Origin of the sequence: Klebsiella sp. K4 (assembly GCF_014596785.2) — a bacterium.
GTDB classification, from domain to species: Bacteria; Pseudomonadota; Gammaproteobacteria; order Enterobacterales; family Enterobacteriaceae; genus Klebsiella; species Klebsiella pneumoniae.
Genome location: NZ_CP115021.1, coordinates 2,391,742 through 2,505,788 on the forward strand (window position 1 = coordinate 2,391,742; position 114,047 = coordinate 2,505,788).

The 114,047-nt window shown below is 59.5% G+C and carries 106 protein-coding genes and 6 pseudogenes (2 of these 112 only partly in view); 60 read left to right on the forward strand and 52 right to left on the reverse strand.

Annotation, left to right across the window (positions count from 1 at the left end; all coding sequences use genetic code 11):
• The 3 genes from IB144_RS11935 to pcaH all read right to left on the reverse strand — a co-directional run.
• Positions 1–615, reverse strand: partial view of a LysR substrate-binding domain-containing protein gene (locus tag IB144_RS11935; protein ID WP_149358886.1) — the 5' portion only. Its footprint begins 309 nt before the window's first position; only the first 615 of its 924 coding nucleotides appear in the window; the start codon lies at positions 613–615; its stop codon lies beyond the left edge, outside the window.
• A 177-nt stretch (positions 616–792) separates the two neighbouring features.
• Positions 793–1,413: a protocatechuate 3,4-dioxygenase subunit alpha gene (gene pcaG / locus IB144_RS11940; protein ID WP_040236889.1), complete on the reverse strand. Its 621-nt coding sequence runs from the start codon at positions 1,411–1,413 to the stop codon at positions 793–795.
• Positions 1,410–2,150 carry a protocatechuate 3,4-dioxygenase subunit beta gene (gene pcaH / locus IB144_RS11945; RefSeq protein ID WP_002907552.1) on the reverse strand — a complete coding sequence of 247 codons (741 nt, stop codon included), beginning with the start codon at positions 2,148–2,150 and terminating at the stop codon, positions 1,410–1,412. The genes pcaG and pcaH overlap by 4 nt, the downstream gene beginning before the upstream one ends.
• A 239-nt stretch (positions 2,151–2,389) precedes the next feature.
• Between pcaH and IB144_RS11950 the strand changes: the two genes are divergently transcribed.
• The gene (locus IB144_RS11950) at positions 2,390–3,733 is read left to right on the forward strand and encodes a VOC family protein (RefSeq protein ID WP_134894696.1); all 1,344 of its coding nucleotides are present in this window, start codon (positions 2,390–2,392) and stop codon (positions 3,731–3,733) included.
• 41 nt (positions 3,734–3,774) lie between these two features.
• On the forward strand, positions 3,775–5,280 hold the full coding sequence (locus IB144_RS11955) for a carboxylesterase/lipase family protein (protein WP_016946517.1): 1,506 nt from the start codon (positions 3,775–3,777) through the stop codon (positions 5,278–5,280).
• Between the two features lie 46 nt (positions 5,281–5,326).
• On the opposite strand, the gene IB144_RS11960 is transcribed toward IB144_RS11955, so the two are convergent.
• Positions 5,327–6,415 carry an NAD(P)-dependent alcohol dehydrogenase gene (locus IB144_RS11960; protein WP_032440059.1) on the reverse strand — a complete coding sequence of 363 codons (1,089 nt, stop codon included), beginning with the start codon at positions 6,413–6,415 and terminating at the stop codon, positions 5,327–5,329.
• A gap of 437 nt (positions 6,416–6,852) precedes the next feature.
• On the opposite strand from IB144_RS11960, the gene IB144_RS11965 reads away from it, so the two are divergent.
• Positions 6,853–8,508: a glucan biosynthesis protein gene (locus IB144_RS11965; protein WP_002907489.1), complete on the forward strand. Its 1,656-nt coding sequence runs from the start codon at positions 6,853–6,855 to the stop codon at positions 8,506–8,508.
• A 53-nt stretch (positions 8,509–8,561) separates the two neighbouring features.
• Entirely contained in the window at positions 8,562–9,140 is a 579-nt protein-coding gene (gene rimL / locus IB144_RS11970) for a 50S ribosomal protein L7/L12-serine acetyltransferase (RefSeq protein WP_002907487.1), read from the forward strand.
• Here rimL and ydcK read toward each other — a convergent pair.
• A complete protein-coding gene (gene ydcK / locus IB144_RS11975) occupies positions 9,126–10,106 on the reverse strand; it encodes a YdcK family protein (RefSeq protein WP_065888664.1) in 981 nt (326 codons plus the stop codon). The genes rimL and ydcK overlap by 15 nt on opposite strands.
• 111 nt (positions 10,107–10,217) lie before the next feature.
• Here ydcK and tehA point away from each other — a divergent pair, with 111 nt between their 5' ends.
• The 3 genes from tehA to IB144_RS11990 all read left to right on the forward strand — a co-directional run bounded on the left by tehA (position 10,218) and on the right by IB144_RS11990 (position 12,744).
• Positions 10,218–11,222 carry a dicarboxylate transporter/tellurite-resistance protein TehA gene (gene tehA / locus IB144_RS11980; RefSeq protein WP_002907483.1) on the forward strand — a complete coding sequence of 335 codons (1,005 nt, stop codon included), beginning with the start codon at positions 10,218–10,220 and terminating at the stop codon, positions 11,220–11,222.
• On the forward strand, positions 11,219–11,815 hold the full coding sequence (gene tehB / locus IB144_RS11985) for a tellurite resistance methyltransferase TehB (RefSeq protein WP_021313841.1): 597 nt from the start codon (positions 11,219–11,221) through the stop codon (positions 11,813–11,815). The genes tehA and tehB overlap by 4 nt, the downstream gene beginning before the upstream one ends.
• A gap of 260 nt (positions 11,816–12,075) precedes the next feature.
• Positions 12,076–12,744, forward strand: coding sequence for a DUF3313 domain-containing protein (locus tag IB144_RS11990; RefSeq protein ID WP_004180147.1), 669 nt, complete (start codon positions 12,076–12,078; stop codon positions 12,742–12,744).
• 46 nt (positions 12,745–12,790) lie between these two features.
• Here IB144_RS11990 and IB144_RS11995 read toward each other — a convergent pair whose 3' ends face one another.
• Positions 12,791–13,687 (reverse strand): DMT family transporter, encoded by an 897-nt coding sequence (locus IB144_RS11995; RefSeq protein WP_004180146.1) that lies wholly within the window; start codon positions 13,685–13,687, stop codon positions 12,791–12,793.
• A gap of 180 nt (positions 13,688–13,867) precedes the next feature.
• Between IB144_RS11995 and IB144_RS12000 the strand changes: the two genes are divergently transcribed.
• Positions 13,868–14,737 (forward strand): AraC family transcriptional regulator, encoded by an 870-nt coding sequence (locus IB144_RS12000; protein ID WP_004151213.1) that lies wholly within the window; start codon positions 13,868–13,870, stop codon positions 14,735–14,737.
• Here IB144_RS12000 and IB144_RS12005 read toward each other — a convergent pair.
• Positions 14,714–15,880 carry a benzoate/H(+) symporter BenE family transporter gene (locus IB144_RS12005; protein ID WP_023301873.1) on the reverse strand — a complete coding sequence of 389 codons (1,167 nt, stop codon included), beginning with the start codon at positions 15,878–15,880 and terminating at the stop codon, positions 14,714–14,716. The two genes, IB144_RS12000 and IB144_RS12005, sit on opposite strands and share 24 nt — an antisense overlap.
• Positions 15,881–16,065: 185 nt before the next feature.
• Between IB144_RS12005 and IB144_RS12010 the strand changes: the two genes are divergently transcribed.
• Positions 16,066–16,635: an XRE family transcriptional regulator gene (locus tag IB144_RS12010; protein ID WP_002907473.1), complete on the forward strand. Its 570-nt coding sequence runs from the start codon at positions 16,066–16,068 to the stop codon at positions 16,633–16,635.
• 10 nt (positions 16,636–16,645) lie between these two features.
• On the opposite strand, the gene IB144_RS12015 is transcribed toward IB144_RS12010, so the two are convergent.
• A complete protein-coding gene (locus IB144_RS12015) occupies positions 16,646–16,813 on the reverse strand; it encodes a hypothetical protein (protein WP_014343127.1) in 168 nt (55 codons plus the stop codon).
• A 33-nt stretch (positions 16,814–16,846) separates the two neighbouring features.
• On the opposite strand from IB144_RS12015, the gene IB144_RS12020 reads away from it, so the two are divergent.
• Positions 16,847–18,808 carry a U32 family peptidase gene (locus IB144_RS12020; RefSeq protein WP_002907469.1) on the forward strand — a complete coding sequence of 654 codons (1,962 nt, stop codon included), beginning with the start codon at positions 16,847–16,849 and terminating at the stop codon, positions 18,806–18,808.
• A 12-nt stretch (positions 18,809–18,820) separates the two neighbouring features.
• Here IB144_RS12020 and IB144_RS12025 read toward each other — a convergent pair whose 3' ends face one another.
• The 5 genes from IB144_RS12025 to IB144_RS12045 all read right to left on the reverse strand — a co-directional run bounded on the left by IB144_RS12025 (position 18,821) and on the right by IB144_RS12045 (position 22,134).
• Positions 18,821–19,051 carry a DUF2554 family protein gene (locus tag IB144_RS12025; protein WP_004143781.1) on the reverse strand — a complete coding sequence of 77 codons (231 nt, stop codon included), beginning with the start codon at positions 19,049–19,051 and terminating at the stop codon, positions 18,821–18,823.
• Positions 19,052–19,199: 148 nt separating this feature from the next.
• The gene (locus IB144_RS12030; RefSeq protein ID WP_040165326.1) at positions 19,200–19,505 is read right to left on the reverse strand and encodes a hypothetical protein; all 306 of its coding nucleotides are present in this window, start codon (positions 19,503–19,505) and stop codon (positions 19,200–19,202) included.
• A 96-nt stretch (positions 19,506–19,601) separates the two neighbouring features.
• Positions 19,602–19,727, reverse strand: coding sequence for a DUF2474 domain-containing protein (locus IB144_RS12035; protein ID WP_004180143.1), 126 nt, complete (start codon positions 19,725–19,727; stop codon positions 19,602–19,604).
• Positions 19,727–20,737: a cytochrome d ubiquinol oxidase subunit II gene (gene cydB, locus IB144_RS12040; RefSeq protein WP_002907458.1), complete on the reverse strand. Its 1,011-nt coding sequence runs from the start codon at positions 20,735–20,737 to the stop codon at positions 19,727–19,729. Before cydB ends, IB144_RS12035 begins: the two co-directional genes overlap by 1 nt.
• Positions 20,737–22,134: a cytochrome ubiquinol oxidase subunit I gene (locus tag IB144_RS12045; RefSeq protein ID WP_004189768.1), complete on the reverse strand. Its 1,398-nt coding sequence runs from the start codon at positions 22,132–22,134 to the stop codon at positions 20,737–20,739. The genes cydB and IB144_RS12045 overlap by 1 nt, the downstream gene beginning before the upstream one ends.
• A 686-nt stretch (positions 22,135–22,820) precedes the next feature.
• On the opposite strand from IB144_RS12045, the gene IB144_RS12050 reads away from it, so the two are divergent.
• The 6 genes from IB144_RS12050 (at position 22,821) to patD (ending at position 29,890) form a co-directional block, all read left to right on the forward strand.
• Positions 22,821–24,233 carry a PLP-dependent aminotransferase family protein gene (locus IB144_RS12050; RefSeq protein WP_023301877.1) on the forward strand — a complete coding sequence of 471 codons (1,413 nt, stop codon included), beginning with the start codon at positions 22,821–22,823 and terminating at the stop codon, positions 24,231–24,233.
• Positions 24,234–24,537: 304 nt separating this feature from the next.
• Positions 24,538–25,683: a putative ABC transporter substrate-binding protein YdcS gene (ydcS, locus tag IB144_RS12055; protein ID WP_002907384.1), complete on the forward strand. Its 1,146-nt coding sequence runs from the start codon at positions 24,538–24,540 to the stop codon at positions 25,681–25,683.
• Between the two features lie 16 nt (positions 25,684–25,699).
• Positions 25,700–26,713 (forward strand): ABC transporter ATP-binding protein, encoded by a 1,014-nt coding sequence (locus tag IB144_RS12060; RefSeq protein ID WP_023158586.1) that lies wholly within the window; start codon positions 25,700–25,702, stop codon positions 26,711–26,713.
• A 1-nt stretch (position 26,714) separates the two neighbouring features.
• Positions 26,715–27,644: an ABC transporter permease gene (locus IB144_RS12065; RefSeq protein ID WP_004148552.1), complete on the forward strand. Its 930-nt coding sequence runs from the start codon at positions 26,715–26,717 to the stop codon at positions 27,642–27,644.
• Positions 27,634–28,440 (forward strand): ABC transporter permease, encoded by an 807-nt coding sequence (locus tag IB144_RS12070; RefSeq protein WP_004143773.1) that lies wholly within the window; start codon positions 27,634–27,636, stop codon positions 28,438–28,440. The genes IB144_RS12065 and IB144_RS12070 overlap by 11 nt, the downstream gene beginning before the upstream one ends.
• Positions 28,441–28,462: 22 nt before the next feature.
• Complete coding sequence (gene patD, locus IB144_RS12075; protein WP_004175939.1) at positions 28,463–29,890, forward strand: aminobutyraldehyde dehydrogenase; 1,428 nt, start codon at positions 28,463–28,465, stop codon at positions 29,888–29,890.
• Positions 29,891–30,230: 340 nt separating this feature from the next.
• Here the strand turns inward: patD and IB144_RS12080 are convergent, their stop codons facing one another.
• Positions 30,231–30,353 carry a small membrane protein gene (locus tag IB144_RS12080; RefSeq protein ID WP_004175940.1) on the reverse strand — a complete coding sequence of 41 codons (123 nt, stop codon included), beginning with the start codon at positions 30,351–30,353 and terminating at the stop codon, positions 30,231–30,233.
• 148 nt (positions 30,354–30,501) lie between these two features.
• On the opposite strand from IB144_RS12080, the gene IB144_RS12085 reads away from it, so the two are divergent.
• Positions 30,502–30,699: a hypothetical protein gene (locus IB144_RS12085; protein WP_004189776.1), complete on the forward strand. Its 198-nt coding sequence runs from the start codon at positions 30,502–30,504 to the stop codon at positions 30,697–30,699.
• A gap of 137 nt (positions 30,700–30,836) precedes the next feature.
• Positions 30,837–31,088 (forward strand): hypothetical protein, encoded by a 252-nt coding sequence (locus tag IB144_RS12090; protein ID WP_040165329.1) that lies wholly within the window; start codon positions 30,837–30,839, stop codon positions 31,086–31,088.
• Positions 31,089–31,139: 51 nt separating this feature from the next.
• Here IB144_RS12090 and yncL read toward each other — a convergent pair whose 3' ends face one another.
• Positions 31,140–31,232 (reverse strand): stress response membrane protein YncL, encoded by a 93-nt coding sequence (gene yncL, locus IB144_RS12095; protein WP_002906891.1) that lies wholly within the window; start codon positions 31,230–31,232, stop codon positions 31,140–31,142.
• Between the two features lie 194 nt (positions 31,233–31,426).
• Between yncL and IB144_RS12100 the strand changes: the two genes are divergently transcribed.
• Both IB144_RS12100 and IB144_RS12105 read left to right on the forward strand, forming a co-directional pair.
• Positions 31,427–31,600: a GhoT/OrtT family toxin gene (locus IB144_RS12100; RefSeq protein WP_002906888.1), complete on the forward strand. Its 174-nt coding sequence runs from the start codon at positions 31,427–31,429 to the stop codon at positions 31,598–31,600.
• A gap of 88 nt (positions 31,601–31,688) precedes the next feature.
• Positions 31,689–32,438: an alpha/beta hydrolase gene (locus tag IB144_RS12105; RefSeq protein ID WP_040165331.1), complete on the forward strand. Its 750-nt coding sequence runs from the start codon at positions 31,689–31,691 to the stop codon at positions 32,436–32,438.
• A 13-nt stretch (positions 32,439–32,451) separates the two neighbouring features.
• Here the strand turns inward: IB144_RS12105 and IB144_RS12110 are convergent, their stop codons facing one another.
• Complete coding sequence (locus IB144_RS12110; RefSeq protein ID WP_065888665.1) at positions 32,452–33,885, reverse strand: aldehyde dehydrogenase; 1,434 nt, start codon at positions 33,883–33,885, stop codon at positions 32,452–32,454.
• Between the two features lie 269 nt (positions 33,886–34,154).
• Here IB144_RS12110 and IB144_RS12115 point away from each other — a divergent pair, with 269 nt between their 5' ends.
• Positions 34,155–35,753: an ABC transporter substrate-binding protein gene (locus IB144_RS12115; protein WP_014907508.1), complete on the forward strand. Its 1,599-nt coding sequence runs from the start codon at positions 34,155–34,157 to the stop codon at positions 35,751–35,753.
• 16 nt (positions 35,754–35,769) lie between these two features.
• Positions 35,770–36,003 (forward strand): YdcY family protein, encoded by a 234-nt coding sequence (locus tag IB144_RS12120; protein WP_004180136.1) that lies wholly within the window; start codon positions 35,770–35,772, stop codon positions 36,001–36,003.
• An 8-nt stretch (positions 36,004–36,011) separates the two neighbouring features.
• Here the strand turns inward: IB144_RS12120 and IB144_RS12125 are convergent, their stop codons facing one another.
• Entirely contained in the window at positions 36,012–36,461 is a 450-nt protein-coding gene (locus IB144_RS12125) for a DMT family transporter (protein ID WP_004180135.1), read from the reverse strand.
• Positions 36,458–36,976, reverse strand: a complete 519-nt coding sequence (locus IB144_RS12130) for a GNAT family N-acetyltransferase (protein WP_002906796.1) — start codon at positions 36,974–36,976, stop codon at positions 36,458–36,460. Before IB144_RS12130 ends, IB144_RS12125 begins: the two co-directional genes overlap by 4 nt.
• Positions 36,977–37,138: 162 nt before the next feature.
• Here IB144_RS12130 and IB144_RS12135 point away from each other — a divergent pair, with 162 nt between their 5' ends.
• Complete coding sequence (locus IB144_RS12135) at positions 37,139–37,720, forward strand: XRE family transcriptional regulator (RefSeq protein WP_002906794.1); 582 nt, start codon at positions 37,139–37,141, stop codon at positions 37,718–37,720.
• Between the two features lie 65 nt (positions 37,721–37,785).
• The gene (locus tag IB144_RS12140) at positions 37,786–38,823 is read left to right on the forward strand and encodes an NADP-dependent oxidoreductase (RefSeq protein ID WP_002906792.1); all 1,038 of its coding nucleotides are present in this window, start codon (positions 37,786–37,788) and stop codon (positions 38,821–38,823) included.
• 63 nt (positions 38,824–38,886) lie between these two features.
• Here IB144_RS12140 and rihA read toward each other — a convergent pair whose 3' ends face one another.
• Positions 38,887–39,822 (reverse strand): pyrimidine-specific ribonucleoside hydrolase RihA, encoded by a 936-nt coding sequence (gene rihA / locus IB144_RS12145; protein WP_002906791.1) that lies wholly within the window; start codon positions 39,820–39,822, stop codon positions 38,887–38,889.
• Here rihA and IB144_RS12150 point away from each other — a divergent pair.
• Both IB144_RS12150 and IB144_RS12155 read left to right on the forward strand, forming a co-directional pair.
• Positions 39,784–40,014, forward strand: coding sequence for a hypothetical protein (locus tag IB144_RS12150; RefSeq protein ID WP_004220071.1), 231 nt, complete (start codon positions 39,784–39,786; stop codon positions 40,012–40,014). The genes rihA and IB144_RS12150 overlap by 39 nt on opposite strands.
• Positions 40,015–40,103: 89 nt before the next feature.
• Entirely contained in the window at positions 40,104–40,403 is a 300-nt protein-coding gene (locus IB144_RS12155; protein WP_032440052.1) for a DUF406 domain-containing protein, read from the forward strand.
• Positions 40,404–40,500: 97 nt separating this feature from the next.
• Here the strand turns inward: IB144_RS12155 and IB144_RS12160 are convergent, their stop codons facing one another.
• Both IB144_RS12160 and pqqU read right to left on the reverse strand, forming a co-directional pair.
• The gene (locus tag IB144_RS12160; protein WP_029602928.1) at positions 40,501–42,207 is read right to left on the reverse strand and encodes an amidohydrolase; all 1,707 of its coding nucleotides are present in this window, start codon (positions 42,205–42,207) and stop codon (positions 40,501–40,503) included.
• 197 nt (positions 42,208–42,404) lie between these two features.
• Positions 42,405–44,510, reverse strand: coding sequence for a TonB-dependent receptor PqqU (gene pqqU, locus IB144_RS12165; protein ID WP_004189794.1), 2,106 nt, complete (start codon positions 44,508–44,510; stop codon positions 42,405–42,407).
• 258 nt (positions 44,511–44,768) lie between these two features.
• On the opposite strand from pqqU, the gene IB144_RS12170 reads away from it, so the two are divergent.
• Positions 44,769–45,830 carry a YncE family protein gene (locus IB144_RS12170; protein WP_025861900.1) on the forward strand — a complete coding sequence of 354 codons (1,062 nt, stop codon included), beginning with the start codon at positions 44,769–44,771 and terminating at the stop codon, positions 45,828–45,830.
• A 168-nt stretch (positions 45,831–45,998) separates the two neighbouring features.
• Positions 45,999–46,220: a YgdI/YgdR family lipoprotein gene (locus tag IB144_RS12175; protein ID WP_002906779.1), complete on the forward strand. Its 222-nt coding sequence runs from the start codon at positions 45,999–46,001 to the stop codon at positions 46,218–46,220.
• Positions 46,221–46,270: 50 nt separating this feature from the next.
• Here the strand turns inward: IB144_RS12175 and ansP are convergent, their stop codons facing one another.
• The gene (ansP, locus tag IB144_RS12180) at positions 46,271–47,725 is read right to left on the reverse strand and encodes an L-asparagine permease (protein WP_002906778.1); all 1,455 of its coding nucleotides are present in this window, start codon (positions 47,723–47,725) and stop codon (positions 46,271–46,273) included.
• A gap of 189 nt (positions 47,726–47,914) precedes the next feature.
• On the reverse strand, positions 47,915–48,802 hold the full coding sequence (locus IB144_RS12185) for a LysR family transcriptional regulator (protein WP_002906776.1): 888 nt from the start codon (positions 48,800–48,802) through the stop codon (positions 47,915–47,917).
• A 271-nt stretch (positions 48,803–49,073) separates the two neighbouring features.
• Between IB144_RS12185 and IB144_RS12190 the strand changes: the two genes are divergently transcribed.
• From IB144_RS12190 to nadS, 11 genes and pseudogenes are all read left to right on the forward strand, one after another.
• Positions 49,074–49,625, forward strand: a complete 552-nt coding sequence (locus IB144_RS12190) for a hypothetical protein (protein ID WP_023313264.1) — start codon at positions 49,074–49,076, stop codon at positions 49,623–49,625.
• Positions 49,626–49,716: 91 nt separating this feature from the next.
• Positions 49,717–50,724 (forward strand): MsnO8 family LLM class oxidoreductase, encoded by a 1,008-nt coding sequence (locus tag IB144_RS12195; RefSeq protein WP_004212407.1) that lies wholly within the window; start codon positions 49,717–49,719, stop codon positions 50,722–50,724.
• On the forward strand, positions 50,714–51,835 hold the full coding sequence (locus IB144_RS12200; protein ID WP_015958491.1) for a M20 peptidase aminoacylase family protein: 1,122 nt from the start codon (positions 50,714–50,716) through the stop codon (positions 51,833–51,835). The genes IB144_RS12195 and IB144_RS12200 overlap by 11 nt, the downstream gene beginning before the upstream one ends.
• A gap of 24 nt (positions 51,836–51,859) precedes the next feature.
• A pseudogene (locus IB144_RS12205) lies at positions 51,860–54,123 on the forward strand (NtaA/DmoA family FMN-dependent monooxygenase).
• An 11-nt stretch (positions 54,124–54,134) separates the two neighbouring features.
• Positions 54,135–54,644, forward strand: a complete 510-nt coding sequence (locus IB144_RS12210) for a GNAT family N-acetyltransferase (protein ID WP_002906702.1) — start codon at positions 54,135–54,137, stop codon at positions 54,642–54,644.
• A gap of 9 nt (positions 54,645–54,653) precedes the next feature.
• Entirely contained in the window at positions 54,654–55,580 is a 927-nt protein-coding gene (locus tag IB144_RS12215) for an amino acid ABC transporter permease (RefSeq protein WP_032433136.1), read from the forward strand.
• Positions 55,564–56,343, forward strand: coding sequence for an amino acid ABC transporter ATP-binding protein (locus IB144_RS12220; RefSeq protein ID WP_002906697.1), 780 nt, complete (start codon positions 55,564–55,566; stop codon positions 56,341–56,343). The genes IB144_RS12215 and IB144_RS12220 overlap by 17 nt, the downstream gene beginning before the upstream one ends.
• A gap of 38 nt (positions 56,344–56,381) precedes the next feature.
• A complete protein-coding gene (locus IB144_RS12225) occupies positions 56,382–57,233 on the forward strand; it encodes a transporter substrate-binding domain-containing protein (RefSeq protein WP_072093194.1) in 852 nt (283 codons plus the stop codon).
• Positions 57,234–57,310: 77 nt separating this feature from the next.
• Positions 57,311–57,928, forward strand: coding sequence for a glutathione S-transferase family protein (locus IB144_RS12230; protein ID WP_023280157.1), 618 nt, complete (start codon positions 57,311–57,313; stop codon positions 57,926–57,928).
• A 70-nt stretch (positions 57,929–57,998) separates the two neighbouring features.
• A complete protein-coding gene (gene pptA / locus IB144_RS12235) occupies positions 57,999–58,226 on the forward strand; it encodes a tautomerase PptA (protein ID WP_046654028.1) in 228 nt (75 codons plus the stop codon).
• Positions 58,227–58,405: 179 nt separating this feature from the next.
• Positions 58,406–58,702 (forward strand): annotated as a pseudogene (gene nadS / locus IB144_RS12240) (NadS family protein).
• Positions 58,703–59,268: 566 nt separating this feature from the next.
• Here nadS and IB144_RS12245 read toward each other — a convergent pair.
• From IB144_RS12245 to IB144_RS12255, 3 genes are read right to left on the reverse strand one after another with little or no spacing between them, the layout of a single operon-like run.
• Positions 59,269–60,885: a carbohydrate porin gene (locus IB144_RS12245; protein ID WP_004151221.1), complete on the reverse strand. Its 1,617-nt coding sequence runs from the start codon at positions 60,883–60,885 to the stop codon at positions 59,269–59,271.
• 43 nt (positions 60,886–60,928) lie between these two features.
• Entirely contained in the window at positions 60,929–62,311 is a 1,383-nt protein-coding gene (locus tag IB144_RS12250; protein WP_004151222.1) for an MFS transporter, read from the reverse strand.
• A 23-nt stretch (positions 62,312–62,334) separates the two neighbouring features.
• The gene (locus tag IB144_RS12255; RefSeq protein ID WP_023301882.1) at positions 62,335–63,903 is read right to left on the reverse strand and encodes a family 78 glycoside hydrolase catalytic domain; all 1,569 of its coding nucleotides are present in this window, start codon (positions 63,901–63,903) and stop codon (positions 62,335–62,337) included.
• A gap of 204 nt (positions 63,904–64,107) precedes the next feature.
• Here IB144_RS12255 and IB144_RS12260 point away from each other — a divergent pair, with 204 nt between their 5' ends.
• Entirely contained in the window at positions 64,108–64,932 is an 825-nt protein-coding gene (locus IB144_RS12260; protein ID WP_004180112.1) for a helix-turn-helix domain-containing protein, read from the forward strand.
• Positions 64,933–64,986: 54 nt separating this feature from the next.
• Here the strand turns inward: IB144_RS12260 and IB144_RS12265 are convergent, their stop codons facing one another.
• Entirely contained in the window at positions 64,987–65,568 is a 582-nt protein-coding gene (locus IB144_RS12265; protein WP_004151228.1) for a flavin reductase family protein, read from the reverse strand.
• A 211-nt stretch (positions 65,569–65,779) separates the two neighbouring features.
• On the opposite strand from IB144_RS12265, the gene IB144_RS12270 reads away from it, so the two are divergent.
• The 4 genes from IB144_RS12270 (at position 65,780) to nhoA (ending at position 70,084) form a co-directional block, all read left to right on the forward strand.
• Entirely contained in the window at positions 65,780–66,484 is a 705-nt protein-coding gene (locus tag IB144_RS12270) for an ABC transporter ATP-binding protein (protein ID WP_004189827.1), read from the forward strand.
• The gene (locus IB144_RS12275) at positions 66,481–67,449 is read left to right on the forward strand and encodes an ABC transporter substrate-binding protein (RefSeq protein WP_004189830.1); all 969 of its coding nucleotides are present in this window, start codon (positions 66,481–66,483) and stop codon (positions 67,447–67,449) included. Before IB144_RS12270 ends, IB144_RS12275 begins: the two co-directional genes overlap by 4 nt.
• Positions 67,450–67,506: 57 nt before the next feature.
• Positions 67,507–69,162, forward strand: a complete 1,656-nt coding sequence (locus IB144_RS12280) for an iron ABC transporter permease (protein WP_004175969.1) — start codon at positions 67,507–67,509, stop codon at positions 69,160–69,162.
• Positions 69,163–69,238: 76 nt separating this feature from the next.
• Positions 69,239–70,084: an N-hydroxyarylamine O-acetyltransferase gene (gene nhoA, locus IB144_RS12285; protein WP_023280152.1), complete on the forward strand. Its 846-nt coding sequence runs from the start codon at positions 69,239–69,241 to the stop codon at positions 70,082–70,084.
• 788 nt (positions 70,085–70,872) lie between these two features.
• On the opposite strand, the gene narI is transcribed toward nhoA, so the two are convergent.
• From narI to IB144_RS12315, 6 genes are all read right to left on the reverse strand, one after another.
• Entirely contained in the window at positions 70,873–71,553 is a 681-nt protein-coding gene (gene narI / locus IB144_RS12290; protein ID WP_149358945.1) for a respiratory nitrate reductase subunit gamma, read from the reverse strand.
• Positions 71,550–72,245, reverse strand: a complete 696-nt coding sequence (narW, locus tag IB144_RS12295; RefSeq protein WP_002906547.1) for a nitrate reductase molybdenum cofactor assembly chaperone — start codon at positions 72,243–72,245, stop codon at positions 71,550–71,552. The genes narI and narW overlap by 4 nt, the downstream gene beginning before the upstream one ends.
• Complete coding sequence (gene narH, locus IB144_RS12300) at positions 72,245–73,789, reverse strand: nitrate reductase subunit beta (protein WP_049186949.1); 1,545 nt, start codon at positions 73,787–73,789, stop codon at positions 72,245–72,247. Before narH ends, narW begins: the two co-directional genes overlap by 1 nt.
• Entirely contained in the window at positions 73,786–77,526 is a 3,741-nt protein-coding gene (locus tag IB144_RS12305) for a nitrate reductase subunit alpha (protein ID WP_064162037.1), read from the reverse strand. The genes narH and IB144_RS12305 overlap by 4 nt, the downstream gene beginning before the upstream one ends.
• A gap of 114 nt (positions 77,527–77,640) precedes the next feature.
• Positions 77,641–79,023: a NarK family nitrate/nitrite MFS transporter gene (locus tag IB144_RS12310; RefSeq protein ID WP_004151231.1), complete on the reverse strand. Its 1,383-nt coding sequence runs from the start codon at positions 79,021–79,023 to the stop codon at positions 77,641–77,643.
• Positions 79,024–79,197: 174 nt separating this feature from the next.
• Positions 79,198–79,773, reverse strand: coding sequence for a TetR family transcriptional regulator (locus tag IB144_RS12315; RefSeq protein WP_004888643.1), 576 nt, complete (start codon positions 79,771–79,773; stop codon positions 79,198–79,200).
• A gap of 123 nt (positions 79,774–79,896) precedes the next feature.
• Between IB144_RS12315 and kmrA the strand changes: the two genes are divergently transcribed.
• Positions 79,897–81,396 carry an efflux MFS transporter KmrA gene (kmrA, locus tag IB144_RS12320; protein ID WP_004184186.1) on the forward strand — a complete coding sequence of 500 codons (1,500 nt, stop codon included), beginning with the start codon at positions 79,897–79,899 and terminating at the stop codon, positions 81,394–81,396.
• Here the strand turns inward: kmrA and IB144_RS12325 are convergent.
• On the reverse strand, positions 81,391–82,281 hold the full coding sequence (locus IB144_RS12325) for an IclR family transcriptional regulator C-terminal domain-containing protein (RefSeq protein ID WP_074440771.1): 891 nt from the start codon (positions 82,279–82,281) through the stop codon (positions 81,391–81,393). The two genes, kmrA and IB144_RS12325, sit on opposite strands and share 6 nt — an antisense overlap.
• Before the next feature lie 115 nt (positions 82,282–82,396).
• Between IB144_RS12325 and IB144_RS12330 the strand changes: the two genes are divergently transcribed.
• The 7 genes from IB144_RS12330 (at position 82,397) to benD (ending at position 88,649) form a co-directional block, all read left to right on the forward strand.
• Complete coding sequence (locus IB144_RS12330) at positions 82,397–83,560, forward strand: muconate cycloisomerase family protein (RefSeq protein ID WP_072198310.1); 1,164 nt, start codon at positions 82,397–82,399, stop codon at positions 83,558–83,560.
• 19 nt (positions 83,561–83,579) lie between these two features.
• Complete coding sequence (gene catC / locus IB144_RS12335) at positions 83,580–83,870, forward strand: muconolactone Delta-isomerase (RefSeq protein ID WP_002906471.1); 291 nt, start codon at positions 83,580–83,582, stop codon at positions 83,868–83,870.
• A 66-nt stretch (positions 83,871–83,936) separates the two neighbouring features.
• Positions 83,937–84,863 (forward strand): catechol 1,2-dioxygenase, encoded by a 927-nt coding sequence (gene catA, locus IB144_RS12340; RefSeq protein ID WP_004175986.1) that lies wholly within the window; start codon positions 83,937–83,939, stop codon positions 84,861–84,863.
• A 109-nt stretch (positions 84,864–84,972) separates the two neighbouring features.
• Positions 84,973–86,355: a Rieske 2Fe-2S domain-containing protein gene (locus tag IB144_RS12345; protein ID WP_065888668.1), complete on the forward strand. Its 1,383-nt coding sequence runs from the start codon at positions 84,973–84,975 to the stop codon at positions 86,353–86,355.
• On the forward strand, positions 86,355–86,840 hold the full coding sequence (gene benB / locus IB144_RS12350) for a benzoate 1,2-dioxygenase small subunit (RefSeq protein ID WP_004175988.1): 486 nt from the start codon (positions 86,355–86,357) through the stop codon (positions 86,838–86,840). The genes IB144_RS12345 and benB overlap by 1 nt, the downstream gene beginning before the upstream one ends.
• Positions 86,841–86,849: 9 nt before the next feature.
• Positions 86,850–87,866, forward strand: coding sequence for a benzoate 1,2-dioxygenase electron transfer component BenC (benC, locus tag IB144_RS12355; RefSeq protein WP_062920690.1), 1,017 nt, complete (start codon positions 86,850–86,852; stop codon positions 87,864–87,866).
• 9 nt (positions 87,867–87,875) lie between these two features.
• Complete coding sequence (gene benD / locus IB144_RS12360) at positions 87,876–88,649, forward strand: benzoate diol dehydrogenase BenD (RefSeq protein ID WP_004143751.1); 774 nt, start codon at positions 87,876–87,878, stop codon at positions 88,647–88,649.
• Here the strand turns inward: benD and yddG are convergent.
• A complete protein-coding gene (gene yddG, locus IB144_RS12365; RefSeq protein WP_004180090.1) occupies positions 88,646–89,524 on the reverse strand; it encodes an aromatic amino acid DMT transporter YddG in 879 nt (292 codons plus the stop codon). The genes benD and yddG overlap by 4 nt on opposite strands.
• A 225-nt stretch (positions 89,525–89,749) precedes the next feature.
• Here yddG and fdnG point away from each other — a divergent pair, with 225 nt between their 5' ends.
• From fdnG to fdnI, 3 genes are read left to right on the forward strand one after another with little or no spacing between them, the layout of a single operon-like run.
• Positions 89,750–92,797, forward strand: coding sequence for a formate dehydrogenase-N subunit alpha (gene fdnG, locus IB144_RS12370; RefSeq protein ID WP_149358946.1), 3,048 nt, complete (start codon positions 89,750–89,752; stop codon positions 92,795–92,797).
• An 11-nt stretch (positions 92,798–92,808) separates the two neighbouring features.
• Positions 92,809–93,693 (forward strand): formate dehydrogenase subunit beta, encoded by an 885-nt coding sequence (fdxH, locus tag IB144_RS12375; RefSeq protein ID WP_004143747.1) that lies wholly within the window; start codon positions 92,809–92,811, stop codon positions 93,691–93,693.
• Positions 93,686–94,342, forward strand: a complete 657-nt coding sequence (fdnI, locus tag IB144_RS12380) for a formate dehydrogenase-N subunit gamma (RefSeq protein WP_002906457.1) — start codon at positions 93,686–93,688, stop codon at positions 94,340–94,342. Before fdxH ends, fdnI begins: the two co-directional genes overlap by 8 nt.
• A 52-nt stretch (positions 94,343–94,394) precedes the next feature.
• Here fdnI and IB144_RS12385 read toward each other — a convergent pair whose 3' ends face one another.
• The 4 genes from IB144_RS12385 to IB144_RS12400 form a co-directional block, all read right to left on the reverse strand.
• Positions 94,395–94,721: a CcdB family protein gene (locus tag IB144_RS12385; RefSeq protein ID WP_074440773.1), complete on the reverse strand. Its 327-nt coding sequence runs from the start codon at positions 94,719–94,721 to the stop codon at positions 94,395–94,397.
• Positions 94,718–94,903 carry a hypothetical protein gene (locus IB144_RS12390; protein ID WP_004175994.1) on the reverse strand — a complete coding sequence of 62 codons (186 nt, stop codon included), beginning with the start codon at positions 94,901–94,903 and terminating at the stop codon, positions 94,718–94,720. The genes IB144_RS12385 and IB144_RS12390 overlap by 4 nt, the downstream gene beginning before the upstream one ends.
• 178 nt (positions 94,904–95,081) lie before the next feature.
• A complete protein-coding gene (ppk2, locus tag IB144_RS12395) occupies positions 95,082–95,900 on the reverse strand; it encodes a polyphosphate kinase 2 (protein WP_004180084.1) in 819 nt (272 codons plus the stop codon).
• 67 nt (positions 95,901–95,967) lie between these two features.
• Positions 95,968–96,408 (reverse strand): VOC family protein, encoded by a 441-nt coding sequence (locus tag IB144_RS12400; protein ID WP_065888669.1) that lies wholly within the window; start codon positions 96,406–96,408, stop codon positions 95,968–95,970.
• A gap of 264 nt (positions 96,409–96,672) precedes the next feature.
• Here IB144_RS12400 and araJ point away from each other — a divergent pair, with 264 nt between their 5' ends.
• Positions 96,673–97,827, forward strand: coding sequence for an MFS transporter AraJ (gene araJ / locus IB144_RS12405; RefSeq protein ID WP_002906449.1), 1,155 nt, complete (start codon positions 96,673–96,675; stop codon positions 97,825–97,827).
• 6 nt (positions 97,828–97,833) lie between these two features.
• Here the strand turns inward: araJ and IB144_RS12410 are convergent, their stop codons facing one another.
• From IB144_RS12410 to adhP, 7 genes are all read right to left on the reverse strand, one after another.
• Positions 97,834–98,925, reverse strand: a complete 1,092-nt coding sequence (locus IB144_RS12410) for an alkylhydroperoxidase domain protein (protein ID WP_062920692.1) — start codon at positions 98,923–98,925, stop codon at positions 97,834–97,836.
• Positions 98,926–98,934: 9 nt separating this feature from the next.
• On the reverse strand, positions 98,935–99,921 hold the full coding sequence (locus tag IB144_RS12415; RefSeq protein ID WP_004184178.1) for a putative FMN-dependent luciferase-like monooxygenase: 987 nt from the start codon (positions 99,919–99,921) through the stop codon (positions 98,935–98,937).
• Positions 99,921–101,537 (reverse strand): ABC transporter ATP-binding protein, encoded by a 1,617-nt coding sequence (locus IB144_RS12420; protein WP_004200039.1) that lies wholly within the window; start codon positions 101,535–101,537, stop codon positions 99,921–99,923. The genes IB144_RS12415 and IB144_RS12420 overlap by 1 nt, the downstream gene beginning before the upstream one ends.
• Positions 101,534–102,382 (reverse strand): ABC transporter permease, encoded by an 849-nt coding sequence (locus tag IB144_RS12425; protein ID WP_040222431.1) that lies wholly within the window; start codon positions 102,380–102,382, stop codon positions 101,534–101,536. The genes IB144_RS12420 and IB144_RS12425 overlap by 4 nt, the downstream gene beginning before the upstream one ends.
• A complete protein-coding gene (locus IB144_RS12430; RefSeq protein WP_002906228.1) occupies positions 102,379–103,323 on the reverse strand; it encodes an ABC transporter permease in 945 nt (314 codons plus the stop codon). Before IB144_RS12430 ends, IB144_RS12425 begins: the two co-directional genes overlap by 4 nt.
• A 10-nt stretch (positions 103,324–103,333) precedes the next feature.
• Complete coding sequence (locus IB144_RS12435) at positions 103,334–104,956, reverse strand: TIGR04028 family ABC transporter substrate-binding protein (RefSeq protein ID WP_002906226.1); 1,623 nt, start codon at positions 104,954–104,956, stop codon at positions 103,334–103,336.
• A gap of 169 nt (positions 104,957–105,125) precedes the next feature.
• A complete protein-coding gene (gene adhP / locus IB144_RS12440) occupies positions 105,126–106,136 on the reverse strand; it encodes an alcohol dehydrogenase AdhP (RefSeq protein WP_002906221.1) in 1,011 nt (336 codons plus the stop codon).
• A gap of 252 nt (positions 106,137–106,388) precedes the next feature.
• On the opposite strand from adhP, the gene IB144_RS12445 reads away from it, so the two are divergent.
• Positions 106,389–106,988, forward strand: a complete 600-nt coding sequence (locus tag IB144_RS12445) for an inorganic diphosphatase (RefSeq protein ID WP_065888670.1) — start codon at positions 106,389–106,391, stop codon at positions 106,986–106,988.
• Between the two features lie 314 nt (positions 106,989–107,302).
• Positions 107,303–107,392, forward strand: a pseudogene (locus IB144_RS12450) (helix-turn-helix domain-containing protein); the annotation flags it as partial.
• Positions 107,393–107,707: 315 nt separating this feature from the next.
• Here the strand turns inward: IB144_RS12450 and IB144_RS12455 are convergent.
• Positions 107,708–107,851, reverse strand: a pseudogene (locus tag IB144_RS12455) (hypothetical protein); the annotation flags it as partial.
• On the opposite strand from IB144_RS12455, the pseudogene IB144_RS12460 reads away from it, so the two are divergent.
• Positions 107,783–108,109 (forward strand): annotated as a pseudogene (locus tag IB144_RS12460) (GNAT family N-acetyltransferase); the annotation flags it as partial. The pseudogenes IB144_RS12455 and IB144_RS12460 sit on opposite strands and share 69 nt — an antisense overlap.
• Positions 108,110–108,145: 36 nt before the next feature.
• Here IB144_RS12460 and IB144_RS12465 read toward each other — a convergent pair.
• The 3 genes and pseudogenes from IB144_RS12465 to IB144_RS12475 all read right to left on the reverse strand — a co-directional run bounded on the left by IB144_RS12465 (position 108,146) and on the right by IB144_RS12475 (position 112,847).
• Positions 108,146–109,861: pseudogene (locus tag IB144_RS12465) on the reverse strand (ABC-F family ATP-binding cassette domain-containing protein).
• A 397-nt stretch (positions 109,862–110,258) separates the two neighbouring features.
• On the reverse strand, positions 110,259–110,966 hold the full coding sequence (locus IB144_RS12470) for a hypothetical protein (RefSeq protein WP_032418916.1): 708 nt from the start codon (positions 110,964–110,966) through the stop codon (positions 110,259–110,261).
• A 183-nt stretch (positions 110,967–111,149) separates the two neighbouring features.
• Complete coding sequence (locus IB144_RS12475) at positions 111,150–112,847, reverse strand: NAD-dependent malic enzyme (RefSeq protein WP_002906125.1); 1,698 nt, start codon at positions 112,845–112,847, stop codon at positions 111,150–111,152.
• A 56-nt stretch (positions 112,848–112,903) separates the two neighbouring features.
• Here IB144_RS12475 and IB144_RS12480 point away from each other — a divergent pair, with 56 nt between their 5' ends.
• Positions 112,904–113,032: a hypothetical protein gene (locus IB144_RS12480; RefSeq protein ID WP_002906122.1), complete on the forward strand. Its 129-nt coding sequence runs from the start codon at positions 112,904–112,906 to the stop codon at positions 113,030–113,032.
• Here the strand turns inward: IB144_RS12480 and sra are convergent.
• The gene (sra, locus tag IB144_RS12485; protein ID WP_004143727.1) at positions 113,029–113,169 is read right to left on the reverse strand and encodes a stationary-phase-induced ribosome-associated protein; all 141 of its coding nucleotides are present in this window, start codon (positions 113,167–113,169) and stop codon (positions 113,029–113,031) included. The two genes, IB144_RS12480 and sra, sit on opposite strands and share 4 nt — an antisense overlap.
• Positions 113,170–113,346: 177 nt before the next feature.
• Positions 113,347–114,047 carry the 3' portion of a Vmh family MBL fold metallo-hydrolase gene (locus IB144_RS12490; RefSeq protein ID WP_004189881.1) on the reverse strand. 151 nt of this gene lie beyond the right edge of the window, so only the last 701 of its 852 coding nucleotides appear in the window; its start codon lies beyond the right edge, outside the window; it ends in the stop codon at positions 113,347–113,349.

Sequence of the window (114,047 nt, forward strand, 5' to 3'; positions counted from 1 at the left end):
TGAGACCACCACCGGCCACTCCATCACCCGACTAAGGGTCACTGTCTCCTGAAGCAGGGGATGTCCCGGGCGAACCACCAGCTTCAGGGATTCAAGGAACAACAGTTCGTAATGCAGCCCGCTCATCAGCTCCGGGTCGGACATACGTCCAATGCCGATGTCGATCTCCCCGGATTTTAAGCCGGCGAGCAGCATGGTGTTGTTCATAGTGGCGACCTGCAGCGTGATATCTTTTTGCTGCTTGTGAGACTGGCCGATCACCGTCGGCAGGATCCCCAGCGCGGCGGTGGGCAGCGCGCCGATGCGCACGATGTCGTTATTCAGGCCCTCTTTGCGGTTCAGCGCCTGGCCGGCCGAATTAAGGGCGTCAAGCACCTTAACGGCATGCGTCAGAAACTGTTCGCCGACCAGGGTTAGCTGCGCCCCAAGACGACCCCGCTCGAACAGCCGGGTACCGGTCAGCTGTTCTAGCTCGTTAAGCGTTTTCGAGAGTGCTGGCTGGCTCAGATTTAATGTTTCAGCCGCGCGCCCCAGCGTTCCCTGTTGAGCGACGGCCACGAAGGTGTGTAGATGGCGCAAGCGAATGCGCTGACTGAAGAGACCATTTTTTTCCATAGTAAGATGATGTTAAAAACACAGCGGTGAAAGAGACAAGCGGACTTGTTTAAATTTGATAACCAGATAGCAAAATATTATTAACATTTGAGTTGGTTACATGACAAGATCTTTCCCTGTGGTTGAAAACGCCTTCGCCCCGCAGAAACGGGGCGAAGGTGGTGGTCACCGCGACGGCTAAATATCGAAAAAGACGGTTTCGTTCTCGCCCTGCAGATGAATGTCAAAACGATAGACCACTTCCGTACCGCGAACCTCGCGCTCGGCGATTAAGGTTTTGCGTCTCACCTCCCACTCGATGAGATTCAGCACCGGGTCGCTGGCGTTGGCCGCGTGTTCATCGGCAAAGTACATCCGCGTATTCAGGCCAATATTGATCCCACGCGCCACCACCCACAGGTTGACGTGCGGCGCCATCAGGCGGCCATCGCGACCGACCACCGGGCCCGGCTTGATGGTTTCAAAGCGCCAAATGCCGGAGGTGAAATCAGAGCAGGTACGCCCCCAGCCGCGGAAGGCCGGGTCGACGGCTTTCTGCTGTTGACGATCGTCAGGATGGTTATAGCGACCCGCGGCGTTGGCCTGCCAGATCTCCAGCAGCACATCGCGGACCGGCGTCCCGGAGCCGTCGATAACCCGGCCTTCAATGGTGATGCGCTCCCCGACGGTATCGGCGGTAGTGAGGACCGGGCCAAAATTTTTCTCAAAAATATGAAAGCCTGCGGCGTCCGGCGCCAGGCCGATATGAACATAGGGTCCCGCCGTCTGCGAGGCGGTTTCAGGCAGATACTCTTTCATCGGGCGGCCCCCTGAGTGCGATTTTCAAACAGCGTGGCGCGGTGGCCGCGCAGAACAAGGTCGAAGCGGTAGGCCAGACAATCCAGCGGTACGGCGGCGTGCATGTCCAGCTCGGCGATCAGCGTGCGCACGGCGTCGTCATTATTAATAGTCCTGACGATCGGGCACTGCTTAATCAGCGGGTCGCCTTCAAAATACATCTGGGTGATCAGGCGCTGGGCCCAGGCGTCGCCCGAGAGAGAAAAATGGATATGCGCCGGACGCCAGTCGCTGGCCTGGTTGCGCCAGGGGTAGGGGCCGGGTTTGATGGTGCGAAAACAGTAATAGCCGTTTTCATCGGTAAGCACCCGGCCGCAGCCGCCAAAGTTCGGGTCAATCGGCGCCAGATACTGATCTTTTTTATGCCGGTAGCGACCGCCAGCATTGGCTTGCCAGACTTCCACCAGCGTATTTTTCATCGGTCGGCCGAATCCATCGCGCACGTAACCGTGGACGATGATCCGCTCGCCGATAGGTAGGCCTTCTTTGGCATAGTTCAGGATTAGGTCATTATCCAGAGGGCCGAGGTCGTCGCGGCTAAATACCGGGCCGGTGATCTCTGACAGCGAGTTCTGCAGAGAGATGAGGGCGTTTTTTGGCGAGCGCAGGACGCTGGTTTTATAGCCCGGCGCGTAAGCGGGCGGGTGGCTACTGTAATCGCGATGGACAACCTCACGTGGGGACCATTTGTCGTTCATAGGGTACTCCGTGTAGACGGTAGAGGGGCATATTGTTGTAATGTCGCCAGAAGTAGTGTGTGTAAATGTATTGTTAATTTAAAGTGAAATTACCGGGTGTTTTTCATAACTATGGGTTATGTTTTGCGCAATGACCTGGGCCGGCGGCAGGTTATCGCCATCACAGTTTGTAAATTCTTCCCCCCGCCGCGAGGCAGCTTTCCTACACTCCAGGAAGTATTCACTGGAGGTAACACATCATGGCGAACACCATCACGGCTGATGAGATTCGGGAGCACTTTTCGCAGGCCATGTCGGCCATGTACCAGCAGGAAGTTCCGCAGTACGGAACGCTGCTGGAGCTGGTGGCTGACGTCAACCTGGCGGTACTGGAAAATAATCCGCAGCTGCATGAACAGCTCGCTAACGCTGACGAGCTGGCGCGCTTAAACGTGGAGCGCCACGGCGCGATTCGCGTGGGCACAGCGGAAGAACTGGCGACGCTCCGTCGCATGTTTGCCATCATGGGAATGTATCCCGTTAGCTATTACGATCTCTCGCAGGCCGGCGTGCCGGTCCACTCCACGGCGTTTCGTCCCATCGACGATGCCGCGCTGGCGCGCAATCCATTTCGGATTTTCACCTCGCTGCTGCGCCTGGAGCTGATTGAAAATCGCGCCCTGCGCGAGCGGGCCGAGGCGATCCTCGCGCGGCGCAAAATCTTCACCCCCCGCTGCCTGGCGCTGATTGCGCAGTATGAAGCAGAGGGCGAATTCACCTCTGCCGACGCGCGCGAGTTTGTCCAGGAGGCGCTGGAGACGTTCCGCTGGTACCGGCAAGCCACCGTCGATGAGGAGACTTACCATGCTCTGCATCGCGAGCACCGCCTGATTGCCGATGTGGTCTGTTTCCCGGGGTGTCATATCAACCATCTCACGCCGCGGACGCTGGATATTGACCGCGTCCAGTCCCTGATGCCGGAGTGCGGTATTGAACCCAAAGCGTTGATTGAAGGGCCACCGCGCCGGGAGGTCCCGATCCTCCTGCGGCAGACCAGCTTTAAGGCGCTTGAGGAGCCGGTGATGTTCGCCGGAGAACACCGAGGCACCCATAGCGCCCGCTTTGGCGAAATTGAGCAGCGGGGCGTGGCGCTGACGCCGAAAGGGCGCGCGCTGTACGATCGGCTGCTGCAGGCGGCAGGAACCGGGAAAGACAATCTCAGCCACCAGCAGCATCTACAGGAGGTGTTTAGCGAATTTCCCGACAGCGAATTTCTGCTCCGTCAGCAGGGGCTGGCCTGGTTTCGCTACCGCCTGACGCCCACGGGTGAGGCACATCGCCAGGCGTTTCGCCCGGGCGACGATCCGCAGCCGCTGATTGAGCGCGGGTGGGTGGTCGCCCAGCCGATTATTTATGAAGATTTTTTACCGGTCAGCGCGGCGGGCATTTTTCAGTCCAATCTGGGCAACGAAACCCAGGCGCGCAGCCACGGGAACGCCAGTCGCGAGGCGTTTGAGGCAGCTCTGGGCTGCCCGGTGCAGGATGAGTTTGAACTATACCGACAGGCGGAGGAGCGCAGCAAACGACGTTGCGGTCTGCTGTAAAATCAGTACCCTGCTGGCATCAGCCTTACAGGGAGCAGGTTATGCAACATCCGTCGAAACCGTTGGCGAAAACCCGTCAGGGAACGCTGGCCGGGAGCGCAGAACAGGGGATTCATATCTGGCGCGGCATTCCGTACGCCGCGCCGCCCGTGGGCCCGCTGCGCTGGCGCGCGCCGCAGCCAGCCGCCCGCTGGCAGGGGGTACGTCCAGCCGAGACCTTTTCCGCGGCCAGCTGGCAGGACATTGACTACTGCCGCGAGCTCGGCGGCGGCGATCCTGGCGCCTTCAGCGAAGACTGCTTATATCTCAACGTCTGGGCCCCGGCCAGCGCAGCGCAGCCGCTGCCGGTGATGGTCTGGCTGCACGGCGGCGGGTTTACCATCGGCGCCGGCAGCCTGCCGCCTTACGATGGCAAAGCGCTTGCCAGCCGCGACGTGGTGGTGGTGACAGTTAACTACCGGCTGGGCCATCTCGGTTTTTTCGCCCATCCGGCGCTGGAAGAAGAGGCGGGCGAACGTCTCTATAATTTCGCGTTGCTCGATCAGATTGCCGCTCTGCAGTGGGTTCAGGAGAATATCCACGCCTTCGGCGGGGATGCCGCCAACGTCACGCTGTTTGGCGAATCCGCCGGGGCGCGCAGCGTGCTGTCGCTAATGGCCTCCCCGAAAGCGAAAGGGCTGTTTCATAAAGCGATTATTCAGAGCGGGTATACGCTACCCGATCTGCCGCGGGAAAAAGCGCTGGAAAAAGGGCGCCTGCTGGCGGAACACTTCGCCTTACCGCAAGCCAGCGCTGAGGAATTGCGGGCGATCCCCGCGGAGGCCTTCTGGTCGCTCACCGCGCCGCTGAATACCGGGCCAGCGCCTATTGCCGGAGACGCGGTGCTGCCGCAGCCGATGCTGGAGACCTTCTTTGCCGGCCGCCAGCATCCGATACCGGTGATGATCGGCTCCAATAGCGATGAAGCCAGCGTGATGGCCGTGTTCGGCGTCGATATTGCCGGGCAGATCCAGAAGCTGCGCCGAGAGCGCCGTCTGGGGCTGGGGCTGATCAAACTCCTCTATCCCGGCGTGAAGGGCGATGAAGCGCTGGGGCGGGAAGTATGCCGCGACATGGCCTTCACCACCCTTGGTTATGTAGTGATGCAGGCGCAACAGCGCGTGGGTCAGCCGTGCTGGCGCTACTGGTTTGATTATGTCGCGGAAGCGGAGCATGACGCCTACCCGCATGGGGCCTGGCATGGCAACGAGGTGCCCTACGTGTTTGATAACCTGCGGTTGACCGACCCGGTGCGGCAGTACGCCAGCGAAGCGGATCTGGCCTTCGCCGCTCAGGTCGCTGACTACTGGACGCAGTTTGCCCGCCTCGCCAGCGGCGAGCAGACGCTTTCCGGCGCAGTGCGCTGGCCGGCGTGCCTGCGCGGGCGGGATCGCCTGTTGCGCATTGGCTTGCATAAGCGCGCCGGGTTTAAAGTGGAGAACCGCTTTATGCGCGCCAGACTGGCGCTGTTTCGCCGGGTGATGAAGCATCACGTGACGCTGGAATAAATCCCATAATGCGCAACTGTCGCCACCGACCGGTGGCGACGTTATCTCACATGACCACCACCGGCTTGATCACCTTGCCGGACGCCGAATCGGCGAAGGCCTGGTTGATATCGGCCAACGGATAGCGGGCGATAAGCTTATCGATAGGGAATTTTCCCTGTTTATAGAGTTGAATCAACAGCGGAATAAACAGCGCCGGCACGGCGTCGCCTTCAATCACCCCGACCAGCGATTTTCCCTCCGCCATCAGGTCGTTCTGCACGTTAAGGGTGATATCTCCGGTAAAGCCCACAATCGCCACCGTTCCCAGCGGTTTCACCGCGTGTACGGCCTGCAGAACGATAGCGGAGACGCCGGTCGTTTCCACCGCGTAGTGGGCGCCTTTACCGGTGATTTGTTTAATCACGGCGACGGCATCCTGTTCCTTGCCGTTGATCTGATGGGTGGCGCCCAGTTCGCCCGCCAGGGCGAGGCGGCTGGCATGGATATCCACCGCGATAATCTGTGAACAGCCGGTTAATTTCGCTGCCATGATGGCGCTGAGCCCCACCGCGCCGCAGCCAAACACCACCAGCGATTCGCCGACCACCGGTTTCAGGCGGTTGAGCACCGTCCCGCTACCGGTCTGGATACCGCAGCCCAGCGGGCCGAGCAGGGTGAGATCAACCTCCGGGTCGACCACGACCGCGTTGCTGGCGCGGGTGACCACATACTGGCTGAAAGACGACTGGCCAAAGAACAGGGACAGATCCTGGTCTCCCAGCCGGTAGGGGGTGGTGCCATCCTCGCGTCGGCCGCCAAAATTAAGCGTATTAAAATCTTCGCAAGCCGAAGGGTGGTTGCTTAAACAATTTTCGCAGTGGTGGCAGGCGGCGTAGCTGAGCACCACGTGGTCTCCTACTCTGATGCCGCTAACCGCCTCGCCGACGCTGGCAACGATCCCGGCGCCTTCATGGCCGAGGATCGCCGGCATAGGCACCACCCCGGGGTTGTCGCGCATCACGGCGTCGGTATGGCAGACGCCGGTGGCGACAATTTTCACTAATATCTCGTCCTTCCCCGGCGGGGCGACCTCGACGTCTTTGATGACAAAAGGCTGCTGGTAGCCCAGCGTGACGGCTGCTTTCACTTGCATGGCATGACTCCTGAATGAATTCCCTGGAGAGCGTGGCGGGACAGCCCGAACGGCTCTCCCCTGTTGGCCGCTAACGTGAAGAAAGATAGCGGTTATCGGGGAAAAGTTAGCACCAGGCGCGATGGAAATTTGCGCGAATCGTGCCTAAAAAACGCGCGCGGCGAGGAGCGATACATGGGGTGAATATTCAGCCCTGGAGAATAGATTTCCCTTGAATAGTCAGGGGTAAAAAGCGGCATGCAGCGTGTATGCCCTGGCTACACGTCAGAGGAAATGAAAAAAACAGGCTGTTCCTCTGGACAGGGCTTTTTTACCTTTTTTCTGCTGGCAACAATTGGATTATTAATCGTTTTTGTCTAGAGTGGGCGGAAATTATCACGCAGCGTGATGACGCGTTGCGAATCAATTCACCCGTGCAGAAGGACGCTTTCTCAGGCATGAACCGCAGACGTTTTCTTAAATCTTCCATGGCTGTTGCCGCCGTATGCGGAACGTCAGGAGTCGCTTCCTTATTCAGTCAGGCCGCTTTTGCCGAAGACGCGGGCATTGCCGACGGGCAAACGCGTCGTTTTGATTATGCTGTTCTGCAGGCGATGGCTCACGATCTGGCGCGCCAGCCGTGGGGCGGCGCCCCGCGCGATCTGCCGCCGACGCTCGCCAATCTCACCCCGCAGGCCTATAACAGCATCCAGTACGATGCCAACCACTCGCTGTGGAACAATATTGAAGAGCGTAAGCTGGACATCCAGTTTTTCCACGTCGGGATGGGGTTCCGTCGCCGCGTGCGGATGTTCTCTTTAGACGCCAGCACCCAGCAGGCGCGCGAGATCCACTTCCGTCCGGAGCTGTTTAAGTACAATGACGCCGGTGTGGATACCCGTCAGCTGGAAGGACAGTCTGACCTCGGCTTCGCCGGGTTCCGGGTGTTTAAAGCGCCGGAGCTGGCGCGCCGCGATATCGTGGCGTTCCTCGGCGCCAGCTACTTCCGCGCGGTAGACAGCACCTATCAGTATGGCCTGTCGGCCCGCGGTCTGGCGGTGGATACCTTTACCGATACCCCGGAAGAGTTTCCCGACTTTACGTCGTTCTGGTTCGAAACGGTCAAAGGGGACGCCACGGTGTTTACCGTTTACGCGCTGCTGGACAGCCCGAGCATCACTGGCGCCTACAAGTTCACCATCCACTGCCAGGATACCCAGGTTATCATGGACGTGGAAAACCACCTTTACGCCCGCAAGGATATCAAACAGCTGGGTATCGCGCCGATGACCAGTATGTTCAGCTGCGGCAATAATGAGCGGCGGATGTGCGACACCATCCATCCGCAAATCCACGACTCCGATCGGCTGTCAATGTGGTTGGGCAACGGGGAATGGGTCTGCCGGCCGCTGAATAACCCGCAGAAGCTGCAGTTCAATGCCTTCCAGGACAAGAACCCGCGCGGCTTTGGTCTGTTGCAGCTGGACCGTGATTTCTCCCACTACCAGGATGTGATGGGCTGGTATAACAAGCGTCCCAGCCTGTGGGTTGAGCCGCGTAACCAGTGGGGCAAAGGGGCGGTCAGCCTGATGGAGATCCCAACTACCGGCGAAACGCTGGATAATATCGTCTGCTTCTGGCAGCCGGAAAAGGCGGTGAAGGCGGGCGACGAACTGGACTTCCGCTACCGTCTTTACTGGAGCGCGCAGCCGCCGGTTAGCACCCCGCTGGCGCGCGTTCTGGCCACCCGCACCGGGATGGGGGGCTTCCCCGAGGGATGGGCGCCGGGTGAACACTACCCGGATAAGTGGGCGCGTCGTTTTGCCATCGACTTTGTCGGCGGTGATTTGAAGGCGGCCGCGCCGCGCGGTATTGAACCGGTGATCACCCTCTCCAGCGGGGAAGCGAAGCAGATTGAGATCCTCTACGTCGAGCCGTTCGATGGCTACCGGATCCTTTTCGACTGGTATCCGACCACCGACTCAACCGACCCGGTGGAGATGCGTCTGTTCCTGCGCTGTCAGGGAGAAGCCATCAGCGAAACCTGGCTCTATCAGTATTTCCCGCCGGCAGCAGATAAACGCAACTACGTTGACGACCGGATCATGAAATAACCCTGAGTCACCCGACGCCCGCAGGCAGTCCCTGCGGGCCAGAAGAGAGCGCTATGACCGCAGATATCCCAGCAGTACCTGAGTCGATCCCGGTAACCGACGCGCTGACGCTAATCGCCATCGATGAGCGCTACGTTAGCGACCTGCACCAGCTGGTGGTCAAAAACCAGCGCTGGCTACAGCAGTCGCTCAGTTGGCCCGCCGAGGTGCGCAGCGAAGACGAGACCCGCCGTCATGTGCAGGGCAACGTGATGCTGCATCAGCGGGATTACGCCAAAATGTTTTTGCTGTTTCTCGATAAGCAGCTAGTCGGCGTCCTGTCGTTCAATCAGATCGAGCCGCAGAATAAAACGGCCTATATTGGCTACTGGATCGATGAAGAGCACCAGGGGCAAGGGCTGCTTTCCCGTTCATTACAGGCCTTTATCCGCCATTATGCCGCCAGCGGGCTGGTGCGCCGGTTTGTGATCAAATGCCGGGTGGCGAACACCCGCAGCAACCAGGTAGCGTTGCGCAACGGTTTTGTTCTGGAAGGCTGTCTCCGACAAGCCGAGTATCTGAACGGTAGCTATGACGATCAGAATATCTACGCCCGCATTATTGACCGCGATGAGGCATTAAAGCGCGCCTAACAGCGGCGTGCGGGTGATGTGCTGCTGGCCGTCAAGCGTTTTCGGGCCGCGCAGATGAATGGCATCTCCCTCCTGTGCGGCAATCTGCACCTCGTCATTGATGGAGACCTGGTGCTCAACGATCACATCGCCGGTGATGACTGTCCGCCCCTGGATCAGCACATCGTCGTCGAGCAGAATCGGACCACCTCGCAGCTGCGCCTCGCCGCCGACCATCGCCCGATGCTTCAGCAGGCAGTTGCCTTCAATCACCGCATTCTCTGCCACCTGCGAACTGTAGCGTACGGTGGGAATGGCATCCTCTCCGCGACCGGCGATCAGGCGCGCGTGCCCGTATACCCGGGCGTTATCGCATACCCAGACGTCGTTTTCTTCGTTCCCTTCAAGTCTTGCCTGGTCAAACACTTCCGCCCGATGTTCGACAAACGCATGCTCAACGAAGGCATCGCCGTAGATTTGCGCCTGGTGGAGAATGCGCGAGGCGCTGACGGTGGCTCGCTGATAGATCTGCAGGACTTTGTCGCGATCGGCGGTTAACCCGCGCGCGGCAATCACCTGGCAGTGGGGGAGAAGACGCGCCTCGTCGGCAAGGCGACAATAACCGCGCACCTGGCTCTGCATAACAGTGACGTTGTCACTGATCTGCGCGTGATGGCTGATCTGCGAGGCGTGAATGCAGGCCCGTCCGCCGATGGTGGCCTCATGACTGACCACGCAGAACCCGGTTAAGCGGGCGTCATCGCGGATGCGCGCCCCGGCGAAGACCACGCTGTTGACATCGTAGATCCAACACTCCCCCTGCTGGCTGAGAGCGCATTCCTCATCCACCCAGCCGCCTTCGCTGCCCGCTTTGACGTCAGCGAAATCAATAAGCGCCACGATCTGGCGCAGGGTGACGCTTTGTTTGCCATGCTCTTCCTCATAACAATACTGCCGGGTCTGTTCGCTGAGACGGTATTTACGCATGGCCGATCCTTATTACTTATGGTTAACATAAACATAGCAAAGATCGCCATAGCGCGCGGGATAAGGTTCCTTTAGAATGCAACTTCAAATTAAATTGATATCATCAATAAAATGAATAAAACGCAAACGCCGCGGCAGGTGCTAAACCTGCCGGCGGGTTATTTTGGCATGGTGCTCGGCACCATCGGAATGGGCTTCGCCTGGCGTTACGCCAGCACCCTCTGGCCGGTCAGCCGCAGCATTGGTGATGGGCTGGTGACGCTGGCGATGGCGATGTGGGTCCTGCTCAGCATGGCGTTTATCAGCCGGGCGATCCGCTTTCCGGCGAGCGTGCTGCGGGAGATGCGTCATCCGGTGAGCAGCAGCTTCGTCAGCCTGTTTCCGGCCACCACGCTGTTGGTGGCGATTGGTTTGGCTCCCTGGTGCCGGCCGCTGGCGATCGGGCTGTTTGTGCCGGGCGTGGCGCTGCAGCTCGCCTATGCCGCCTGGCAAAGCGGTGGGCTATGGCGGGGGAACCATCCTCGCGAGGCCACCACGCCGGGGTTGTATCTGCCGACAGTAGCCAATAATTTTATCAGCGCGATGGCCTGCGGCGCGCTGGGATTTTCCGATGCCGGACTGGTGTTCCTCGGCGCCGGGGTCTTCTCCTGGCTGAGCCTCGAGCCGGCGATCCTCCAGCGTCTGCGCAGCGCAGGCGAGCTGCCGACGCCGCTGCGCACCTCGCTGGGGATCCAGCTGGCGCCTGCGCTGGTGGCCTGCAGCGCCTGGCTCAGCGTCAACGGCGGGGAGGCCGATACCTTCGCTAAGCTGCTGTTTGGTTACGGCCTGCTGCAGCTACTGTTTATGCTCCGTCTGATGCCCTGGTATCTTCGTCAGCCGTTCAATGCTTCTTTCTGGAGCTTCTCGTTCGGCATTTCCGCGCTGGCCACCACCGGTCTGCATCTCGGCCAGGCCAGGGGAGACGGCTTTTTTCATCATCTGGCGATGCCGCTATTTATTTTTAGCAATCTGGTTGTCGGCCTGCTGCTGCTGCGTACAGCGTTGCTGTTGGTCAGCGGAAAACTGTTGCTCCAGGTCGACCGGGAAACACTCCTGAATAAGAAGGAAGGATCATGACAATGCGTGACGCGGATTATTTTAGTCAAAAATACAGCCTGACCCGCACCCATTCCGAGGTGCTGCATGCCGCGACGATTGTGCCGCCGGGGCGGGCGCTGGATCTTGGCTGCGGCAACGGGCGTAACAGCCTTTATCTGGCGGCGAACGGCTTCGCGGTGACGGCGTGGGATAAAAATCCGATGAGCGTCAACAATCTGGAAAGTATTCGCGCCGCCGAGCGACTGGATAATCTGCAAACGGCGGTGAAAGACCTCAACAGCCTGAGCTTTGACGGCGAGTATGACCTGATCCTCTCCACCGTAGTGATGATGTTCCTCGAGCCTGACACCATCCCGGGCCTGATCGCCAATATGCAGCGCTGCACCGCCGCCGGCGGCTATAACCTGATTGTGGCGGCGATGGATACCGAAGACTATCCCTGCACCGTCGGCTTCCCGTTTGCCTTTAAACCTGATGAGCTTCGTGATTATTACCAGGGCTGGGAGCTGCTGAAATACAATGAGGACGTCGGCGAGCTGCATCGCACCGACGCCAACGGCAATCGCATCAAATTGCGCTTCGCCACCCTGTTGGCGCGCAAGCCTGCCTGATTCGCCGCGGCGTGGGAAGCTGAGCATGGCCCGCGCCGCATTCCCCGCCAGAGCCTGGGCAAGACAGAGACCCGTTGCGGCGAAAATGAGCCTGGAAAACCGCGCGATACCCCTTTTAAGTGATTATTTATTAACGTAATGTTCAGGCCATCAATATTTATAAATCTTCCTTGACGAAGCCCTTTTTTTGTCACAAAACTAGTGGGTCCTATTTGCTATAACGTCTGCCGAAAAAAAACTGTATTTACAGGGATCTCTCTATGCGTACTCGCGTTTTACTGAAAGTCGCCGCTCTGGCGGGAATATTGGCGTTGACCGGCTGTGCGGCGAAAGTGGCGCAACCGAATCAGTATTCGGGCTTCTTAAAAGATTATTCCAGTTTGAAAGAAACGACCTCTGCCTCCGGCAAGCCGGAGCTGCGCTGGATCGATCCGAACTTCAATCCGGCCAACTATGACAATATCGTTTATCACCCGGTGACCTACTATCCGGTACCGAAGCCGACCACCCAGGTAGGGGAGAAGGCGCTGCAGGATATTCTTAACTACACCAACAAAGAGCTGAAACAGGCTATTTCCGAGCGTAAACCGCTGGCCACTACCGCCGGCAAGCGCAGCCTCATCTTCCGCGGGGCGATCACCGGGGTGGACTCCAGCAAAGAGGGGCTGCAGTTCTATGAAGTGATCCCGGTCGCTATGATTGTCGCCGGCACCCAGGCCGCCACCGGCCATCGTACCATGGACACCAATCTGTACTTTGAGGCGGAGGTCATTGACGCCAGCACCAATAAGCCGGTCATCAAGGTCGTTCGTAAAGGGGAAGGCAAAACCCTGGCGAATGAGAATACACCGCTGACCGTCGATACCCTGAAGCAGGTTATCGATGATATGGCGGTCGACGCCGTTAAATTCGATCCCTCTCAGCGTTAATCGTGCCAGCGCCGTCTGACGACGGCGCTGGTTTTCTTCAGCCTCCTCAGGCCAGCCTTCGGCGCAGCAATAGCTGTTCCGGTTTGGCAAACATTACCAGGTTACCCAGCAGGATCAGCGCCAGCCCGATCACGGCGCTGCTGTGCCAGACATACCCTTCATAGACGGTGGAAATGGATAAGGCGACCAGCGGAAAAAGCAGCGTACTGTAGGCGGCTTTGCTGGCGCCGATGCGCCCAACGAGAGTGAAATAGGCGCCAAAGGCGATGACCGAGCCGAACAGCGCCAGGTAAAGCAGGGCGCCCAGATAGCTGACGGTCCATTCTGGCATAAAGTTATCGCCGCGCAGCAGAGCGATCGCCCCCATCACCAGCGTGCCGTAGAGCATCGCCCAGCTGTTGGTGGTCAGCGTTTCCAGCCCGCGGCGCTGGTGGCGAATACTGAACATATTGCCGAGCGAAAAACCGTAGGTACCCAGGGCGCTCAGCCCGATCCCCCACAGCAGCGAGGCGTTCAGTCCGTTGGCCAGCAGGTCGTCCCAGAACAGGATGACGATACCGGCGAGACCCAGCGCGGCGGCGGCCCAGAAGCGGCCCGGCGGCTGCTGGCGGAAAAAGAGAAAGCTGTTGATGGCGTTAAACAGTACCGCCATCGAAAAGATCACCGATTCCAGACCGGTATTGATCCAGGCGGCGGCGGTATAAAAACACCAGAAATTAAAGCAGAAGACGCAGCAGCCCTGCAGCAGGCAGCAGAGATGATCTTTCGCGCCCAGCGGCCGCAGGCGTCGTGTGACGAGCAGAATCGCCAGCATCGTGACGCTGGCTACGGCGAAACGCCAGAAAATCGATACCGGCGCGGCCACCGGTCCCTGTTGTAAAAAAATCGCAATCCACGTTGTACCCCAGATCACGACAACGAGTGCATAGAGTAATGCGTTCACCCTGGTTCTCCTCTACCTGTTGATGGGAGGAGTATGCCGGCTGCCGCCTGCTGCGGCTTTCACCGGTTTGTTGTCGGCTTGCAAATTCTTGCGCTTATTTGCCCTCCGCTGGCGGTGAGGACTGGAAACCGCGCCGTAGTCTCCCTAGACTAGGGCTTTTACAGACAATGTGTGAAGACGATGGGTTACGGGACATTTGAAACATTACGGCGACAGAACGCGGTGCTGAAGGGAACCGTGGAGCTGAATTCCGGTATTCAACTGGCCGCCTGGTATAACAATTGCGATACCGTGACGGTGCGCAGCGACCATCATACTTTAAGTCTGTACGTCGCTGATGGCTACGAAAGCTATCAAAAGACGCCGCACGGCTGGAAAAATGGCGGCGGCCCGGATCGTTTTTGTCTGATGCCGAAAGGCGATGAAAGCGTATGGGATATCCGCGGCGATCTGTCGTTTGTGCATCTTTACTGTACCGATGCGCACCTGCGTCGCGTCGGCGAGGAGGTGTGGGACCGCAGCCCGGCGAACTTCACCCTGCAGGAAAAGACCTTCGCCAGCGATGATAAAATCACCGCAGTGTATCGTCAGTTTTTGCTGGCTAACGACTGGCGGCAGCCGGCGAACCAGCTGACCCTCAGCGCTGCCAGCAGCTTACTGCTTACCCATCTGATCCAGCACTATTCCACCGTGCAGTGGCGTTTGCCGACGGTCACCGGCGGGCTGGCGCCAGGCGTAAAGCGTCACGTACTGGCCTGGATCGATGCTCATCTCGATCAGCCCTTGACCCTGGCCGACCTGGCGCAGCAGGCGGGTCTGAGTGAGTTTCATTTTGCTCGTATGTTTCGTCAGTCGCTAAATATGGCTCCGCATCAGTACGTCATGCAGCAGCGAATGGCGAAGGCGCAAAACCTGATCTGCCATAGCGCGCTGCCGTTAACCGAGATAGCGCTGGCCTGTGGTTTTAGCTCCCCCAGCCATTTCAGCCATCGGGTCAAAGCCGCCACCGGCCTGACGCCCTCCCAGCTACGGGCGGCGCAGCGCGGATAGCACGCCGTAACTCACCCCGCCGAGCACCACGCCCCAGAAGGCGGAGCCAATTCCCGCCAGCGTCACCCCGCTGGCGGTGACCAGGAAGGTTAGCACTGCCGCATCGCGCTCACTGGCCTGATGCACTGCCTGAAACAGACTCCCGCCGATGGTGCCGAGCAGCGCCAGACCCGCCAGCATCTGGATCCACGCCGGCGGCAGGGCCGACATCAGGGCGGTGATTGACCCGCCGAACAGACCGGCCAGCAGATAAAAACCGCCCGCGGCTATGGCCGCCAGCCAGCGCTGGTTCGGATCCGGGTGCGCCTCCGGGCTCTGGCATATGGCGGCGGTGATCGCCGCGATGCAGATGGAATAAACCCCAAACGGCGCCAGCAGTAGTGCCAACCCCCCGCAAACGACGATCAGTGCGGAGACCGGTACGGTATAGCCTGATGCCTGCAGGGTGGCGAACCCTGGAGCGTTCTGCGAGGCCATGGTGACGAGGAAGAACGGCAGACCGACGCTGAGCAAAAGCGCCGGAGTAAACTGCGGGGCGACCCATTCCGGCGTCACAAATGCCAGCGGCACGGGGGCGCTAGCCACATCGCCGGACGCCGCCGCAATCAGCGCTCCAATCACCAGCGCAGCCACCACGGCGAAGCGGGGCCACAGCGCTTTACACAGCAGCCAGGCGGCGAGCATCCCGCCGCACAGCGGCAGATGATCCTGTAAGCCGGCGAAGGCCTGCAAACCAAACCGTAGCAGGATCCCAGCCAGCATCGCGGCGGCCAGCGAATGGGGAATGATCTTCATCAGCCGGGCAAACAGGCCGGTGGCGCCGCAGATAACGATCAGCGCGTTGGCGAAAATAAAGATCCCCACGGCCTCGGCGAGGGTCACCCCCTGCAGGCCGCTAACTAACAGCGCAGCGCCCGGCGTTGACCAGGCGGTGAGCACAGGAACTTTCCGCCAGGCGCTCAGCGCGAGAGTACTGATGCCCATGGCGAGGCCAAGAGCCGTCATCCAGCCGGCGATCTGCCCGGGGGTAGCGCCGGCCGCGGCGGCGGCCTGCCAGATGATGGCGGCGGAGCTGGCGTACCCCACCAACACGGCGACGAAGCCAGCGAACAGAGTGGGAAGCGGAAGACTAAACGAGCGCATCGATGATTCTCATGTGCGTTATAACATCCATTCACTGTATCATTGTGCGTTATAACGCACAAGCGGTGGTTCGCGCAGCTACCCTGGGAGAAAAACTCGCCGCCAGTGGCGTACGATGCCGTTAAACGTCCTGAAAAAATCAGACAAATGGCGGTATACTTTGCGCAGTAAAAACGGGAGGAAGGATGAATATTGCGCAACATCTGGCGGCAACGCTTAAAACCCTGCGCCAGCAGCGAGGCTGGAGCCTGTCGCGACTGGCGGAAGAGACCGGGGTGTCGAAAGCCATGCTCGGGCAGATTGAGCGGAATGAATCAAGTCCAACGGTGGCGACGCTGTGGAAGATTGCCACCGGGCTGAACGTACCGTTTTCGGCGTTCATCGTCCCGGACGCCAGCGCCGCGCCCTCCGCGTTTGATCCGCAGCAGCAGGCGATGGTGGTGACGCCAGTATTCCCGTGGGATCCCGAGCTGCGCTTTGACCATTTTTCGATAACCCTTGCCCCCGGCGCGCTGAGCGAATCAACGCCGCATGAGAAAGGGGTGATTGAGCATGTGGTAGTGATAAGTGGTACGCTGGATTTGTGCTTACAAGGGGAGTGGCACTCGCTGCAGGCGGGTGAGGGTAGGCGTTTCGCCGGCGACGCGACGCATGCGTATCGTAACCGCGGCGCCCAGGCGGCCCATTTCCATTCTCTTATCCATTATCCAAAAGAAAAAACCGCGAGCGAACCCGCGGCCAGACAAGATGACTGATGATAACCACTCACAACGTGACGAGGAAAATCCGGAATACGTGATGACAGTACTCTTCGCCGTGATTTGAGGGAAATATCTTTTCCGTCAATACTTTGTTGAAAAGTGAAAATTCGTCGTCGCGCGACGGCGGAAAAGGTTTTCGTCTGCGCCCGGTTCTGACTACAATAGCCGCCATTTCGACCCCCTTATACTGGATAACAACACGCGTATGCGCCTGCACAATCATCGTCTTGAACTTCTTAGTCCTGCCCGCGACGCCGGTATCGCTCGCGAAGCGATCCTTCACGGCGCCGATGCCGTTTACATCGGTGGACCTGGCTTTGGCGCCCGCCACAACGCCAGCAACAGTCTGAGCGATATCGCCGGGCTGGTGCCTTTCGCTCATCGCTTTGGCGCAAAGGTATTTGTGACGCTGAACACCATTCTGCATGACGATGAACTGGAGCCGGCGCAGCGGCTGATTACCGATCTCTACGACGCAGGCGTCGATGCGCTGATCGTGCAGGATATGGGGATCATGGAGCTGGATCTGCCGCCGATTGAGCTGCACGCCAGCACCCAGTGCGATATTCGCAGTGTGGAAAAAGCGAAGTTTCTCTCCGACGCCGGCTTCAGTCAGATCGTGCTGGCGCGCGAACTGAACCTCAGTCAAATCAAAGCCATTTACGACCACACTGACGCCACTATCGAATTCTTTATCCATGGCGCGCTGTGCGTGGCCTATTCCGGGCAGTGTTACATTTCGCACGCCCAGACCGGACGCAGCGCCAACCGCGGCGACTGCTCGCAGGCTTGCCGCTTGCCGTATACCCTGAAGGACGATCAGGGGCGGGTGGTGGCCTATGAGAAACATCTCCTGTCGATGAAGGATAACGATCAGACCGCCAACCTGGCGGCGCTGATCGACGCTGGCGTACGCTCCTTCAAAATTGAAGGCCGTTACAAAGACATGAGTTATGTGAAAAACATCACTGCGCACTACCGTCAAATGCTGGATGCCATTATCGAAGATCGCGGCGACCTGGCGCGCGCCTCGGCTGGACGCACCGAGCATTTCTTTATCCCGTCCACGGATAAAACCTTCCACCGGGGCAGCACTGACTACTTTGTTAATGCCCGCAAGGGCGATATCGGCGCCTTTGATTCGCCGAAATTTATCGGCCTGCCGGTGGGTGAAGTTCTGAAGGTAGGCAAAGACCATCTCGACGTTGAAGTCAGTGAACCGTTAACCAACGGCGATGGTCTCAACGTGATGATTAAGCGCGAAGTGGTGGGCTTCCGTGCTAATACCGTGGAAAAAACCGGCGAAAACCGTTATCGGGTATGGCCGAACGAGATGCCAGCGGATCTGCATAAAGTGCGCCCCCATCAGCCGCTCAACCGCAACCTCGATCATAACTGGCAACAGGCGCTGCTAAAGACCTCCAGCGAACGCCGCATCGCGGTAGATGTGACGTTGAGCGGCTGGCAGGAGCAGCTGGTTCTCACCATGACCTGTGAAGATGGCGTCAGCGTGACCCACACCCTTGACGGGGAGTTCGCCGAAGCTAACCAGGCGGAGAAAGCGTTGGCCAACCTGCGTGACGGTGTCACAAAACTGGGGCAAACCATCTACTATGCGCGCGAGGTGCAGGTTAATCTGCCGCCGCTGTTTGTGCCCAACAGCCTGCTCAACCAGCTGCGTCGGGAAACTGCGGAGATGCTGGATGAAGCGCGCCTCAACGCCTGGCAGCGCGGCACCCGCAAGCCGGTCTCCGTACCGCCGCCGGTCTACCCTGAGACCCATCTCTCCTTCCTCGCCAACGTCTATAACCACAAGGCGCGGGCGTTCTACCAGCGCTATGGCGTACAGCTGATCGACGCCGCCTATGAAGCGCACGAAGAGAAGGGCGATGTGCCGGTGATGATCACTAAGCATTGTTTGCGGTTCGCCTTCAACCTCTGCCCGAAGCAGGCGAAAGGCTCCATCAAGAGCTGGAAAGCCACGCCGATGCAGCTGATCCATGGCGATGAGGTCCTGACCCTGAAGTTTGACTGCCGTCCGTGCGAAATGCACGTGGTCGGCAAGATCAAAAACCATATCCTCAAAATGCCGCACCCGGGCAGCATTGTGGCCTCCGTCAGCCCGGACGATCTGATGAAGACGCTGCCGAAGCGCAAAGGGGCCTGATTCGAGTCGATGCTATTGGCAGGATGCCCGCGGTTTACGGTCGTCCTGCCAGCGGTGATGTTCGCGCAGGTCTGCGGCGGCCTCCTCGTGCTGGCTGCGAAGCTCATCGCTATCCGCTTCGTGCAGCAGCTGCTGTTCGAGACTTTGCACCGGAAAGTACTCGTGTCCCTGACGATGTGCCAACAGATGCCCGGAAAATAATGCGCACAGCAACAGCAGGGCGCTTATGCTTCTCTTTAACATACCTTTTCTCGACGGAACAATGGCGTGGACATACTATGTCAGGCGCAATGCAGGCTTTTTTTCGGGCATCTCAAAGAACGGCAAGAGTTTGTCAACGATGGCTGACGAAGGATGAAAAAAGGCCTGACGCGGAAGCCAGGCCAGAGTGTTACGCTTTCGGCGGCAGCGGTTTCCCGCTGTGCTCGCTCCCTTTTGGCGGCTGCTTGCCGTTGTGCTGCGGCTGTTTACCGTCGTGCTGCGGCTGTTTGCCGTCGTGCTGCGGCTGTTTGCCGTCTCGTTGTGGCTGTTTGCTGTTGTATTGCGCTTGCTTACCTTCGTGTTGGCCGTTTTTCACCGGCGGTTTACCCTGATGCTGCGCGCCTTTTTCCGGCGGCGGCGGCGGGTTGTCGGCAGCAAAAGCCCATGACGACATTCCCAGCGTCATTACGGCGTACAGTAAAGCTAACTTCTTCATAGCAATATCCTTTCTTCAGATGTATCGCCGTATTTCATCAGGCAAAAGTGAAGATAAGATGGAGAAGTCCCTTTTCGGACCTCTCTGCATCCGCCCTCAGACTTTTAGCCCTGCGGCGGTCATCAGCAGGCGAAACAGCAGGCTAATGGCGGCCAGCGTCAGTACGCTGCCTCCCCAGAGCGCGATCAGCCACAGCAGACGTTTAGGCCAGGCAGTACGCATCAGTGATATCCCTCCCCAGGCTGAACTTTGCCGCGGAACACGTAATAGCTCCAGCAGGTGTAGCCAAGAATGACCGGAATAATCAGCAGGGCGCCCACCAGCATAAAGCCCTGGCTTTGCGGGGGAGCGGCAGCCTGCCACAGCGTGATGGCCGGCGGGATAATATGCGGCCAGATGCTGATCCCCAGTCCGCTGAAGCCGAGAAAGACCAGGCCCAGCGTCAGCGTGAAGGGCGAAACATGGCGGTCGCGCTGATGCAGCGTGCGCCACAGCCAGCCGCTAACGAGGATCACCAGCAGCGGTACCGGCAGCAGGAAATAGAGATTCGGCAGGCTGAACCAGCGGGCAGCAATCGCCGGGTGCGCCAGCGGAGTCCACAGGCTGATGACGGCAAACACCGCCAGCAGGGCACCCAGCAACTGCCGCGATGCGCTGCGCATTCTCTGCTGCAGCGCGCCTTCACTTTTCATCACCAGCCAGGTGGCGCCGAGCAGCGCATAGGCCACGCATAGTCCGAGTCCGCAGAACAGGCTGAACGGGGTCAGCCAGTCAAACATGCCGCCGCTGAAGGCGCGACCGCTGACGGTGAAACCGTTGATCACCGACCCGACCACCACGCCCTGGCTGAAGGTTGCCAGCAGGGAGCCGCCAAAAAAGGCGCGATCCCAGAATGGCCGGTGCGACGGCGTAGCCTGGAAGCGAAACTCAAAGGCGACGCCGCGAAAAATCAGGCCGATCAGCATCAGGGTCAGGGGGATCGACAGGGCGTCGATGATCACCGCGTAGGCGAGGGGAAAGGCGCCAAACAGGCCGGCGCCGCCGAGCACCAGCCAGGTTTCATTGCCATCCCATACCGGCGCGACGCTGTTGACCATTACGTCGCGATCCCCGCCGCCCCGCACCGTGCTGAACAGCAGGCCGATGCCCAGATCAAAGCCATCCATGACGATGTACATCAGCGTGGCAAAGACGATAATCACGAACCAGATCACCGATAATTCGATACCCATTAGCGGGACTCCTTCTGCAGATAACCTTCAGTGGCGGCGGACAGCGGGCGGGCTGGCGTACCGGTTGTCGCCGGGAGCATCTCCTGCGGCCCCTTGCGGATCAGGCGCAGCATATAGCTGTAGCCGACGCCGAAGACGGCGCTGTACACTACGATAAAGGTCAATAAACTGACCGACATATGCAGATCGCCATGAGCGGAAACGGCATCGGCGGTGCGCTGAACGCCATACACCACCCAGGGTTGGCGGCCCACCTCGGTGGTCACCCAGCCGGCGAGAATAGCGATCAGGCCGGATGGCCCCATCCACAGGGCAAAACGCAGAAACGGCCGCGAGTGGTATAGCCGGTCGCCGCGACGCAGCCACAGGGCCAGCACGCCCAGCAGCAGCATCAACATGCCCAGCCCGGCCATCAGGCGAAATGACCAGAACACCACAGTAGAATTCGGGCGCTCCTCAGGAGCGAACTCTTTCAACGCCGGCACCTGTTTATCAAGACTGTGGGTGAGGATCAGACTGCCCAGGGCCGGTATCTCAAGCCCGTAGCGGGTGCGCTGCTGGTCCATATCGGGCCAGCCAAACAGCAGCAACGGCGTTGGCTCACCCGGCGGATTTTCCCAGTGCCCCTCAATGGCGGCGATTTTCGCCGGCTGGTGCTTCAGGGTATTCAGGCCATGCATATCGCCGATCAGCGCCTGGACGGGGGCGACCAGCAGCGTCATCCATAGCGCCATCGAGAACATCTTACGGATCGCCGGCGACTGATTGCCGCGTAGCAGATGCCAGGCCGCCGAGGCGCCGACAAACAGCGCGCTACTGAGAAACGCCGCTACTGTCATATGCAATAATCGGTAGGGGAACGACGGATTAAAGATCACCGCCAGCCAGTCGACGGGCACGACCTGGCCATCAACGATCTCAAACCCCTGCGGGGTCTGCATCCAGCTGTTAGAGGCGAGGATCCAGAAGGTGGAGATGATAGTACCCAGCGCCACCATGCAGGTGGCGAAAAAGTGCAGCCCCGGCCCCACGCGGTTCCAGCCGAAAAGCATCACCCCGAGGAAGCCCGCTTCCAGAAAAAATGCCGTCAGGACTTCATAGGTCAGCAGAGGGCCGGTTATGCTGCCTGCAAACTGTGAGAAACCGCTCCAGTTGGTGCCGAACTGGTAGGCCATCACCAGCCCGGAAACGACCCCCATACCGAAGTTGACGGCGAAAATCTTCGACCAGAAATGGTACAGCGAGCGCCAGACGGGATTTTTTGTTTTTAGCCATAAGCCTTCGAGCACCGCCAGATAGCTGGCCAGCCCAATAGTAATGGCGGGGAAGATAATATGAAATGAGACCGTAAAAGCGAATTGAACTCGCGCCAGATGGAATGCATCAAGACCGAACATGCAGGACTCCACAACAAAATTGATTCAGCGCAATTTTAGGTGGGGTGACGACTGAGGGGCAGAGGCAGTCACGCCATTTTTTATCATAACAGTTGGCCGCTGTTATGATTTTTCAGCTGTTGCCAGGGCGAGAAAATATCCTTGCGCAACCTTGATTAATCCCTGCGGAAGGTGATTAGGCGCTATTCCGCTGTCTGTCATATTATTGCTAACGGCTGGCTACGCGGCCCTGCCGCCGGTATGGCGTAGTCACTTGGTCGGCATAATATATCCTTACCACCCGCCGTAGCTCATATTTTGGCTTACGAAATCCGCCACGGATTTTTACTCTGATTTATTATCACTCATTAGTATGAGAATAAGTAAAAACGCTGAGCCGGTTAATCGTAAATTAAATAATAATAAATTGTCGGCTCCGCGGCTAATTTGTACTGTATGAGCTCGGGAATAAATAAAAGGGAATGCCAATGTCTGAAAAAGGATTACAGAGTCTGTGCATTACGCTTGGCGTAATGATTATCTTCTGGTTTGTTTTAATCTCGCTATTCTGGGTGGTGATATTTTAAACCCATCCCGTGCTATCACGGCGACGCGGCCGCCGCTGCAGATATAACAGTTACAGGAAACTATGATTTTTTTATAACTGATATATGATAATGGGACGTTATCGTACGGGGACGGCCGCAATGAAAAAGTATCAACAGTTGGCGCAGCAACTGACCGAGCAGATCGCCCTTGGCGTCTGGTTGCCTGGCGATCGGCTGCCGTCGCTGCGCGAGCAGGTGATCAGCAGCGGCATGAGCTTTATGACCGTCAGCCATGCCTATCAGCTGCTGGAAAGCCAGGGGCGCATCGTCGCCCGTCCGCAGTCGGGTTATTATGTTGCCCCCCAGCCGGTGAAGCTCCGCCAGCCGGCGCCGCCTGCCCAGGTCACTCGCGATGAAGCCGTCGATATCAATACCTATATCTTTGAGGTGCTCCAGGCCAGCCGCCAGGCGTCGATGCTGCCCTTTGCCTCGGCCTTTCCGGACCCGCGTCTCTTCCCGCTGCAGCAGCTCAACCGCTCGCTGGCGCAGGTGAGTAAAACCGCCACCGCCATGAGCGTCATTGAGAATCTGCCGCCGGGCAATGCAGAACTTCGGCATGCCATTGCCCGTCGCTATGCCCTGCAGGGGATGAACGTCTCGCCGGACGAGATCGTCATCACCGCCGGGGCGCTGGAGGCGCTTAACCTCAGCCTGCAGGCGGTGACCGAGCCGGGAGACTGGGTGGTGGTGGAAAACCCCTGCTTCTACGGCGCCCTGCAGGCGCTGGAGAGGCTGCGTTTGAAAGCATTGTCGGTAGCCACTGACGTCAGGGAAGGCATTGATCTGACGGCGCTGGAGGCGGCCCTGCAAAACTATCCGGTGAAGGCCTGCTGGCTGATGACCAACGGCCAGAATCCGCTCGGCTTCACCCTCAGCGCTGAAAAAAAAGCGGCGCTGGTGGCGCTGCTGGCGCGCTATAACGTGATGTTGATCGAAGATGATGTCTACAGCGAGCTCTATTTTGGCCGCGAAAAGCCGTTACCGGCGAAGTTCTGGGATCGCCAGGAGATGACGCTGCACTGCAGCTCGTTCTCAAAATGTCTGGTACCCGGCTTTCGTATCGGCTGGGTGGCGGCCGGCAAACAGGCGCGGCGGATCCAGCAGCTCCAGCTGATGAGTACGCTTTCCACCAGTTCGCCGATGCAGTTAGCCCTGGTGGATTACCTGTCCACCAAGCGCTATGACGCCCACCTGCGCCGTCTACGTCGTCAGCTGGCGGAGCGTAAACAGCAGGCCTGGCAGGCGCTGCTGCGCCATCTGCCGCCGGAGGTCATCGTCCACCACAGCGACAGCGGCTACTTTCTGTGGATCGAACTACCGGAAGGGGCCGACGCTAGCGCACTTAGCGCCCGGGCGCTGGCGTCGCACATCAGTATTGCCCCAGGGAAAATGTTCTCCACCTCCGACAACTGGACCTCGTTTTTCCGTTTTAATACCGCCTGGGGCTGGGGGGAACGCGAAGAGCAGGGGGTGAAGCGCCTGGGGGAGCTTATTCGCGAACAGCTTGCCTGACCCTGTCGTTTATTTTTCTCATCATAAACATTCTGCGAAAATAAGCGAAAGAGGATTTTTATCGAGGCCGGTCATTATTTTACCGGCGCTCACCATAGGAAATATGCATACCCCTCCTCATTCCCTAACTCGTTGTCTATAATCCATAAAGTCCTGCTTGTGTTGGCGATTTTTACGTAATGCGTCCCGGGTCACAACCTGAATAAATTCCCCTGGGGGCGTTAATCCGCTGACTACCCTTATTTCAGGAGATATTTTTACGGCACGGCTGCCGCTAATTCCTTTGTGACAGGAGTAACACCTGATGAGCAAAAAAATTGCCCGTTGCAGCCTTTATGTGCTGGGTATGGCTTGTTTGACCGTTCAGGCGGCAGAGCCGCTCACCTCGCTTGATAAACCGGAAGGGCGGCTCGATATTATTGCCTGGCCGGGATATATCGAACGCGGGCAGACCGACAAACAGTACGACTGGGTGAGTCAGTTCGAAAAGGACACCGGTTGCCAGGTTAATGTCAAAACTGCTGCCACCTCTGACGAGATGGTCAGTCTGATGGCCAAAGGCGGCTACGATCTGGTCACCGCCTCGGGTGATGCTTCGCTGCGCCTGATCATGGGCAAACGCGTGCAGCCGATCAACACGGCGCTGATTGCCGGCTGGGGCTCCCTTGATCCGCGTATTGCGAAGGGGGCGTGGTTTAACGTCGGCGGTAAAGTCTATGGCACGCCGTATCAGTGGGGGCCGAACCTGCTGATGTACAACACCCGCGTATTCCCGACGCCGCCGGACAGCTGGCGCGTGGTGTTCGTCAAGCAGGATCTACCGGATGGTAAAACCAACCAGGGGCGGGTGCAGGCCTATGATGGCCCGATCTATATCGCCGACGCCGCGCTGTTTGTCAAAGCCACCCAGCCGCAGCTGGGGATCGAAGACCCCTATCAACTGACCGAAACCCAGTACAACGCGGTGCTGAAAGTCCTGCGCGACCAGCAACCGCTGATCCATCGCTACTGGCATGACGCCACCGTACAGATGAACGACTTCAAAAACGAAGGGGTAGCCGCCTCCAGTTCGTGGCCCTATCAAGCCAACGGCCTGAAGGCGGAAGGCCAGCCGGTCGCCACCGTGTTCCCGAAGGAGGGGGTAACCGGCTGGGCGGATACCACCATGCTGCACAGCGAGGCGAAGCATCCGGTCTGCGCCTATAAATGGATGAACTGGTCGCTCACGCCGAAGGTGCAGGGCGATGTGGCGGCATGGTTCGGTTCGCTGCCGGTGGTGCCTGAGGGCTGTAAAGCCAGCGCGCTGCTCGGTGATAAAGGCTGTGAGACCAACGGCTATGAGCAGTTTAACCGCATTCACTTCTGGAAAACGCCGGTTGCGGAAGGCGGGAAATACGTGCCCTATAGCCGCTGGACTCAGGACTATATTGCGATAATGGGCGGCCGCTAAGGATCGGAGGCAAACAATGACGTACGCGGTCGAGTTCCAGAATGTATCGCGCCTGTATGGCGATGTGCGGGCGGTGGATGGGGTTAGCATTGGCATACGCGATGGAGAATTTTTCTCGATGCTGGGTCCGTCCGGCTCGGGTAAAACCACCTGCCTGCGGCTGATTGCCGGTTTTGAGCAGCTCTCCGGCGGAACCATCCATATCTTTGGTCAGCCGGCCAGCGAACTGCCGCCCTGGCAGCGGGATGTGAATACCGTGTTCCAGGACTACGCGCTATTTCCCCACATGTCGATCCTTGACAACGTCGCTTACGGCCTGATGGTCAAAGGCATGGCGAAGAAAGCGCGCCATTCCCGCGCCCAGGAGGCGCTGGAGAAGGTGGCCCTTGGCTTTGCTCATCATCGCAAGCCCTCCCAGCTCTCCGGCGGCCAGCGGCAGCGGGTCGCGATTGCCCGGGCGCTGGTGAACCAGCCGCGGGTGCTGCTGCTCGATGAGCCGCTGGGCGCCCTGGATTTGAAACTACGCGAGCAGATGCAGGTGGAACTGAAAAAGCTGCAGCAGTCGCTGGGGATCACCTTCATCTTCGTGACCCACGACCAGAGCGAAGCGCTGTCGATGTCGGATCGCGTGGCGGTGTTTAACAACGGGCGCATTGAGCAGGTGGATGCCCCGCAGGATCTCTATCTGCACCCCAGGACCGCGTTTGTGGCCGGTTTTGTCGGCACCGCCAACGTTTTTGCAGCCGAGGCGGCCCGACGATTGTGCGGGATGGCGGGCAGCTGGTCGCTGCGTCCGGAGCATGTTCGCCTGCAGGGCGGCGGCGAGGTGCAGGTGCAGGGTGTGGTGCAGGCGGTGCAGTATCAGGGGGCGGCGACGCGGATCGAGCTCCGCCTCGCGGATGGCGACAAACTGCTGGTCAGCCAGGCCAACATCGATGGCGCGGCGGCGGCCAGCGTTCCGCGAACCGGGCAAATAGTACAGGCGTCATGGTCGCGCTCGGCGATGACCCCGCTGGAAAGCGGAGGCTGAGATGACCATGGCAATAATTCCTGCGCAGACCGGGCGCATATCGGGGATCTTCTGGCGCCGACCGGCGCTGGCCCTGTTTTTACTGCTGCTCGGGCCGCTGATGTGGTTTGGCATCGTCTATCTGGGATCGCTGCTGACCCTGCTGTGGCAGAGCATTTATACCTTTGACGACTTCACCATGTCGGTGACCAGCGACTTCACGCTGGCTAACCTGCGGGCGCTGTTCAACCCTGCCAACTACGACATTATTGTGCGGACCCTGGTGATGGCGCTGTGCGTCACGCTGGCCAGCGCGCTGCTGGCACTGCCGATGGCCTGGTATATGGCGCGCTATACCAGCGGCAAAATGAAGGCCTTCTTTTATATCGCGGTCATGCTGCCAATGTGGGCCAGCTATATCGTCAAAGCCTATGCGTGGGTGCTGCTGCTGGCGAAAGATGGCGTGGCGCAGTGGTTCCTCGGTCATCTTGGACTGGAGGGGGCGCTGAACGCGCTGTTGAGCGTCCCGGCGGTCGGCGGCAATACCTTGTCCACCTCCGGCCTTGGACGCTTTCTGGTGTTCGTCTACATCTGGCTGCCGTTTATGATCCTGCCGGTGCAGGCGGCGCTGGAGCGTATTCCGGGATCGTTGCTACAGGCCTCGGCCGATCTGGGCGCGGCCCCGCGGCAGACCTTTCGCTACGTGGTGCTGCCGCTGGCCATTCCCGGCATCGCCGCTGGGTCGATCTTCACCTTTTCGCTGACGCTAGGCGACTTTATCGTGCCGCAGCTGGTGGGCCCGCCGGGATACTTTATCGGCAATATGGTTTACTCGCAGCAGGGGGCGATCGGCAATATGCCGATGGCGGCGGCGTTTACCCTGGTGCCTATCGTCTTGATTGCCCTCTATCTGGCGTTCGTGAAACGTCTGGGAGCCTTCGATGCACTCTGAACGCGCGCCCTGGTATCTGCGACTGGCGACCTGGGGCGGGGTGATATTCCTCCACTTTCCGCTGCTGATTATCGCCATCTATGCTTTTAATACGGAAGATGCAGCCTTTAGCTTTCCGCCGCAGGGGCTGACGCTGCGCTGGTTCAGCGAGGCGGCCGGGCGCAGCGACATTTTGCAGGCAGTGACACTGTCACTTAAGATCGCCGCCCTGTCGACCGCCATTGCCTTAGTGCTTGGCACGCTGGCTGCAGGAGCCCTGTGGCGCAGCGCCTTTTTTGGCAAAAACGCGGTGTCGCTACTGCTGCTGCTGCCTATCGCCCTGCCGGGGATCATTACCGGCCTGGCACTCCTGACGGCGTTCAAAGCGGTCGGCCTTGAGCCTGGCCTGCTGACGATCGTGGTGGGGCACGCGACCTTCTGCGTGGTGGTGGTGTTTAACAACGTCATCGCCCGTTTCCGCCGGACTTCGTGGAGTATGGTGGAAGCCTCGATGGATTTAGGCGCTACCGGTTGGCAGACCTTTCGTTACGTAGTGCTGCCCAATCTGGGGTCGGCGCTGCTGGCGGGGGGAATGCTGGCATTCGCTCTGTCGTTTGATGAAATTATTGTTACCACTTTTACCGCGGGGCATGAACGCACCTTGCCGCTGTGGTTGCTGAATCAGCTGGGGCGGCCGCGAGATGTGCCCGTCACCAACGTTGTCGCGCTGTTGGTGATGCTGGTAACGACGATACCAATCTTAGGGGCCTGGTGGCTCACCCGCGACGGCGATAACGACGCCGGAAACGGGAAATAAAACCATGAAACAGGATAATGCTATGCAACACAACCTATTGATAAACGGTAAGTTAGTGGCAGGTGAAGGCGAGAAGGTTCCGGTATATAACCCTGCAACCGGCGAAGTGATCCTGGAGATTGCCGAAGCGACAGCGGCCCAGGTCGATGCCGCCGTTGAGGCGGCGGACCGGGCATTCGATGCCTGGAGTCAGACGACGCCGAAGACGCGTGCGGAATGTCTCCTGAAGCTGGCGGACGCCATCTCGGCGCAGGCTGAAACCCTGGCGCAGCTGGAGTCGCTGAACTGCGGCAAGCCGCTGCACTGCGTGATTAATGATGAAATGCCGGCCATCGCCGACGTCTTCCGCTTCTTCGCCGGCGCCGCTCGCTGCCTGCCGGGGATGGCGGCCGGAGAGTATCTCGAAGGGCATACCTCAATGATCCGCCGCGATCCGGTGGGCGTGGTGGCCTCCATCGCGCCGTGGAACTATCCGCTGATGATGGCGGCCTGGAAGCTGGCCCCGGCGCTGGCGGCGGGCAACTGCGTAGTGATAAAACCCTCGGAGATCACCCCGCTGACGGCGCTGAAGCTGGCGGAGCTGGCAAAAGATATCTTCCCGGAGGGGGTTATCAACGTGCTGTTTGGCCGCGGTAAAACGGTGGGCGACCCCTTGACCGCCCACGTTAAAGTGCGAATGGTCTCCCTGACCGGATCGATTGCCACCGGAGCCCATATCATTGGCCATACCGCCTCGTCGATTAAACGCACCCACATGGAGCTGGGCGGTAAGGCGCCAGTGATCGTTTTTGACGATGCGGACATCGATGCGGTGGTGGATGGGGTGCGGACCTTCGGTTTTTACAACGCCGGCCAGGACTGCACGGCCGCCTGCCGGATCTACGCCCAGCAGGGTATCTATGACCAGCTGGTGGAGAAACTTGGGGCGGCGGTGGCCAGCCTGAAAATGGGGGCGCCGGAGGACGCTGCCACCGAACTGGGTCCGCTGAGCTCGCTGGCCCATCTTGAGCGCGTTAGCGCGGCGGTGGAAGCCGCAAGGGCGCTGCCGCACATTAAGGTGGTCACCGGCGGCAGTCGGGCTGACGGCGCGGGCTATTACTTCCAGCCGACGCTGCTCGCCGGCGCCCGGCAGGAAGACGCTATTGTCCAGCGCGAAGTGTTTGGTCCGGTAGTCAGCGTGACGCCTTTCAGCGATGAAGCGCAGGCCCTGAGCTGGGCGAATGACTCTCAGTATGGCCTGGCCTCCTCGGTATGGACGAAAGATGTCGGTCGCGCCCATCGTCTTAGCGCCAGGCTGCAGTACGGCTGCACCTGGGTCAATACCCACTTTATGCTGGTCAGCGAAATGCCGCACGGTGGCCAGAAGCTGTCAGGCTACGGCAAGGACATGTCGATGTATGGCCTTGAGGATTATACCGTGGTCCGCCATGTGATGGTTAAGCATAGCTAAAGGATTGATCATTTAGCGCCAGGCGACTATTGCGCGATGGGTGTGTTAGGCCGCTAATAGTCACAATGGCAAAAATTGTCAAAACTCAACCCAGGGGATATGAGATTATTCTGATGCCCCTTCAAGAGCTAAGCCATCATGAGTGCCGGAGATAAGCGCCGGATGGGGTCCGCCAGTCACCCTGGGCGCACAGCGCCCGGCGGGTGGGGCGGCAACATCGCGGTTCGCGACCGAATTGCGGCCCCTGTCTGTCGGCAGGGGCTTTTTTGTGCTCGCAGAAGAGCGAAGAGATGAGCCGGCCAGTCGCGCCGGGGTAACGAGAATACCGCTTTAACTACTTTCAGCGCTTGGTTTTTTTGCTGGGCAGGCTGGCGCTGCGCCGGTCACGAATGTAGGAAATAAGATTATACACCGCCGCGACCAGCAGGATTAGCGCGATGACCAGCGTGATGATTCCGGACATATCCACCTCGAAATTCACAGCGCGAACTGCGCTAAAGCATTACCAATGGTTATGAATGTAAGTATTATCTGACGCGAAGGCAAATGATATTTGTTGTCATTTAGCGCTATTTCTGGCTCTTATCCGTGATGACGGAGATGAAGAGGTTATGTTACAACGGCTTGCCATCGCCATTTATCTTCTTACGATGACGGCCCGCGCGATATATTGCGCCTGTGGCGAAGGCGGCGATCCTTTTCCCCTTGCCGACGGCGAAATATTTTCCTTATTAGCGAAATTAACTCCCCTGAACAGAAAGTATTTCACGGCTAGAGATAAGCTTTTAATATTTACGGTTATCGCATGATATTTGTTCTGAATATTTTATAGCCCTGAGGCAGAGGCAAATACCGGATGCCGCCAGGTAGCGCGCCCCGGGTTTGACTTTCCGCCGCCGCTCATGCGATCATTTAGGGCATATTAGGTTTTGACGTTGATGTCGCTGTGAAAATTTTTGCTTTTATTCTGCTGGCTATCGGCGCTGTGGCGCTGAGCTATGGTAATGCCCCGGCGAAACGAATCCAAAGCTGTGAGAAGATGGGCGTAGGGCAGGCCGTCTGCGCCGCCGCCGAATGGGATAGTGAAAAAGTCAACGTACTGCCGCGCTATAACCCCACTCTTAATAAGGTAATGGCTGCCGCGCAGTTAGCCCCCGCCGCCCGACAGCAAGATAACAACTCTGTTGTTCGCGCGTAAAAAAGCAGCCTCCGGGGCTGCTTTTTTAGGTTTCGTTGCTGAATTAAATGATTAAAACCAGCCAAATCTTACGGACAGCAGGCTGATAAGCGCGAACGCGGCGCAGACATTAATCATAACGACGGTTTTACTGGAGACATCCATAGCGCCACCCTAATGAGGAAGTCCTAAAGGTATAGTACGGCGCCAGCGGTTGCGCTATCAGATTAAGACGAATCAGGCTTTATTCTGAATATTCAGCCCGTTTCTGATTTTGTTATACAGGTATCTCTGAATCACGACGTCATGGCAGATAATCATCCCACCATGGAACGCCCTCAGGGAAGGAAAAAGTAAGAATGACGTTATATCAAAAAATGTTGGTGTTTTACGCCATTATGGGCGTGATATGCGCCGTGATTAGCTGGTTTTTAACCAAAGAGAGCCGGATGATCCGCCTGCTGGCGGCCCTGCTGATCGGCGCCACCTGGCCGTTCAGCTTCCCGATGGCGCTGCTCGTCTCGCTGTTTTAACCCTCAGGCGCTAGACGGCAGAAAGGGGTAGCACAAAGGATGAGGTTACTGTATAAAAAACCAGTAACCTTATCATGGAGGCATACAGGTGAACGGTTTTTATTCGTCCGTCGCTGGCGCCACGCTGCGCTGGCACGATTTCCCGGGAGATGGCCTTCCGGTGGTGTTTATCCACGGCCTTGGCTGCGCGTCATCCTACGATTATCCCCGCATTGCCAGCGATCCTGCGCTCCGCGAACGGCGCAAAATACTCATCGATCTGCCGGGCTTCGGCTATAGCGATAAACCGCGCGCGTTTAGTTACAACATACATGAGCAGGCTTTAGTTTTGGAGCAGTTCCTCAGCCACCTGCGCCTGCAGCGCTTCGCGCTGTTCGGGCATAGCATGGGAGGGAGCATCGCCATCGAAGCGGCGGGGCTACTGGGTGAGCGGGTGACCACGCTGCTGGTCTCGGAACCCAACCTGTTCGCCGGCGGCGGCGAGTACAGCAGGCGCATTGCGGCGCAGTCAGAGTCAGCCTTTGTCGCTGACGGCTATGCCAGGCTGCTGGCGGAGGAGCGCTCGCCGTGGGCGGGTTGTTTACAAAACAGCGCCCCCTGGGCCGTCTGGCGGGCTGCCAGCAGCCTGATACGCGGCAGCGACACGCCCTGGTTTACCCAGCTATGCCAGCTGCGCTGCCAGAAAATGCTGATCGTCGGAGAGCGGTCGCTCCCTTATGCGGATAGCGACCTCGTTCAGGCACAAGGGATCCCGGTCGGCATCGTGCCCCATGCCGGACACTCGATGGCGTGGGAAAATCCGCAGGGGCTGGCGCAGCTTATCGCCAGCCATAGTTAAGAGGCGCTGGGCCTCAGAAGGGAAGCTCGCGGGGTTGGGTCTGGATCGTTATCCAGCGCAGCTCGGTGAATTCCGCGATCCCGGCCCGCCCGCCAAAGCGGCCATAGCCGGAGGCTTTGCAGCCGCCAAACGGCATTTGCGCCTCATCATGCACCGTTGGGCCATTGATATGGCAAATCCCGGTTTGCAGACGTTGCGCTACGTTCCACGCTCTGGCGCTGTCGCGGCTGTAGACCGCAGCGGAAAGACCGTACTCGCTGTCGTTGGCCACCGCCAGCGCCTCCTCTTCGCTATGGACGCGAATAATCGCTTTCACCGGACCGAAGGACTCTTCACGCCACAGCCGCATCTCGCGGGTCACGCCGTCCAGCAGGGTCGGGCTCATATGGGTATCGTTGGCTCTACCACCGGTCAGCAGGCGAGCGCCTTTCGCTAACGCATCGTCAATGAGCGCGTTGCAGCGGGCGATGGTGTTCATATCGACAACCGGGCCAGTGAGGGCGGCAGGCAGGGCGGCGGCGCGCCTGGCCAGCAGCGGGATAAACGCCTCCGCTACGGCATTGTCGACAATAATGCGCTCGGTGGACATGCAGATCTGCCCGGCGTTGGCGAAGGCGCCAAAAACAGCGCCCGCCGCCGCTTGCTCAATATCAGCATCGTCCAGCACCAGCAGGGGCGCTTTTCCACCGAGCTCGAGCACCGCTGGTTTCAGATACTGTCCGCAGGTGCGGGCGATAATGCGTCCCACCGGTGTGGAGCCGGTAAAGTTAACGCGCCGCACCGCCGGGTGGGCGATCAGCGATTCCACCAGCGCCGGCGCATCTTCAGGCGCACAGGTAAGATAGTTCACCACGCCCGGCGGGAAGCCCGCCGCGTCAAGGGCGTCGATAATCAGTCCCTGAGTGGCGGGGGAAAGTTCGGCGCCTTTAAGGATCACCGTGTTGCCACAGACCAGCGGCGTCGCCAGGGCCCGGGTGGCCAGAATCAGCGGCGCGTTCCACGGCGCCATGCCCAGCACCACTCCCGCCCCCTGGCGGACGCCCATCGCCAGGTTACCCGGCACGTTGGACGGAATTATTTGCCCTTCAATCTGGGTGGTCAGCGCCGCCGCTTCACGCAGAATATCTGCCGCCAGATGAACGTTAAATCCGGCCCAGTGCGCGGTCGCGCCGGTCTCCGCCGCCATGGCGGCGATAAATTTCGCCTCCCGCAACAGCATCTGTTCCGCCGCCTCGAGCAGTAAGCGACGTCGTTCCGCCGGCGCAGTATCGCGCCACAGCGGAAAGGCGCAGGCCGCGGCTTCGACGCAGCGTTTGCCGTCGGCGAGGCTGGCGGCAGCGGCCACCGAGGCTGCCTCATCGTGGGCCGGGTGGCGTCGGGTAAAGGTGCGGCGGCCTTCGGCATCGTGCCACTGGCCGTTAATGTACAGATTGCAGGTGATTGTCATGGTGGAAACCTCTTGTTCTGCGGTTCCCCCAGTGTACCGGGCGGCACTGACGGGAAGCGTGAGCCGGGCGGTTATCGCACATTTTTTTGCAGGAATTTTGTGTGGCTCACATCATCCCGAAGCCCTCTGGCGTAAAAAGCAGCGCAACGTCGATTAAACCAGCAAATTCCACGCGTTTTGCATAAGGTGATAGCCATTGATTATTTGCCGCCGTCAGGCGGCTGTGCTGTTATTACTGTTCTTATAATCAATAATCAGGACTTATAACCATGTCTACAGGGAAAACCACGCTGGCGCTGCTGCTGAGCGCACTGCTGCCGGCCGGCGCCGCCTGGGCCGCAGGCAATGACACTCTGGTCTACTGCTCAGAAGCCTCTCCGGAGTCCTTCAATCCGCAGATCGCCAGCTCCGGTCCGTCGTTCGTCGCCAGCTCGCAGGTACTGTATAACCGTCTGGTGAGCTTTGACCCGGTGAAAAATACGCCGATCCCGTCGCTGGCCACCGAGTGGCACGTCTCTGAGGATGGCAAAACCTGGACCTTTACTCTGCGTCAGGGGGTGAAGTTCAACAGCAACAAATTCTTCAAACCGACCCGCGATTTTAACGCCGACGACGTTCTGTTCTCCGTGCTGCGCCAGATGGATCCTCAGCATCCTTATCACAAGGTGTCGCAGGGGAACTATGAATACTTCCACGACGTGGGCCTCGATAAGCTGATTAAATCGGTGAAAAAGGTGGATGATTACCATGTCCAGTTCGAGCTCAACGAGCCGAACTCGGCGTTTCTTGCCGACTGGGGCATGGACTTCGCCTCTATTCTGTCGGCAGAGTATGGTGAGGCGATGCTGAAGAAAGGAACGCCGGAAAACGTTGATAACTGGCCTGTCGGTACCGGGCCGTATGCGCTGCAGCAGTATAAAGTGGATTCGCAAATCCGCTATATTGCCAATCCCCACTACTGGGAAGGCGAGGTACCGACCAAGCACTTAATCTTCTCCATTACGCCGAACGTCGAGACTCGTCTGGCGAAACTGCAGACCAACGAGTGCCAGATTATTCCCGCGCCGTCGCCGGTACAGTTCCCGGTGATTAAGGGCAATAAAGATCTGGCGCTGCATGCGGTTGAGGCGCTGAACGTCGGCTATCTGGCGTTTAACACCGAGAAAAAACCGTTTGATAACGTGCTGGTGCGCCAGGCGTTAAACTACGCTACCGACAAGCAGGCGATCGTCAAGGCGGTATTCCTCGATTCCGGCAGCGTGGCGAAATCACCGATCCCGTCGACGATGCTCGGGTATAAGAAAGATCTCCCGGACTATGACTACGATCCGCAGAAAGCCAAAGCGCTGCTCAAGCAGGCGGGTCTGGAGCAAGGCGCGGAAGTGACCCTGTGGTCAATGCCGGTCCAGCGCCCCTACAACCCAAACTCAAAACGCATTGCCGAAATGATCCAAAACGACTGGGCGAAAGTGGGGGTCAAAGCCAAAATTGTCAGCTATGAATGGGGCGAATACCTTGCCGGTATGCGTAAAGGGGAGCACGACAGCGCCCTGTATGGCTGGATGTCGGACAACGGCGATCCGGACAACTTTGCTGGCACATTGCTCAGCTGTGATAATATCCAGACCGGCTCCAACGCCGCCCGCTGGTGTGACAAATCCTATGACGCGCTGGTAAAGAAAGCGCTGTTGGTGAGCGATCCGCAGGCGCGGGCCAAACTCTACGAACAGGCGCAGGAGATTTTTTATCAGCAGGCGCCATGGATCACCCTGGCGACCGGTAAAACCTTCTATGCGACGCGCAGCAACGTCAGCGGCTACACCGTCAGCATGATGGGGAGCGATTTTTCCAAAGCGAAGCTGAATTAAGCGAAAGGAGAACAGGATGGCACATCTGGATGAGGTTATCGTCAAAGTCGATGACGCCCTGGCCGAGGGCGTTATCGCGCATATGAATGAGCTGCTAATCGCCCTGAGTGATGATGCGCAACTCAGTCGTGAGGAACGCTATATCCAACAGCAGCGTCTGCGCACCGCCATCGCCCATCATGGGCGACAGCATCAGGAAGAGCAGGACGCGCGCCGCGAGCAGTTGACCAAAGGCGGCGCGATCCTCTGAAGATGCGCTCAGAACTGGCGTCTGGCCACCAGCCAGGCGCCCACCACCAGCATCACCGCCCCGCATAACGGTCCGATCAGCGCCCGCACCGGCACGCCGTGGGCGCGAACTAAATCCATAATCAACCCGCCCACCAGCTGGCTGGCCACCAGTACCGCAATGGTCGTCGCCGCGCCAACGTTTTGATAACCGCTGATGCTGGCGAAGACGAAAAAGGACCCCAGCAGGCCGGGGATCAGCGTCCACCATTTCACGCTCAGGGCCAGCTCCTGAAAGCCGGCGACGCCCTGGCGCAGCAGTAACATCGTCACGAAGATAACGATCCCGACCAGCGAATTGAGCAGCATAGCGATAAGGATCGTCGACGCCGACTGGGTGATGCGCACCATCAGAGTGTTCTGCACTACCAGGCCAACGCCGGCGGCGATCAGGCAGGCGAGAGTGAGCGACGCGTTCATGCTTTGCCGTCCGGGTCCTGACGCGCATCCAGCTGTAGCTGCATAAAGGTCAGATCCAGCCAGCGGCCAAATTTGGTGCCCACCTGCGGCATCTGCCCGGTGGTGATAAAGCCCAGCGTTTCATGCAGATGCAGCGAAGCGTGATTCTGCGACTCGATGCCGGCGACCATCACATGTTTATTCAGCCGTCGCGCTTCGGCGATCAAGGCGACCAGCAGCTTGCGGCCCAGCCCTTTCCCCTGATGTTCGGGATGAACGTACACCGAATGCTCAACGGTATGGCGAAAGCCGTCAAACGCCCGCCAGTCGCCAAACGAGGAATAACCGGTAATGACGCCGTCTTCCTCGCTCACCAGTACCGGAAATCCAGCCAGCTGGCGGGCTTCAAACCAGGCGATGCGGTTGTCGGTATCCACAGTTTTATCATTCCAGATGGCGGCGGTATGGACGACGGCATGGTTATAGATCTCGGCGATCGCCGCGCAGTCGTCTTTAATGGCAGGGCGAATGGACATAGCAAACCTCAATTTTTCGTACACTATAGTAGTACAATATTATTACAATAATGAACGTCACGCTGTCATCCGTTTTCAGCATAATTTTAACGGCTAACCCGGGAATAACGCGTCTCGGTGGATGGTTGTGTAATGGGGGGGCGCACACTATAGTGTTACGTTATGAATACTATAGAAGACAACCTCAATCAGCGCATCAGCGCGCGCATCCGCATCGAGCGCGAGTCCCGCGGCTGGTCGCTGAACGACCTCGCCGAACGGGCCGGCGCCTCGCGGGCGATGATCCATAAAATCGAGCGCGGCGAAAGCAGCCCGACCGCCTCGATGCTGGGCCGCCTTTCCGGCGCCTTCGGCATCAGTATGTCGACCCTGATCGCCCGCGCGGAAATGCAGGAGGGCAAGCTGCTGCGCTTTGCCAGCCAGCCGGTATGGCGCGACCCGCAAAGCCACTATCTCCGCCGCCACGTTTCGCCGCGCAGCGATTTGCCGATCGATCTGGTGCAGATTGAGCTGCCGCCCGGTAGCGATGTGCCGATGCCCGCCGCGTCCTATGCGCTTGCCCGCCAGCTAATCTGGCTGCAACAGGGCGAGCTGGTGTTTGTCGAAGGCAATACCCGCCATGAGATGCAGGCGGGAGATTGTCTGGAGCTTGGCCCGCCCAACGATTGTCGCTTTATTAATGAATCCGCAGAGACCTGCGTCTATCTGGTGGTTCGCCTTAATCAATCGCCATCCGGCTCTTAATGGTAAAGCACGTTGCGCATAAAGCAGCTAGCCTCAGTACAGTCTGCTAACAAGAGGAGTTTGCTATGACAGATCAACCGCAACGCCATCGCCGCTGGGTACTGGCTTCCCGCCCCCATGGTGAACCGACGGCAGAGAATTTCCGCCTGGAAGAGAGCGAAGTGCCGACGCCAGGCCCGGGTCAAGTGCTGCTGCGTACCGTTTATTTATCGCTCGACCCGTATATGCGCGGGCGCATGAGCGACGCGCCGTCCTATTCGCCGCCGGTGGCCATTGGCGCGGTGATGGTGGGAGGGACCGTGAGTCGTGTGGTCAGCTCAAATCATGCCGATTATCAACCCGGCGACTGGGTGCTGGGCTACAGCGGCTGGCAGGATTATGAACTCTCCGACGGCAGCGGACTGGTGAAGCTGGGTGACAATCCGCAACACCCGTCCTGGTCGCTGGGAGTTCTGGGGATGCCCGGCTTCACCGCCTACATGGGTTTGCTGGACATCGGCCAGCCAAAGGCGGGCGAAACGCTGGTGGTCGCCGCGGCGACCGGGCCGGTTGGCGCCACGGTTGGACAGATCGGCAAAATTAAGGGCTGCCGCACCGTCGGCATCGCTGGCGGCGCGGAAAAATGCCGCTATGCGGTTGAGACGTTAGGCTTTGATCTCTGCCTTGACCATCGTGCGGATGATTTTGCCGAACAGCTGGCCCAGGCCTGCCCGCAGGGTATTGACGTTTATTATGAAAACGTCGGCGGCAAGGTTTTTGACGCGGTGCTGCCGCTGTTGAATACCGCAGCGCGGGTACCCGTCTGCGGGCTGGTGAGCGGCTATAACGCCACCGGGCTGCCGGACGGGCCAGATCGTCTGCCGCTGCTGATGGCGACCATCCTCAAAAAGCGCATCCGGATGCAGGGCTTTATTATTGGCCAGGATTACGGGCATCGGATCGCCGAATTCCAGCAGCAGATGGGGCGCTGGGTGCAGGAGGGGAAAATTAAATATCGCGAACAGCTGATCGACGGTCTGGACCAGGCGCCGCAGGCGCTGATCGGCCTGTTAAAAGGTGAGAACTTCGGTAAGGTAGTGATCCGCGTCGCGGCGGACGACTAACCTGGCGGGCTTCGACTTAACAGGCCCCTTTTTCCGCCAGGGAAAAGGGGCCTGGCATAGAGGTCAGGCGTAGAAGGCTAACCGCTGGGCGAGCAGATCGACAAAGGCTTCGCGGTCCACATCCAGCATCAGGGTGGTATTGGGCCGATTGCCGGTCAGATGGTAGTAATCGACCACCGTCATCCCCTGGGTATATTTGCCTTCCGTTTCTACGCCAACCCAGCGTTCGATCGTGGTAAAGATCTCCGGCTTGAGGAGCCAGGCGATGGTGCAGGGATCGTGCAGCGGCGCGCCGTCGAAGCCCCACTTTTCATCTTTGTGGTAGGCCATAAAGAAGTCGAGCAGTTCGGCGACGATGGTCGACACCGGGTTGCCAATCTGGCGGAATCGCTCGATATCGGCGGGAAGGATTTGCGCCTTATGAGTGACGTCAAGGCCCGCCATCACCACCGGGATCCCCGACTGAAAGACCATTTCCGCGGCCTGCGGATCAACGTAAATATTAAACTCCGCCGCCGGCTGCCAGTTGCCCAGCCCCATGGCGCCCCCCATGATCACGATGCGGGCGATCTTCGCGTGCAGCTCCGGATGGCTGGCGAGCAGCAACGCCACGTTAGTCTGCGGTCCGGTGGCCACCAGAGTCACCGGCTCCTGGCTTTCCCGCAGCACGCTAGCCATCAGCTCGACGGCGGTGCAGTTCTGCGGCGCAAAGGCCGGCTCAGGCAGGCTCGGGCCATCCAGTCCGCTCTCGCCGTGCACGTTATCGGCGATGATCAGATCGCGCATCAACGGCTTCCACGCGCCGCCGGCAACCGGAATGTCCGGCCGGTTCAGCAGCGTCAACATACGCAGCACGTTGCGCAGGGTCTTCTCCGGGGTCTGGTTGCCCGCGGAAGCGGTGACGGCTTTCACCTCCAGCTCCGGCGAGGCGAGGGCGAGGACCAGGGCGATCGCGTCATCATGTCCCGGATCGCAATCAATCATAATCGGCAGTGCCATAGCAGCTCCTTGTTGGCGATGTTCTGTGACCAGACTAACGCTGCGAGTCGAGGCAGACGAGATGGTGTGCAGAATAGTGTGATGGAGACCACGATTGCTGCGAGGGCAACGCGTATCGTTACGCGACCGTCCGTAAACATGATGCCTCGTTTTGCGGTGGCGCAAGATGGCGCCCGGCGCGGCGCGATATAATAGAAAAATTGCTAATCCTTACGGATATTAATGGTTTGCTTTTCGGCGGGCGGGTTCTTATCCTTAAGAAAACTCAAGAGGTTATTACGATGAAAGATGTAGTAGATAAATGCAGCACCAAAGGCTGCGCCATTGATGTCGGGACGATCATTGATAACGAGGACTGCGTCTACCGGGCCGAGAAGGTGTTCCCAAGCCGCGAAGAAGCGGAATCCACCGTAGCCGCCGTGCGCGAACGTGCCGCCGCCGCAGCGCCGGCCAGTGAACCGCCGCAGGTCGATTACAACATCGTCGCCGCTGGCGACGCGGTGAAACTCGACCTCTCCATCGCCTTCTCCTGCCAGGCGGAAAAGATTATTTTCGAGTTATCCTTGCGAAATCTGCTTTAATTCGCTCCTGTAGCGGAAGCGCGATGCTCTGGCGGGCAGACGCCTTCCGCTGATGCAGCACGCTGCCCGCCCGGCGACCTGAGCCGGGTGAGCGCGGTTAGTCTTGAAAGACGACGTTTCCGCCAACCATGGTCATCACCACGCGGCTGGCGCCAATCTCCTCATGGGCTACGGCGAAGATATCGCGGTCCAGCACCTGAAAATCAGCGACTTTGCCGACCTCTATCGATCCGCGTACCGCTTCTTTCCCTTCCTGATAGGCCGCATTGATGGTGTACATCCGCACGCCGTCCGCCACGCTAATTGCCAGCTCCGGGCGAATAACCTTGCCGCTGGAAGATGATTTGCGGGTGACCGCTGCCTGAACCATTTTGCGCCAGTTCACCAGCGCCATAATGCCATCTGACCCGCCGGCGACGATGACCCCAAGGTCGATGATATCCCGTAGCCCTTTGCAGATTTCCCCCTTGATGCCACAGTAGCGGGCGCGCTGTTCATAATCATATGCCGGGCCGCCGGGTGAGGGTTGTTCGGAAAGCAGAATGCCGTATTTTGCCGCCGTCACGAAATCTTGCCGATCGCCCATTGAGCCGTGCAGCACATAATGCCGTCGGCTCTCCCCCGGATAGCGCTGAATCGCCTGCACGAAGCTGTTAATCGTGACTTTTACCGCCTTATCGCCGACCGCATGGACTGCCACCTGAAAACCGCGCTGGTGAGCCAGCAGAATCATCTGCTGTAGCGCCTCAACTTGTGCTTCCTCGGTCGCCTCGGGGCCACCAAACACCGAGCGTCCGCGATATCCCGGCCGGTCGGCGTAATCCTGATTCATCCACGCTGTGTGCGATGTGGGAACGCCATCGCAGAACAGTTTTATGGTCCGACAGTCCAGCCAGTCCCGGTCGGTGAACTGGGAGAAATCAAAGCTATCCAGATCGCGCTTCAGGGTGGCGCAGGATTGAACCCCCCGCTCGGCGGAGTAAAAGGCGATGGATACCCGGGCGGTGAGTTTTCCTTCATCCTGCAGTTCACGGTAGGCGGCGATGGCGCGATCCCCCGCGGCGCCCACCTCGCGCGTGTTTTCCCCCGGACCCATGGCGCCTTCCGTGTAGCTGGCATACCCTTCGCTGTTCATCAGGCGCTGGGCTGCCAGAAGGTTCTCTTTGAGGGCCGCTACGGTCAGACGGGGCATCGTGCCGGATGCGAGATGCAGGGCGGGCAGGTCGATGAAATTGCCGTCCAGTTCGCCACTGGCCGTTCGCCCCAGATGTCCGCCGAGGGGATCAGGGGTGCTGGCGTCAAGACCGGAGAGGGCCAGCGCCCGGCTGTTGACGATGCAGGAGTGACCGTCCCACAGGGCGAGCAGGGTGGGATGATCGGCCGTGACGTCGTCAATATCCCAGCGCGTCAGAGAGCGCTGCTCGGCCGCGCACTCCTTGATTGCGTTTGGATCCAGACCGCAGACACGAATCCATGCCCCGGCCGGAGTGCGGGCTGCCTGGTCGCGCAGTCTTTCCCGCAGTACTGCCAGGGAACGCACGTCCTGGCAGTTCAGGCAATGCCAGCTGTCAGCGAGCCAGCCGATATGGATATGTGAGTCATGCGCGGCGGGTAAAATGAGTTTGCCGCCAAGGTCAATGACCTGCGTCTGGGGACCAATATGCTGCTGAATCTCCTGGTCTTCACCAACGTTAATAATCCATCCCTGCTTCACGGCGATGGCGCGCTTAAAACTAAAATGTGCGTCCACCGTGGCGACCTTGCCGTTAATCAATACGCAGTCCGCATAAACGACATTATCCATTTATCCCTCCCTGGCTGATAAAAGTGCCGATCAATATAAATAGTAACCATTGTGATTATGTGGTGACTATATGACTACGAAGGGGGTGGAGTGTCAAGCGCGGGTGGTTGGCGGGTGTCCGCCTGGCGGTGGAATAGACGGTAAGGAAAAGCGCTTCGCCCGCCGATCGCGAGAGGCATCGGCGGGGAAGGGGCGTGTTATTCGAAGCGCCAGGCGAGGTTCAGGCCGATGCCGTAGTTACGTCCCGGGGCAGGCTCGTAGTAACGTCCGTTAGACTCGTTAACGATGACAGACCCGACGTACTCCCGGTCGAACAGGTTGTCTATGCGACCGAACAGATCCATATCCATTCTGCCGTAGCTCCATTTATAGCCGGTCGTCAGGCCAACCACCGTCCAGGAGGGCGCTTTGGCGGTGTTTTCGTCATTGGCCATGATATCGCTCATATAGCGAATATCGCTCCCGGCGTACCAACCTTGCTCCGGCTGATAGCCAAAGGAGGCGTAGCCCATATTGCGCGCGATCCCCGGAATGCGATTGCCATTGCAGCTGGCGTCGTCGCAGACGTTAGTGCGATAGGTCGCGTCCAGCCAGGTCCAGGCCGCCTTCAGACGCCAGCTCTCGCCAAACTGCTGATCCAGCCCCAGCTCCATCCCCTGACGGCGGGTCTTGCCGGCGTTTTTATAACTGGTGCGCCCGCCGCTGCTGCTGTCGACCACAATCTCATTATCGGTATTGGTCTGGAACAGGGCGGCGGTGAACAGCCCATTGCCGATCCGCGTCTTGCTGCCGATCTCCACCGTGTCGTTGGTGGAGGGTTTCAGGCCGAAGTTGAGGCCGCTCTGGTTATCGGAGCGGTAGGAGAGTTCGTTAATGGTTGGCGTCTCGAAGCCGCGGCCGGCGGAAAGATAGACGTTCCACGCGTCGGTCAGGGCATATTTCAGCGAGCCCGCGGGCAGCCATTTGTGATAGCTGGCATCACCGCTGTCATCGCCATTGCCTGGGGTGATGTAGTAGTCGTTCGAGTCGAACCATACCGAGCTGTAGCGAACCCCGGCATCGAGCGAGAGTTTGTCAGTGAGCTGCCACTGGGTCTGCAGGTAGGGGTCGACGTTCCACATCAGGTTGCGTTCGTTACGGCGCAGCGCGCCCTGTTCGCCATACTGCGGCGCGCCGTTGACCATCACAAAGTTTTCATACCCTTTGCGCCGCTCGCTCATGTTCTCGTAGTCGAGACCGGCGGTGAGCGTGACGGGCACCAGCAGCTCTCCGCGATGGGTCAGCCGGGTATCAATCCCCTGGTAGTGACGGGTAAGGTCGATCACCCCGCCGGCATGGCTCGGCTTCAGCTGCGGCGCGCGCGGGATCGACTGGAACTGAGTGGTTTCACGTTCTCCAGCGTACATCATAACGCTGAGATCGTCCTGGGCACTGAGCTGGCGCTCATAGCGCAGGCCGGCCTGGGTCTGTCGGGTATTCTTGCGGGTATTATACTGGTCGCCGCGCGGCGACTGGCGCGGGTTATCGCGCCATTCATCGGCGGTCAGGCCACCGGCGTCATTGGCTTTGATATCCACGCTATTCAGCAGCAGAGTCAGCTTACTGACGTCGTTGATGCGCACCCCCAGCCGGGCGTTCGCCAGATTTTTGCGCGCGCCGCTGTGATCGCGATAGCCATGGGTGGTGAAGCGATTGGTTGAGACCGTGTAATCCACATCGCCTGCGTGGCTGCCGTCGCCAACGGCGCCAGTGGCTTTCATCCCGTAGTGCCAGGTGCCGAAGCTGCCATAGTAGCTGCTGGCTTCCACGGTGGGCGGCTGGGTGCCGGTCTGGCTGGTGACGTTGATCACCCCGCCGGACGAGTTACCGTACAGGGCAGAGAAGGGGCCGCGCAGCACCTCAATGGTGTCAACGCTGCCGATATCAATATTTGAGGTCTGCCCCTGGCCGTCGGGCATGGTGGCCGGAATGCCATCCACATAGATGCGCAGTCCTCGCACGCCATAGGTTGAGCGCGAGCCAAAGCCGCGAATCGACAGCTGCAGATCCTGGGCATAGTTTTGCCGGTTCTGCACCTGCAGGCCCGGCACGGCGCCCAGCGATTCAGAGAGATTGACGCGCGGCGCGGCCTGGCGCATCTCATCCCCATTCACCACGCTGACGGCGGCGGGGGTATCCAGTTCAGAAACCGTGGTTGGCGCGGCGGTCACCACCATGGTTTGTTCATCAGCGGCCTGGGCTGCGGCAATGAGCGGCAAGAGCAGGGCCGGGAGGGCGACGTGACGCACGGACAGGATTTTCATCGATAATACTCAAAGACGAACCAAATGGAACATATGTATATATGTTACCTCGTTTGTAAAATATTTGAAAATTATTAACTGCTGCTGGTTAACGGATAGTGCTCGCCAGGCATGAATTTACCGCACAACAACAATTAACGCTCCACTTTGATATAAATAATGATTACTATTCGCATTCAAAAATAAGGGTAAAGCCAGGACTTTACCGCCGGAAGCGATGTCGGGTCAGCACATACTGGTTTATCAAAGGGAGTCGTCATGTCATTACGTCATTTTGCCGCGCCGCGTCTGCGCCATTCACTGCTCGTCACTTCTCTGCTGCTGGCAGGCAGCTTTAGCGCCCACGCCGCGGAAGAGATGCTGCGCAAGGCCGTCGGAAAAGGGGCCTACGAAATGGCCTACAGCCAGCAGGAGAATGCGCTGTGGGTCGCCACATCACAGAGTCGTTCGCTGGACAAAGGCGGGGTGGTTTACCGTCTTGACCCCGCCACCCTCGACGTGACGCAGATTATTCACAACGATCTGAAGCCGTTCGGCGCCACTATCAACCATGCCACCGGCACGCTGTGGTTTGGCAATACCGTCGACAGCACTGTCACCGCTATTGACGCCAAAACCGGCGCCGTGAAGGGGCGCCTGGTGCTGGACGAGCGTCAGCGCAGCGAAACCGTGCGTCCGCTGCAGCCGCGCGAGCTGGCGGTCAATGAGCAGACCAACACGGTCTACATTACCGGTCTGGGCAAAGAGAGTGTGATTTGGGTGGTAGATGGCGCAACCCTGAAGCTGAAAACGACCATTACCGGCACCGGGGCAATGGCGACGGGTCTGGCGATCGATCCGCAGGCTAAGCGTCTGTATACCACCAACGCCGATGGCGAACTGCTGACCATCGACAGCGAGAGCAACACGATTGCGTCGCGCAAAAAATTGCAGGATGACGGCAAAGCGCATTTCTATCTTAACCTGAGTCTCGATACCGCCGGCCATCGTGCCTTTATTACCGACAGCAAGCAGCCGGAAGTGCTGGTGGTCGATACCCGCGACGGCAAGGTGCTGGAGAAAATCGCCGCGCCGGAGTCGCTGGCGGTGCTGTTTAACCCGGCGCGCAACGAAGCCTATGTGACGCATCGTAAGGCCGGGGAAGTCAGCGTTATCGACGGCAAGAGCTACAAGGTGGTGAAGACCTTTAAAACGCCGACTCACCCCAACAGCCTGGCGCTCTCCGAGGACGGCAAAACGCTGTACGTTAGCGTGAAACAGGCTTCCAGCCGTGAGAAAGAAGCCACCGCGCCGGACGATGTGATCCGCATCGCCCTGTAAGACCTCAGCGCGACGAAACCGGAAAACGGTGGTCGCGCTCCGCATGCCGCCGGGCCAGGCCCGGCGACTCACCCTCTGTTACAAACGCCTATTGGCCTGACAAACCAGATGGTTATACACTTAACCCTTTCCCGCCACGTGCGGGCAGTGGTAATCAGTGGAGATAAAATGAAAAAGCCATTCATGGTGATTTGCGCCGGCGCGATGCTGGCGCTGCTGGCAGGTTGTTCGTCAAACTACGTTATGACCACGAAGAGCGGTCAAACTATCGTTACCCACGGCAAGCCGCAGCTGGATAAAGAAACGGGGATGACCAGCTATATCGATGAGTCAGGTAATAAGCGGGAAATTAACAGCAGCGATGTGTCGCAGCTGGTTGAAGATAATTAAGTTCTGACCTCCCGGTTTGCCCGCGATGGACAAACCGGGAGTCCTGCCAGTTACTTCCTCAGCGTCGGCGCCGTGCTGTGAATCTCATGCACGCGTTTACGCACACCAAACCAGCCAGCCACCAGCAATACCGCCAGCAGCGGAATTGATCCTATGGTGTAGGTACCGTTCGGATAATCGAAGGCCATCAGCACCAGCACGCTGAACAGGAACAGCAGCGTCAGCCAGGAGGTGAACGGCGCCCCCGGCATTCTGAAGCTGACCTTTGCCGCTTTCCCTTCCTTGATCGCTTTGCGCAGACGCATCTGACACACCACGATAAAGCCCCAGGAGGCAATGATCCCCAGCGAGGCGACGTTGAGTACGATCTCAAATACCTGAGATGGCACCAGATAGTTGAGGAAAACCCCGACTACATATACCCCCAGCGTCGCCAGGATCCCGGCGTAAGGGACGTGGTGACGGCTCATCTTCGACATAAACTTCGGCGCGGAGCCTCCCATCGACATCGAGCGCAGAATACGCCCGGTACTGTAGAGACCCGAGTTAAGGCTGGAGAGGGCCGCGGTTAACACCACGATGTTCATCACGCTGCCGATATATGGCACGCCCAGCTTTGAGAAGAAGGTAACGAACGGGCTCTGTCCGGCCTGGTAGGCGTTCCACGGCAGAAGCAGCACCAGCAACACCACCGAACCGACATAGAACAGACCGATACGCCAGATCACGCTGTTGATGGCCTTCGGCACCATTGTCTCCGGATCCTTACACTCTCCGGCCGCGGTCCCCACCAGCTCGATGGAGGCGAAGGCGAAGACCACCCCCTGCACCAGCACCAGCGCCGGCAGGAGGCCGTGCGGGAAGAAGCCGCCGTTATCGGTGATCAGATGGAAGCCGGTGGCATTGCCGTCCAGCGGCTTACCGGAGCCGAGGAAAATGGTGCCGACCACGAGAAAGGCGACGATCGCCAGCACCTTAACCAGCGCGAACCAGAACTCCATTTCGGCGAACCACTTCACGCCGATCATATTCATGGTGCCGACGATAGCCAGCGCGCCGAGGGCGAAGACCCACTGCGGCACATCGCCAAACGCGCCCCAGTAGTGCATATACAGCGCCACGGCGGTGATATCGACAATCCCGGTCATCGCCCAGTTAACGAAGTACATCCAGCCGGCCACGTAAGCGGCTTTTTCACCGAGGAACTCCCTTGCATAAGAGACGAAGCTGCCGCTCGAGGGGCGGTGGAGGACCAGTTCGCCGAGGGCGCGAAGAATAAAGAAGGAGAAGATGCCGCAGACCAGATAGACCAGGGCGAGCGCTGGCCCTGCCATTTGTAAACGTGCCCCGGCGCCGAGGAACAAACCGGTACCGATAGCGCCGCCGATGGCGATCATCTGTACCTGACGGTTGCCCATCGCTTTGTGATAACCCGCTTCATGTGAGTTAAGCCAGTGGCGTTTTGCAGCATGATGCTCCGCTGCATTTTCGTGTTTCGTATTCATTGATGTATCAGTTTCCTGTCAATGCCCATGTTTGCAGCCGGAATGGAGGACGGCTGGCACATTATGCTGGCTTTCTCATCATTCTGACGTAGGAGATAAGCTCAGACATGGCGCTGAATCCTACACGTAACCTAATAGTTACGCACCTAAAACATTTACCGAGAGCATTTGACAGATTTATCAATGAGATCAGCGTCGCAGAGTTTCCAGTAACAGCGTGAAAGCGCTGGTATGCTGGCGCCGGCTGGGGTAATAGAGATGGTAGCCGGGGAAGGCGGGGGTCCACTCCGCCAGCACCCGCACCAGCCGGCCGCTGGCTAAGGCCTCCGCCACGCAGTCATCCGGAACGTAGGCCAGCCCGAGGCCCGCCTCCGCCGCGTCGATGCGCTGCGGCAGGCTGTTGAGGATCAGCTGTCCCTCCACCCGCACCTGAATCTCCCGGCCATCGCGGGCAAATTCCCAGGCGTAAAGTCCCCCTCGTGTCGGCAGGCGCAGATTGATGCAGCGATGTTGGGCAAGATCCCAGGGCGTTTGCGGCGTACCGGCCCGCTGCAGATAGGCCGGCGAACCCACCACCGCCATCCGCATATCCGGGGCGATGCGCACGGCAATCATGTCTTTTGCCACCTGTTCGCCGAGACGCACCCCGGCGTCGAAGCGGTCACCCACGATATCCGTGAGCCCATTATCAACAGTGATTTCGATGTTAATATCAGGATATTGCAGCATAAATGGCTTTAGCGCCGGCCAGAGTACCGCGCTGGCGGCATGCTCCCCGGCGGTAATGCGCAGGTTGCCCGCCGGGCGTTCTCGGGTGTCGCGCAATGCAGCCAGGGCCTGCTCGATCTCTTCCAGATGCGGACCGAGGCGCTGAATCAGTCGCTCGCCCGCTTCGGTCGGCACCACGCTGCGGGTGGTGCGGGTCAACAGCCGGACATCGAGCCGCGTTTCGAGATGGCGCATGGCATGGCTGAGCGCCGACTGCGACACGCCAAGCTGGGCCGCCGCGCGGGTAAAGCTGCGTTCACGCGCCACCACCATAAAGGAGAGCAGATCGTTTACGTTCTCTTTTAGCATAATCTTTCCGGATTGATGAATACTGCTCACAGGTACGCAGAGTGTATGCCCGGCCTGAGGATTGTGCCAGCCTGATAGCCGGACGCAGTGGAGCAGAATGGTTATGGCGGATGATTTATTCCTCTGTGCAGGGCAGGTATTGTAATAGGCCCAAAAAACGCCAGCGCCAGGTGAACCGACATTCGCTGGCGCGGCATGACCGGGGGACGGCAGCCCGAAAGATGATCAAGAGTATCGCCAGGCAGAGTCTGGTAACCGGGGAGAAACAGAGATGAATATCAACGTGGTCGGCACCAGCGGCTCAGGCAAATCCACTTTGGCCCGGCGCCTGGCGCACAGGCTGGAATTACCTTGGATCGAGCTCGATCGCCTGTACTGGCGGCCGAACTGGCAGGTCGCGCCGGATGAGGCATTTTTCGCCGCCATTGCCGCCGCGACGGCCACGCCGGGCTGGGTGCTGGATGGCAATTACAATCGCAGCCGCAGCGTTAAATGGCGTGCGGTGGATTTGGTGATCTGGGTAGATTATGGTTTCTGGCGCACGTTGCGCCAGGCGGTATGGCGGGCGGCGAGCCGGGCGTGGCGACATCAGGAGCTGTGGCCGGGCACGGGCAACTGCGAGAGTTTTCGCCGTTCGTTCTGCAGCAGGGAATCCATCATCCTCTGGACGCTGAAAACCTGGCGGCAGCATCGCCGACGCTATCTGGCCGATATGCAGGATCCGCAATATCGTCATATTCGCTTCGTCCGGGTGCGCAATCCGCAGCAGGCCGAGGCGCTGCTCCGCGAGCTGGAAGCGCAGCGTTCAGCCGGGCATATCTAATTTTCAGCAGTACACATGTGAATTAATTGTTTCTCAATAGTTAGCAGAGATTTTAATAATGCAGGCACGTACTTTCATATGAGCCTGCGAAATGTCTTATCGAATCAGTATTCTGGATAAAAGTCCGCTTGCCGCCGGGGAAACCGCCGCGCAGGCGCTGGCGCGTACATTAACGCTGGCGCAACACGCCGAAGCCTGGGGCTACCACCGCTTCTGGGTCGCCGAACACCACAATACCGATCAGCTGGCGAGCCCCTCGCCGGAGCTGGTTATCGCCTGGCTGCTGGGCCACACCCGGCGGATCCGTCTTGGGTCCGGCGGCGTCATGCTCCAGCACTATAGCCCCTATAAGGTCGCGGAAAACTTTAACCTGCTGGCCGCCCTCGCGCCGGGCCGCATCGATCTCGGGGTCGGCAAGGCGCCTGGCGGCCTGCCGCTCTCCACCCGCGCCCTGCAGCAGGGCCTGCATCAAGAGGAGAAAGGGACCTTTGCCGATCAGCTGGCGCAGCTGGATAACTGGCTGTCGCTGACTGAGCCCGGGGGAGAGGAGAGCCTACGCGCCACGCCGATCCCGCCGCGCCGGGCAGACGGTTTTCTGCTCGGCGCCAGCCTGGAGAGTGCTGAACTGGCCGCCCGCCTTGACTGGAACTTTGTCTTTGCCGCCCATCTCAATGGCGACAGCGCGCTGCGCCGTGCCGTGTTCAACCGCTGGCGCGAGCTCAGCCCGCGTGAGGCGATCGTCGCCGTGCAGGTGGTGGTGGCTGACGATCCGGCCACCGCCGCCGCGCTGGCGCAGCAGGTCGAGGTGTGGGGCGTCGAGCTGGAGAACGGCCAGCGGGTGACCGTCGGCAGTGAGGCTCAGGCCGTCGCCTTTGCCCGCCAGGCCGGCAGCCGACCGACGCGCATTGCCCGCCGTGAATCTTCGCTGATCTCCGGTACTCCCGAACAGGTTAAAGCCCGGCTTGACGCGCTGCAGGCGGAAGAACAGTTGGATGAACTCATCATTGATACCCCCATTAGCGACGGGCCAGCGCGCCTGCACTCCCTGCGCCTGCTGGCGCAGGCTCACTACGGCAAGGAGGTGCTGAATGTCCTTTGAACAACAACTGATTAGCTGGCGGCGCGAGCTGCACCAGAACCCGGAGCTCTCCCTGCAGGAGGTGGCCACCACCGCGCGGATCCGCGACTGGCTGCAGAGCGGCGGGCTGACCCTGCTGCCCTACGATCTGAAAACCGGGCTGGTCGCCGAAGTCGGCAGCGGCGACAAGGTGATTGCCCTGCGGGCGGACATCGACGCGTTGCCCATCGAGGAGGCGACCGGTCTGCCTTACCGCTCGCAGAATCAAGGGGTAATGCATGCCTGCGGCCACGATATTCACACCAGCGTGATGCTGGGGGCGGCGCTGCTGCTGAAGGAGCGGGAAGCGGAACTCCCGGGGCGGGTGCGGATCCTGTTTCAGCCGGCGGAGGAAAATTTTGGCGGGGCGAAAACCCTGATCCGCGCCGGGGCGCTGGAGGAGGTGTCGGCGATCTTCGGCATGCACAATGAGCCCGGCCTGCCGGTGGGCGAATTTGCCACCCGCGGCGGCGCGTTCTACGCCAACGTCGACCGCTTCGTCTTGAAAGTGACCGGGAAGGGGGCGCATGCCGCCCGCCCACATGAAGGAAAGGATGCGATCCTGCTGGCCAGCCAGCTGGTGACGGTGCTGCAGAGCGTGGCCAGCCGGGAAGTGAACACCCTCGACTCGGTGGTGCTCAGCGTGACGCGGATCCAGGGAGGCAATACCTGGAACGTGCTGCCGGAGAGCGTCGAGCTGGAGGGGACGCTGCGCACCCACAGCAGTGAAGTGCAGCAGCGGGTCAAGGCCCGGGTCAGCGAGATTGCCGCCGGTTTCGCCAGCGCCTTTGGCGCGCAGATTGACGTCTTCTGGTACGCCGGCCCGACGGCGCTGGTCAACGACGCCCGCTGGGCCGATTTCGCCAGCGAGGTGGCAGCCCAGGCCGGGTATCGCACCCACCATGCCGATCTGCATCTCGGTGGCGAAGATTTTGCGGTCTATCTTCAGCATATTCCCGGGGCGTTCGTCAGCATCGGCAGCGCCAGCGAATATGGTTTGCACCATCCGGCATTTAATCCGGATGAACGGCTGATTGCGCCCGCGGCGCACTATTTCGCCCGTCTCGCGGAAGAAGCGTTACAACACATTTAACGAATGACAGGGGAAGGGGTAGCTATGTCTGAAAATCGACAATTGCGTCTGGGAACCATATTGCATGGCGCATCGGGAAATATGTCCGCCTGGCGTCATCCGGCGGCCCAGGCGGACGCCAGTATTAATTTTGATTTCGTCACCCAGACGGCGCTAAAAGCAGAAGCGGGGAAGCTGGACTTTATTTTTGTCGCCGACGGTTTATATATTAACGAAAAATCGATTCCCCATTTTTTAAATCGCTTCGAACCCTTAACGGTACTTTCCGCGCTGGCCGCGATCACCCGGCGACTGGGGCTGGTGGGGACCTTATCGACTTCGTACAGCGAGCCGTTTACCACCGCCCGCCAGTTCGCCAGCCTTGACCATTTAAGCCAGGGACGGGCGGGGTGGAACGTGGTCACTTCCCCGCTGGAGGGGTCGGCGAAAAACTTCTCCCGGGCCCAACATCCGGATCATGCGCTGCGCTATCGCATTGCCGATGAATACCTGCAGGTGGTGAAAGGCTTATGGGATTCATGGGAAGAAGATGCCTTTGTGCGCAATAAGGAGACTGGTCAGTTCTTTGATAAAAATAAACTGCATACGCTCGACCACCACGGCGATTTCTTTAAAGTCGCCGGGCCACTAAATATTGCCCGCACGCCGCAGGGCCGACCGATTATTTTCCAGGCCGGCGCGTCGGATGACGGCAAAAAATTAGCCGCGCGCCACGCCGATGCCATTTTTACTCATCAGGACTCGCTGGCCGAGGCGCAGGCATTTTATCGGGATGTCAAAAGCCAACTCGCCGCATATCAGCGCAGTCCGGACCAACTGCATATTTTCCAGGGTGTCAGCGTCATCGTCGGGGATGACGCCGAGGATGCGGAGCGGCAGTACCAGACCACCGCGGCGTTGGTCTCCATCGAGGATGCCCTGAATTATCTCGAGCGCTATTTCGAACACCACGATTTCTCGCAGTACCCGCTCGACGAACCTTTCCCGGATATTGGCGACCTCGGACAAAACAGCTTCCGCAGCACCACCGACGAGATTAAACGTCACGCCCGCGAGCGGGGCTTAACCCTGCGCCAGGTGGCTCTGGAGGCAGCCAGCCCGCGTCCGCGCTTTACCGGCACCGCCAGCGATGTCGCTGATGGCCTGCAACTGTGGTTCGAGCAGCACGCGGCGGACGGCTTCATTATTCAGGGCGGCACGCCGGAAACCTTCCCGCGCTTTGTGGATGAGGTGGTTCCGCTGTTACAGGCGCGCGGACTGTTCCGTCGCGACTATCCGGGCACCACCCTGCGGGAAAGTCTGGGTCTGGCGCTACCCGCTAATCAATTCCAAAAATAATAAAAGAGAATCACGCTATGCAGAAAACAACACTCTTGCTGGCCGTCGCGTTGGCATTTAGCGCCTCATCGTGGGGTCAGGACGTCAAGATCAATGGCACCGGAGTGAGCCTGGAGGCCAACAAAACGCCGATTCATACAGCGAAAAATCCGCAGGCCATTGCCCTGTTGCCGCAAGATCTGCATCTGGCGGTGCCGGGGAAATTCACCGTCGCGGTGGCGGCCCTGAACTCTCCGCCGCTGACGGTCTTTGCCGATGACAACAAAACCCTGCTCGGCAGCGAGGCGGATATCGCCCGGCTGGTGGCGGAGAGCCTCGGGCTGGAAGTAAACGTGGTTCCCACTTCATGGGAAGACTGGCCGCTGGGGGTCACCTCCGGCAAATATGATGCCGCGATCAGCAATATTACCGTCACCAAAGAGCGGAAAGAGAAGTTCGATTTCGCCACCTACCGCAAAGACTCGCTGGGCTTCTACGTCAAAAGCACCAGTCCGCTTAGCAAGATTGACAAAGCGGAAGATATCGCCGGGCTAAAGATTATTGTCGGCTCCGGCACCAACCAGGAGGCGATCCTGCTGGCGTGGAACGCGGAGAACGTCAAGAAGGGGCTGAAGCCGTTTATCCCGGTCTACACCAAGGATGATGCCGCCCAGACGCTGGCCCTGCAGACCGGACGAGCCGACGCCTTCTTCGGCCCCAACGTGATTGGCGCGTGGAAGGCGGCGCTGACCGGCAAAACCAAACTGGTGGGCAGCGTCGATGGCGGCTGGCCAAAAGCGGCGCACATCGCGGTAACGCTGAAAAAAGACAGCGGGCTGGTGAATGCCGTCCAGGCGGCGCTGAACGGGGCTATCGCCAGCGGGGACTACGCCAAAGTGCTTAACCGCTGGGGCGAAGGGGTGGAAAGCATTCCGCAATCGGAAATCAATCCGCCCGGACTGGGCGACTGACAGGAGGCGCGATGAGCGAAGCATTCCGCGATATTTCTCCGGAGGCTCCGGAGCTGCAGCCGATTATTAGCGGGCTGTTTGCCGAATATGCCGCCCGCTACGGCGACTATTTTTCCCGCGATGCGGAAGTGGAGTTAAGTGAGTGGTATGTGCCGCCGCAGGGGCTGTTTATTGTCCTTGAGCGTGAGGGCGAAATTATCGCCACCGGCGCGTATAAGCCGAAGGATCGCCACACCGCGGAGATCAAACGTATCTGGACGCACCGCCGTCTGCGCCAGCAGGGGCTGGCGGCGAAGGTGGTCCAGGAGCTGGAGCGACGGGCGGTGCTGGCCGGGTACAGCCATATCTACCTGACCACCGGTTTCCGTCAGCCGGAGGCGGTAAAGCTCTATCTCAGCCAGGGGTATGAGGCGCAGTTTGACCTCACGAGAGACCCGGAAGAGTACAGTCAGCCGCCGTACGATGGCCGGCTGCGGTTCACTAAAGCGCTGGCGGTGAGCGCCTACAGCCACAGCGCCTGAGGAGGCATTATGCATTCATCTGAAACGATCAAAGTGGTGCCGGCGCGCTATCCGCTGCGGGTGGTCGGGGCTCTGGTCGCCCTGCTGGTGCTGGCGGTGGTGATCCAGTCGGTGGCCTTTAACCCGCGCTGGGAGTGGGGCGTCTTCGCCCGCTGGTTCTTCGACCCGGTGATCCTCGAGGGGCTGGGGCAAACCCTGCTCCTGACCCTGCTCGGCACGGTGCTAAGCGTGATCTTCGGCGGCCTGCTGGCGCTGGCCCGTTTGTCCTCATCGTGGCTGCTCAGCAGTCTCGCCTGGGGCTATATCTGGCTGTTTCGCTCGCTGCCGCTGATTGTGGTGCTGATCATTCTCTATAACTTTTCCTATCTCTACGACACCCTGTCGCTGGGGATCCCGTTTACCGGCGTCACCTGGGTCAGCTATCAGACCATTAACGTGCTGGGGCAATTCTCCACGGCGGTGGTGGGCCTGACCCTGGTGCAGAGCGCCTATACCGCGGAGATTATTCGCGGCGGCTTTCTCGGCGTCGACCACGGGCAGTATGAAGCCGCCGCCGCGCTGGGGCTACCCGCCTGGCGGCGCACGCTGCGCATTATTCTGCCGCAGGCGCTGCGCACCATCCTGCCATCCGGCTTCAACGAGATCATCAGTCTGGCCAAGGGAACGGCGATGGTGTACGTCCTGGCGATGCCGGAACTGTTCTACACCATCCAGATGATCTACAACCGTACCCAGGAGGTGATCCCGCTGTTGATGGTCGGCGCCGCCTGGTATCTGGCGATCACCAGCGTCCTCTCCGCCATTCAGTATCTGGTGGAACGGGGCCTGGCGCGCAGCGAGCGCCGCTCGGCGGTAAACAGCGCCCGCAGCAGCCGAACCACTCAACCCGCACGTCAACCACAGCCCCAGGAGGCCGTTCATGCCCAGCTCTCATAATGGCCATATCTCTATCACCGGGGTCAGCAAATACTATGGCCGCCACAAGGCGCTGGACGATGTGTCGCTGGAGATCCCCCCGGGCACGGTGACGGTGATCCTCGGCCCTTCCGGCTCGGGCAAGTCCACGCTGCTGCGCACCATAAATCACCTCGAACGGGTCGATGAGGGATTTATTCAGATTGACGGCGACTATATCGGCTATCGCCGCAAAGGCGACAAGCTGTATGAGATGAAAGAAAAGGAAATTCTTCGCCAGCGGATCAACGTCGGCTACGTGTTCCAGAACTTTAACCTGTTTCCGCACCTGACGGTGCTGGAGAACCTGATTGAGGCGCCGATCGCCCACCAGCAGGTCACGCGCAAAGAGGCCATTGCCCGCGCCTATGAGCTACTGGACGTCGTCGGACTGCGCAATAAAGCCGACGCCTGGTCGCGGCATCTCTCCGGCGGCCAGCAGCAGCGTATCGCCATTGCCCGGGCGCTGGCGCTGAACCCGCGGGTGATCCTGTTTGATGAGCCCACCTCGGCGCTGGATCCGGAGCTGGTGGGCGAGGTGCTGGATGTGATCAAAAAGCTGGCGCGATCGGGCACCACCCTGGTGGTGGTCACCCATGAGATTGGCTTTGCCCGCGAGGTGGCCGACCAGGTGGTGTTTATGGTCGACGGCAGGATCGTCGAGCAGGGCAGCAGCGACGAGGTTCTCAACCATCCGCAGCATCCGCGTACCCGGCAGTTTTTATCCAGGGTGCTGCCGTCATGAACAGAGCGCTAATGACCCTTGTTCTCAGCGCTTTTGCCGTGAGCGCTCACGCGGCGCTGGATCTGCGCGCCAATGAGCAGCCATTGCCGGTCACCCGCGACCCGCAGGCGATAGCGAAAATTCCGCCGGGCTATCGCTTCGTCGAGCCAGGGACGCTAACGGTGGCGATCTCGGCGCTCAATTCGCCGCCGCTGGCCCTGCTGGCCAGCGACAACCGCACGCGGATCGGTAGCGACCCGGATATAGCCCGCCTGCTGGCCGGAAGCCTTGGCCTGAAGCTCAGGCTGGTGCCCACCGCGTGGGAGGACTGGCCGCTGGGCATCGCCTCCGGCCGCTACGATGTGGCGCTGATCAATATCGCGGTAACCGAGAAGCGCAAAGAGAAGTTCGATTTTGCGACTTACCGGGTGGACTCCCTGGCCTTCTCGGTGAAATCCACCAGCGATATCGCCGCGGTAAACGGACCCGCCGACCTTGCCGGGCGCAAAGTGATCGTCGGGTCCGGCACCAATCAGGAGCGGATCCTGCTGGGCTGGAACGAGGACAACCGCGCCGCCGGACGGCCGCAGGCCCAGCCGGTCTACCTGACCGATGATGCCTCCGGCAATCTCTATATCCAGTCCGGGCGGGCGGATATCTTTTTCGGCCCGCAGTCGGTGGCAGCCTATAAAGCGGCGCTTAACGGCCAGACCCGGGTGGTGGGCCTGGGGCCGAAAAAAGCGTGGGTGGCGACAACCACCAAAAAAGGCAACGGCCTGGTCTATGCCCTGCAGGCAGCCCTCGACGGGGCGATTGCCCGCGGTGAATATCAGCAGGTGCTGGCGCGTTGGGGGGAGCAGGGCGAAGCGGTGGCGCAGTCGGTGGTCAACCCGCCGGGGATAACCTACTAACCCCCAGTGGCATGGTGTGCCGGGTGGGTGAGCGGCAAATTTCTGCCTACACTTAGGCTTTACCCTGGAGGCAGACCATGATAACCGTTTATGGCGTGCCGGGATGGGGCTCGACGATTAGCGAGCTGATGCTCTCCCTGGCCGATATTCCCTACGAGGTGGTTGACGTGGAGGGCTTTGACCAGCCCGGTCCGGCGCGCGAGCGTCTGCGGCAGATTAATCCGCTGTGCCAGGTGCCCACCCTGAGGCTGGCCGACGGGAGCATCATGACCGAAACCGCCGCCATCGCACTGATGATCCTCGACCAGCGTCCCGATCTGGCCCCCGCGCCTGGGACGCCACAGCGTCCGCAGTTTCAGCGCCTGCTGGTCTGGCTGGTGGCCAATGTCTATCCTACCTTTACCTATGCCGATTACCCGGAACGCTGGGCGCCCGCCGCCGCGGAGCAGCTTGTGGAGAATTGTCGCCAGCACCGGAAAAATCTCTATCTCTGGTTCGAACAGCAACTGGCCGCCGGGCCGTGGGCGCTGGGCGCGTCGGTAACGTTGCTGGATTGCTATATCGCGGCGATGTACCGCTGGGGACCCCGCCAGGCGTGGTTTGACGACCACGCGCCAAAATTCGCCGCCATCGCCCGGGCGGTCTGTCAGCGACCGGAGCTGGCCGCGGCGCTACGCCGTAACAAGCTGATTTAACGCACGCGATGCCAACCATAACGGCCATTCTGTGGTAGCGTTATGGCTCTGATCACAAGGAGTCTTTGCTATGCCGCATGTTGATATTAAATGCTTTCCCCGTGAACTGACTGATGAACAAAAAACCGCGCTGGCCGCCGACATTACCGAGGTGCTGATCCGCCATCTGAACAGTAAAGAGGGCGCGGTCAGCGTCGCACTCACTCAGGTTGAGCCGGACGCGTGGCAGGCGGTGTGGGACAGTGAGATCGTCCCGCAGATGGCGCAGTTGATTAAGAAGCCGGGTTATAGCATGTAACCTGACACCCGGAGGCGATGCTGCGCATTTGTCCGGGCTACGCGTTCTCAGCGGTCTGCAGTTCCGTAGCCCGGGCAAGGCGCTTTGCGCCGCCCCCGGGGAGGGGCTTCTCCGGCGACGCACTGAGAGAAACAGCATGTTCATCTATCCTAAGCGCCAGAGAGCCAACCGAGGTGGGTATGAAAGACGAATTGTTTGCCGATCTGCTGGCGAGTGCAGAAGAAATGGTCAGGATCGAGAAAGGTGAACAAATGCCGATGGAGCAGCACGTTCATACCTTCAGCGAAATTGACGTGAAAGCGATACGTTAAGCCACAGGTTTAAAACAGCAGGACTTTGCAGCGGCCGTTGGCGTTAGCTACGAGTTGGTTAAAAGCTGGGAAACGAAACGACGTCACCCAACCGGTGCAGCCAGAAAACTGCTTTTATTGCTTCAGGGTAATCCATTGATTATCAACTTGTTGAAGGTTGTTTGAAAGGTTATTCTTCGCAAGGAAAATGGCAGAGTTTGCCCTCTTTCGTAACCGGGGCCTTTAAAAAGGAGTGCATTCCGTATGGAAACCAACGATTCTATTTTGTAAGAAATCAAGAAATACAGCGCTCATATTGATAGGTTTAGAGCGCGAGCAAACACTCATGGTATCTGGTTGTTTATTGCTACCCTTGGATGCTGGGGGGTAACTGAGCCCAGTATTCGGATATTAGCATTCGTTATGCTTTTCTTTATTTTTTTTGTTTCTTCTACACGGTAGCTTTCCAGGTGAAAAGCGAACGTTTAAAAAGATTCACGATGATATAAAAAATAAAATAGTTGATAATTTAACACCAGAACAACAGCAAGAAAGGTTTCACGATCTTCTCATCGTTGAGAAAAAACGAAAGTCACTTGTTGGAATTATAAAAACAACCCTTATCTTTTTAGCCTGTTATGGTTTTTATTTTATGAGTTTATATTACTTCATACAGCACTGGCATAGTGACAAAGTAACAGCGTGTATTTAAATCAACCCGTCCTGGCATTTGAGCCGGACGGGCCGTTTGATTAAAACCAAATCTCCGTCTGCACGCCGAAGTTCCATGTCCCGCCGGCGGTAAAGCCTTTGCTGCCGAAATCGTCATTTATCGCGTAGCGATCCAGCGCTTTATCCCAGTTCATCCAAGTGGCAAAGAAGCGGATTTCCGGCCGCGCCTTGATATCCAGCACATCACCCACTTTAAAGGTGGGGGCGAAGGTCAGCTTGTAGAAATCACCGCGCACCGCCTGATACTGATAAACGTTGTCATTATAGCGATAGCTGCGCCCGTTCGGATTGAGATCCATATACTGCCACGAGGCCTCATACAGCAGGGCGAAGTGAGCGGAGATCCCCTGTGATACCCGCAGGTTAAACGTCGCCCAGTCGTAGCGGTCGCCGTCGCGATAGCGGTCTTCGCTATGCTGGGCTATCACCGACGGCGCCAGCTGCCAGTTTTTCCCCAACGGCAGGATGCCATACGACGCAAAGCGCAGGGAGGCCGCGTTCTCGGTCAGATCGCCATCGCTCCCCGGCTGACGCGCTTCGGCGCCCAGCCCGACGCCGTATTGCAGGGCGCTTTCCGACACCCCCGGCGCCAGGCCGTAGAACTGCTGTTTGTCGTGCAGGGCCAGCATCGCGTAGTAGCCGTTTTTGGCGGTATTATCGCTGCGCAGGGCATAGCTCCCGGTGGTCGAGGTATTATCTTTCAGGTCATCGTTGCCCTGGGCGGTCATCACCGTGGTCATCAGTTGCCAGTTGCCGTAAAAATGGTTGGCGGTGAACAGCAGATTCTGGATGTCATTATCCGCGTAATTATCGCTGCCAAGGTCGCCGAAGTTACGTGCATACACCGAATAGTCGCCGCGCAGGCCGCTTCCCCAGTCGACATCATTGATCCCGCCGCCGGTACCGCCGAGGAACATGATGTCGCTATCGGTAAAGTGGATATCGAAGTTATCCCGATCGAAGCGCTTGCCGGCCCAAATTGAGGCGCGTTTTAACGGACCGGTGAATTCGGCAAAGTTACCCATCTCGACGTACAGCTGACGAATGTTCAGATGGTGGCTGTCGTTATCCTGAACCCACGGATCCGGGTTGGTGGCCCCGTCGGCGAGCATGGTCTTGAAGCGCGCCCATGAGCCATCGTTGAAGGTGAGCTTTTTGCCAAAGCTCAGCTCAGCGTAATTATCTTTTTCGTTACCGAGACGACCGACATGGGCATCGCCGTTGAGCGAACTGGCCGGGGAGACGCCCGGCCCGCCGCGGGCGCCTTTACCATGGCTGTTGACTAACATCCCGGAACGGGCGTAGGCGTTAAAGGTAAACCCATCGTCCGGGGCGCGCTTCGCCAGCTGCTCGCTCAGTTGCTGATTAGTGGCCTGCTGTTTTTGTTCGCGAGCCGTGGTCTGCTGGCTGAGCGCCTGCACCTGCTGCTCCGCCGCCGCGGCGCGCTGCTCGGCGGCGGCAGTTTGCTGTTCTGCCCGCTGCGCGCGGCGGCTGGCCTCGCTGGCCTGCTGTTCAGCGAGATTGAGGCGCGCTTCCAGCTGCGCCAGCCGTTGCTCCACGCTCAAGCCGGCGGCGCTGACACTGATGAGCGGAAAAAGGGCGCAGCAAACCGCTGCGCTAATCACAGAGATACGCATAAAAATCCTTAATTTATCCAGAGGTTAAATCAGCGGGGGCGCCTTACATGGCGGGGGATTCTCCGGCGGTCGGGGCCGGGGCTGGCGAGGCGCCGCGTCCGGCATCAAGGTCGGCACGAATCTGCTCATACTGATCGTCGAGGCGGTAGAAGCGGCCCATCCACAGCATCGAGGCGAGGATCAATAGCGCCGGAATGTATAGATAGCAGGCCTTGATGGCCAACAGGGCGCTGTCGCTCTGCGTGTGGTTGGCGATATAGCCGCTGGAGGAGAGCAGCACGCCGGTGATAGCCCCGGCACCAGCCATCGCCACCTTGCCGAGAAAACCGTTTATCGAGGTCAGGATCCCTGCGGTATTAATCCCGGTTTTCCACACGCCGTAATCCACCGGGTCGGCCTGCATCGAGAAATAGATAGCCGTGCGTTGGCCGGCGCCGAGGGAGAGGATCACGGCCCCGACGATCAGTCCCAGAACGTGGGCGCCAGACACCATCATAATCCCCATCCCGAGCAAATTGACCGCGCTGGCCACCAGATAGACATGACGTTTTTTCATGCGTCGGGCCAGCAGCGGGACGGTGAGGGTGCCGAGCAGGGGAACGAAGGTGGAGATCCCGGCGATAACCGCCGTCAGCTCGGTATTCCCGACGTAATAATGGAAGAAGTACACCAGGGCCCCGGTCTGAAAGAAAAAGGCACCCCACATCAGAAAGATATTGCTGGCGAAGACCCACCACGGACGATTGGCGCGCAGACTAATCCAGGCGCGTTTCAGGGTCATGCGCTCCCCGGTAAGGGTGATCTTTTCTTCGACGTTGCGAAAGCTCACCAGCAGGAAAAAGGCCGCCAGTACGCCAAAAATCACCGCGGTATAGAGGAATCCCTGCTGCTGGTTGCCTTTGCCTAGCATGCCGACCAGCGGCAGCGTAGCCACGGCGACGATGGTGGCGCCAAGGGAGCCCAGCAAAATGCGCACCGCCGACAGCGTGGTGCGTTCTGCGGAATCACTGGTTAAAAACGGCAGCATGGCGCAGAACGGAATATTCACCAGGGTGTAGAGGAACGACAGACACAGATAGGTGACAAAGGCGTACAGCAGTTTGCCGGTGGTGCCGAAATCCGGCACATAAAAGGCCAGAATACACAGCAGGCCAAAAGGCAGGGCGCCGATCAGCAGCCAGGGGCGGCAGCGCCCCCAGCGGGTGGTGGTATTGTCGATCACCAGCCCCATCAGCACGTCGGCCACGCCGTCTACCAGCCGGGTGACCAGGAACATCAGGCCGACATAATAGGCCGGGAGACCCATGACGTCGGTGTAAAAGAACATCAGATACAGAGAGATCATCTGCCACACAAGGTTGCAGGAGAGATCGGCAATGCCATAGCCAAGGCGCTGCCGCCACAGGGTAAACGTTGTTTCTGCCATAAATCACTCGCTTATCGTTGTTGTTAAAGTCCGTACTGGCGAATAAACCAGGCCGGGGTACAGCTCCACGCATGGCAGTAACTGTTGATAAGCTTACTGCCATACGGGGAAAAGTCAGGATGTTGGGGGTCGAAAATTTCCCAGAAGGTGTCGGCGCCGTAGGCGACCATCGCCCCCCAGTAGGCTTTGATCTCCGCCACCGCCTCCTCGCGCAGGCCGGACTGTAGCAGGGCAACAATGTGATGATGACGCAGGTACGGGGTGTTCATGGCAATGGCGGGCGGCTGCTGCTGCAGGCGGCGCATCAGCGCCTGACGCTGCCCGGCGGTGCCAACTTCCGCCAGCACCAGCCAGATCTGCGACGCCCATGAGACCTGACGCACGGCGCCGCTGATAAACACCTGCCGATCGTTGTCCCACAGGTGGTGGAGGGCGGCCTCCTTCAGCTGCCAGAGCGTGGCAGTGTAGTCGGGTACCCGCTGCGGTTCAAAACGCTGCGCCAGCCAGAGGGCGCGCTGCAGACAGTAGATGAGCACCCCCTGCGCCGAGGCCTGTTTATTCAGCTCCGCCTGCCAGTCGATAAATACCCACCAGTCATCGCTGTCGCGCACCAGCCCCTGCGAATCGCAGCGGGTCAGCGCCAGCTCGATTTGCCGCCGCGCCGTGGGCCACAGCTCACCGACGGTTTCCGTGTCGCCGGTGCTTTGCAGGTAGTTATAAAGCACGTCGACAAAAAACAATGAGTAATCAAACAGAAAGGTGTCATCGGCGCGTACCTCTGGCTGAACAAAGACATTGGCGGAAACCATGCCATCTTCCCGGGTATGGCCGGCAAAGAGATACAGGCAGCGGCGGACCAGATCGTGGTGGCCGAAGGTCACGTCATTCACCTGCGCCTGCAGGCGCAGGTCGCCCAGCCACAGCCGACGGTCGCGTTTCGGCCCATCTTCAAACACCTCCTGCATGCAGTTTTTCAGGGTACGAACGGCAACGTCATCAATGGCTTTCAACTGCGGATCGGCGATGACCGCCGGGTGCGGGCTGCCGGCAGAGGTGACGGTTTCCAGAGCGATCTCATCGAACTGCAGACGAAACTTGCGCGACAGCGCTTTGACCTCCACCTTCAGGTAGCGCAGGCAATAGCGACGTGGCAGAGCGACCCGGGCGGGCAGGACGTCAAGCCACAGATCCTGCTGCTGCAACCAGCTGCTGCTCAGCCATCCCTGGTATTCGCTGAACGGCTCACAGACTTCGCTCAGCGTCTCGCCGAAGGTGAAGTGCAGATGGGCCGGGGCATCGGGCGGGCTGCCGACGCTGCGGCAGCTGAACTGCAGGTAGCCAACAAAATGGCTGCCAAAATCAATAATGATGCTGTCGCCGACGTTGAGCGGTTGCTGATAAAACTGCTCCGGCGTGCAGACGGTATTCCCCCGCCAGCCGTTCAGCGCTCCTGGTTCAGCGACGGCCTCGACGATGGCCTGCGGCGTCTGGCGCAGGCGTTGCAGCGCGGGCGTCAGGTCGGCCGCACGCTGTAAAAAGCGTGGATGACGGATCATCGCCACGCTGGAATTGTATTGAATTGCTTGTGACATACTGCGTCCTCTCCGTTAGGTTAGGCGCAGCATAGGCCGTCGTCCGGCGCGGCTACCACTCTGGCAATGCCAAACCGTCAGTGAAAATGGCAGGAATAATGAGGTGGGGGCGCTGGCGATCACAAATCCGCACATCGGGCGCGTGCCGAGGGCCGGAATAGATTATCGTGCTCCTGCGCCATAGGTTGTTCAGGATTTGCTGTAATGATGACACTGACCGTTGAGTATTATTTCACCCATCCCCAGGATAAGCTCGGCATGTACGCCAGTGACCCGGAGGATAATAGCCAGGAGCATGGCCATGAATTTGCCGAACTGGTGATCGTCGAGGAGGGGCATGGGTTACACGTTATTAATGGTCGCCCGCTGTATATCCAACAGGGAGACGTATTTTACGTCCAGCCTGGCGATGTGCATTATTATGATGAGCTGGGGACGCTGAAGCTGATTAATGTCTTAATTAATCCGGCGGTGGCCTTTGGCTATTTACAGCAGATGGAGGGATTGCTGCAGCAATTATCCGCGCAGCGCGCCGCCTGCTATGGCTGGCTGGCGCCGGAGACTCGCAGCTATTGCCGGGAACTGGTGGAAAAGATATTTTCCCCGGCGCTGAGGGCGGCGGATAATACCCCGCTACGGGAGTCTCTCTTTTTCCAGCTGGTGACCACCATTCTCACAGCCGAGTCGGAAGCCGAATATAGCAGCACTCGCTATAAACTGCATAAATTACTCACCTGGCTTCAGGAGCACTGTTTCGAAGAACATAACTGGCAGCAGCTGGCGGAGCAATTTCATCTCACCACCCGCACCGCGTTTCGCCATATTAAAGAGGCCACCGGATTAACCCCGGATAATTATCTGAAACGTCTGCGGCTGGTCTCCGCGCGGGTCAAATTACGCGAAACGGAGATGACCATTACCGAAGTGGCTTATCTGTGCGGCTTCGCCAACAGCAACCACTTTACCACCCTGTATAAAAAAGTGTTTGGCCTGACCCCCAGCGCCGATCGCCGCCGCCCACCGGGTTAAAAGGGGGCCGCAGGCCGGGCAGGGGAAAAACCGGCCGCCCGCGGCAAGTCACGCTTATTCGTCGAGGGAGTTTGCCCGCACATGACGGCCGCTGGCGACAAAATTGCCGGTGCCCAGATGATGCAGGGTATTGAGCTTATCGTCGTCGAATTGCCAGCGTCCGGTGACGAACGCGCGCTCATCGGCGGCGGCAGAGACCACCTCCCCGAACAGGGTGTCGTACTGGGTCTGGGCCGCCGTCGCCGGCAGCAACCGGCACTCCATCCATGCCAGACATTTCTCCTCGATCAGCGGCAGCCCCAGCTCCGGACCGGTTACTACCGGGATCCCCCAGGCATTGAATTTGTCCTCATCGCGGCCGCTGACGCTGCCGACGGCGTAGGTCCAGCTGGCGGCTGCGACGCCGGGAACCACAATGCCGAAGGTGCCATTGCGCTCGATGATCTCCCGCGTCCAGGTGCTTTTATCCACCACGATAGCCACCCGCGGCGGGGCGAATTCCACCGGCATTGACCAGGCGGCGGCCATAACGTTGCGCCGGTCGGACGGGGCATCGTAGCTGGTGATCAAAATGGTTGGGCCGTGGTTGAGCAGGCGGCTGGCGTACTGCAGTTCAACGTGGCGAAAGCGGCTCATAGGCGTTCCTTGAATAATGGGTCGGTTGGCAGGTAACACGTTAAGCCGCAATGAAAATGTAATCAATACGTCATCTCGTCTGACTATAGTCGCCAGCACTAAGTCCCAAAGAGGATCACAATATGTTGGCTCCCCTGATGCTATCCCAGGTGAGCGTGCCCCGTCGGATGTCGGCCGCCGGGCTGGTCTCGCTGTCCCGAAAGGGAGGGCGATGATGCGCACGCTGACCCCTATCACCCTGCAGGAGGTCTCTTTCGCCTTCGCAGAGACCCCTATTCTTGACCGCTTCACGTTGCATATCGAACCCGGCCGCATCGTGGCGCTACTGGGCCCTTCCGGCTGCGGCAAAAGCACGCTGCTGCGTCTGCTGGCCGGGCTGAGCGTGCCGGCCAGCGGCGAAATCCGCTTTGGCGACAGGCTGGTCGCCCGCGCAGGATGGGGATTGCCCCCGGAGCAGCGCGATATCGGCATGGTTTTTCAGGATTATGCCCTCTGGCCGCATATGAGCGTGGCGCAGAACGTCGCCTTTCCGCTGCGCATGCGCGGCGTCTCCCGCAGCGAACGTGAGCGCCGGGTCAGCGAGGCGCTGGCGCGGGTAGGCCTCAATGGCTTTGCCGAACGTAAGCCTTCAGGCCTCTCCGGCGGTCAGCAGCAGCGGGTGGCGCTGGCGCGGGCGATCGTCGCCGCGCCGCGGGTGCTGCTGTTTGATGAACCGCTCTCCAACCTGGACAGCGAACTGCGCGAATCGCTGTGCGGCGAAATGAGCCGCCTGTTGCGACAGCTCGGCATCACCGCCCTGTATGTCACCCATGACCGACGTGAAGCCGAGCTGTTAGCCGACCAGATTGTCTATTTATCCGCGGGCCGCGTGGCCGCTGTCCGCGCCGTTACGCCAACCTCAGGGGAAGTTGCATGAACACCGTTATGACCGTTAAGAAAGGAGTGGTACTCGCGATGGCTCTCTCCGCCATGATGCTCTCCAGCGCCCATGCGCTGACCGTTTACACCGCCGGACCCGGCTCGCTGGCGAAAAGCCTGGCCAGCGGTTTTGAACAACAGACCGGGGTGAAGGTGACCGTTTTTCAGGCCACCACCGGCAAAGTGATGGCCCGACTGGAGGCCGAGCAGGCCAACCCGCAGGCGGATGTGCTGATCTCCGCCTCGTGGGATACCGCCGAAGATCTGCACCAGCGGGGCTGGTTGTTGCCTTTTGCGAGCGCCAACGCCGACCAGGTACCGGCGAACCTGAAATCGGCGGACTATATCGCCCAGGGCGTCTCCGCCCTGGGTATTGTCTGGAACAGTAAAAGCGGCACCCCGGAACCGAAAGAGTGGCGGGATCTCACCCAGCCGGCGTTTAAAGACAAGGTGACAACCCCCGACCCGGCGCTCTCCGGCGCGTCGCTGGATTTGCTGATCGGGCTGCAAAACAGCATGGGCGACCAGGCCTGGCAACTGTTTGACGATCTGAAAAAGAACGGCATGGTAGTCAGCGGACCCAACGCCCAGGCGGTGACGCCGGTGATGCAAGGGGCGAAAGCGGCGGTGTTTGGCGCGGTGGATTATGTCTCCTACGGCAATATTCAGCAGGGCGAGTCGCTGAAGGTGATCTTCCCGGCCAGCGGAACGGTGATTGCCCCGCGCCCGATGATGATCCTCAAAACCAGCCAGCATCCCGGCGAGGCCAAAGCCTTTATCGATTACGTGCTGTCGCCGGAAGGTCAGGCGAAGGTCGCCGACGCCTGGCTGATGCCCGCCCGCCGCGACGTGGCGGCTAAACGTCCGCTACTGGACGCGCTGAAGGTGCTACCCACCACCAGCGAGGGCAGCAGCGAGCGGGGCGCCGTGCTCGCCCGCTTCAGTCAGCTGTACGCGCAGTAATTGATCCCGTTTCTCCGGCGCTGGCCGCCGGAGGACCCTCAGCTTCAGGAACCGGTTGTGAAACAAACATTCCTTTCCGGCGCGACCCTTGCCGCCCTGGTGATGCTGGTCGCGTTACCGTTAGTGTTTATTCTGCTGCAGGCGATTTTTCCCCATTTTAGCGCCGGTTCGCTCGGGGACGCCTTTGGCGGCATCCCGGCGCTGCTGGCCGATCCTCAGCTGCCGGCGATGCTCGGCGGTACGCTGTGGATCGCCGCCGGCGTGGCGCTGGTCAGCGTAATGATTGGCCTGCCGCTCGGCATCCTGCGCGGTATGTTTTCGCTGCCGCTGCCCCGGCTGTGGGATCTCCTGTTTTTGATCCCCTTTCTTACGCCGCCCTATATCTCGGCGCTCTCCTGGATGCTGGCCCTGCAAAGCCAGGGCTATCTGCAGCAGCTGACCGGCTGGCAGCTGAACGATCTGCTGTTCAGCCGCAGCGGGATCGTGCTGGTGATGACCTTTAACATATTTCCGGTGGTCTACTTTGCCGTCTCCCGCAGCCTGCTGGCGAGCGGGACCCGGCTGGCGGTGGTCGCCCGCGTCCATGGCGCCAGCGCCTGGCGCGCCTTCTGGCACGTGACGCTACCGATGCTCTCTCCGGCGCTGGCGGCGGGGATGCTGCTGGCGTTTACCCTCGCCATCGAGGAGTTTGGCGTACCGGCGGCGCTGGGCAGCCGGGCGGGAGTGGTGATGCTGACGGTCGGTATTGAGAAAAAGCTGGCCGACTGGCCGGTGGATCTCCCTGGCGCCGCGCTATTGTCGCTGCTGCTGATGGCGGTGGCGTTGTTCGCCTGGTGGCTGCAAAGGCGGCTGGTGGGGGAGAAAGAGGTCACCAGCGTCACCGGTAAGCCGGGGGAGAACCACGGGGCATCGCTGGGCTGGATGACGCTGCCCGCCGTGCTGGCGATGGCGGCCGTCGGCGGCCTGGCGGTCGGCGTCCCCGCCGTCTCGATGATGCTCACCAGCGTGATGGGCACGCTCTCCGGTGGTGTGAGTGTTGAGAATGTCACGCTGCGTCATTTCGCGGCGCTGTTTGACCAGCAGGGAGATGCCCTTTCGGCCCTCGGCACCAGCCTGTCGCTGGCCCTGGGTTCGGCGCTAATCGTCGGCGCGCTGGGCCTGCTGGCCGCCTGGCTGGTGATGGTGCAGAAGATTAAAGGGCGCGGGATGGTGGACGCGCTGTCGCTGATGCCGGCGGCGCTGCCGGGCGTGGTGGTGGGGGTCGGTTTGATCCTGCTGTGGAATCAGCCCTTCTGGCCGCGCTCGCCCTATAACACGCTGTGGATGCTGCTGCTCTCCTATTGCTGCCTGCTGTTGCCCTGGCCGGTGCGCTATGTCGGCAGCGCGCTGCGCCAGCTGGGCCCGAACCTTGAGCCCGCCGCCAGGGTGCACGGGGCGTCGCCACTGCAGGCGCTGCGGTTGATTGTCCTGCCGCTGGTCTTTCCGGCGCTGCTGGCGGCGATGCTGATGGTGTTCGCGGTGGCCTCCCGGGAGCTGGTGACCTCGCTGCTGCTCTCTCCGGCCGGTACGCAAACCGTGGCGGTGTTTATCTGGCGCCAGTTCGAACAGGGTTCCGTCGGTCAGGGCATGGCGATGGCCAGCCTGACGTTGTTGACCGGTCTGGTCCTGATGCTGACGGCGCTGGCGCTGATGCAGCGCCGCACGCGCGGTTAACGCTAAGCGCACAAAAAAGACGGTCGGCGCGGAAAAATAGGCTATAAATGTCGGACACCTACAGCTGGAGGCCCTGATGAGTCCCTTTTTACGCGCCTATTTTTCCCGTCTGAGCTGGACGGGTGAGCCTGATGTTTCCATTGATACCCTGCGGGAACTGCATCTGCAGCATAACAGCGCCATCCCCTTTGAAAACCTCGACGTCCTGCTGCCGCGTGAAATCCACCTTGACGATGGGGCGCTGGAAGAGAAGCTGATCGCCGCCCGCCGCGGGGGGTATTGTTTTGAACAGAATGGCCTGCTGGAGCGCGCGCTGCGCGAGATAGGCTTTAACGTCCGCAGCCTGCTGGGCCGCGTGGTGCTGGCCAACCCGCCGCAGATGCCGCCGCGTACTCACCGTCTGTTGCTGGTGGAGGTGGCGGGGGAGCGCTGGATCGCCGACGTCGGCTTCGGCGGCCAGACGCTGACCGCGCCGATCAAACTGCTGGCCGATATCCCACAGCAAACGCCGCACGGCAGCTATCGTCTGGTGCATGAAGGGGATGAGTGGACGCTGCAGTTCAACCATCACGAACACTGGCAGTCGATGTACCATTTCGATTTAGGCCGCCAGTATGCGTCTGATTATGTGATGGGCAACTTCTGGTCGGCGCACTGGCCGCAGTCCCACTTCCGTCACCATCTGCTGATGTGTCGTCATCTCCCGGACGGCGGCAAAATGACCCTCACCAACTTCCACTTTACCCACTGGGAGAATAACCATGTGGTGGAGAAGGTCGATTTTGCCGATGTCTCCGCGCTGTATGAAGGGCTGCAGACCCGTTTCGGCCTGGGGGTGGACGATCCTAAACATGGCTTCAGCGAAGCGGCGCTGGCGGCGGTGATGGCGGCGTTCGATACCCATCCGGAAGCCGGGAAGTAAATCTCCTCATGCCCGGCGGCGCTGCGCTTGCGCGGGCCTACGGGGTATGAGCCTGTGAGAGGGCCCTGTAGGCCGGGTAAGGCGACAGCCGCCACCCGGCGAAATTACAGGTACCGTGCCTGATATCTTGCCCGGCGGCGCTGCGCTTGCGCGGGCCTACGGGGTATGAGCCTGTGAGAGGACCCTGTAGGCCGGATAAGGCGTAGCCGCCACCCGGCGAAATTACAGGTACCGTGCCTGATATCTTGCCCGGCGGCGCTGCGCCTGCGCGGGCCTGAGAGGTTTGAGCCTGTAAGAGGCCCCTGTAGGCCGGGCAAGGCGTAGCCGCCACCCGGCGAAATTACAGGTACCGTGCCTGATATCTTACCCGGCGGCGCTGCGCCTGCGCGGGCCTGCGAGGTTTGAGCCTGTAAGAGGACCCTGTAGGCCGGGCAAGGCGACAGCCGCCACCCGGCGAAATTACAGGTACCGTGTTTGATACCTTGCCCGGCGGCGCTGCGCCTGCGCGGGCCTACGGGGTATGAGCCTGTGAGAGGACCCTGTAGACCGGGTAAGGCGACAGCCGCCACCCGGCGAAATTACAGGTACCGTGCCTGATATCTTACCCGGCGGCGCTGCGCCTGCGCGGGCCTGCGAGGTTTGAGCCTGTGAGAGGCCCCTGTAGGCCGGGTAAGGCGACAGCCGCCACCCGGCATAAAGCCTGGAGCCAGGTACGATAAATACCCGAACTTGGCGCGAAGGCCTCGTCCGGGCTACCGGTAAGGATGAATGGTAAACGCCGCCAGCGCTCAGCGCCGGGAGCGTACCACCTGGTAACGCCGGGTGAAATACTCCACCGGCGCGCTCCAGACGTGAACCAGGCGGGTGAAGGGGAAGATCAGAAAGATGGTCATTCCGAGCACCAGGTGGACGCGGTAAATCCATGTGACACCGTCCAGATGCGCCGAGGCGCCGCCGTGGAAGGTGACCACCGCCTGCGCCCAGTCCACCAGCTTGAGCATTTCGCTGCCGTCCGGATGCTGGGCGGAGAAGGGGATGGTTGTCAGCCCCAGCGCGCACTGAATCAGCAGAATGCACAGGATCAAAATATCCGCGGTCGTGGAGGTGGCGCGAATTCGCGGGTTGGTCAGGCGGCGCATCAGCAGGCCGACACCGCCTACCAGGGTCAGCACGCCGCAGATGCCGCCAAGGATCATGGCCATCAGCTGCTTCTGGGACATCGGCAGGAACCACGAGTAGACCCAGTGTGGGGTCAGCATGCCAAAGAGATGGCCAAAGAAGATGCCGAGAATGCCGATATGAAATAAGTTCGACCATAGCACCATCCCGCGCTTATCCAGCATCTGGCTGGATGAGGCGCGCCAGGTATACTGCCCGTAATCGTAGCGCAGCCAGCTGCCCACCAGAAAGACGGTGCCGCACAGGTAAGGGTAGATATCGTAAAAGAAGACGTTCAGATACTGGATCATTTCGGGCCTCCGGCGCGGATGTCAACGTACTGCGGCGCCACATCCTGACTAAAGCGTCGTTGATAAGCTTGCATCGACGAGCTATCGCAAGCGGTCGCATTATCTTCGATAAACTTCACCTGCTCTTCTTCCCACACGGCGTCCAGCGCCTGACGGGTATCGTCGCGCTTTTCTCCCGCCACCTGTTTTGTGACACTGTCACTGGTGAGCGGGCTTTTAGCCAGCGCCAGCAGGGCGTCAAACAGCTGGTAGTACGGGCAGGCTCGCTGCTTAAGACGGCCGCCGATCAGTGCCAGAATCGGCGCGATATTCTGCAGCCCCTCCCGAGCCTCCGCGGGAGGTAGAATACTGAGATACTCCAGATACAGCGGCAGATGGTCGGGCAACTCGCGACAATCGATCTGCAGACCCGCCTGCTGATACTGATTCATCAGGTCGACCATCGCCTGGCCGCGGTCGCGGGATTCGGCATGCACATGTTCAAACAGCAGCAGCGAGGTGGCGCGCCCGCGCTCGAACACCTCGCACCATTCGGCCTGGCGATCCAACAGCGGAGCCGTCAACAGCTCACCGACAAACGGCGTCAGGGAAGGGACATCGGCCCTGATCAGCGCCAGGGCGTCGTCGCGGTTCTCCCACAGTAACTCGTCGGGGTACTCCAGCAGCAGACCGATCACTTTCAGGATCCGCATCACTCGCCCTCCCCATGCTTACGCACGCCGCTGACGTCGATGGCGTCGATCCGCCGGCTGTTAAACAGGTTGAATTTCGTATCTGACCCGTGGCAGCCATCGCCGAAGGTAAAGCCGCAGCCGTTACGTTCCGGAAAGGCATCCTCCGCCAGTTCGCGATGGCTGGTGGGGATCACGAAGCGGTCTTCGTAGTTGGCGATCGCCAGATAGCGATACATCTCTTCGACCTGCTCAACGCTGAGGCCCACCTCTTCAATGGCCCGGGTATCGGTGACGCCCTCGACGGTTTGCGAGCGCTTGTAGTGGCGCATCGCCATCATCCGTTTCAGCGCGCGCAAGACCGGTCCGGTATCGCCGGCGCTCAGCAGATTCGCCAGGTATTGCACCGGGATGCGCAGACTCTCAACCGCCGGCAGGATGTTGCCGTTGCTCGGTAAGCCGCCGGCGTCGGCAACCGACTGGATCGGCGACAGGGGCGGCACGTACCAGACCATCGGCAGGGTGCGATACTCCGGATGCAGCGGCAGGGCCAGGTTCCAGTCCATCGCCAGCTTATAGACCGGCGACTTCTGCGCCGCCTCAATGACGTTGTGCGGGATCCCTTGCTTTAGCGCTTCCTCGATGACCGCCGGATCGTTTGGATTAAGGAACACCTCGCACTGGCGCTCATAGAGGTCGGTTTCATGTTCGGTACTAGCCGCCTCTTCAATACGGTCGGCGTCATACAGCAGTACGCCAAGATAGCGGATGCGCCCGACGCAGGTTTCTGAGCAGACCGTTGGCTGCCCGGACTCAATGCGCGGATAGCAGAAGATACATTTTTCCGACTTACCGCTCTTCCAGTTAAAGTAGATTTTTTTGTACGGGCAGCCGCTGATGCACATCCGCCAGCCGCGGCATTTATCCTGATCGATCAGTACGATGCCATCTTCCTCACGCTTGTAGATGGCGCCGCTCGGGCAGGTGGCCACGCAGCTCGGGTTGAGGCAGTGCTCGCACAGGCGCGGGAGATACATCATGAAGGTATTTTCGAACTGGCCGTACATCTCTTTTTGCATGGCTTCGAAGTTACGGTCGCGGGCGCGTTTCTCGAATTCGCCGCCGAGCAGCTCCTCCCAGTTCGGGCCCCAGTTAATCTTATCCATACGCTCGCCGCTGATCAGCGAGCGCGGGCGGGCGGTCGGCAGATATTTGCCCTCCGGCGCGTTGTGCAGGTGCTGGTAGTCGTAGGTAAAGGGTTCGTAGTAATCGTCGATCGCCGGCAGCACCGGGTTGGCGAAAATCTTCGATAACACGCTGACCCGATTGCCGAGGCGGGGCGTCAGCTTACCGCTAATGCCGCGGATCCAGCCGCCTTGCCACTGATCCTGGTCCTCCCAGTTTTTGGGGTAGCCAATGCCCGGTTTGGTCTCCACGTTATTGAACCACGCGTACTCCATGCCTTCGCGGCTGCTCCAGACGTTTTTACAGGTGACCGAGCAGGTGTGACAGCCGATGCATTTGTCCAGATTCAGCACCATTCCAACCTGAGAACGGATTTTCATTTTTTCGCCTCCTGTACCTGATCGCGACCTTCGTCATCCAGCCAGGCAATCTTCTTCATTTTGCGGATCATGATGAACTCGTCGCGGTTCGATCCGACGGTGCCGTAATAGTTAAAGCCATAGGCCAGCTGGGCGTAGCCGCCAATCATGTGCGTTGGCTTCGGACAGACGCGGGTTACCGAGTTATGAATGCCGCCGCGACGACCGGTCACTTCCGAACCCGGGATATTCATAATCCGTTCCTGAGCGTGGTACATCATGGTCATCCCCGGCGGCACCCGCTGGCTCACCACCGCCCGCGCGGTGAGAGCCCCGTTGGCGTTGAACGCTTCAATCCAGTCGTTATCTTCAATGCCCAGCTCTTTCGCGTCGGTTTCGCTAAGCCAGACGATCGGCCCGCCGCGCGACAGCGTCAGCATCAGCAGGTTTTCGCTATAGGTTGAGTGGATCCCCCACTTCTGGTGCGGCGTCAGGAAATTCAGCGCTTTTTCCGGAAAGCCGTTTGGCGGCACGGCCTTCATCTGGCTGACGCTGCGGGTATCAATGGGCGGGCGATAGGCTACCAGGCTTTCGCCGAAGGCGCGCATCCACGGATGGTCCTGATACAACTGCTGGCGGCCGGAGAGGGTGCGCCATGGGATCAGCTCATGCACGTTGGTATAACCGGCATTGTAGGAGACGTGCTCGCTTTCCAGTCCGGACCACGTCGGGCTGGAGATAATTTTGCGCGGCTGCGCCTGAATATCGCGAAAGCGGATCTTCTCATCCTCTTTATTGAGCGCCAGATGGGTATGATCGCGGCCGGTAAACTCTCCCAGCGCCTGCCAGGCTTTCACCGCCACCTGGCCGTTGGTTTCCGGGGCGAGGCTAAGAATAACTTCGGAGGCGTCAATGGCGCTGTCGATCCGCGGCCGGCCTTTGGCCGGACCGTCGGGCTTGACGTAGTTAAGCTTGCCGAGGAAATCGACTTCGCTTTGCGTATTCCACGCAATGCCTTTCCCGCCGTTGCCAAGCTTATCGAGCAGCGGGCCGAGAGAGGTGAAGCGGTCCCAGGTGGCCGGGTAGTCGCGTTCCACCAGGGCAATGGACGGTGCGGTTTTGCCTGGAATGAGATCGCATTCGCCTTTGCGCCAGTCAAGCACCTCGAACGGCTGCGACAGTTCGCCGGGGGAATCATGCTGCAGTGGGACCAGCACCACATCGGTCTCTTTGCCAAGATGGCCGACGCAGACCTGCGAGAAGGATTTAGCGATATCCTTGTAGATCTCCCAGTCGCTTTTCGCCTCCCAGGCCGGGTCGACGGCGGCGGAGAGCGGGTGGATAAACGGGTGCATGTCCGAGGTGTTCATATCGTCTTTTTCATACCAGGTGGCGGTCGGCAGGACAATATCGGAGAAGAGACAGGTACTGGACATGCGGAAATCCAGCGTCACCAGCAGGTCGAGTTTTCCCTCAATCGCCGCGGTCTGCCACTCGACTTCCTCAGGTTTTACCTCATCGCTGGCGCCCAGTTCATCACCCTGAATACCGCTGTCGGTCCCGAGCAGGTATTTCAACATGTACTCATGCCCCTTACCGGACGATCCCAGCAGGTTTGAGCGCCAGATAAACAGGTTGCGCGGATGGTTTTTGCCGCTATCCGGCTGCTCGGCGGCAAAGCGAATATCGCCTGATTTTAACGACTGGACGGTGAACTCAGCGGGGGAGAGCCCGGCGGCCTCGGCCTGCTGCTTAATGGTCAGCGGGTTGACGTTGAGCTGGGGCGCAGAAGGTAACCAGCCCATCCGTTCCGCACGGACGTTGAAGTCGATAAGGCTGCCGCTAAATTTGCTGGCGTCGGCCAGCGGCGACAGCAGCTCCTGCGCGGTCAGTTTTTCGTAGCGCCACTGGCTGGCGTGGTTGTAGAAATAAGAGGTACTGTTCATCTGCCGCGGCGGACGACTCCAGTCCAGGGCGAACGCCAGCGGCAGCCAGCCGGTCTGCGGGCGCAGTTTCTCCTGACCGACATAGTGCGACCAGCCGCCGCCGCTCTGGCCGACGCAGCCGCAGAATACCAGCAGATTAATCATCCCGCGGTAGTTCATATCCATGTGGTACCAGTGGTTCACCCCGGCGCCGAGGATAATCATTGAGCGGCCGTGGGTCTTATGCGCCGTATCGGCAAACTCGCGGGCGATTTGTTCGATATGTTGACGCGGTACGCCGGTGATCTGCTCCGCCCATGCCGGGGTATAGGCTTTGACCTCGGCGAAATCCTTCGCCGCATTGACATCGTCAAGCCCTCGATCCAGACCGTAGTTGGCCAGAATCAGGTCATAGACGCTGACCACCAGGCCGTTTTCGCCACTGGCCAGCGTCAGCTGTTTAGCCGGTAGCGGGTGAAGGGTCACCGGTGACTGCGCTACGCTGCGAAAATGCGGGTTTTCGTTGCCGCCAAAGTAGGGGAAGCCCACCGACACCACGCTGTCGCGAATATCCAGCAGCGACAGCTTAAGCTCGACATCTTTGCCGTCTGCCCGTTGTTCGAGATTCCATTTGCCTTTTTCGCCCCAGCGAAAGCCGATGGAGCCGTTCGGCGCCACCAGTTCCCCGTCGCTGTTATAGGCCACGGTTTTCCATTCCGGGTTATTACTTTCTCCGAGACCGTCAAGCAGGTCGGAAGCACGCAGCATACGGCCCGGCGTATAGCTGCCGTCGTCGCGCGGCTCGAGTATCACCAGCATCGGCATGTCGGTGTAGGTCCGGCAGTAGTTGAGAAAGTAATCGCTCGGTTTATCGAGGTGGAAGGCTTTGAGGATCACATGGCCCATGGCCATCGCCAGCGCGCTGTCGGTGCCTTGCTTCGGCGCCAGCCACTGGTCGCAGAGCTTAGCGACTTCCGAATAGTCCGGCGTGATGGCGATAGTTTTGGTGCCCTTGTAGCGCACTTCGGTAAAGAAGTGGGCGTCCGGGGTTCGGGTCTGCGGCACGTTGGAGCCCCAGGCAATAATGTAGCTGGAGTTGTACCAGTCGGCGGATTCCGGCACGTCGGTCTGTTCGCCCCAGGTCATCGGCGAGGCGGGGGGCAGATCGCAGTACCAGTCATAAAAGCTCAGGCAGGTGCCGCCAATCAACGATAAATAGCGAGTGCCCGCGGCGTAGGAGACCATCGACATCGCCGGGATCGGCGAGAAGCCGGCGACGCGGTCCGGGCCATAGTGTTTGATGGTCCAGACGTTGGCGGCGGCGATGAGCTGGTTCAGCTCTTTCCAGCTGGAGCGGACAAAACCGCCTTTGCCGCGCGCCGCTTTATAGCTGCGGGTTTTTGCCGGATCCTGCATGATGCTATCCCATGCCAGCACCGGGTCGGGATGCTGCGCCAGGGCTTCGCGCCACAGCTCAATCAGTCGTTTACGCGCCAGGGGGTACTTCAGGCGGTTGGCGCTGTAGAGATACCAGGAGTAGCTGGCGCCGCGCGGGCAGCCGCGCGGTTCGTGATTTGGCAGATCCGGCCGGGTGCGCGGATAATCGGTCTGCTGGGTTTCCCAGGTAACGAGGCCGTTTTTGACGTAAATTTTCCAGCTGCAGGAGCCGGTGCAGTTCACACCGTGCGTGGAGCGGACAATTTTGTCGAACTGCCAGCGTTGACGGTAGCTATCTTCCCAGTCACGGTTGTTGTTGTAGACCTGGCCGTGGCCGTTGGCAAAAGTCTCGCCCTTCTGCTTAAAGTAGCGAAAGCGATCCAGAAGTTTACTCATGACATTTCTCCTGCTCCGATGATGTCCGGCATCGTGCCACCCGGCCGGATGAGCGAACGAACTCGTAAGGCCGGATAAGGCGTAAGCCGCTATCCGGCAGATAAATCGTTATGGTTAAGCGGGTTTACGGCGGCCGTAGACCAGCCAGGTCACCAGCACGCAAACCACATAGAAGACAAAAAAGACTTTCATCGCGCCAACCGGTGAGCCGGTCATCGCCAGCGAGGTGCCGAAGGCTTTCGGAATAAAGAAGCCGCCGATGGCGCCGATCGCCGAGATAAAGCCCAGCGCGGCAGCGGTATCGGTCACCGCCTCGTGCTGCGCTTCTTCATCGCTGCCGCCGCGCTGTTTTACGCTGTCGATGGTGAGCTGGCGGAAGATGACGGCGATCATCTGGAAGGTGGAGCCGCTTCCCAGACCGGCGGTTAAAAAGAGCCCCATAAACACCACGTAGAAAGCGAGAAAGCTGCCGGAGCCGCTGCCTGGCAGGGTCAGAAACAGCAGGCCGGTAAACAGCGCCATCAGGACGAAGTTAACCAGCGTCACCCGCACGCCGCCGAGACGGTCGGAGATGATCCCGCCGAACGAGCGCGCCAGCGCGCCGATGAACGGTCCAAAGAAGGCGAGCTTGAGGATATCGACCGCGGGAAACTGGGTTTTCGCCAGCATGGCAAAGCCGGCGGAAAAGCCGATGAACGAGCCAAACGTCGCCAGATAGAGCAGGCTTAACAGCCACATATGCGGTCGCTTGAGCACGGGAAGCTGATCGCGAATCGAGGCCTTTGAACCGGCGATATCGTTCATGCCGAACCATGCCGCGACGGTGGCGAGCAGCAGCAGCGGTACCCAGACGAGCGCCGCATTACTCAGGGTGATTGTCGAACCATCGGGCTGGGTGACGCCATGGACGCCGAGAAAGGTGAAGAGCGGCAGGAAGATGACCGCCGGGGCGACCATCTGCATCACGCTTACGCCCAGATTGCCAAGGCCGCCGTTGACTCCCAGCGCGCTGCCCTGTTTCGCTTTGGGGAAAAAGAAACTGATATTTCCCATGCTGGAAGCAAAATTCGCTCCGGCAAAACCGCACAGCAGCGCAATAATAATAAATACCCAGAACGGAGTAGTAATATTCTGGATTGCCACCCCTAACCAAATACAAGGCACGATCAGGATAACGGTACTTAATACGGTCCAGTAGCGCCCGCCAAAAAGGGGTACCATAAAGGAGTAGGGGACCCGTAATATCGCGCCGGAAAGTGAAGGCAGGGCGGTTAATAAAAAAAGCTGGTCGGTGGTGAAATGAAAACCGACCTTATTGAGATTGACCGCTACGGCGCTGAATAACATCCATACGCAGAAAGCAAGTAGCAGACAGGCCACTGATATCCATAGATTTCTTCGCGCAATGGCTTGGCCTTTATTTTCCCAGAACGCCTTGTTTTCAGGCCGCCAGTTGTTCAAAAGGTAATGATTATCTTTATCATTCTGCACCGACATATTGCCCTCTACTTGCCCGGAAAGGAGTAAATAAATAAGGTCAACAGCTGAATACAAGGGGATAGTGAATAACGCTTAATTTGCGTTATCTATGAAGCGTAGATAAAAAAAACGTGCTGACAGAGAGCACGTGGTAAGCGTAGTGGAATTAATTGTTACTAAATGTAAATATGCCTAAAACAACTCCAGCGTAATCATCTTATTTACATAGCGGCTAAACGCCGCCTCATCCAGGGCCTGCGCGTCCAGCGCATAAATCCCGTCGAGGCCGCACACCAGGGCGATAAAGCGCCAGGCGATATCCGCCGCAGGCTCAGCCGACCGAAATTCGCCGCTGGCGAGGCCCTGCTCGATGATGGCGACGGTCTCGGCATGCCACATATTCATGGTCAGCAGGTAGGCCGCTTTGATGTCCGGATCGCTGTCGGCCAGCACCTGGCCTTCGCGCCACAGGCGGATATAGGGTTCCAGTCGGCCATCCTCGCTGCCGATCATCGAGAACAAGCGCTCGCGCCAGCTGGCGTCCTCAGCCACCAGCGGCATGTCGAGCATCTCGCGGATCAGGCGGATGAAAACCTGCGCTTTCAGCTCGCCGATGGAGGTGAAGTGGTGGTGCAGCTGCCCGGCGGCCACCTGGGCTTCGCGGGCGATCTGCCGCACGGTCATGGCGGCAAAGCCGCCGCGCAGGGCCAGGCGCATGGCGGCCTGCATAATCCCTTCCCGTCGCGCATCACGTTGTAAATAGTGCATAGAACCCCGCTGTCATCTGGCTTTGGCCGAGTGTAACAAAAAGTTGGACATGTGTTCAACAATCCGGCAGGATCGCCATCCTGGACGTGTGTCCAATATTCAATATTGATTGAGGTACAAGCTATGTCACGGCAATGGATGACGCTGATGGCGATTTTGCTGGTTTATATTCCGGTGGCGATTGACGCTACGGTGTTGCATGTGGCCGCGCCGACCCTCAGCGTGGCGCTGGGTAGCAGCGGCAATGAGCTGTTGTGGATCATTGATATCTACTCATTAGTGATGGCCGGGATGGTGCTGCCGATGGGCGCCCTTGGCGATAAGATCGGCTTTAAGCGCCTGCTGCTGCTCGGCAGCGCCATTTTTGGCATCGCCTCGCTGTGCGCCGCGCTGTCGCCGACGGCCATGACGCTGATTGCCTCACGCGCTTTGCTGGCGGTGGGGGCGGCGATGATCGTCCCGGCGACGCTGGCCGGGATCCGCAGCACCTTTGCCGAGGCCAGCCAGCGCAATATGGCGCTGGGGCTGTGGGCAGCGGTCGGCTCCGGCGGCGCGGCCTTCGGCCCGCTGGTGGGCGGTATCCTGCTGGAGCATTTCTACTGGGGGTCGGTGTTCCTGATCAATGTGCCGATCGTGCTGGTGGTTATCGCGATTAACGCGAAAGTGGTGCCGCGCCAGCCCGCGCGCCGCGAACAGCCGCTCAATCTACTGCAGGCGCTCGTTTTGATTGCCGCGATCCTGATGCTGGTGTTTAGCGCGAAATCGGCGCTGAAGGGCCAGCTGGCGCTGTGGCTCACCGCGCTGGTGGCGCTCGGCGGGGCGGCGATGTTAACCTGGTTTATCCGCAAGCAGCTGTCGGCGGCCCGCCCGATGGTGGATATGCGCCTGTTCACCCATCGCATAATCTTAAGCGGGGTGATGATGGCGATGACGGCCCTGATTACCCTGGTCGGTTTTGAGCTGCTGATGGCCCAGGAGCTGCAGTTTGTGCACCAGAAAACGCCGTTCGAGGCGGGGATATTTATGCTGCCGGTAATGGTGGCCAGCGGCTTCAGCGGCCCGATTGCCGGCCTGCTGGTGTCGCGGCTTGGGCTGCGCGAGGTGGCGACCGGCGGGATGCTGCTCAGCGCCTTCAGCTTTCTCGGCCTGGCGTTGACCGATTTCAGTACCCAGCAGTGGCTGGCCTGGGGGCTGATGACGCTGCTGGGCTTTAGCGTGGCCAGCGCGCTGCTGGCCTCCAGTTCCGCGATTATGGCGGCAGCGCCGAAGGAGAAAGCGGCGGCCGCCGGGGCGATTGAAACCATGGCCTATGAGCTGGGCGCCGGTCTCGGCATAGCGCTGTTCGGCCTGATCCTGACCCGCAGCTACAGCGCCTCTATTGCGCTGCCGTCTGGCCTGAGTGGCACCATGGCGCAGCAGGCGGCGTCATCGATTGGCGAGGCGGTGAGTCTGTCCCAGGCGCTGCCCGCCGGGGTGGCGCAGGCGCTGATGGCGGCGGCGAAGACGGCTTTTATTCAGGCTCATAGCCTGGTGCTGGCGACGGCGGGTGTATTGCTTCTGCTGCTGGCCGCCGGGATCTGGCGCAGCCTCGCCACCGTGGCGAAACCGCAGTCGGCGCTATAGCTGCAGCGACAGATCCATCGCCGCGCGCCGTAGCGGAGCGAGGGCCTTCTCTTTTAACGCCGCGGCGCAGACCGTCGCGGCAGGTACCCCGACATTCAGGGCGGCCACCACCTGACCGTGACGCGACAGCACGGGTACCGCCAGCGAGCACAAGCCTACCTCGATCTGCCGGTCGGCGAGGGCATAGCCCTGCATGCGCACCCGAGCGATCTCTGCACGTAAACCGGACAAATCGCACAGGGTATGCGGAGTGTAGCGAATAAGCGTAGCCCGTGACAACGTCACTTCCAGCTGTTCCTCCGGCAGCGCGCTCAGCAACACCCGCCCCATCGACGTGGCCCACGCCGGCAGGCGGCTGCCGCGCCCCAGATCGATGCTCAGTAAATTATTGACCGCCGCGCGGGCAATATAGAGCACGTTATCCCCGTCGAGCGTGGCCGCCGAACAGGATTCGCCGAGCGCTTTGCCAAGATTATCCAGCGCCGTCTGCGCCACCTTGGCCAGCGGCGTGCCTGCCAGATAGGCGTGGCCGACGGCCAGCACCCGGGGGAGCAGTTCATAGCTACGGCCATCCGGACTGTGCACCATGCCCAGCGCGGCGAGGGTATACAAACAGCGGCGTACCGCCGCGCGCGAGATTTGCGTTTTCTGGCTGAGCTGGGAAATGGTCAGCCGCTGGCGCTGGGGGGTGAAGGCGTTAAGGACCTCCAGCCCGCGGGCCAGAGATAGCATAAAGTTAGGGTCGTGCTCGGCCTGCCTGGCGCTCAGCGTATTGGGAATATTGTCGCTCATCGCATCCTTCTCCGTTGCAGCGTAAAGCTTACGGCAGATCACTATACCTTGCGCAAAATGGGGCGCGCTGAATTGTGCCGGTTTTACCACCACGATCACATTAATAACCGTCTTTTAACAAACGCGTCGATAATCGCACAACATTTCGATTATCGCCGTTGACCATCCGCCAGGCTGAACCCTATTGTCAATGGCACAGACCCCCGTTATGGATGTGGGTACAAAAAGTTATATATCTCATCAGGAACAGAAAATGACTGCCACCGTAGAGCAAATCGAGAGCTGGATTGTGGATGTCCCGACCATCCGGCCGCATAAATTGTCGATGACCACCATGGGCTGCCAGTCGCTGGTGATCGTGCGCCTTACCCGTTCCGACGGCATCTGCGGCATCGGCGAAGCCACCACCATCGGCGGCTTGAGCTATGGCGTTGAGAGCCCCGAGGCCATCTCGTCGGCGATCACCCATTATCTGACGCCGCTGTTGAAAGGGCAGCCGGCCGATAACCTGAATGCGCTGACCGCCCGCATGAACGGCGCCATTAAAGGCAACACCTTTGCGAAGTCCGCCATCGAAACCGCGCTGCTCGACGCTCAGGGCAAAGCCTTAGGTCTGCCGATATCAGCCCTGCTCGGCGGCGCGTTGCAAACGGCGTTGCCGGTGCTGTGGACCTTAGCCAGCGGCGATACCGCGAAAGATATCGCTGAAGGAGAAAAACTGTTGGCCGAAGGCCGCCACCGGGCGTTCAAACTGAAGATCGGCGCGCGTGAACTCGCCACCGACCTGCGTCATACCCGCGCCATCGTTGAAGCGTTAGGCGACCGCGCCAGCATCCGTGTCGACGTCAATCAGGCCTGGGACGCTGCCACCGGCGCGAAAGGCTGCCGCGAACTGGCGGCGATGGGCGTCGATCTTATCGAACAGCCGGTCAGCGCCCAAGATAATGCCGCCCTGGTGCGGCTAAGCCAGCAAATTGAAACCGCGATCCTCGCGGATGAAGCGGTCGCGACCGCTTACGATGGTTATCAGCTGGCGCAGCAGGGCTTTACCGGCGCTTACGCGCTGAAAATCGCCAAAGCCGGGGGGCCGAACAGCGTGCTGGCGCTGGCCCGCGTCGCGCAGGCGGCAGGGATTGGCCTGTACGGCGGCACCATGCTGGAAGGCACCGTAGGGACCGTGGCTTCTCTGCACGCCTGGTCGACGCTGCCGCTGCAGTGGGGTACCGAGATGTTCGGCCCGCTGTTGCTGAAAGACGATATTGTCAGCGTGCCGCTCACCTTTGCCGACGGTCAGGTGGCGCTGCCGCAAACGCCGGGCCTTGGCGTCGAGCTGGATGAAGACAAACTGCATTTTTATACCCGCCAGCCGTAGCGGGGAACAGGAGAAAAAAATGTTATTTAAAGTGGAGATGACCGTCAATATTCCGCCTGGCTTTCCCGCCAACGAGGCGGAGGAAATAAAACAACGCGAAAAAGCCTATTCGCAACAATTACAGCGGGAAGGCAAATGGCGACATATCTGGCGCGTTGCCGGCCTTTATGCCAACGTCAGTATTTTCGATGTTCAAGATGCCGAAGAATTGCATCAAATATTAATGGGATTGCCGCTATATCCCTTTATGGCGATAAAAGTGGAAGCCCTCTGTCGTCATCCGTCATCAATTCGCGATGACGATCGCTAATAATAATATCTGACCTCACGCCGGTATTACCGGCGTATACCCTGCAAAATATAAGAGAGAACCAGTATGAGTAATGTATTCGTACAACAACCAGCTATTCAAAAATTATTACGCGACAGTGCCGGATTAGATGTTGCCGGCGGCGATGAACGTTTTAAGGCGATTATTCATCGTCTGCTGGAAAATATCTGCACGCTCATCGACGACTATAACGTTACGGAAGAAGAGTTCTGGCACGCGGTAAACTATTTGCACGAGCTGGGCGGGCGTCAGGAGGCGGCGCTGCTGGCGGCGGGTCTGGGACTGGAGCATTTCCTCGATCTGCGCCAGGACGCCATCGACGCGGCAGCGCATCGGGAAACCGGCACCCCGCGCACCATCGAAGGGCCGCTGTACGTGGCTAATGCGCCGCTGGCCGAGGGTCACGCCCGCATGGATGACGGCGCCGACGCCGGAGAAGTGATGTGGCTGCACGGTGAAGTCAAAGACACCGAGGGCCGGCCAGTGGCCAACGCTATTGTTGATATCTGGCACGCCAACACCCTCGGAAATTATTCCTTCTTCGACCCAGGCCAGAGTGAGTACAACCTGCGCCGGCGGATCCGCACCGGCGCCGATGGCCGCTACAGCGTGCGCAGCATCATGCCCTCCGGCTACGGCTGCCCGCCGGATGGCCCAACCCAGAAACTGCTGGACAGACTGGGTCGCCACGGCAACCGTCCGGCGCACATTCACTTTTTCGTCTCCGCGCCGGGTCATAAACATCTGACCAGCCAGATTAACCTCAATGGCGATAAATACCTGTGGGACGATTTTGCCTTTGCCACCCGCGACGGCCTGATTGCCGATCCGGTAAAAGTGACCGACCGCGAGATCATCGCGCAGCGCAATCTTGAGGGAGAGCACACCGAGGTTTGTTTTGATTTCACCCTGTGTAAAGCGCTGAGCGCCGACGAAGAGCAGCGTGGGATCCGCGTGCGCGCCAAAGAGTAAGCGGCATTATCGGCCCCGGGCACGCTACTGCCCGGGCCAGATATTGCACTCGAAAACGAAGAATTCACCCTGTTTCTTTCATCCTGAATCCTGCAGGAGGGACCGACTCATGCAAAAAACGCTCTCGACGCTCAAAGACAAAATCAATAATGCCTTAGTTGTCGACCGTGAAAATCATATTTACCGTTGCCACCGCTCTATATTTACCGACCAGCAGTTATTTGATTTTGAAATGAAACATATCTTCGAAGGAAATTGGGTTTTTCTTGCCCATGAAAGCCAGATTGCCGAGCCGGGAGATTATTATACCCTGACGCTGGGACGGCAGCCGGTTATTATTACCCGCGATAAAAAGAATGAGCTGCACGCGCTAATTAACAGCTGCGCTCACCGCGGCGCCATGTTATGTCGACGCAAAACCGGGAATAAAAATTCTTTCACCTGTCCGTTCCACGGCTGGACCTTCAGCAATAATGGCAAATTATTAAAGGCCAAAGATGAGAGCACTGGCGGCTATCCGCCGAGCTTTAAACAAGACGGCTCCCACGACCTGCAAAAGTTGCCGCGTTTTCAGTCCTATCGCGGTTTCTTATTCGGTAGCCTCAATGCCGACGTGCAGCCGCTGGAGGCCTATCTCGGGGAAACCTGCAAGATTATCGACCTGATCGTCGACCAGGCGCCGGAGGGGCTCGAGGTACTTAAGGGTTCGTCGAGCTATGTATATGAGGGCAACTGGAAACTGGGCGCGGAAAACGGCGCCGATGGCTATCACGTCAGCGTGGTCCACTGGAACTACGCCTCAACCATGTCACGCCGCAACTATGAAGCGGAAGGGACGCACGCGGTGGATGCCAACGGTTGGTCAAAAAGCCTCGGCGGCGGCTATGGATTTGATAACGGCCATATGCTGTTGTGGACCCGGGCGCTCAACCCGGAAGTGCGCCCGGTCTATGCCCACCGCGAACGGCTGCAGGCGGAATTTGGCGAACGCCGTGCCGACCAGATGGTCAACGAAACCCGCAACCTGTGCCTGTACCCCAATGTCTACCTGATGGATCAGTTCTCGACGCAAATCCGCGTAATCCGCCCCATTGCGGTGGATAAAACCGAAGTCACCATCTGGTGCTTTGCGCCGAAAGGGGAATCCGACCAGGCCAGAGCGCTGCGTATCCGCCAGTACGAGGATTTCTTTAACGTCAGTGGAATGGGGACGCCGGACGACCTCGAAGAGTTCAGCGCCTGCCAGCGCGGCTTTCTCGGCGAAAATCTGCCATGGAGCGATCTCAGCCGCGGCGCGCTGCGCTGGGTCGATGGCGCGGATGAGCATGCGCAACATGCCGGCTTTTCGCCGCGGTTAAGCGGGGTGAAATCGGAGGACGAAGCGCTGTACATCGCCCATCACCACCACTGGCAGACGCTGATGCTGGCGGCCATTGAACAGGAACAACAGTTTTACGACCAGTCCATTACCCAGCGCGTGGAGGTGGCCTGATGCTTAACCTCGAACAGGTTCGCCAGTTTCTTTACTACGAAGCCCGTCTGCTGGACGATCGTCAGTGGGACGAATGGCTCAGCTGCTACAGCCCGCAGGTGGTCTACTGGATGCCGGCATGGGGCGACGATGACCAACTGACGCGCGACCCGCAAAAAGAGATTTCGCTTATCTACTACCCCAACCGCGAAGGGCTGGAGGATCGCGTCTACCGCATTAAAACCGAACGTTCCGGCGCCAGTACGCCAGAGCCGCGCACCACCCACATCATCAGCAACGTTGAGCTGCTGGGCGAAAGCGACGAGGGTCTGGAGGTGCGCTACAGCTGGGTCACCTGGAGCCATCGCTATCAGCACACGGATGCCTATTTTGGCTCTACCTGCTGCACGCTAATCGAACAGGACGGCAGACCGCAAATCATCCGTAAAACTGTGCGCCTGAATAACGACTATATCCGTCAGGTGATTGACGTTTACCACATTTAAGAGGCGCTTATGACCTTCAATATTGCTCTTAATTTTGAGGACGGCATTACCCGCTTTATTCAATGCCATGCCGGAGAGAAGGTGCTGGATGCCGCCTATCGCCAGAAGGTGAATCTGCCGATGGACTGCTCGGACGGCGTTTGCGGTACCTGCAAATGCCACTGCGCCAGCGGTGAGTACGACCTGGGTGAAGATTATCTCGACGAGGCGTTAAGCGACGACGAAGCGCAGGCCCGCCAGGTGCTGACCTGTCAGATGGTCCCGACCAGCGACTGCGTGATCGATGTGCCGGTGGCCGCTGCCCAGTGCAAAACGGCCCTGGCGACGCTCGGGGCGCAGGTGCGGCAGGTGAATTTACTGTCCGATACCGCCATCGAACTGGTGGTCGCCCTCGATGAGCCGCTGGCCTTCCTGCCGGGGCAGTACGTCAACATTCAGGTGCCGGGCACGCTTCATGTCCGCGCCTACTCATTTAGCTCGCAACCGGGTTCCCTCGAAGGGCGTTTCCTTATTCGTAACGTGCCTGGCGGCATGATGAGTCAGTGGTTAACCCAGCGGGCGCGGCCCGGCGATCGTCTTACCCTCAGCGGCCCGATGGGCAGCTTCTATCTGCGCCACGGCGAACGTCCGCTGCTGATGCTGGCGGGCGGTACCGGCCTGGCGCCGCTGCTCTCCATGCTCCATACCCTGCAGACACAGGGCAGCCAGCGTCCGGTGATGCTGCTGTACGGTGTTACTCGTGACTGCGATCTGGTGAAAACCGACGCGCTGGATACCTTTATTCAACAGCTGACGGGGTATCGTTGGCTACCGGTGGTGGCCGATGAAAACAGCACTTGCCTGCAGCGCGGCTTTGTCACCGACCATCTCGACGACGCGATGCTGAACAACGGCGACGTGGACATCTATCTCTGCGGCCCGCCGCCGATGGTTAACGCGGTTGCCACGGCGTTGCGCGACCGCGGGATCACCCCGGCGGGGTTCTGGTATGAGAAATTTATCGCCAGCCAGAGCGCGGCGGCATAAGGAGACAAAATGCGTTTTACCGATAAAGTCGTCGTCATCACCGGCGCGGCGCAGGGCATTGGCCGCCAGACGGCGGAGCAGGCGGCTGCAGAAGGCGCGGCTCTGCTGCTCATCGATCGCTCGTCATACGTCCATGAGCTGGCGGCGACGCTGGCGCAATCCGGCTGTCTGGTGCTGGCGCTGGAGGCGGATCTGGAAGCGTGGGAAAGTACCGAGCAGGCGTTTGCCGCCGGGGTCGCTCATTTTGGCCGTATCGACGTGCTGATCAACAACGTTGGGGGCACCATCTGGGCGCGCCCCTTTGCCGAATATCAGCCGGAGCAGATTGAGAAAGAGATCCGCCGCTCGCTGTTCCCCACGCTGTGGGGCTGCCGCGCGGCGCTGCCATGGATGCTGAAGCAGGGCAAAGGCAGCATCGTCAACATTTCGTCGGTGGCGACGGCGGGAGTGAATCGGGTGCCGTACTCGGCGGCGAAAGGCGGCGTTAACGCACTGACCCGCTCGATTGCCATGGAGTACAGCGGCAGCGGTATTCGGATTAACGCCGTGGCCCCGGGCGGGACCGAGGCGCCGCCGCGCCTGACGCCGCGTAACGAAGAGCAGCCGAGCGAGCAGGAAAAGGCGTGGTATCAGCAGGTCGTCGATCAGACGGTGGCGAGCAGTCTGCTGCACCGGTACGGCACGCTGGCGGAACAGGCGAATGCGATCCTGTTTCTCGCCAGCGATGAGGCCAGCTATATCACCGGCGTGACGCTGCCGGTAGCCGGAGGCGATCTCGGCTAACGGCGGGTGGCGTACCAGCAGAGCAGGGAGCCGAGACATACCATCCCGGCCCCCTGCCAGAAGGACCACGACAGGGTCGCACTCAGCAGGATCGCCGCCAGCGCAGAGGAGAGCACCGGCGTGAAGTAGGAGGCCGCCGCCAGCAGGCTGACGTTGCCGTGCAGGATGCCAACGTTCCACGCCGCGTAGGCCAGCCCCAGCGCCACGGAGACCGTCATCAGCTTAATGACCACCGGCCAGCTAAACAGCATCGGCGGCTGGTCGCTGGCGAGAAATTTCAGCCATAGCGTCAGGGCGGTTAACAGGACGAACAGCGTAATGGCGTTTTTACCGCGGGCATATTTGGCCGTCACCGTGCAGTAGGCGGCCCAGATAAACGCCCCGACAAAGGCCAGCAGATAGCTAAGCGGGCTGGAAATGACGTTACTGATAATCTCATCGGGCTGTAGCCCATGCTCACCGCCCAACACCCAGCCAACGCCCAGCAGGGCGAGAATCAGTCCGGGGATCACCAGCCAGCTGCTTTTCTGGCCGTTAAAGAGAATGGCGAATAAAATCGTCAGGCTGGGCCACAGGTAATTGACCATTCCCACCTCAATGGCCTGCTGGCGGCTGGCGGCATAGCCCAGCGACAGCGCGAGGCAGATTTCATAGCTGACAAACAGCACGCTGCCGGCCAGCAGATAGCGACGCGGGATCTGGCGCAGGTTGGGAAAGCCGATGGTAAAGATCAGCAGCAGGCCGCTAAGGCTGTAAATCATCGCCGCGCCGCCGACCGCTCCCAGTCCTTCGCTGACGCCGCGAATCAATCCGACCATCGTGCTCCATAAGATAATGGCGGCGAAGCCGATCGTCGTGGCTCTCTTTTTCTCCATGCTTTTCCTGATGGTTACGCAAATGCAGCCGGCATATATATCATCTTTTTATCGGTGAGGGGCGAAATTTTCCGCCGTTGCTAACCCTTAGGGATTAGCGAAAATGGCCAGGGCTGGCGATTAAGGGGGCGAAGGTTTTCCTCCTTGATTTGACGCAAATTTTCCCGGGATTTTGCTGTTAGTTTCCTCCGCGCGATGAATCAACATCCTGCATGGAGGAATGCAATGGACGTCAGCCGCAGAAAGTTCTTTAAGATCTGCGTAGGCGGTATGGCCGGAACTACCGCCGCCGCCCTGGGCTTTGCCCCTAAAATGGCGCTGGCTCAGGCACGCAATTTCAAATTGCTGCGTGCGAAAGAGATCCGCAACACCTGCACTTACTGCTCCGTGGGCTGCGGGCTATTAATGTATAGCCTCGGCGACGGTGCGAAAAACGCCAAAGAAGCGATCTACCATATCGAAGGGGACCCGGACCATCCGGTGAGCCGCGGCGCGCTGTGCCCGAAAGGGGCAGGCCTGCTGGACTATGTCCACAGCGAAAACCGTCTGCGTTATCCGCAATACCGCGCCCCGGGCTCGGATAAATGGCAGCGCATCTCGTGGGATGAAGCCTTTAACCGCATCGCCCGACTGATGAAAGCCGACCGCGACGCCAACTTTATTGAAAAGAATGAACAGGGCGTGACGGTTAACCGCTGGCTTTCCACCGGCATGCTGTGCGCCTCGGCGGCAAGCAATGAGACCGGCATGCTAACGCAAAAATTTGTGCGATCGCTGGGTATACTGGCGGTAGACAACCAGGCGCGCGTCTGACACGGACCAACGGTAGCAAGTCTTGCTCCAACATTTGGTCGCGGTGCGATGACCAACCACTGGGTGGATATCAAAAACGCCAACGTCGTGGTGGTGATGGGCGGTAACGCCGCCGAAGCCCATCCGGTGGGTTTCCGCTGGGCGATGGAGGCGAAAAACAATAACGACGCCACGCTGATCGTCGTCGACCCGCGCTTTACGCGCACCGCGTCGGTGGCCGATATCTATGCGCCGATTCGTTCCGGTACCGACATTACCTTCCTGTCGGGCGTGCTGCTGTACCTGATCGAAAATAACAAGATCAATGCCGAGTACGTTAAGCATTACACCAATGCCAGCCTGCTGGTGCGGGATGATTTTGCCTTCGAAGAGGGGCTGTTCAGCGGCTACGATGCGGAAAAACGCCAGTACGATAAATCGTCCTGGAACTACCAGTTCGATGAAAACGGCTACGCCAAACGCGATGAAACGCTCAGCCATCCGCGCTGCGTGTGGAACCTGCTGAAGCAGCACGTTTCCCGTTACACGCCCGAGGTGGTCGAAAACATCTGCGGTACGCCGAAAGCGGACTTCCTTAAAGTGTGCGACGTGCTGGCCTCAACCAGCGCCGCGGACCGCACCACCACCTTCCTGTATGCCCTGGGCTGGACGCAGCACACCGTCGGCGCGCAGAACATCCGCACCATGGCGATGATCCAGCTGCTGCTCGGCAATATGGGCATGGCCGGCGGCGGCGTCAACGCCCTGCGCGGCCACTCTAATATTCAGGGGCTGACCGATTTGGGCCTGCTGTCGACCAGTCTGCCGGGCTATTTGACGCTGCCATCGGACAAACAGACCGATCTGCAAAGCTACCTCAGCGCCAACACGCCGAAGGCGACCCTGCCCGAGCAGGTGAACTACTGGAGCAACTACCCGAAATTCTTCGTTAGCCTGATGAAATCCTTCTACGGCGAGGCGGCGCAAAAAGAGAACGACTGGGGCTTTGAGTGGTTACCGAAGTGGGACCAGGCTTACGACGTTATCAAATACTTCAATATGATGGATAACGGCAACGTCACCGGCTATATCTGCCAGGGCTTTAACCCGGTTGCCTCCTTCCCGGACAAAAACAAAGTGGTTCGCAGCCTCAGCAAGCTGAAATATATGGTGGTTATCGACCCGCTGGTGACCGAAACCTCGACCTTCTGGCAGAACCACGGCGAGTCTAATGATGTCGACCCGTCGGCGATTCAGACCGAAGTCTTCCGTCTGCCGTCGACCTGCTTTGCTGAAGAGGACGGTTCGATCGCCAACTCCGGCCGCTGGCTGCAGTGGCACTGGAAAGGTCAGGATGCCCCAGGTGAAGCGCGCAATGATGGCGAAATCCTTGCCGGGATTTACCATCGCCTGCGCGAACTGTACCGCACCGAAGGCGGGAAGGGCGCGGAACCCCTGCTGAAGATGAGCTGGCGCTACAAGCAGCCGGACCATCCGGAATCGGAAGAGGTGGCAAAAGAGAACAACGGCTACGCGCTGGCGGATCTCTACGATCAAAATGGCACTTTGCTGGCGAAAAAAGGCCAACTGCTCAATAGCTTCGCGCTGCTGCGCGATGACGGCAGCACCGCGTCGTCTTGCTGGATCTATACCGGCAGCTGGACCGAGCAGGGTAACCAGATGGCGAATCGTGATAACGCCGATCCTTCGGGCCTGGGCAATACGCTGGGATGGGCCTGGGCGTGGCCGCTCAATCGTCGGGTGCTGTACAACCGCGCTTCGGCCGATATCAACGGCAAGCCCTGGGATGCGAAGCGGATGCTGATCCAGTGGAACGGCAGCAAGTGGGTCGGGAATGATATTCCGGACTTCAATACCGCGCCGCCAGGGAGCAACACCGGGCCGTTTATCATGCAGCAGGAGGGGCTGGGTCGCCTGTTTGCGCTCGATAAACTGGCGGAAGGGCCGTTCCCGGAGCACTACGAGCCGATGGAAACCCCGCTTGGCACTAACCCGCTGCACCCGAAGGTGGTCTCCAGCCCGGTGGTGCGGTTGTATGAAGAGGACGCCATTCGCTTAGGTAAGAAGGATAAATTCCCGTATGTCGGGACCACCTATCGTCTGACCGAGCATTTCCACACCTGGACCAAGCATGCGTTGCTCAATTCCATCGCGCAGCCGGAACAGTTTGTCGAAATCAGCGAAGGGCTGGCGAAAAGCAAAGGTATCGCTAACGGCGATTGGGTGAAAGTCAGCAGCAAGCGCGGCTTCATTCGCGCGGTTGCCGTGGTGACCCGCCGACTGCGCACGCTGAACGTCAACGGCCAGCAGGTGGAGACCGTCGGGATCCCGCTGCACTGGGGTTTTGAAGGCGTGGCCCGCAAAGGCTACATCGCCAACACCCTGACGCCTAACGTTGGCGATTCCAACTCGCAAACGCCGGAGTACAAGGCGTTCCTGGTCAACATCGAGAAAGCGTAAGGAGCGATTCAATGGCGATGGAAACCCAAGACATTATTAAACGCTCCGCGACCAACCCGATCACCCCCGCGCCGCGCGCGCGGGACTATAAAGCGGAAGTCGCCAAGCTTATCGATGTCTCCTCCTGCGTGGGCTGTAAAGCCTGCCAGGTGGCCTGTTCCGAGTGGAATGACATCCGCGATGACGTGGGGCACTGCGTCGGAGTGTACGACAACCCGGCGGATCTCAGCGCCAAATCCTGGACGGTAATGCGTTTTAGCGAGACCGAACAGAACGGCAAACTGGAGTGGCTTATCCGCAAGGATGGCTGTATGCACTGCGCAGAGCCGGGCTGCCTGAAAGCCTGCCCATCCGCCGGGGCGATTATTCAGTACGCCAACGGCATCGTCGATTTCCAGCAGGAAAACTGCATCGGCTGCGGCTACTGCATTGCGGGGTGTCCGTTTAACGTCCCGCGCCTCAATAAAGAGGATAACCGGGTCTATAAATGCACCCTGTGCGTGGATCGGGTCAGCGTCGGCCAGGAGCCGGCCTGCGTGAAAACCTGTCCTACCGGCGCGATCCACTTCGGTACGAAGAAAGAGATGCTGGAGGTGGCCGAGGAGCGGGTGGCTAAGCTTAAAAAACGCGGTTATGCCAACGCCGGGATTTACAACCCGCCGGGCGTCGGCGGAACCCACGTGATGTACGTCCTGCATCATGCCGACCAGCCGGAGCTGTATCACAAGCTGCCGAAGGAACCGCAGATCGATACCAGTATCAGTCTGTGGAAGGGGGCGCTGAAACCGCTGGCGGCGGCGGGCTTTATCGCCACCTTCGCCGGGCTGATTTACCACTACATCGGTATCGGGCCGAACAAGGAAGTTGACGACGACGAGGAGAAGCATGATGAGTAAATCGAAGATGATTGTGCGCACAACGTTTATCGATCGCGCCTGTCACTGGACGGTGGTTATCTGTTTCTTCCTCGTGGCGCTGTCGGGAATATCGTTCTTCTTTCCGACGCTACAGTGGCTAACGGAAACCTTCGGCACGCCGCAGATGGGGCGTATTCTGCACCCGTTCTTTGGGGTGCTGATTTTTGTCGCGCTGATGTTTATGTTCGTGCGCTTTGTCCACCACAACATCCCTGATAAACAGGATATTCCGTGGCTGAAAGGCATCGTCGAGGTGCTGAAAGGCAACGAGCATAAGGTGGCGCGCGTCGGTAAGTATAACGCCGGGCAGAAGATGATGTTCTGGACCATCATGAGCATGATTTTCGTGCTGCTGGTGACCGGGGTGATTATCTGGCGCCCATATTTTGCGGAATATTTCCCGATGCAGGTGATTCGCTATAGCCTGCTGATTCACGCAACATCGGCCATCATTCTGATCCACGCCATCCTTATCCATATGTATATGGCGTTCTGGGTGAAGGGGTCGATTAAGGGAATGATTGAAGGCAAGGTGAGCCGCCGCTGGGCGAAGAAACACCACCCGCGCTGGTATCGCGATGTCGAACGCCTGGAGGCGATGAAAGAGAGTCGTGAAGGGATGAAGTAAGCCTTCACGGCGCGAAACCCGCTCCGGAGATGTCGGAGCGGGTTCCCGGCAGTCAACAGTTCGTGATAAGTGTATCGATTGAATCGATAACGCCCTGGCGCGCATGACTCAGATTGCAGACGAAATCCTGTGGCGGGATCCGTTTATTATTTAAGTTACTGATCATTGGCGTACAAAGTAAAAAGCTGTCAAATTCTATATTTATCCTTGGTACGACATGCTGATGCCAGCGTGGTAACTGGTGTGGTCGCATTAAAGGAATAATGACTCTCGTGGCCAGGTCTGCATAATAATCATTCTGCACGATCATATAATATGGCAGGGTTTTATTTGTCTGAGCAGAACAATTTCGATAAACATTGAATTGTTCAAGCATCATAGCACCCTGAAAAATTCATCATCAGTAAGAGTGCCTCCTTTTGCAATAAATTCATTCATTGCGGCAATGAATTCCTTGTGCTGTCGCTGTTTATCTGCTTCTCGTAAATCCTTACCTGGCTGTTCTGACGCCTTCTGGACGGGTACGTCAGTGGGTCTTTTACGTAGCGTATTACTTTTCATCATAGGCTCCTTGCGGTTGGTTCTGTGATTATTTACTTTACCCACTAAAAAATAAATACCAGCAGTAAGTTTAATATTTATTTTGCGAGACAGCTTCCAGAGGGAAGTAACAGCCTGAAATATTCATGGTTATAGTAATAAACCTGGCGCTGGCATTAACCAGCGCGACGGGAAATAATCAAAACTTCTCTGGAATGAAGCGGAAAGGAAAATTAGTCTGTTTCATTTTGCCAATTTTGCGCTTCGGCAGCGTCACAGGCTCCACCGGTAAAGCTTCATAGGGGATCTGCGACAGCAGATGGGTGATGATATTCAGACGCACGCGCTTTTTATCCTCCGAGCGGGCGACGAACCACGGCGCCCAGGCGGTATCGGTGGCGGCGAACATGGCGTCGCGGGCAGCGGTATATTCATCCCAGCGGTTGAAAGACTTAATGTCCATCGGCGAGAGCTTCCAGATTTTACGCCCGTCGTCGATGCGATCCCGCAGACGGCGCTCCTGCTCCTGCGGAGAGACCTCCAGCCAGTACTTGAGCAGAATAATGCCCGATTCGACCATGCCGCGCTCCACCATCGGCGCGCCGTCGAGGAACTTCTGCACCTCCTCCGGCGTACAAAAGCCCATCACCCGTTCGACGCCGGCGCGGTTATACCAGCTGCGATCGAAAATCACGATTTCGCCGGCCGCCGGGAGATGCTTGATATAGCGCTGAAAGTAGAGCTGGCTTTTTTCGCGCTCGGTGGGCGAGGGTAAGGCGACGACCCGGAAGATACGCGGGCTGACGCGCTCGGTGATGGCCTTAATGGTGCCGCCTTTCCCGGCGCCGTCCCGGCCTTCAAAGACAATGCACACTTTCAGTCCTTTGTGTACCACCCAGCGCTGCAGTTTCACCAGCTCAACGTGGAGTTTGCGCAGCGCTTTCTCGTACGCTTTGTTGTCGAGCGGCGCGATTTTTGCCGCCGTGTCGACCGGATTACCGCTTTTCTTGTTGCCCATCGCCATGCTCCGTGTTGCCGAGGTATCCCTTTGAAGTGTAATCCTCCCCCGGCGAGGCGGTGGAAAATTATTCACCGGGTTTTCCCGCCAGGATGACTTCCAGTCCCACCCGCTGCCCCCACGACAGCTCCAGGGTGTTACCGTCCGGGTCGGCAAAGAAAGCGAAATAGCCCACCGGATCGCCCAGCTGCTCCGGCTCCCGGCGTAAAACACCTTCCCGCCGTGCGAGGGCCACTTTCTCATCGATCTCGGCCTGGGTGGCGCAGGCGACGCCGAGATGGCCGAACGGTCCCAGCGGCGTATCGGCCGGATCGTCACTTTGCACCAGCACCAGGGCGAAAGGCCGGGTGCGGTCGCTGAGCCATGCCACTTTTCGCGCCGAGGGGAGGTCGGGCTCGCGCTGGTGAATGACGGTCATCGCGGTATAGCGGGTATAAAAATCGATGCTGCTGGCCAGACAGCGGACGGTAAAGGCGACATGAGTAAAACCGATATCAACACTTTGCATGGATAATTCTCCCAAGGTGAACGATGTTTTGACTTTACAACCTCAAGTTAACTTGAGATCAATGAGGTGTTTATCTCTTTGAGCTCACTGATTTTGATAGGGGATTGTTTCTACGAAACCACGCCGCCGGTATGCCACGCGGCTGGGGAACATGAACGAATCAGGCTGTTGTATGGAGGAAACTGCCGTCGGGCGTTTTTAGCTGGTGTGTCGGGGCGGGATGGTAAATAATGCCGGCCGGCTCTCAATACCCCTATAAGATGTATGAAAAAAACGATTTTTTCACTGGCGCTGGGCACCTTTGGACTTGGCATGGCGGAGTTTGGCATTATGGGCGTGCTGCCGGATATGGCGCACGATGTCGGAATATCCATTCCCGCCGCCGGCAATATGATTGCCTGGTATGCCTTCGGCGTGGTGATCGGCGCGCCGATCATGGCGCTGCTCTCCAGCCGGTTTTCCCTGAAATCGGTGATGCTGTTCCTGGCTGGCCTATGTATTCTCGGCAATACCCTGTTTACCTTCTCCAGTAGCTACGCCATGCTGGCGCTTGGCCGGCTGGTTTCCGGGTTTCCCCACGGGGCGTTCTTTGGCGTCGGCGCGATTATCCTGTCGAAAATCGCGCCGCCGGGGAAGGTGACCGCCGCGGTGGCGGGGATGATTGGCGGCATGACGATCGCTAACCTGGTGGGCGTCCCGGGCGGCACCTGGCTTGGGCATCACTTCAGCTGGCGCTATACCTTTGCGCTTATCGCGGTATTTAACGTGGCGGTATTTCTGGCGATCTTCTGCTGGGTGCCCACGCTTTATGACCGGGCCAGCACGCGGCTGCGCGAGCAGTTCCGTTTTCTTGCCTCCCCGGCGCCGTGGCTGATTTTCGCCGCCACCATGTTCGGTAACGCCGGCGTGTTTGCCTGGTTCAGCTATATCAAGCCCTTTATGCTCAATGTATCCGGCTTTGCTGAAAGCAAGATGATGCTGATTATGATGCTGGCGGGGCTGGGAATGGTGGTCGGCAATCTGTTCAGCGGCAAAATTTCCGGGCGCTACAGCCCGCTGCGCATTGCGGCCATGACCGACGGGGTCATAGCCGTGACGCTGCTGCTGATCTTTGCCTTCGGTGAACAGAAAGTCGCTTCGCTGGCGCTGGCGTTTCTCTGCTGTGCGGGACTATTCGCCCTGTCAGCGCCGCTGCAGATCCTGCTGCTGCAGAACGCCAAAGGCGGCGAGATGCTGGGGGCGGCCGGGGGACAGATCGCCTTTAACCTCGGCAGCGCCATCGGCGCCTTCTGCGGCGGAATGATGATCGCTCAGGGCTTTGGCTGGAACAGCGTGGCGCTCCCCGCCGCCGCGCTGTCGTTTCTGGCGATGAGCGCCTTGCTCATCTATGGCTGTCATCAGCGGCGACAAGCTTACTAACGACGCCTACTCACGCCAGGGTTCGCCCAGGGTCAGCATCAGGCGGTTGGCCCAGGCGAAAAAGGCCGCGGACTGCAGCAGATCCAGCTGGGCCAGAGTATCTAAGCCCTGCTCATCAAGCGCCGCCAGATGATTGGCGTTTAACGCGGGTGGCGTCACCGATAGCGCGGCGGCGGCGTCGATTTCCGCCTGCCAGCGCGGCGATTGCCCGTCGCGCAGATCCTCTCCGGGCGTCACCGCCAGCAGCGTGTCGACGGCGGTCTCGTCCTTCGCCAGCTGCGCCGCTTTGCGGGCATGCACCGAGGCGCAGTAAATACAGCCGTTGATTTTACTGGCGACCGTGGCGGCCAGCTCGCGTTCGGCGCGCGGCAATCCTCCCGCGGTATAGAAAATGCCCTTATCGGTCAGGGTCCGCTGCTCCAGCACCGGCTGGTTGCGCGCCAGCAGGCGAAAGTAGGGGGAGTCGCTATGGCCATATTTGGCCAGAATCGCCTGTTCTTCAGCGTTGAATTCCGCCAGCGGTTTATCGGCCAGCCAGGGTTCCCAGTGCAGCTCGTCGCGGGTGAAGCGAACCGGGGCCGCTTTGCCGCTCTGCGCGTACGGGGTGGTATGCCAGTATCCGGCGACCAGCGGCGTATCTGCGCTGACGATGGGCTTATGGTTGAGCGCCCGCAGGCCCAGCAGTAGTCGGCTCTGGAAGCTGACAAAGGCTACCAGCTGCGCCAGGGTGACGATGCCCCGCAGGCTCCAGCCCGCGCTGGTTAAGGTGTGCAGCGCGCCGGGAGTGGCTTCAACGGGGGTGAAGGTGAGCAGGCGGGCAAAGGCCAGCGCCGGGACCAGACGATCGGTGGTCGGATCGGCGAGGCCGAAACCGGCATAGTGCGCCGCCAGCGCGTCCGCCTGGTGCAGTTTCGCCACCTTCGCGGCCACCGCGAAGCGTTCATCAAGAGGAAAGTCAGCGTCCTGCTGGCGGAACAGCACTTCATAACTTCCCTGGGCGTGACGGGTGGCGGCATCGCGGACGGCGCGCGCCTGATCGAGCGGGGAACCGGGGGCGATCTCCGCCAGTTCGGCCAGAATATCCTGACTCAGCGTCATGGGGACTCCTTATCTGATGTGGGGGGCAATATGCTGAGCGATCAGCTCAATGGAACGCAGCGTATCCCGGTGCGAAGGCTCGACCGAGTGCACCTGAAACGAAATATCGGTGGCGCGGGCCAGCACGCTGTCCTGCGCCAGGGAGGCAATAACATGCTCAGGATCGCCAACGTGGGCATCCAGCTGTTGCAGATAGTCGGTGACACTGTCACCTTCTATCGTATGACCCGCCGCCCGGTGCTGAGTCGCCTGCTTGCGCAGACCGGGCTCGGCGACCTGCAGGGCGTGGGCGTGACTGTCGGCGACGAAGGCGGTGCGCGAGGCGAGGATCCTCGGTGCAACGCCGTCCGGCAGCGCCGCCAGGTAGGCGTCGATGATCGGGTTCTGAATGGCGTCCAGCGGCAGGCGTGGCTCGCCGGACGGCCGTGGCTGAGTGCGGGACAGCATCAACCCGTGTCCCGCCTGACCGGCGCGGATGGCGCCCTCCGCCGAGAAGGTGGCGATCCAGATACGCTCCGCCAGCTGCGGCGCCGGCGGATAGAGACGGTTGTCCGGGTGGCTCAGCGTGTCGCCGCGCCAGGCGCTATGGATCAGGTGCAGATGGTCGGCAAACGCCGCCCCGCGCTGCTCGCTGGTCAGGCCGAAGGGCAGAAACGAGGTTGGCGTGCCGCCGGAGCCAAACCCCACCTCCAGACGTCCGTCGGTGAGTAAATCCAGTACCGCTGCGTCTTCGGCGACGCGCAGCGGATTTTCCATCGGCAGAGTGATAATCGCCGTGCCGAGACGGATCCGGTCGGTCTGTGCCGCGACGTGGGCGAGAAACACCAGCGGTGAAGGCAGGCCGCCTTCCTGTTCATGAAAATGGTGCTGGGCAATCCATGCGCTGTCGAAGCCCAAACGCTCCGCGTGGCGGATCTGTTCGGCCGCCAGCCGGTAGCGCGTTTGCGCGGAGCCCTGATCGAGCAGACGGGTAAAAAAACCGAGGCGTTTTGGCATTATGCGTTCTCCGTGTGGGCCTGTGCTAAGCGGGAGGAAACCTGGGGAATGGCGGCGATCAGTTCGCGGGTGTAGGCCTGCTGCGGGGCGGCGAACAGGCGGTTTACGTCGCCATGTTCCACCACCTGGCCGGCGCGCAGCACCGTGACGCTGTCGGCGATCCGCCTGACCGTCGCCAGATCGTGGGTAATGAACAGGTAGCTCAGACCCAGCTGCTGCTGTAGCTGCTGCAGCAGGGCGAGGATCTGCGCCTGAACGGTGACGTCGAGCGCCGAAGTCGCTTCGTCAAGGACCAGTATCGCCGGCTCGAGGATCAGCGCCCGGGCAATCGCCACCCGCTGGCGCTGGCCGCCGGAAAGCTCCCGCGGCGTACGCGACAGCAGCTCGGGGGCCAGGGCCACCCGGGCGGCAACGCTCTCCACACGCTGGCGACGCGTCGCCGCGCTGAGGCGCTCAAAGTTTTTTAACGGCTCTTCGATAATCGCAAACAGCGTCTGGCGCGGGTCGAGCGAAGCGAAGGGGTTCTGGTAGACAAACTGGATCTTGCGCCGCAGCTGACGCTGTGCCTCGCGGCTGAGATGCCCGGCGTCGATACCGTCGATGATGACCTGTCCGGCGTCGGCGCGCTCAAAGCCCAGCAGGATCCGCGCCAGGGTGGTTTTCCCGGAGCCGGATTCGCCCACCAGCGCATGGGTGCTGCCGCGTCTGACCTCAAAGCTGACGCTGTCGAGCGCCTGCAGCGCCTGTTTGCCCAGCGAGAAGCGTTTGCTGATCCCCTCCACGCGAATGGCCGGCGTGGCCAGCGGCCGGTGACGAGCCGCCGCCAGCCCCAACGGCGCATCCAGCAGGTCGTGGAGCAGCTGGCGGGTGTAAGGATGCTGTGGACGCTGGACAATCGTCTCGGTGGCGCCTTGTTCCTGAATCTCTCCCTGGCGAAACACCATGATCCGGTCGGCGCGTTCGGCGGCCAGCGCCAGATCGTGGGTGACAAACAGCACGGCGGTACCCGACTCGCGACGCAGGATATCGAGCAGGTCGAGAATGCGCTTCTGCACCGTGACGTCGAGGGCGCTGGTGGGCTCGTCAGCAATAATCAGATCCGGCTGCAGGGCAATGGCGATGGCTATCAGCACCCGCTGTTTCATCCCGCCAGACAGCTGATGCGGATACTGGTCAAAACGCTGTTCCGGGTGGCTGAGACCGACTTTAGCGAGCAGGTTAAGGGCCTGCTGTCGGCGCTCAGCGGCGGAGAGGGACTGATGCAGCCGCAGGATCTCTTCCACCTGCTGACCAATGGTTTTTACCGGGTTGAGCGAATTACCGGGATCCTGCGGGACCAGGCTGATGCTCACTCCGCGCAGGCGGTTCAGGCGTTTATCCGACCAGTCGCTAATCACTTCGCCATTGAGGACAATCCGCCCGGCATCCCGGCGGGCATTATCCGCCAGCAGGCCGATAATGGCCTGCGCGGTGGTGGTTTTCCCCGAGCCGGATTCTCCGACGAAGGCCAGCATTTCGCCGCGCTGGATGGAAAAGCTGATGTTGTGCACCACCTCGCGCCATTCGCCCCGCGAGCGGTAGCTGATGCGTAGATCTTCAACGGACAGAACGGTCATGGGCGTACTCCACTCCACTGGCGGCTAAGACGATTGGCGGCAAGGACCACGGCGACCACGGCGAGGCCGGGGAAGGTGGTCAGCCACCAGGCGGTTGACAGGTAATTGCGACCTTCGGCGATCAGTAGTCCCCACTCCGGGACCGGCGGCGGAGTGCCGTAGCCGAGGAAACTGAGGGTGGCCAGGGCCAACATCGCCTGACCGAACTGCAGCGTCGCGAAAGCAAGCACCGCAGTGAGCGAGTTGGGCAGAATATGGCGCCAGAAGACGGCGAAAAAAGTGCCGCCGCTGCCCCGGGCCGCCTCGACGTAATCGCTGTGGCGCACGCGCACCACTTCTGCTCGCGCCAGGCGCGCGAAGCTGGCGATAGCCGCGACGCCAACCGCCACCGCCGCATTCACCGTGCCGAAACCCAGCAGAATAATCACCGTGAGCTGCAGCAGCAGGGAGGGGATGGCCAGCAGGACATCGACCAGGCGCATGATGGTGGATTCCACGCGTCCGGCCAGCGCCCCGGCGAGGGTGCCAAGGGTGGTACCCACCACCAGGCCGATGGCGACGGCGATCAGCGCCGCCGACAGGGAATGCACCGCGCCGTAAACCACCCGCGTCCACAGGTCGCGCCCCAGCTGGTCGGTACCCAGCCAGTAGTGCGCCTGCGGCGCCAGGCGCTGAGCGCCGGGGATCCCCTCCAGCGGGTTAGCGGAGGTAAACCACTGTGGGGCAATGGCCATTAACAGGGCGGCGATCATCACCGCCCACGCCAGCCACAGGCCAGGCTGCAGGCGCACTCTACGCCACTCCGGGCGGCGGCGAACCGCGATGGTATAGTCGACCAGGCTCATTTCGCACCTCCGGTCTGTAAATGGAGTCGGGGATCCAGTCGCGGCATGACCAGGTCGACCAGCAGGTTGATCAGGACGAAACCGAGGGCGGAGATCATCACCACCGCCTGTAGTACGGCGATATCCTGGTTATTGACCGCCTGCTGGGTCAGCTGGCCGAGGCCGCTGCGGCCGAAGACGGTCTCGGTGATTAGCGCCCCGGCAATCAGTTCGCCGAGCAGCAGCCCGGCAATATTCAGCGCCGGCAGCAGGGCATTCCCCATCACATGGCGCCAGAGGACGCCCGTTTCGCTCATGCCCTTGGCGCGGGCGACCGCGACGAAGGGCTGAACCGCCACCTGATCCATGCTGCGCATCAGGATCTGCGCCAGCGGGGCGGAGATGGGCAGCGCGACGGCGATAACCGGTAAAATCAGTCCTTCCAGTGGGCCGGGATTGATCACCGGGATCCAGCGCAACTGAAACGAGAAGAGCTGGATCAGGGCGATACCCAACCAAAAGGTAGGTAGAGAGATAAACAGCACCGGTAGCGACTGCAGAAAATTGCTCAGCCAGCGCAGCCCCGGCAGCCGCGAGGCGAAAGCGAGGGCGAACGCCAGCGCCACGGCCAGCAGGAAGGCCGGCAGCGCGAGGCTTAAGGTATCCGGCAGGTTGCTGGCAATCAGACTGCTGACCGCCAGACCCGCCTGCAGGGAATAGCCGAAGTCGCCGTGCAGCATCGCCAGCAGCGTGTGCAGGTACTGGCGCCACAGCGGGCTATCGGCGCCGTAGGCCAGCCGCATCTCCGCAATTTGCGCCGGGCTCAGGCCGAGGTCCGGGTTCTGAAACTTGATCAGCACCGCATCCCCCGGCAGGACCTGCAGCAGGAAAAAGGTGAGGGTAAAGGCCGCCCACAGGACCAGCAGCCCCTGGCCGAATCGTCGCAGAAGATAAGCGCTCATAACCGGCCTCTTAGTGCTTGTCCAGCCACGCGCCGTAGAACGACGGACGACCGACGGCCTCGAAGCTGACGCCTTTGACCCACGGCGCGCCGGCGAACACCTGCGGCTCTTCGAAAATAGGGATCACATAGGCGTTATCGATCAGATAGCGCTGGGCGTCGCCGGTTAACTGCAAGCGCTGCTGCGGCTCAACCGCCGCGGAGATGCCGGTCAGCAGGTCATTGAGCTTATCATCGCGGAAGCGCTGCACTTTATCGCTGGAGCCGCCTTTCTGCAGCAGCGCATCGCGGTTGTTGGGGAAGAACATACTTTTCACCACATCCGGGTCGGCGCGGCCCACTTCTGAGACGGTGAGCGGGGTTTTCTGCGGGTCGAGGTTATCCAGCGTACGGCTACCGGCATCCCCGGCTTTGACCGTCAACGCCACACCCACCTGGCGCCACTGCTGGGCGATCAGCTGCAGCACTTCCTTATTTTGCGGCTGCGGCAGCGACTCATAGACGGTCAGCGCCAGCCGCTGACCGTCTTTGCTGCGAATACCGTCGGCGGCGGGCTTCCAGCCGGCGTCATCCAGCAACTGCCGGGCTTTGGCCTGGTCGAAGGTGAGTTTATCGCTGAGATTGACATAGCCGGCGGCAGAGCTGGCCAGCACGGAGGTGGCTTGCGGGTAGTTAGCGGAGAACAGCGTCTCCACCACCTGCCTGGCGTTGGTGGCATGGAGCAGGGCCTGACGCACCCGCAGGTCGGCGACCAGTGGGTTATCCGGGCGGAAGCTCAGGCTGTCGTTGACCCCGCGGGTAGGGGCAGCGTAGATCTTAAATCCCTGATCGGTCGCCTGCTTTTCATCGTAGGCCTGCACCTGGCGAATAAAGCCCGCCTGACCTGCCAGCAGCGCGCCGATACGCACGCTGTCTTCCGGCGTCACAATATAGGTGATGCCGTCGAGGTTAGCGGGCCCCTGCTGGGCAATGTTTTTCGGCCCCCACTGGTAATCCTTGCGCGCCACCAGCGTCAGCTCGCGGCCTGGTTTTTCATCCTGCACGACGAAGGGGCCGGAGCCGATAATATGTCGGGCATCGCCCAGCTCTTCAAAATTACGCTGCAGGGTGCTGAGAGATACCAGACCGGAGCCGATGGTGGCGGTTCCCTGCAGGAAGCCCGGCGACGGCTTGTTGAAGTAGAATTTTACCGTCAGCGGGTCGATCACTTCGCTGCGCTGGTAGTTATTGATGACCTCCGAGACGGGCAGACGATGGGCTTTATCTCCCAGACCATAGGTATCGAAGTTTTTGGCGACGGCGGCGGCGTCCAGCGGTGTGCCATCTGAGAAAGTGACCCCTTTGCGCAGGTGGAAGGTGTACTCGGTTTTATCGGCATTGCTGGTCCAGCTCTCGGCGATCCACGGCTCAATCTCCAGCGTTTTCGGGTTCTGCCAGGTGAGCTTGTCGGTTATCTGATTGAGAATCCCGCCATTTGGGTAAAAGCCGCCGGCGGGCGGATAGAGATTGGTGTGCGGTTGCTGCTCCAGATAAATTAAGGTGCCGCCTTTAACCGGCGTGTCGGCGGCCCAGACGGAAAAGGCGCCGGTGAGAAACAGCGCGGCCAGCGCGGGCAGGCGAAAATGACGATGCATGGTGAATTCCTTTGTTATCTATTGTGTTGCCATCATCGGGCGCGGCTAAAAACAAAGGAACCAAGGAATTGCGCTAAGCATTTGCGGAAATTGCATTTACTTCCCGGGTTGGGAAGCGAGAGGACGTGCCAGGGGGATCGCCTCTCCCGGACGGGAGAGGCGCGGGTGATTAGCTACGCAGATCGATAACCATACGGCCACGGATCTGACCTTGCTCCATCTCTTTGAAGATAGCGTTGATATCTTCCAGCGGACGCAGGGTGACTTTCGGCACCACTTTGCCTTCGGCGGCAAACTGGAAGGCTTCCACCAGATCCTGACGGGTGCCGACCAGCGAACCGACCACTTCGATGCCGTCCAGCACCAGACGCGGAATATCGAGGCTCATCGCCTCCGGCGGCAGGCCCACCGCGACCACGCGGCCACCGGCGCGAACGGCATCCACCGCCGAGTTAAAGGCCGCTTTGGCCACCGCGGTTACTACCGCAGCGTGGGCGCCGCCGGTTTTTTCCTGAATCACTTTCGCCGCATCTTCATTGCGGGAGTTGATGGTCAGGTCGGCGCCCATCGAGGCCGCCAGCTCCAGCTGTCCGTCGTTGACGTCGATAGCGATCACTTTGGCGTTAAACACATTCTTCGCATACTGCAGCGCGAGGTTACCCAGCCCGCCGAGGCCGTAGATGGCGATCCACTGGCCCGGTTTGATGTGGGAGACCTTGACCGCTTTGTAGGTGGTGACGCCCGCACAGGTGATGCTGCTGGCGGCGGCGGAGTCGAGGCCGTCCGGAACTTTTACCGCGTAGTTGGCGGTGACGATGCACTCTTCCGCCATGCCGCCATCGACGGTATAGCCGGCGTTTTTCACCGAGCGGCAGAGCGTCTCGTTGCCGCTGTTACAGTAATCGCAGTGGCCGCAGCCTTCGAAGAACCACGCCACGCTGGCGCGGTCGCCAGGCTTCAGGGAGGTGACGCCCGGGCCGACTTTTTGTACCACCCCGATCCCTTCATGGCCGAGAATGACGCCGGTTTTATCGCCAAAATCGCCGTTTTTCACGTGCAGGTCAGTATGACACACGCCGCAGCATTCCATTTTCAACAGCGCTTCGCCGTATTCCAGCGGGCGCAGCGTTTTTTCCGTGACGTTAACCTGATGGTCGTGGGTAACAACAGCTGCCTTCATGCCTGTCTCCTTGTGGGGGAATTGATTAACTTAATTAATGCAATAGTACCCAATAAGGATTAGACGCTGAGCGGTAAAATACAAGGCGCTTAGTACAGAATGTGGCTTTTTGCTACAGAGATAGCACAAAATTCAGACAACATCGCTATATTTGGTAGGTAATAATATTGACGCTGAATGGTCATGTTTTTGTCATCACTCGAATCTATTGTTTTGCGCATCAATTTCTTATAACAACAGAGTGATACAACAATGCATCTGGTAAAAACCATCCTCACCGCCGGTCTGCTTTTGTCCGCCGCCGCCCAGGCCCACAATGTGCTGGAATTTCCCCAGCCGGAAAACAACCCGGAAGAATTTTACGCCGTCACTGAGATCCCGACGGGCGGGATCATTAAGTACGAAACCGATGCTAAAACGGGGTTTATCGTCGCCGACCGCTTTCAGTCGATGCCGGTGGCCTACCCGGCGAACTACGGCTCGCTGACCCAGTCGCTGGCCGGGGATGGCGACCCGCTGGACGTGGTGTTTTATACCCGCGCGCCGATGGCCCCGGGCACGCTGATGAAGCTGCGGGCAATTGGTGTGCTGAAGATGATAGACGGCGGTGAGAAAGACGACAAAATCATCGCCGTACCGGCCAGTAAAATTGACCCGACCTACGACGACATCAAGACCATCTCCGATCTGCCGAAAATAGAACAGCAGCGGCTGGAGGCCTTCTTCCGGGTCTATAAAGAACTGCCGGAGGGGCGTAAAAAGGTCGAGCTGGCCGGCTTTAATGACGCCGCGGCCGCGAAGCAGGAGATCAAATCGGCCTGGGAGGCCTGGAAGGCGAAGAACCCGCAATAATATTCATCGCGGGCGCTGTCCGGCGCCCGCGGCATTCGCTTTCACGATCCCTATGGCGGCAAAATCACACGTCACACGACAACGCTTATCCCACCATATTGCATCTTGACGCAGGATGAAGGCGATGGTTGTATTGTACAACCATTTCATTTTCTGGACCCGCCGCCATGCCTGATACCCCCTTAATCCAACAGATTCGTACCGCCTCGCGGTTAATGGTGCGCGAGCTGGGCTTTATGAGCACCACGCTGGCCGCCACCCATTATTCACCTTCGGCGGTGCACACCCTGCTTGAGGTATCGATGAGGGGGGAGATGACGGCCGCGCAGCTGGTCACGTTGCTGGGACTGGAAAAATCAAGCGTCAGCCGGATGGTCTCTCGTCTGCTGGCGGCTGGTGAGCTGGAGGAGCGTCCTTGCGCGGAGGATGCGCGCGCGAAATCACTCGCCCTGACGGCAAAGGGGCACGATACGGTGGCGAAAATTAACGCCTGGGGGACCCGTCAGGTGGTGGAGGCGTTAGACCATCTGGATGAGACGCAGCAGCAAACTGTCGCCACTGGACTGGCGGCCTATGCCCGGGCGCTGGCGCAGTGTCGGGATAGCGCGCTTGCGGATACGGCTCCGCAAATTTCGCTGATGACCGGCTACCAGCCGGGGATGATCGGCCGGATAGCCCAGATGCACGGGGAGTATTACGCCCGTCATCATGACTTTGGCGCTTTTTTTGAAGGCAAGGTCGCCAGCGGCGTAGCGGAATTTGCCACCCGGCTCTCCTCCCCGGCCAACCAGATCTGGCTGGCGATCCGCGAAGGGAAAATCGTCGGCTCGCTGGCTATCGATGGCGAGGACCTCGGCCAGCAGGAGGCGCATTTGCGCTGGTTCATTCTCGATGACAGCTGCCGGGGAACCGGCATTGGCAGGCGGCTCCTCAGCGAGGCGATGGCTTTCTGCGATAGTCGCCAGTTTAGCGCGGTGCAGCTGTGGACCTTTAAAGGGCTGGACGCGGCCCGCAAACTGTATGAATCCTTTGGCTTCACGTTAATCCGCGAATGGCAGGGGGAGCAGTGGGGAAAGGTAATGACCGAGCAGCAGTTTACCCGGTCCGGAAACATCGGCTAAGGGTGTTGCGCCTTAGCCGGTGGGGGGACATGGAGATTACGTCAGTTGGTTAAGCAGGCGGGCAATCTCCTCTTGCCACTGTGCCTGCAGTGACGGCTTTTGATGTTTTGGCTTGCGGGCCATGTCGTCAGCCAGCCACTGCTCCAGGTCAATCAGCCGCGCCAGCAGCGCCTCCTCATCATCGTCAGCCCCGGCGGGTGTACTCTGCAAAGCGAGCCGACTGTCCGGGGCGGGCGCCACGGCCTGCAGACGGGCATAAACCTCCTCCAGGCTGTGCCACTCCGTTAGCCCGGCGCTGTCAATCAGCCAGAAGCGGTTACAGCTTTCGCTAATCAGCTGGCGGTCATGACTGACCAGCAGCACGCCGCCGGGGTAATCGCGCAGCGTCTGCGCCAGCGCCGCTTTACCCTCCATATCAAGATGGTTGGTGGGTTCATCCAGCAGCAGCAGACTGTAGCGCGCCAGCGACAGGCCAACGAACAGCAGCCGCGATCGCTCGCCGCCGCTGAGGGTGCTGACCTTCTGGCTATGTCTCGCCCAGCCAAACCCGGCGGCGATCAGCGCCCGTTTACGGGTGTCCGCCGACGGGGCAAACGGCGTCAGGGCCTCGAGCAGGCTGGCCTCGTCCGGCAACTGCGCCAGCGTCTGGTCATAGTAGCCGGGGTGCAGCCGGGGATGCAGGCGCAGCCCCGGGAGAGGCGATGCGTTGTTCATCTGCTGCTACAGCAGGCGCAGCAGGGACGATTTGCCGCCGCCATTACGTCCCATGATGGCCACGCGATCGCCGCTGCGCAGGCGCGCCACGCCGGTGGTGAAGAGGGATGGCTGACCCGGCGCGGGCGAGACGGGAAGGGTGTCCATCTCCAAAAGGCGGTCGGCCGGCAGGGCGTCCCCCTGTAACACCAGGCGCCACGGCGGGCCGACGCTGAGCTCGGTCTGCTCGTCTTTCAGGCGGGCGACCTGCTTCTCCATCTGTTTGGCTTTGCGGGCGAGATCTTCATTGTCATAGACCCGACCCCAGGTGGCCAGCCGCCGGGCGCTGGCGCTGACCCGGTCGATCTCTTTTTGCTCCGCCTTATGACGTAACGCGGCGCTTTCATCCTGCTCCTGCAGTGCCTGACGGGCAGCGCTGCAGGGCAAGGCGAAGCAATGTAGCGTCTGGTCACGGAGGATCCAACTCGCATTAGTTACAGCATCCAGTAAGGTGTTGTCGTGTGACACCAGCACGAAGCTCCCCTGCCAGGTTTGCAGGAAGCTTTCCAGCCACAGCAGGGTGGGCAGATCGAGATGGTTGCCCGGCTCATCCAACAAGAGCAGATCAGGCTGGCGGATCAGCGCCCGGGCCAGCAGCAGACGCGTGTGCTGGCCGCCGCTCAGGGTGGCGGTCTGCTGCTCCATCACCGCCGGGGTAAAGCCCATTTGCGCCAGCAGGCGCTCGGCCAGCCAGCGCTGTGCTTCCCGCGCGTCGGCGGGTAATGGGGCCAGCACCGCCTGCAGCAGCGACTGCGTATGCAGCGCCTCCGGCAGATGCTGTTCAACGCGGGCCATCAGACACTGACCGGCGAGCGAGACGCTGCCCGAGGTGGGCGCGAGGGTGCCGTCCAGCACCTGCAGCAGGGTGCTTTTGCCGCAACCGTTATGGCCGATGAGACCGATCCGGTCGCCTTTCTTCAGGGTGAAGGAGAGGGAGTTAAACAGCGGCCCAAAAGCCGTCTCCACGTGGAGCGCATGGGCAGTTAGTAATGTACTCATAGTCAACTTACTCAAGAGTTACAGGCATGCAAATGCCTCGTCAAAACTCGCTGACGATAACCCGGTAAGCCGGAGAGAAGGGGTTGCGTGAAGAGTCTTCGCTCAAGCCATAGTTATCGCAGCACGATACCGATAACGCTTGAGCTGGCGCAATTGCCTAAGGCATGTGAAACAATAAACATTTCACAATACAGCATGGGGGGCCTCCTTTTTTATTCAGTAAGTGGATGGGTGATGGCAGTGTAGTGGGGAAAGGGAAAGCGCGCCAGTGACAAAACTGGCAGGGGGGACCCGCCAGCTGTCACCTGCGCCGCCTTTGTCTACGATGCCGGGTTGGCGCAGAGGGCTTATGTGTTTGCCAGAACATGGTTGCAGAACCATTTTTTTGCTGGCTCATTTACGGTGCCTCCACAGGGACGGTGGCGATCGGGCGGGCAATCATGATTGCCGTTTCACTGAGCGCATTCAGATCGCTTACCTGAGTACACTGGCGGGCCATGACCTGCGAATCGCCGTCCGGAAACCAGCCCTCATTGAATGACAGGGTGTAAAACTGGGTATGCCGCTTGACTTCACAGCGCCAGGCGCGGCCAAGATTGTTTCTGTCGATAAGCCAGCGGGGATCTTTCGCTTCAACAAAAATTTCATATTTAGAGGGTTGAGTGACATGTCGATCTGAATTCGTTTTGCTCCAGAAAATGGCAGTGTAAGAAATGTTGTGTTTACCGTACTGAATACTGGCATCCCGACCCGGGGTGACCTCCGGGTGGAGGAAAATAAATATCCCGGCGGCAATCAGTACCATCAGCGGTAATATAGGATGCTGTATCGGCCGCCAGGGGATTTTACGTACCGCCAACAGCCAGACCAGGGTAATAATAAACACGTAGAGCAGAGCGAAGAAAAATTTACTCGGTTCATAGATGACGACATCCACCAGATCGCCGGTGGCGGGCTGATACTGTTCCGCCCGCGGGGTGAGCATCCACATATCACCGCTGAAGAGGCACATTCCGGTGATGATGGCGATACCGCCGATAAGAAACAAGACAATACGGATCAGAATCGCATTCGCTTTATTCGCGCCAGGGGTTAATTTTAGCATTTCACATTCCGTTGTGAGGGGGTGAGAAACAACTATTTTGCACAGCGGAGGGCGCGCGGCAAATGCTATCCGTTTTATATTTTTACGATGAATGTATATAGGCGGAAAAAACGTTTCTGTGGCTGGAGGTATTATTCTGACGTTATTAATAACCGGGCCGATATGTCGACCCGGTGACAGCGATTAAATCGAGGTGCGGCGATAATTGCGATATTCCGGTAGCCAGAAATTATCGCTGATCGCTTGCAGCAGCGCTTCGGCGGAGGTTTTCACCGCCACGCCTTGCTCCTGGGCCACCTTGCCGACCGCGAAGGCAATTGCCCGTGAGACGGTCTGGATATCCTTCAGCTCCGGCAGCACCGGACCTTCGCCGTTGTTGACCAGCGGCGAGTGCTGCGCCAGGGTTTCGCTGGCAGCCATCAGCATCTCGTCTGTGACCCGCGACGCGCCGGAGGCGATCACCCCCAGTCCAATACCCGGGAAGATATAGGAGTTATTGCACTGGGCGATGGGATACTGCTTGCCTTTCACGGTAACCGGGGAGAATGGACTGCCGGTGGCGACCAGCGCCTCGCCGTCGGTCCAGCTCAGGATATTCTGCGGCGTCGCTTCCACCCGTGAGGTTGGGTTGGAGAGCGGCATCACGATCGGCCGCGGGCAGTGCTTGTGCATCTCGCGGATAATCTCTTCCGTGAACAGTCCCGGCTGACCCGAGACGCCGATCAGGATGTTCGGCTTCACGTTGCGCACTACGTCCAGCAGGGACAGCGCCTCGCTGGTGGTATCCCAGCTCTGCAGCTGCTCACGCTTTTGCACCAGCTTGTTCTGGAACGGTAGCAGATTAGGCATGCCGTCGGTTAACAGGCCGAAGCGGTCAACCATAAACACGCGCTGGCGGGCCTCTTCTTCACTGAGTCCTTCGCGGACGATCTGGGCGATAATCTGTTCAGCGATACCGCAGCCGGCCGAACCCGCGCCGAGAAAGACGATTTTTTGCTCGCTCAGCTGGCTACCGGCGCCGCGGCTGGCGGCGATCAGCGTCCCGACGGTCACCGCCGCGGTGCCCTGAATATCGTCGTTAAACGAGCAGATTTCATTGCGGTAGCGGTTGAGCAGCGGCATGGCGTTCTTTTGCGCAAAATCTTCAAACTGCAGCAGCACGTCCGGCCAGCGGGCCTTAATCGCCTGGATCACGTCGTCAACGAACTGATAGTACTCGTCGTCGGTAATGCGTGGATGGCGCCAGCCCATATACAGCGGATCGTCGAGCAGCTGCTGGTTGTTTGTTCCGACGTCCAGCACGATAGGCAGGGTGTAAGCCGGGCTGATGCCGCCGCAGGTGGTGTACAGCGACAGTTTACCGATCGGGATCCCCATTCCGCCGATCCCCTGGTCGCCGAGGCCGAGAATGCGCTCGCCATCGGTGACCACAATCACTTTCACGTTGTGGTTCGGGACGTTCTGCAGGATGTCGTCAAGGTTATGGCGATTCTGGTAGGAGATAAAGACGCCGCGGGCGCGACGATAGATCTCGGAGAACCGTTCGCAGGCCGCGCCTACCGTCGGGGTATAGATAACCGGCATCATCTCTTCAAGGTGGTTGCCGATCAGGCGATAAAACAGGGTTTCGTTGGTGTCCTGGATGTTACGCAGATAAATATGTTTGTCGATTTCAGTTTTGAATCCCTGATACTGGATCCAGGCGCGTTCCGCTTGCTCTTCGATAGTTTCAACCACTTCCGGCAGCAGGCCGAGCAGATTGAAATTGCTGCGCTCTTCCATACTGAAGGCGCTTCCCTTGTTGAGCAGGGGGAATTCAAGCAGAACGGGACCCGCGTAGGGGATGTACAGGGAACGGTTTTTCTTATGGGTAAATTGCATCGCACTAACTCCTTGATCATGACCACAGTCCCGGCGCGGCGATAAGCGAAGGGCGGGTGGAAAGCAGCGGGCAGAGTATAGAGCAGAAGGTCTTCAAGCGGGTAAACAAGCAGTCAATTGCCATAAAAAAACACCATCCTGGCAACAGGACGGTGTTGTTTATCATCACTCAGGCTGAAAATTAACCACCGCGGCGTTTGCGGCCGGTAGCATGGATGTGGTTGATGGTGGTTTCTTCATCGCCTTCCAGCACCACTTTTTTCTGCCGGGAAAGCTTATAGTTCAGACCGAGAAGATGACGTGCCTGATGGTTCGATTTCATTCTGACTCCTTTATCCTGTTCTGGTTTCAAGGGCAAACCCGGTAATGACCGGATGAAATGTAACCCAAAGTCGGCCGCGCGTTTTTTGTGCGGCCACAGGTAGGGTGGTCCATTTTCTCGGTAATAGCAACCCTGGGTAGCCAGATTAAGAACAGTCCTCCTTGCGCGCCGCAGGGGTCACCACTTCATCTCACCGGTATTAACTTTGGCGCTTAACTCCAGCGAGCTGGTCTCCGCCAGGCCCGGCCACTGTGCCTCCATCGCCTTGATCACCCCGGCCGAATCCGAATGCGTCTTCAGCGCCTGCTCGAACTGCTGGAGATAAGTTTTTGTAAAGCGCACTGCGCTGTCTCCCTCCGGCGGGGTGCCGAGATAATGGCCCGGGATCACCCGCTGCGGGTGCAGGGCGATCATCTGGTCCAGCGTATTACGCCATTGCTGACGACTGGCCGGCGTCTGGGTGTCGGCGGTCCAGAGATGCATACCCCACGCCACGCCGGTGCCGCCGAGGATCGTTTTGTTCGCCCGGATCCAGACGAACGCCGCGTAGTCATGCGGCTGCATGATGGTCACTTTCTCGCCATCGATGGTAAAGCTGTTGGCCTCCAGCGCCTGCGGGACATACACCTGCGTCGGCGCGCCGTCTTTCATTTGCGGGCCCCAGTACGCCAGTTTGGCCGCTTTGGTGGCTGCAATATGTTTGACGACCTCCGGCGTGGCGACCACCTCCGCCTGCGGGAAGGCTTTTACCAGCGGCTCAAGACCAAAATAGAAATCCGGATCGCCAGAGGTGATCACAATCCGCGATAGCGGTTTGCCGTTTTTCTTGATCATCTCCACCAGCTTTTCCCCATCTTTGACGCTGAACTGCGCGTCGA

Coding starts and splice junctions, on each gene's coding strand:
- pcaG (WP_040236889.1), bottom strand. CDS start 1,413: ATGAAAGAGTATCTGCCTGAAACCGCCTCGCAGACGGCGGGACCCTAT.
- pcaH (WP_002907552.1), bottom strand. CDS start 2,150: ATGAACGACAAATGGTCCCCACGTGAGGTTGTCCATCGCGATTACAGT.
- IB144_RS11950 (WP_134894696.1), top strand. CDS start 2,390: ATGGCGAACACCATCACGGCTGATGAGATTCGGGAGCACTTTTCGCAG.
- IB144_RS11955 (WP_016946517.1), top strand. CDS start 3,775: ATGCAACATCCGTCGAAACCGTTGGCGAAAACCCGTCAGGGAACGCTG.
- IB144_RS11960 (WP_032440059.1), bottom strand. CDS start 6,415: ATGCAAGTGAAAGCAGCCGTCACGCTGGGCTACCAGCAGCCTTTTGTC.
- IB144_RS11965 (WP_002907489.1), top strand. CDS start 6,853: ATGAACCGCAGACGTTTTCTTAAATCTTCCATGGCTGTTGCCGCCGTA.
- rimL (WP_002907487.1), top strand. CDS start 8,562: ATGACCGCAGATATCCCAGCAGTACCTGAGTCGATCCCGGTAACCGAC.
- ydcK (WP_065888664.1), bottom strand. CDS start 10,106: ATGCGTAAATACCGTCTCAGCGAACAGACCCGGCAGTATTGTTATGAG.
- tehA (WP_002907483.1), top strand. CDS start 10,218: ATGAATAAAACGCAAACGCCGCGGCAGGTGCTAAACCTGCCGGCGGGT.
- tehB (WP_021313841.1), top strand. CDS start 11,219: ATGACAATGCGTGACGCGGATTATTTTAGTCAAAAATACAGCCTGACC.
- IB144_RS11990 (WP_004180147.1), top strand. CDS start 12,076: ATGCGTACTCGCGTTTTACTGAAAGTCGCCGCTCTGGCGGGAATATTG.
- IB144_RS12000 (WP_004151213.1), top strand. CDS start 13,868: ATGGGTTACGGGACATTTGAAACATTACGGCGACAGAACGCGGTGCTG.
- IB144_RS12005 (WP_023301873.1), bottom strand. CDS start 15,880: ATGCGCTCGTTTAGTCTTCCGCTTCCCACTCTGTTCGCTGGCTTCGTC.
- IB144_RS12010 (WP_002907473.1), top strand. CDS start 16,066: ATGAATATTGCGCAACATCTGGCGGCAACGCTTAAAACCCTGCGCCAG.
- IB144_RS12015 (WP_014343127.1), bottom strand. CDS start 16,813: ATGGCGGCTATTGTAGTCAGAACCGGGCGCAGACGAAAACCTTTTCCG.
- IB144_RS12020 (WP_002907469.1), top strand. CDS start 16,847: ATGCGCCTGCACAATCATCGTCTTGAACTTCTTAGTCCTGCCCGCGAC.
- IB144_RS12025 (WP_004143781.1), bottom strand. CDS start 19,051: ATGTTAAAGAGAAGCATAAGCGCCCTGCTGTTGCTGTGCGCATTATTT.
- IB144_RS12030 (WP_040165326.1), bottom strand. CDS start 19,505: ATGAAGAAGTTAGCTTTACTGTACGCCGTAATGACGCTGGGAATGTCG.
- IB144_RS12035 (WP_004180143.1), bottom strand. CDS start 19,727: ATGCGTACTGCCTGGCCTAAACGTCTGCTGTGGCTGATCGCGCTCTGG.
- cydB (WP_002907458.1), bottom strand. CDS start 20,737: ATGGGTATCGAATTATCGGTGATCTGGTTCGTGATTATCGTCTTTGCC.
- IB144_RS12045 (WP_004189768.1), bottom strand. CDS start 22,134: ATGTTCGGTCTTGATGCATTCCATCTGGCGCGAGTTCAATTCGCTTTT.
- IB144_RS12050 (WP_023301877.1), top strand. CDS start 22,821: ATGAAAAAGTATCAACAGTTGGCGCAGCAACTGACCGAGCAGATCGCC.
- ydcS (WP_002907384.1), top strand. CDS start 24,538: ATGAGCAAAAAAATTGCCCGTTGCAGCCTTTATGTGCTGGGTATGGCT.
- IB144_RS12060 (WP_023158586.1), top strand. CDS start 25,700: ATGACGTACGCGGTCGAGTTCCAGAATGTATCGCGCCTGTATGGCGAT.
- IB144_RS12065 (WP_004148552.1), top strand. CDS start 26,715: ATGACCATGGCAATAATTCCTGCGCAGACCGGGCGCATATCGGGGATC.
- IB144_RS12070 (WP_004143773.1), top strand. CDS start 27,634: ATGCACTCTGAACGCGCGCCCTGGTATCTGCGACTGGCGACCTGGGGC.
- patD (WP_004175939.1), top strand. CDS start 28,463: ATGCAACACAACCTATTGATAAACGGTAAGTTAGTGGCAGGTGAAGGC.
- IB144_RS12080 (WP_004175940.1), bottom strand. CDS start 30,353: ATGTCCGGAATCATCACGCTGGTCATCGCGCTAATCCTGCTGGTCGCG.
- IB144_RS12085 (WP_004189776.1), top strand. CDS start 30,502: ATGTTACAACGGCTTGCCATCGCCATTTATCTTCTTACGATGACGGCC.
- yncL (WP_002906891.1), bottom strand. CDS start 31,232: ATGGATGTCTCCAGTAAAACCGTCGTTATGATTAATGTCTGCGCCGCG.
- IB144_RS12100 (WP_002906888.1), top strand. CDS start 31,427: ATGACGTTATATCAAAAAATGTTGGTGTTTTACGCCATTATGGGCGTG.
- IB144_RS12110 (WP_065888665.1), bottom strand. CDS start 33,885: ATGACAATCACCTGCAATCTGTACATTAACGGCCAGTGGCACGATGCC.
- IB144_RS12115 (WP_014907508.1), top strand. CDS start 34,155: ATGTCTACAGGGAAAACCACGCTGGCGCTGCTGCTGAGCGCACTGCTG.
- IB144_RS12120 (WP_004180136.1), top strand. CDS start 35,770: ATGGCACATCTGGATGAGGTTATCGTCAAAGTCGATGACGCCCTGGCC.
- IB144_RS12125 (WP_004180135.1), bottom strand. CDS start 36,461: ATGAACGCGTCGCTCACTCTCGCCTGCCTGATCGCCGCCGGCGTTGGC.
- IB144_RS12130 (WP_002906796.1), bottom strand. CDS start 36,976: ATGTCCATTCGCCCTGCCATTAAAGACGACTGCGCGGCGATCGCCGAG.
- IB144_RS12135 (WP_002906794.1), top strand. CDS start 37,139: ATGAATACTATAGAAGACAACCTCAATCAGCGCATCAGCGCGCGCATC.
- IB144_RS12140 (WP_002906792.1), top strand. CDS start 37,786: ATGACAGATCAACCGCAACGCCATCGCCGCTGGGTACTGGCTTCCCGC.
- IB144_RS12150 (WP_004220071.1), top strand. CDS start 39,784: ATGTCCCGGATCGCAATCAATCATAATCGGCAGTGCCATAGCAGCTCC.
- rihA (WP_002906791.1), bottom strand. CDS start 39,822: ATGGCACTGCCGATTATGATTGATTGCGATCCGGGACATGATGACGCG.
- IB144_RS12155 (WP_032440052.1), top strand. CDS start 40,104: ATGAAAGATGTAGTAGATAAATGCAGCACCAAAGGCTGCGCCATTGAT.
- IB144_RS12160 (WP_029602928.1), bottom strand. CDS start 42,207: ATGGATAATGTCGTTTATGCGGACTGCGTATTGATTAACGGCAAGGTC.
- pqqU (WP_004189794.1), bottom strand. CDS start 44,510: ATGAAAATCCTGTCCGTGCGTCACGTCGCCCTCCCGGCCCTGCTCTTG.
- IB144_RS12170 (WP_025861900.1), top strand. CDS start 44,769: ATGTCATTACGTCATTTTGCCGCGCCGCGTCTGCGCCATTCACTGCTC.
- IB144_RS12175 (WP_002906779.1), top strand. CDS start 45,999: ATGAAAAAGCCATTCATGGTGATTTGCGCCGGCGCGATGCTGGCGCTG.
- ansP (WP_002906778.1), bottom strand. CDS start 47,725: ATGAATACGAAACACGAAAATGCAGCGGAGCATCATGCTGCAAAACGC.
- IB144_RS12185 (WP_002906776.1), bottom strand. CDS start 48,802: ATGCTAAAAGAGAACGTAAACGATCTGCTCTCCTTTATGGTGGTGGCG.
- IB144_RS12190 (WP_023313264.1), top strand. CDS start 49,074: ATGAATATCAACGTGGTCGGCACCAGCGGCTCAGGCAAATCCACTTTG.
- IB144_RS12195 (WP_004212407.1), top strand. CDS start 49,717: ATGTCTTATCGAATCAGTATTCTGGATAAAAGTCCGCTTGCCGCCGGG.
- IB144_RS12200 (WP_015958491.1), top strand. CDS start 50,714: ATGTCCTTTGAACAACAACTGATTAGCTGGCGGCGCGAGCTGCACCAG.
- IB144_RS12210 (WP_002906702.1), top strand. CDS start 54,135: ATGAGCGAAGCATTCCGCGATATTTCTCCGGAGGCTCCGGAGCTGCAG.
- IB144_RS12215 (WP_032433136.1), top strand. CDS start 54,654: ATGCATTCATCTGAAACGATCAAAGTGGTGCCGGCGCGCTATCCGCTG.
- IB144_RS12220 (WP_002906697.1), top strand. CDS start 55,564: ATGCCCAGCTCTCATAATGGCCATATCTCTATCACCGGGGTCAGCAAA.
- IB144_RS12230 (WP_023280157.1), top strand. CDS start 57,311: ATGATAACCGTTTATGGCGTGCCGGGATGGGGCTCGACGATTAGCGAG.
- pptA (WP_046654028.1), top strand. CDS start 57,999: ATGCCGCATGTTGATATTAAATGCTTTCCCCGTGAACTGACTGATGAA.
- IB144_RS12245 (WP_004151221.1), bottom strand. CDS start 60,885: ATGCGTATCTCTGTGATTAGCGCAGCGGTTTGCTGCGCCCTTTTTCCG.
- IB144_RS12250 (WP_004151222.1), bottom strand. CDS start 62,311: ATGGCAGAAACAACGTTTACCCTGTGGCGGCAGCGCCTTGGCTATGGC.
- IB144_RS12255 (WP_023301882.1), bottom strand. CDS start 63,903: ATGTCACAAGCAATTCAATACAATTCCAGCGTGGCGATGATCCGTCAT.
- IB144_RS12260 (WP_004180112.1), top strand. CDS start 64,108: ATGATGACACTGACCGTTGAGTATTATTTCACCCATCCCCAGGATAAG.
- IB144_RS12265 (WP_004151228.1), bottom strand. CDS start 65,568: ATGAGCCGCTTTCGCCACGTTGAACTGCAGTACGCCAGCCGCCTGCTC.
- IB144_RS12270 (WP_004189827.1), top strand. CDS start 65,780: ATGATGCGCACGCTGACCCCTATCACCCTGCAGGAGGTCTCTTTCGCC.
- IB144_RS12275 (WP_004189830.1), top strand. CDS start 66,481: ATGAACACCGTTATGACCGTTAAGAAAGGAGTGGTACTCGCGATGGCT.
- nhoA (WP_023280152.1), top strand. CDS start 69,239: ATGAGTCCCTTTTTACGCGCCTATTTTTCCCGTCTGAGCTGGACGGGT.
- narI (WP_149358945.1), bottom strand. CDS start 71,553: ATGATCCAGTATCTGAACGTCTTCTTTTACGATATCTACCCTTACCTG.
- narW (WP_002906547.1), bottom strand. CDS start 72,245: ATGCGGATCCTGAAAGTGATCGGTCTGCTGCTGGAGTACCCCGACGAG.
- narH (WP_049186949.1), bottom strand. CDS start 73,789: ATGAAAATCCGTTCTCAGGTTGGAATGGTGCTGAATCTGGACAAATGC.
- IB144_RS12305 (WP_064162037.1), bottom strand. CDS start 77,526: ATGAGTAAACTTCTGGATCGCTTTCGCTACTTTAAGCAGAAGGGCGAG.
- IB144_RS12310 (WP_004151231.1), bottom strand. CDS start 79,023: ATGTCGGTGCAGAATGATAAAGATAATCATTACCTTTTGAACAACTGG.
- IB144_RS12315 (WP_004888643.1), bottom strand. CDS start 79,773: ATGCACTATTTACAACGTGATGCGCGACGGGAAGGGATTATGCAGGCC.
- kmrA (WP_004184186.1), top strand. CDS start 79,897: ATGTCACGGCAATGGATGACGCTGATGGCGATTTTGCTGGTTTATATT.
- IB144_RS12330 (WP_072198310.1), top strand. CDS start 82,397: ATGGATGTGGGTACAAAAAGTTATATATCTCATCAGGAACAGAAAATG.
- catC (WP_002906471.1), top strand. CDS start 83,580: ATGTTATTTAAAGTGGAGATGACCGTCAATATTCCGCCTGGCTTTCCC.
- catA (WP_004175986.1), top strand. CDS start 83,937: ATGAGTAATGTATTCGTACAACAACCAGCTATTCAAAAATTATTACGC.
- IB144_RS12345 (WP_065888668.1), top strand. CDS start 84,973: ATGCAAAAAACGCTCTCGACGCTCAAAGACAAAATCAATAATGCCTTA.
- benB (WP_004175988.1), top strand. CDS start 86,355: ATGCTTAACCTCGAACAGGTTCGCCAGTTTCTTTACTACGAAGCCCGT.
- benC (WP_062920690.1), top strand. CDS start 86,850: ATGACCTTCAATATTGCTCTTAATTTTGAGGACGGCATTACCCGCTTT.
- benD (WP_004143751.1), top strand. CDS start 87,876: ATGCGTTTTACCGATAAAGTCGTCGTCATCACCGGCGCGGCGCAGGGC.
- yddG (WP_004180090.1), bottom strand. CDS start 89,524: ATGGAGAAAAAGAGAGCCACGACGATCGGCTTCGCCGCCATTATCTTA.
- fdxH (WP_004143747.1), top strand. CDS start 92,809: ATGGCGATGGAAACCCAAGACATTATTAAACGCTCCGCGACCAACCCG.
- fdnI (WP_002906457.1), top strand. CDS start 93,686: ATGAGTAAATCGAAGATGATTGTGCGCACAACGTTTATCGATCGCGCC.
- IB144_RS12385 (WP_074440773.1), bottom strand. CDS start 94,721: ATGATGCTTGAACAATTCAATGTTTATCGAAATTGTTCTGCTCAGACA.
- IB144_RS12390 (WP_004175994.1), bottom strand. CDS start 94,903: ATGAAAAGTAATACGCTACGTAAAAGACCCACTGACGTACCCGTCCAG.
- ppk2 (WP_004180084.1), bottom strand. CDS start 95,900: ATGGGCAACAAGAAAAGCGGTAATCCGGTCGACACGGCGGCAAAAATC.
- IB144_RS12400 (WP_065888669.1), bottom strand. CDS start 96,408: ATGCAAAGTGTTGATATCGGTTTTACTCATGTCGCCTTTACCGTCCGC.
- araJ (WP_002906449.1), top strand. CDS start 96,673: ATGAAAAAAACGATTTTTTCACTGGCGCTGGGCACCTTTGGACTTGGC.
- IB144_RS12410 (WP_062920692.1), bottom strand. CDS start 98,925: ATGACGCTGAGTCAGGATATTCTGGCCGAACTGGCGGAGATCGCCCCC.
- IB144_RS12415 (WP_004184178.1), bottom strand. CDS start 99,921: ATGCCAAAACGCCTCGGTTTTTTTACCCGTCTGCTCGATCAGGGCTCC.
- IB144_RS12420 (WP_004200039.1), bottom strand. CDS start 101,537: ATGACCGTTCTGTCCGTTGAAGATCTACGCATCAGCTACCGCTCGCGG.
- IB144_RS12425 (WP_040222431.1), bottom strand. CDS start 102,382: ATGAGCCTGGTCGACTATACCATCGCGGTTCGCCGCCGCCCGGAGTGG.
- IB144_RS12430 (WP_002906228.1), bottom strand. CDS start 103,323: ATGAGCGCTTATCTTCTGCGACGATTCGGCCAGGGGCTGCTGGTCCTG.
- IB144_RS12435 (WP_002906226.1), bottom strand. CDS start 104,956: ATGCATCGTCATTTTCGCCTGCCCGCGCTGGCCGCGCTGTTTCTCACC.
- adhP (WP_002906221.1), bottom strand. CDS start 106,136: ATGAAGGCAGCTGTTGTTACCCACGACCATCAGGTTAACGTCACGGAA.
- IB144_RS12445 (WP_065888670.1), top strand. CDS start 106,389: ATGCATCTGGTAAAAACCATCCTCACCGCCGGTCTGCTTTTGTCCGCC.
- IB144_RS12470 (WP_032418916.1), bottom strand. CDS start 110,966: ATGCTAAAATTAACCCCTGGCGCGAATAAAGCGAATGCGATTCTGATC.
- IB144_RS12475 (WP_002906125.1), bottom strand. CDS start 112,847: ATGCAATTTACCCATAAGAAAAACCGTTCCCTGTACATCCCCTACGCG.
- sra (WP_004143727.1), bottom strand. CDS start 113,169: ATGAAATCGAACCATCAGGCACGTCATCTTCTCGGTCTGAACTATAAG.